The organism is Cellulosimicrobium cellulans (assembly GCF_016907755.1).
Classification (GTDB): Bacteria; Actinomycetota; Actinomycetes; order Actinomycetales; family Cellulomonadaceae; genus Cellulosimicrobium; species Cellulosimicrobium cellulans_D.
This window is the reverse complement of sequence record NZ_JAFBCN010000001.1, coordinates 3329353-3442782: the sequence shown is the minus strand read 5'-3', so window position 1 is coordinate 3442782 and position 113430 is coordinate 3329353. Positions and strand designations below refer to the sequence as shown.

105 protein-coding genes (2 of these 105 cut by a window edge) are annotated in these 113430 nt (G+C 74.3%); 58 read left to right on the top strand and 47 right to left on the bottom strand.

Annotated elements, in window-relative coordinates:
- From JOE63_RS15060 to JOE63_RS15050, 3 genes are all read right to left on the bottom strand, one after another.
- Positions 1–360: the 5' portion of a hypothetical protein gene (locus JOE63_RS15060; RefSeq protein ID WP_204542418.1), read on the bottom strand. Its footprint begins 90 nt before the window's first position; 360 of the gene's 450 nt are visible here — the first part of the coding sequence; it begins with the start codon at positions 358–360; its stop codon lies off the left edge, out of view.
- Positions 361–452: 92 nt separating this feature from the next.
- Positions 453–1385, bottom strand: coding sequence for an aldo/keto reductase (locus tag JOE63_RS15055; RefSeq protein WP_204542416.1), 933 nt, complete (start codon positions 1383–1385; stop codon positions 453–455).
- A gap of 43 nt (positions 1386–1428) precedes the next feature.
- A complete protein-coding gene (locus JOE63_RS15050) occupies positions 1429–2289 on the bottom strand; it encodes an aldo/keto reductase (protein WP_204542414.1) in 861 nt (286 codons plus the stop codon).
- Positions 2290–2452: 163 nt separating this feature from the next.
- On the opposite strand from JOE63_RS15050, the gene JOE63_RS15045 reads away from it, so the two are divergent.
- The 5 genes from JOE63_RS15045 (at position 2453) to JOE63_RS15025 (ending at position 6562) form a co-directional block, all read left to right on the top strand.
- Positions 2453–3406 carry a LysR family transcriptional regulator gene (locus JOE63_RS15045; protein WP_239576724.1) on the top strand — a complete coding sequence of 318 codons (954 nt, stop codon included), beginning with the start codon at positions 2453–2455 and terminating at the stop codon, positions 3404–3406.
- Complete coding sequence (locus JOE63_RS15040) at positions 3403–4683, top strand: MFS transporter (RefSeq protein WP_307840128.1); 1281 nt, start codon at positions 3403–3405, stop codon at positions 4681–4683. Before JOE63_RS15045 ends, JOE63_RS15040 begins: the two co-directional genes overlap by 4 nt.
- 9 nt (positions 4684–4692) lie before the next feature.
- Entirely contained in the window at positions 4693–4944 is a 252-nt protein-coding gene (locus tag JOE63_RS15035) for a hypothetical protein (protein ID WP_204542412.1), read from the top strand.
- A gap of 107 nt (positions 4945–5051) precedes the next feature.
- Positions 5052–5645: a carboxymuconolactone decarboxylase family protein gene (locus JOE63_RS15030; RefSeq protein ID WP_204542411.1), complete on the top strand. Its 594-nt coding sequence runs from the start codon at positions 5052–5054 to the stop codon at positions 5643–5645.
- Positions 5642–6562 carry an RNA polymerase sigma-70 factor gene (locus JOE63_RS15025; RefSeq protein ID WP_204542409.1) on the top strand — a complete coding sequence of 307 codons (921 nt, stop codon included), beginning with the start codon at positions 5642–5644 and terminating at the stop codon, positions 6560–6562. The genes JOE63_RS15030 and JOE63_RS15025 overlap by 4 nt, the downstream gene beginning before the upstream one ends.
- Here JOE63_RS15025 and JOE63_RS15020 read toward each other — a convergent pair.
- Positions 6549–6767: an SCO4848 family membrane protein gene (locus JOE63_RS15020; protein WP_087469329.1), complete on the bottom strand. Its 219-nt coding sequence runs from the start codon at positions 6765–6767 to the stop codon at positions 6549–6551. The two genes, JOE63_RS15025 and JOE63_RS15020, sit on opposite strands and share 14 nt — an antisense overlap.
- A gap of 173 nt (positions 6768–6940) precedes the next feature.
- Here JOE63_RS15020 and JOE63_RS15015 point away from each other — a divergent pair, with 173 nt between their 5' ends.
- Positions 6941–7771, top strand: a complete 831-nt coding sequence (locus JOE63_RS15015; protein ID WP_204542407.1) for a siderophore-interacting protein — start codon at positions 6941–6943, stop codon at positions 7769–7771.
- Positions 7772–7831: 60 nt separating this feature from the next.
- On the opposite strand, the gene JOE63_RS15010 is transcribed toward JOE63_RS15015, so the two are convergent.
- Positions 7832–8941 carry a fatty acid desaturase family protein gene (locus tag JOE63_RS15010; RefSeq protein WP_087469328.1) on the bottom strand — a complete coding sequence of 370 codons (1110 nt, stop codon included), beginning with the start codon at positions 8939–8941 and terminating at the stop codon, positions 7832–7834.
- 178 nt (positions 8942–9119) lie between these two features.
- A complete protein-coding gene (locus JOE63_RS15005; RefSeq protein WP_204542404.1) occupies positions 9120–10073 on the bottom strand; it encodes a helix-turn-helix domain-containing protein in 954 nt (317 codons plus the stop codon).
- A 91-nt stretch (positions 10074–10164) separates the two neighbouring features.
- Between JOE63_RS15005 and JOE63_RS15000 the strand changes: the two genes are divergently transcribed.
- On the top strand, positions 10165–10560 hold the full coding sequence (locus JOE63_RS15000) for a hypothetical protein (protein ID WP_204542403.1): 396 nt from the start codon (positions 10165–10167) through the stop codon (positions 10558–10560).
- A gap of 130 nt (positions 10561–10690) precedes the next feature.
- Here the strand turns inward: JOE63_RS15000 and mqo are convergent, their stop codons facing one another.
- From mqo to JOE63_RS14980, 4 genes are all read right to left on the bottom strand, one after another.
- The gene (gene mqo / locus JOE63_RS14995; RefSeq protein WP_087469325.1) at positions 10691–12211 is read right to left on the bottom strand and encodes a malate dehydrogenase (quinone); all 1521 of its coding nucleotides are present in this window, start codon (positions 12209–12211) and stop codon (positions 10691–10693) included.
- A gap of 130 nt (positions 12212–12341) precedes the next feature.
- Positions 12342–13175 (bottom strand): maleylpyruvate isomerase family mycothiol-dependent enzyme, encoded by an 834-nt coding sequence (locus tag JOE63_RS14990; protein WP_204542401.1) that lies wholly within the window; start codon positions 13173–13175, stop codon positions 12342–12344.
- Entirely contained in the window at positions 13166–13855 is a 690-nt protein-coding gene (locus JOE63_RS14985; protein WP_204542399.1) for a pyridoxine/pyridoxamine 5'-phosphate oxidase, read from the bottom strand. The genes JOE63_RS14990 and JOE63_RS14985 overlap by 10 nt, the downstream gene beginning before the upstream one ends.
- Positions 13852–14424, bottom strand: a complete 573-nt coding sequence (locus JOE63_RS14980) for a TetR/AcrR family transcriptional regulator (protein WP_204542397.1) — start codon at positions 14422–14424, stop codon at positions 13852–13854. Before JOE63_RS14980 ends, JOE63_RS14985 begins: the two co-directional genes overlap by 4 nt.
- 119 nt (positions 14425–14543) lie before the next feature.
- Here JOE63_RS14980 and JOE63_RS14975 point away from each other — a divergent pair, with 119 nt between their 5' ends.
- A complete protein-coding gene (locus tag JOE63_RS14975) occupies positions 14544–15947 on the top strand; it encodes an MFS transporter (protein WP_307840126.1) in 1404 nt (467 codons plus the stop codon).
- Between the two features lie 11 nt (positions 15948–15958).
- On the opposite strand, the gene JOE63_RS14970 is transcribed toward JOE63_RS14975, so the two are convergent.
- A complete protein-coding gene (locus tag JOE63_RS14970; protein ID WP_204542393.1) occupies positions 15959–16564 on the bottom strand; it encodes a class I SAM-dependent methyltransferase in 606 nt (201 codons plus the stop codon).
- Positions 16561–17739, bottom strand: a complete 1179-nt coding sequence (locus JOE63_RS14965) for an aminopeptidase P family protein (RefSeq protein WP_204542391.1) — start codon at positions 17737–17739, stop codon at positions 16561–16563. The genes JOE63_RS14970 and JOE63_RS14965 overlap by 4 nt, the downstream gene beginning before the upstream one ends.
- Before the next feature lie 124 nt (positions 17740–17863).
- Between JOE63_RS14965 and JOE63_RS14960 the strand changes: the two genes are divergently transcribed.
- On the top strand, positions 17864–18244 hold the full coding sequence (locus JOE63_RS14960; RefSeq protein WP_204542389.1) for a cupin domain-containing protein: 381 nt from the start codon (positions 17864–17866) through the stop codon (positions 18242–18244).
- 79 nt (positions 18245–18323) lie between these two features.
- Here the strand turns inward: JOE63_RS14960 and JOE63_RS14955 are convergent, their stop codons facing one another.
- The 6 genes from JOE63_RS14955 to JOE63_RS14930 all read right to left on the bottom strand — a co-directional run bounded on the left by JOE63_RS14955 (position 18324) and on the right by JOE63_RS14930 (position 25810).
- Entirely contained in the window at positions 18324–19259 is a 936-nt protein-coding gene (locus tag JOE63_RS14955; RefSeq protein ID WP_204542387.1) for an NADP-dependent oxidoreductase, read from the bottom strand.
- A gap of 128 nt (positions 19260–19387) precedes the next feature.
- Complete coding sequence (locus JOE63_RS14950) at positions 19388–19795, bottom strand: VOC family protein (protein WP_204542385.1); 408 nt, start codon at positions 19793–19795, stop codon at positions 19388–19390.
- Positions 19796–19925: 130 nt separating this feature from the next.
- Positions 19926–21161 (bottom strand): amidohydrolase, encoded by a 1236-nt coding sequence (locus JOE63_RS14945; RefSeq protein WP_204542383.1) that lies wholly within the window; start codon positions 21159–21161, stop codon positions 19926–19928.
- Entirely contained in the window at positions 21158–22414 is a 1257-nt protein-coding gene (locus JOE63_RS14940) for a YncE family protein (RefSeq protein ID WP_204542381.1), read from the bottom strand. The genes JOE63_RS14945 and JOE63_RS14940 overlap by 4 nt, the downstream gene beginning before the upstream one ends.
- A gap of 121 nt (positions 22415–22535) precedes the next feature.
- Positions 22536–23045, bottom strand: coding sequence for a nitroreductase/quinone reductase family protein (locus JOE63_RS14935; protein ID WP_087469314.1), 510 nt, complete (start codon positions 23043–23045; stop codon positions 22536–22538).
- Between the two features lie 83 nt (positions 23046–23128).
- The gene (locus JOE63_RS14930) at positions 23129–25810 is read right to left on the bottom strand and encodes an ATP-dependent DNA ligase (protein ID WP_204542379.1); all 2682 of its coding nucleotides are present in this window, start codon (positions 25808–25810) and stop codon (positions 23129–23131) included.
- A gap of 256 nt (positions 25811–26066) precedes the next feature.
- Here JOE63_RS14930 and JOE63_RS14925 point away from each other — a divergent pair, with 256 nt between their 5' ends.
- Positions 26067–26765 (top strand): GTP pyrophosphokinase, encoded by a 699-nt coding sequence (locus JOE63_RS14925; protein ID WP_204543760.1) that lies wholly within the window; start codon positions 26067–26069, stop codon positions 26763–26765.
- A 46-nt stretch (positions 26766–26811) separates the two neighbouring features.
- On the opposite strand, the gene JOE63_RS14920 is transcribed toward JOE63_RS14925, so the two are convergent.
- Together JOE63_RS14920 and JOE63_RS14915 are read right to left on the bottom strand one after the other, a co-directional pair.
- Complete coding sequence (locus tag JOE63_RS14920; RefSeq protein WP_204542377.1) at positions 26812–27618, bottom strand: ABC transporter permease; 807 nt, start codon at positions 27616–27618, stop codon at positions 26812–26814.
- Positions 27615–28586, bottom strand: a complete 972-nt coding sequence (locus tag JOE63_RS14915) for an ABC transporter ATP-binding protein (protein ID WP_204542375.1) — start codon at positions 28584–28586, stop codon at positions 27615–27617. The genes JOE63_RS14920 and JOE63_RS14915 overlap by 4 nt, the downstream gene beginning before the upstream one ends.
- A gap of 172 nt (positions 28587–28758) precedes the next feature.
- Here JOE63_RS14915 and JOE63_RS14910 point away from each other — a divergent pair, with 172 nt between their 5' ends.
- Positions 28759–29955 (top strand): sensor histidine kinase, encoded by a 1197-nt coding sequence (locus JOE63_RS14910; RefSeq protein WP_204542372.1) that lies wholly within the window; start codon positions 28759–28761, stop codon positions 29953–29955.
- A complete protein-coding gene (locus JOE63_RS14905) occupies positions 29952–30620 on the top strand; it encodes a response regulator (RefSeq protein ID WP_204542371.1) in 669 nt (222 codons plus the stop codon). The genes JOE63_RS14910 and JOE63_RS14905 overlap by 4 nt, the downstream gene beginning before the upstream one ends.
- A 6-nt stretch (positions 30621–30626) precedes the next feature.
- Here the strand turns inward: JOE63_RS14905 and JOE63_RS21095 are convergent, their stop codons facing one another.
- The gene (locus JOE63_RS21095; protein ID WP_307840124.1) at positions 30627–30929 is read right to left on the bottom strand and encodes a DUF1905 domain-containing protein; all 303 of its coding nucleotides are present in this window, start codon (positions 30927–30929) and stop codon (positions 30627–30629) included.
- 126 nt (positions 30930–31055) lie between these two features.
- Between JOE63_RS21095 and ku the strand changes: the two genes are divergently transcribed.
- The 3 genes from ku to JOE63_RS14885 all read left to right on the top strand — a co-directional run bounded on the left by ku (position 31056) and on the right by JOE63_RS14885 (position 34267).
- The gene (ku, locus tag JOE63_RS14895) at positions 31056–32066 is read left to right on the top strand and encodes a non-homologous end joining protein Ku (protein ID WP_204542367.1); all 1011 of its coding nucleotides are present in this window, start codon (positions 31056–31058) and stop codon (positions 32064–32066) included.
- Positions 32067–32200: 134 nt separating this feature from the next.
- Positions 32201–32653 carry a VOC family protein gene (locus JOE63_RS14890; protein WP_204542366.1) on the top strand — a complete coding sequence of 151 codons (453 nt, stop codon included), beginning with the start codon at positions 32201–32203 and terminating at the stop codon, positions 32651–32653.
- A 135-nt stretch (positions 32654–32788) separates the two neighbouring features.
- Entirely contained in the window at positions 32789–34267 is a 1479-nt protein-coding gene (locus JOE63_RS14885) for a hypothetical protein (protein ID WP_204542364.1), read from the top strand.
- Positions 34268–34354: 87 nt separating this feature from the next.
- Here JOE63_RS14885 and JOE63_RS14880 read toward each other — a convergent pair whose 3' ends face one another.
- Entirely contained in the window at positions 34355–34984 is a 630-nt protein-coding gene (locus JOE63_RS14880; RefSeq protein WP_167550990.1) for a TetR/AcrR family transcriptional regulator, read from the bottom strand.
- Between the two features lie 210 nt (positions 34985–35194).
- Between JOE63_RS14880 and JOE63_RS14875 the strand changes: the two genes are divergently transcribed.
- From JOE63_RS14875 to JOE63_RS14850, 6 genes are all read left to right on the top strand, one after another.
- Positions 35195–36763: an MFS transporter gene (locus JOE63_RS14875; protein ID WP_244286203.1), complete on the top strand. Its 1569-nt coding sequence runs from the start codon at positions 35195–35197 to the stop codon at positions 36761–36763.
- 97 nt (positions 36764–36860) lie between these two features.
- Positions 36861–38702, top strand: coding sequence for a metallophosphoesterase family protein (locus tag JOE63_RS14870; protein ID WP_204542363.1), 1842 nt, complete (start codon positions 36861–36863; stop codon positions 38700–38702).
- Between the two features lie 54 nt (positions 38703–38756).
- Entirely contained in the window at positions 38757–39461 is a 705-nt protein-coding gene (locus JOE63_RS14865; RefSeq protein WP_204542361.1) for a YceI family protein, read from the top strand.
- A 35-nt stretch (positions 39462–39496) separates the two neighbouring features.
- Complete coding sequence (locus tag JOE63_RS14860; RefSeq protein ID WP_264030611.1) at positions 39497–40231, top strand: metal-dependent transcriptional regulator; 735 nt, start codon at positions 39497–39499, stop codon at positions 40229–40231.
- A gap of 123 nt (positions 40232–40354) precedes the next feature.
- The gene (locus JOE63_RS14855) at positions 40355–41635 is read left to right on the top strand and encodes an MFS transporter (protein ID WP_204542360.1); all 1281 of its coding nucleotides are present in this window, start codon (positions 40355–40357) and stop codon (positions 41633–41635) included.
- Positions 41636–41790: 155 nt separating this feature from the next.
- On the top strand, positions 41791–42447 hold the full coding sequence (locus tag JOE63_RS14850) for a vitamin K epoxide reductase family protein (protein WP_244286201.1): 657 nt from the start codon (positions 41791–41793) through the stop codon (positions 42445–42447).
- A 45-nt stretch (positions 42448–42492) separates the two neighbouring features.
- Here the strand turns inward: JOE63_RS14850 and JOE63_RS14845 are convergent, their stop codons facing one another.
- Complete coding sequence (locus JOE63_RS14845) at positions 42493–42936, bottom strand: YbjQ family protein (RefSeq protein ID WP_087469302.1); 444 nt, start codon at positions 42934–42936, stop codon at positions 42493–42495.
- Between the two features lie 67 nt (positions 42937–43003).
- Between JOE63_RS14845 and leuS the strand changes: the two genes are divergently transcribed.
- Entirely contained in the window at positions 43004–46003 is a 3000-nt protein-coding gene (leuS, locus tag JOE63_RS14840; protein WP_374059046.1) for a leucine--tRNA ligase, read from the top strand.
- 57 nt (positions 46004–46060) lie between these two features.
- On the opposite strand, the gene JOE63_RS14835 is transcribed toward leuS, so the two are convergent.
- The 3 genes from JOE63_RS14835 to JOE63_RS14825 all read right to left on the bottom strand — a co-directional run bounded on the left by JOE63_RS14835 (position 46061) and on the right by JOE63_RS14825 (position 49037).
- A complete protein-coding gene (locus JOE63_RS14835) occupies positions 46061–46534 on the bottom strand; it encodes a hypothetical protein (protein WP_204542357.1) in 474 nt (157 codons plus the stop codon).
- A 207-nt stretch (positions 46535–46741) separates the two neighbouring features.
- Positions 46742–46981 carry a hypothetical protein gene (locus tag JOE63_RS14830; RefSeq protein WP_204542355.1) on the bottom strand — a complete coding sequence of 80 codons (240 nt, stop codon included), beginning with the start codon at positions 46979–46981 and terminating at the stop codon, positions 46742–46744.
- A 139-nt stretch (positions 46982–47120) separates the two neighbouring features.
- Entirely contained in the window at positions 47121–49037 is a 1917-nt protein-coding gene (locus JOE63_RS14825; protein WP_204542354.1) for a helicase HerA-like domain-containing protein, read from the bottom strand.
- An 84-nt stretch (positions 49038–49121) separates the two neighbouring features.
- Between JOE63_RS14825 and JOE63_RS14820 the strand changes: the two genes are divergently transcribed.
- From JOE63_RS14820 to holA, 4 genes are all read left to right on the top strand, one after another.
- Positions 49122–50003 carry a DegV family protein gene (locus JOE63_RS14820; RefSeq protein WP_204542352.1) on the top strand — a complete coding sequence of 294 codons (882 nt, stop codon included), beginning with the start codon at positions 49122–49124 and terminating at the stop codon, positions 50001–50003.
- A 134-nt stretch (positions 50004–50137) separates the two neighbouring features.
- Positions 50138–51409 (top strand): ComEA family DNA-binding protein, encoded by a 1272-nt coding sequence (locus JOE63_RS21715; protein WP_307840122.1) that lies wholly within the window; start codon positions 50138–50140, stop codon positions 51407–51409.
- Complete coding sequence (locus JOE63_RS14810) at positions 51406–54006, top strand: ComEC/Rec2 family competence protein (RefSeq protein WP_204542350.1); 2601 nt, start codon at positions 51406–51408, stop codon at positions 54004–54006. The genes JOE63_RS21715 and JOE63_RS14810 overlap by 4 nt, the downstream gene beginning before the upstream one ends.
- A 211-nt stretch (positions 54007–54217) precedes the next feature.
- Positions 54218–55228 carry a DNA polymerase III subunit delta gene (gene holA / locus JOE63_RS14805; RefSeq protein ID WP_204542348.1) on the top strand — a complete coding sequence of 337 codons (1011 nt, stop codon included), beginning with the start codon at positions 54218–54220 and terminating at the stop codon, positions 55226–55228.
- 200 nt (positions 55229–55428) lie between these two features.
- Here holA and rpsT read toward each other — a convergent pair whose 3' ends face one another.
- The 4 genes from rpsT to JOE63_RS14785 form a co-directional block, all read right to left on the bottom strand.
- Positions 55429–55689: a 30S ribosomal protein S20 gene (gene rpsT, locus JOE63_RS14800; RefSeq protein WP_087469296.1), complete on the bottom strand. Its 261-nt coding sequence runs from the start codon at positions 55687–55689 to the stop codon at positions 55429–55431.
- 180 nt (positions 55690–55869) lie between these two features.
- Positions 55870–56508 (bottom strand): type II toxin-antitoxin system PemK/MazF family toxin, encoded by a 639-nt coding sequence (locus tag JOE63_RS14795; protein WP_204542346.1) that lies wholly within the window; start codon positions 56506–56508, stop codon positions 55870–55872.
- A 31-nt stretch (positions 56509–56539) separates the two neighbouring features.
- Positions 56540–57247 (bottom strand): maleylpyruvate isomerase family mycothiol-dependent enzyme, encoded by a 708-nt coding sequence (locus JOE63_RS14790; RefSeq protein ID WP_204542345.1) that lies wholly within the window; start codon positions 57245–57247, stop codon positions 56540–56542.
- An 80-nt stretch (positions 57248–57327) separates the two neighbouring features.
- Entirely contained in the window at positions 57328–57903 is a 576-nt protein-coding gene (locus JOE63_RS14785) for a type 1 glutamine amidotransferase domain-containing protein (RefSeq protein ID WP_204542344.1), read from the bottom strand.
- A gap of 205 nt (positions 57904–58108) precedes the next feature.
- On the opposite strand from JOE63_RS14785, the gene lepA reads away from it, so the two are divergent.
- The 5 genes from lepA (at position 58109) to JOE63_RS14760 (ending at position 65981) form a co-directional block, all read left to right on the top strand.
- On the top strand, positions 58109–60001 hold the full coding sequence (lepA, locus tag JOE63_RS14780) for a translation elongation factor 4 (protein ID WP_275582789.1): 1893 nt from the start codon (positions 58109–58111) through the stop codon (positions 59999–60001).
- Complete coding sequence (hemW, locus tag JOE63_RS14775; RefSeq protein WP_204542343.1) at positions 59998–61377, top strand: radical SAM family heme chaperone HemW; 1380 nt, start codon at positions 59998–60000, stop codon at positions 61375–61377. The genes lepA and hemW overlap by 4 nt, the downstream gene beginning before the upstream one ends.
- Positions 61374–63473 (top strand): acyltransferase family protein, encoded by a 2100-nt coding sequence (locus tag JOE63_RS14770; RefSeq protein WP_087469291.1) that lies wholly within the window; start codon positions 61374–61376, stop codon positions 63471–63473. Before hemW ends, JOE63_RS14770 begins: the two co-directional genes overlap by 4 nt.
- 211 nt (positions 63474–63684) lie before the next feature.
- The gene (locus JOE63_RS14765) at positions 63685–64746 is read left to right on the top strand and encodes a hypothetical protein (protein WP_204542342.1); all 1062 of its coding nucleotides are present in this window, start codon (positions 63685–63687) and stop codon (positions 64744–64746) included.
- Between the two features lie 116 nt (positions 64747–64862).
- A complete protein-coding gene (locus JOE63_RS14760) occupies positions 64863–65981 on the top strand; it encodes a hypothetical protein (protein ID WP_204542341.1) in 1119 nt (372 codons plus the stop codon).
- A gap of 108 nt (positions 65982–66089) precedes the next feature.
- On the opposite strand, the gene JOE63_RS14755 is transcribed toward JOE63_RS14760, so the two are convergent.
- Positions 66090–66953, bottom strand: a complete 864-nt coding sequence (locus JOE63_RS14755; RefSeq protein WP_204542337.1) for a DUF3097 domain-containing protein — start codon at positions 66951–66953, stop codon at positions 66090–66092.
- A gap of 155 nt (positions 66954–67108) precedes the next feature.
- Here JOE63_RS14755 and JOE63_RS14750 point away from each other — a divergent pair, with 155 nt between their 5' ends.
- From JOE63_RS14750 to JOE63_RS14700, 11 genes are all read left to right on the top strand, one after another.
- Positions 67109–68572: an MFS transporter gene (locus JOE63_RS14750; protein WP_204542335.1), complete on the top strand. Its 1464-nt coding sequence runs from the start codon at positions 67109–67111 to the stop codon at positions 68570–68572.
- Between the two features lie 79 nt (positions 68573–68651).
- Positions 68652–69668, top strand: coding sequence for a heat-inducible transcriptional repressor HrcA (hrcA, locus tag JOE63_RS14745; protein WP_087472419.1), 1017 nt, complete (start codon positions 68652–68654; stop codon positions 69666–69668).
- Positions 69669–69801: 133 nt separating this feature from the next.
- Positions 69802–70923, top strand: coding sequence for a molecular chaperone DnaJ (dnaJ, locus tag JOE63_RS14740; RefSeq protein ID WP_087469287.1), 1122 nt, complete (start codon positions 69802–69804; stop codon positions 70921–70923).
- 13 nt (positions 70924–70936) lie between these two features.
- Positions 70937–71749, top strand: a complete 813-nt coding sequence (locus JOE63_RS14735; RefSeq protein ID WP_204542333.1) for a 16S rRNA (uracil(1498)-N(3))-methyltransferase — start codon at positions 70937–70939, stop codon at positions 71747–71749.
- The gene (locus JOE63_RS14730) at positions 71746–72108 is read left to right on the top strand and encodes an HIT domain-containing protein (protein ID WP_204542331.1); all 363 of its coding nucleotides are present in this window, start codon (positions 71746–71748) and stop codon (positions 72106–72108) included. The genes JOE63_RS14735 and JOE63_RS14730 overlap by 4 nt, the downstream gene beginning before the upstream one ends.
- 121 nt (positions 72109–72229) lie before the next feature.
- Positions 72230–73339: a PhoH family protein gene (locus JOE63_RS14725; RefSeq protein ID WP_087469284.1), complete on the top strand. Its 1110-nt coding sequence runs from the start codon at positions 72230–72232 to the stop codon at positions 73337–73339.
- Complete coding sequence (gene ybeY / locus JOE63_RS14720) at positions 73336–73788, top strand: rRNA maturation RNase YbeY (RefSeq protein ID WP_087469283.1); 453 nt, start codon at positions 73336–73338, stop codon at positions 73786–73788. Before JOE63_RS14725 ends, ybeY begins: the two co-directional genes overlap by 4 nt.
- The gene (locus JOE63_RS14715; protein ID WP_087469282.1) at positions 73785–75122 is read left to right on the top strand and encodes a hemolysin family protein; all 1338 of its coding nucleotides are present in this window, start codon (positions 73785–73787) and stop codon (positions 75120–75122) included. The genes ybeY and JOE63_RS14715 overlap by 4 nt, the downstream gene beginning before the upstream one ends.
- Positions 75119–76069 carry a GTPase Era gene (gene era / locus JOE63_RS14710; protein ID WP_087469281.1) on the top strand — a complete coding sequence of 317 codons (951 nt, stop codon included), beginning with the start codon at positions 75119–75121 and terminating at the stop codon, positions 76067–76069. The genes JOE63_RS14715 and era overlap by 4 nt, the downstream gene beginning before the upstream one ends.
- 91 nt (positions 76070–76160) lie before the next feature.
- On the top strand, positions 76161–77759 hold the full coding sequence (locus tag JOE63_RS14705) for an alpha/beta hydrolase family protein (RefSeq protein ID WP_204542329.1): 1599 nt from the start codon (positions 76161–76163) through the stop codon (positions 77757–77759).
- A gap of 45 nt (positions 77760–77804) precedes the next feature.
- On the top strand, positions 77805–79400 hold the full coding sequence (locus tag JOE63_RS14700) for an outer membrane protein assembly factor BamB family protein (protein ID WP_204542327.1): 1596 nt from the start codon (positions 77805–77807) through the stop codon (positions 79398–79400).
- 8 nt (positions 79401–79408) lie between these two features.
- Here the strand turns inward: JOE63_RS14700 and JOE63_RS14695 are convergent, their stop codons facing one another.
- From JOE63_RS14695 to JOE63_RS14675, 5 genes are all read right to left on the bottom strand, one after another.
- A complete protein-coding gene (locus JOE63_RS14695; protein ID WP_204542325.1) occupies positions 79409–80479 on the bottom strand; it encodes a hypothetical protein in 1071 nt (356 codons plus the stop codon).
- Positions 80476–81099: an ABC transporter ATP-binding protein gene (locus tag JOE63_RS14690; RefSeq protein ID WP_087469277.1), complete on the bottom strand. Its 624-nt coding sequence runs from the start codon at positions 81097–81099 to the stop codon at positions 80476–80478. Before JOE63_RS14690 ends, JOE63_RS14695 begins: the two co-directional genes overlap by 4 nt.
- Positions 81096–82160, bottom strand: a complete 1065-nt coding sequence (locus tag JOE63_RS21710) for a peptidoglycan-binding domain-containing protein (protein ID WP_204542322.1) — start codon at positions 82158–82160, stop codon at positions 81096–81098. The genes JOE63_RS14690 and JOE63_RS21710 overlap by 4 nt, the downstream gene beginning before the upstream one ends.
- A 34-nt stretch (positions 82161–82194) precedes the next feature.
- Positions 82195–82773, bottom strand: a complete 579-nt coding sequence (locus tag JOE63_RS14680; protein ID WP_157759416.1) for a hypothetical protein — start codon at positions 82771–82773, stop codon at positions 82195–82197.
- A 101-nt stretch (positions 82774–82874) separates the two neighbouring features.
- A complete protein-coding gene (locus JOE63_RS14675) occupies positions 82875–83225 on the bottom strand; it encodes a hypothetical protein (protein ID WP_157759415.1) in 351 nt (116 codons plus the stop codon).
- Positions 83226–83532: 307 nt separating this feature from the next.
- Here JOE63_RS14675 and JOE63_RS14670 point away from each other — a divergent pair, with 307 nt between their 5' ends.
- The 5 genes from JOE63_RS14670 (at position 83533) to JOE63_RS14650 (ending at position 89950) form a co-directional block, all read left to right on the top strand.
- A complete protein-coding gene (locus tag JOE63_RS14670) occupies positions 83533–85692 on the top strand; it encodes a tetraspanin family protein (RefSeq protein ID WP_087469274.1) in 2160 nt (719 codons plus the stop codon).
- A 276-nt stretch (positions 85693–85968) separates the two neighbouring features.
- Entirely contained in the window at positions 85969–87750 is a 1782-nt protein-coding gene (gene leuA, locus JOE63_RS14665) for a 2-isopropylmalate synthase (RefSeq protein ID WP_087469273.1), read from the top strand.
- 152 nt (positions 87751–87902) lie between these two features.
- Positions 87903–88721 carry a DNA repair protein RecO gene (gene recO / locus JOE63_RS14660; RefSeq protein WP_374059045.1) on the top strand — a complete coding sequence of 273 codons (819 nt, stop codon included), beginning with the start codon at positions 87903–87905 and terminating at the stop codon, positions 88719–88721.
- Positions 88721–89512: an isoprenyl transferase gene (locus JOE63_RS14655; protein ID WP_204542320.1), complete on the top strand. Its 792-nt coding sequence runs from the start codon at positions 88721–88723 to the stop codon at positions 89510–89512. Before recO ends, JOE63_RS14655 begins: the two co-directional genes overlap by 1 nt.
- 60 nt (positions 89513–89572) lie before the next feature.
- Positions 89573–89950 (top strand): VOC family protein, encoded by a 378-nt coding sequence (locus tag JOE63_RS14650; protein WP_087472418.1) that lies wholly within the window; start codon positions 89573–89575, stop codon positions 89948–89950.
- Positions 89951–90024: 74 nt separating this feature from the next.
- Here the strand turns inward: JOE63_RS14650 and JOE63_RS14645 are convergent, their stop codons facing one another.
- The 6 genes from JOE63_RS14645 to JOE63_RS14620 are packed head-to-tail and all read right to left on the bottom strand — an operon-like array spanning position 90025 to position 94512.
- Positions 90025–90702 (bottom strand): alpha/beta fold hydrolase, encoded by a 678-nt coding sequence (locus JOE63_RS14645; RefSeq protein WP_204542318.1) that lies wholly within the window; start codon positions 90700–90702, stop codon positions 90025–90027.
- 30 nt (positions 90703–90732) lie between these two features.
- Positions 90733–91338 (bottom strand): DedA family protein, encoded by a 606-nt coding sequence (locus JOE63_RS14640; RefSeq protein ID WP_157759414.1) that lies wholly within the window; start codon positions 91336–91338, stop codon positions 90733–90735.
- A gap of 3 nt (positions 91339–91341) precedes the next feature.
- Positions 91342–91731: a Fur family transcriptional regulator gene (locus JOE63_RS14635; protein ID WP_087472417.1), complete on the bottom strand. Its 390-nt coding sequence runs from the start codon at positions 91729–91731 to the stop codon at positions 91342–91344.
- Positions 91728–92696, bottom strand: coding sequence for a metal ABC transporter permease (locus JOE63_RS14630; protein WP_204542316.1), 969 nt, complete (start codon positions 92694–92696; stop codon positions 91728–91730). Before JOE63_RS14630 ends, JOE63_RS14635 begins: the two co-directional genes overlap by 4 nt.
- Positions 92693–93523 carry a metal ABC transporter ATP-binding protein gene (locus JOE63_RS14625; protein ID WP_087469268.1) on the bottom strand — a complete coding sequence of 277 codons (831 nt, stop codon included), beginning with the start codon at positions 93521–93523 and terminating at the stop codon, positions 92693–92695. The genes JOE63_RS14630 and JOE63_RS14625 overlap by 4 nt, the downstream gene beginning before the upstream one ends.
- Positions 93520–94512, bottom strand: a complete 993-nt coding sequence (locus tag JOE63_RS14620) for a metal ABC transporter substrate-binding protein (protein WP_204542313.1) — start codon at positions 94510–94512, stop codon at positions 93520–93522. Before JOE63_RS14620 ends, JOE63_RS14625 begins: the two co-directional genes overlap by 4 nt.
- Positions 94513–94673: 161 nt before the next feature.
- Between JOE63_RS14620 and JOE63_RS14615 the strand changes: the two genes are divergently transcribed.
- A complete protein-coding gene (locus JOE63_RS14615; RefSeq protein ID WP_307840116.1) occupies positions 94674–96071 on the top strand; it encodes a glycine--tRNA ligase in 1398 nt (465 codons plus the stop codon).
- Positions 96072–96191: 120 nt separating this feature from the next.
- Here the strand turns inward: JOE63_RS14615 and JOE63_RS14610 are convergent, their stop codons facing one another.
- Positions 96192–96350 (bottom strand): hypothetical protein, encoded by a 159-nt coding sequence (locus tag JOE63_RS14610; protein WP_157759413.1) that lies wholly within the window; start codon positions 96348–96350, stop codon positions 96192–96194.
- A 115-nt stretch (positions 96351–96465) separates the two neighbouring features.
- On the opposite strand from JOE63_RS14610, the gene dusB reads away from it, so the two are divergent.
- The 3 genes from dusB (at position 96466) to JOE63_RS14595 (ending at position 99894) form a co-directional block, all read left to right on the top strand.
- Positions 96466–97698: a tRNA dihydrouridine synthase DusB gene (gene dusB / locus JOE63_RS14605; protein WP_087469265.1), complete on the top strand. Its 1233-nt coding sequence runs from the start codon at positions 96466–96468 to the stop codon at positions 97696–97698.
- Between the two features lie 33 nt (positions 97699–97731).
- Positions 97732–98412 (top strand): hypothetical protein, encoded by a 681-nt coding sequence (locus tag JOE63_RS14600; protein WP_204542309.1) that lies wholly within the window; start codon positions 97732–97734, stop codon positions 98410–98412.
- A gap of 120 nt (positions 98413–98532) precedes the next feature.
- Positions 98533–99894, top strand: coding sequence for a hypothetical protein (locus JOE63_RS14595; RefSeq protein WP_204542307.1), 1362 nt, complete (start codon positions 98533–98535; stop codon positions 99892–99894).
- Between the two features lie 48 nt (positions 99895–99942).
- Here the strand turns inward: JOE63_RS14595 and JOE63_RS14590 are convergent, their stop codons facing one another.
- Together JOE63_RS14590 and JOE63_RS14585 are read right to left on the bottom strand one after the other, a co-directional pair.
- Positions 99943–101772, bottom strand: a complete 1830-nt coding sequence (locus tag JOE63_RS14590; RefSeq protein ID WP_204542305.1) for a glycoside hydrolase family 13 protein — start codon at positions 101770–101772, stop codon at positions 99943–99945.
- A 182-nt stretch (positions 101773–101954) separates the two neighbouring features.
- Positions 101955–102992, bottom strand: coding sequence for a LacI family DNA-binding transcriptional regulator (locus JOE63_RS14585; protein ID WP_244286197.1), 1038 nt, complete (start codon positions 102990–102992; stop codon positions 101955–101957).
- A gap of 261 nt (positions 102993–103253) precedes the next feature.
- Here JOE63_RS14585 and JOE63_RS14580 point away from each other — a divergent pair, with 261 nt between their 5' ends.
- The 4 genes from JOE63_RS14580 to JOE63_RS14565 all read left to right on the top strand — a co-directional run bounded on the left by JOE63_RS14580 (position 103254) and on the right by JOE63_RS14565 (position 109029).
- Positions 103254–104483 (top strand): sugar ABC transporter substrate-binding protein, encoded by a 1230-nt coding sequence (locus JOE63_RS14580; protein WP_204542304.1) that lies wholly within the window; start codon positions 103254–103256, stop codon positions 104481–104483.
- Positions 104484–104611: 128 nt separating this feature from the next.
- Positions 104612–106216 (top strand): ABC transporter permease subunit, encoded by a 1605-nt coding sequence (locus JOE63_RS14575; protein WP_204542302.1) that lies wholly within the window; start codon positions 104612–104614, stop codon positions 106214–106216.
- Between the two features lies 1 nt (position 106217).
- On the top strand, positions 106218–107174 hold the full coding sequence (locus tag JOE63_RS14570; protein ID WP_204542301.1) for a sugar ABC transporter permease: 957 nt from the start codon (positions 106218–106220) through the stop codon (positions 107172–107174).
- Between the two features lie 4 nt (positions 107175–107178).
- On the top strand, positions 107179–109029 hold the full coding sequence (locus tag JOE63_RS14565; RefSeq protein WP_204542300.1) for a glycoside hydrolase family 13 protein: 1851 nt from the start codon (positions 107179–107181) through the stop codon (positions 109027–109029).
- A gap of 48 nt (positions 109030–109077) precedes the next feature.
- Here the strand turns inward: JOE63_RS14565 and JOE63_RS14560 are convergent, their stop codons facing one another.
- Positions 109078–109509 carry a hypothetical protein gene (locus JOE63_RS14560; protein ID WP_087469256.1) on the bottom strand — a complete coding sequence of 144 codons (432 nt, stop codon included), beginning with the start codon at positions 109507–109509 and terminating at the stop codon, positions 109078–109080.
- 216 nt (positions 109510–109725) lie between these two features.
- On the opposite strand from JOE63_RS14560, the gene JOE63_RS14555 reads away from it, so the two are divergent.
- Positions 109726–111018 carry a deoxyguanosinetriphosphate triphosphohydrolase gene (locus JOE63_RS14555; RefSeq protein ID WP_307840320.1) on the top strand — a complete coding sequence of 431 codons (1293 nt, stop codon included), beginning with the start codon at positions 109726–109728 and terminating at the stop codon, positions 111016–111018.
- A gap of 38 nt (positions 111019–111056) precedes the next feature.
- On the opposite strand, the gene JOE63_RS14550 is transcribed toward JOE63_RS14555, so the two are convergent.
- A complete protein-coding gene (locus JOE63_RS14550) occupies positions 111057–111509 on the bottom strand; it encodes a VOC family protein (protein ID WP_087469254.1) in 453 nt (150 codons plus the stop codon).
- A gap of 93 nt (positions 111510–111602) precedes the next feature.
- On the opposite strand from JOE63_RS14550, the gene JOE63_RS14545 reads away from it, so the two are divergent.
- Both JOE63_RS14545 and dnaG read left to right on the top strand, forming a co-directional pair.
- The gene (locus tag JOE63_RS14545; RefSeq protein ID WP_204542298.1) at positions 111603–112523 is read left to right on the top strand and encodes an AraC family transcriptional regulator; all 921 of its coding nucleotides are present in this window, start codon (positions 111603–111605) and stop codon (positions 112521–112523) included.
- Between the two features lie 56 nt (positions 112524–112579).
- Positions 112580–113430, top strand: the start of a protein-coding gene (gene dnaG / locus JOE63_RS14540) for a DNA primase (RefSeq protein ID WP_087469252.1). 1096 nt of this gene lie beyond the right edge of the window; 851 of the gene's 1947 nt are visible here — the first part of the coding sequence; it begins with the start codon at positions 112580–112582; its stop codon lies beyond the right edge, outside the window.

Genomic DNA, 113430 nt, shown 5'->3' with positions numbered 1-113430 from the left:
CGGCGTCGTCGTGCGCCGGGGCGTACGGGGAGCCGTCGTGGCCTTCGCCGCGGTCCGGCGCGCGGGCGCCGGCGCCGCAGGGGCGGCGCCGGGCACGTCGAACCCACGCTTGCGGAGCAGGTCGGCGACGCCGACGGGGCTGTTGCGGAACTCCTCGGCCGTCGCCACGCGCCCGGTCGCGTACCGGTGCGCGACGCCGAGGATCGCCTGGGCGTCGTACGCCCGGTCCTCGTGGAGGAGGGGCGTGCCCGGGGTCGCGGTGAACCCGTAGACCCCGAGGAACGCGTCCCGGCCCCGGTCGTCCCAGTCCGCGATCGCCTGGAGGATGTGCTGCCGGGTCACTGCCGAGAAGGTCGCCACGGCACGAGCCTAGACCGCCGTACGGGGCGCCCCGGACGGCCCGTGCGTGACCTTCGGCACGGGGGTCCGGGGCGCCCTCCGTGGTACGACCGTCAGGGGACGGTGTAGCCCGCGGCGCGGAACAGCTCGTACCACTCGGCGCGCGTGAGCGGCACGTCGGAGCCGAGGGCCGCGCCCGCGACGCGCTCGGGGCTCGTCGTGCCGAGCACGACCTGCATCCGTGCCGGGTGCCGCGTGATCCAGGCCGTCGCGATCGCGATGGGCGGCACGTCGTACCGGGCGGCGAGCCGGTCGATCACGGCGTTCAGCTCGGGGTACTCCGGCGAGCCGAGGAACACGCCCGTGAAGAAGCCCGCCTGGAACGGCGACCACGCCTGGACGGTGATGTCGTGCAGGCGGCAGTAGTCGAGGATCCCGCCGTCCCTGCTGACCGACTGGTCGAGGCCCTGCATGTTCGCCGCGACGCCCTGCGCGACGACGGGCGCGTGCGTGATCGAGAGCTGGAGCTGGTTCGCGACGATCGGCTGCTCCACGTCCCGGCGCAGCAGCTCGATCTGACCGGGCGTGTGGTTGGAGACCCCGAACGCGCGCACCTTGCCGGCGGCGTGCAGGTCGTCGAACGCGCGCGCGACCTCCTCGGGCTCGACGAGGGCGTCGGGCCGGTGCAGCAGGAGGATGTCGAGGTAGTCCGTGCGCAGCGCGTCGAGCGAGCCCTCGACCGAGGCGACGAGGTGCTCGTACGAGTAGTCGAAGTACGGGCCCTCGCGCACGATCCCGGCCTTGGACTGGATGACCCACTCCGCGCGCTCGGCGGCGGAGAGGTCGAGCGCCTCGGCGAAGCGGCGCTCGCAGCCGTGCAGGTCGGTGCCGTACACGTCGGCGTGGTCGAGGAACGTGATGCCGGCGTCGCGGGCGGTGCGCACGAGCGTGCGGACCTCGTCGTCGGTCTTGTCCTGGATGCGCATGAGGCCGAGGACGACGTTCGGCACGACGAGGTCGGTGCCGGGCAGGGTGAAGGTCTTCATCGGTGGAGCTCCTTCGCGGGGGTGGGCGGGTTCCGGCAGGTCGTCACGCGGCGGAGAGCCGTGCGACCTCCTCCGGGGTCAGGACGAGGTCGGCGGCGGCGGCAGAGTCCCGGATCGACTCCGGCCGCGAGGCGCCGGGGATGGGGACGACGACGGGCGCGAGCGCGAGCTCCCACGCGAGCGTGACCTGGTAGACGCTCACGCCGTGCGCGTCGGCGACCTCCTGGAAGACGGCGTGGCGCGTCCCGAGCTCGCTCGCGTTCGCGATCCCGCCGAGCGGGCTCCACGGGAGGAACGCGACGCCGAGCGCCGCGCAGTGCTCGAGCTCGCCCTGGCTCGAGCGGAAGCGCGGTGAGAACTGGTTCTGGACCGACGCGAGGCGGCCGCCGAGGATCTCGTTCGCGAGGTCGATCTGCGCCACGTCGGCGTTGGAGATCCCGGCCTGCTGGATCACCCCCTCGTCGAGCAGCTCGACGAGCGCACCGATCGAGTCGGCGTAGGGGACCGTCGGGTCGGGGCGGTGGAACTGGTACAGCCCGATCGCGTCGACCCCGAGCCGGCGCGCGGACTCCTTCGCGGCCTGCTTGAGGTAGGTCGGGTCGCCGTTGCGCGTCCAGGTCCCGTCGCCGGGGCGCAGGTGACCGCCCTTGGTCGCGACGAGGACGTCGGACGTGTCGACGCCGGAGGAGCGCAGCGCGCGGGCGATCAGCTCCTCGTTGTGCCCGACCTCGTCGGCGTGCAGGTGGTAGGCGTCGGCCGTGTCGATCAGCGTGACGCCCGCGTCGAGCGCGGCGTGGACCGTCGCGACGGAGCGGGCCTCGTCCGGTCGCCCCTCGATCGACATCGGCATGCCGCCGAGGCCGATCGCGGAGACCGTCCGGGATCCGAGAGTGCGCTGCTGCATGGGGACTTCCTCACGTTTCAGGGGTAGGAAGGGGCGTCGCCCGCCCGCGAGGGGGGGGCTCCGGGCGGTGCGAGACGACCCACCGGGACTGCTCGAGCCTAGGAAGCGATAACCTAGAAGTCCAACAACTAGTAGTTGTCATATAGAGAAGTGTGAGTGGTCAATGGACCTCCGTCAGATGGAGTACCTCGTCGCGCTCGCGGACGAGCGCCAGTTCACCCGGGCCGCCCAGCTCGTCGGGGTCTCCCAGTCGGGCCTCTCCGCCGCGGTTCGCAGTCTCGAGGAGGAGCTCGGCGCGAGCCTGTTCACGCGCACGACGCGCCGCGTCGAGCCCACCGAGGCGGGCCTGGCGCTGCTGCCGTACGCACGCTCCATGCTCGCTCAGGCGGCCGCCGGTCGCGACGCGGTCGTCCGCGCGACGCGCGCCCTGTCCGGCTCGCTGCGCGTCGGGTCGGAGCAGTGCCTCGGCGTCCTCGACGTCACCACGCTGCTCGAGCGCTTCCATCGCCGCTACCCGCAGGTGGAGATCCACTTCGCGCAGGCCGGCTCCCACGACCTGCTCGCGCGCGTGCGCGAGGGCGACCTCGACGTCGCGTTCGTCGCGACCACCGAGCACCTGGGGTCGCTGTCGCAGACCGTGCTGGGCAGCGAGCCGCTCGTGCTCGTGTGCGCGCCGGAGCACCCGCTCGCCACGCGCGGCCGGGTCGACTGGGCCGACCTCTCCGGCCAGGAGTTCGTCGACTTCGACCCGTCCTGGGGGGCGCGCCCCGTCAACGACGCGACGTGCGCGGCGCACGGCGTCCACCGGCGCGTGCGCTGCTCGGTCAACGACGTGCACACGCTCCTCGAGCTCGTCGACCGCGGTCTCGGCATCGCCCTCGTGCCCCGCCACGTCGCCGCGAAGCCGCAGGCCGAGCGCCTCGTCACGGTCGCGCTGCCGGAGGGCGGCGCACCGAGCTGGGTCGTCTCCGTCGTGACCGGGCGCTGGGACAGCACGGCGTCCGCCGCGCCCCAGCTCCTCGAGCTCCTCGCCGACGCTCCCGCGTGCCGCGGGGTGGAGGTGGCGCGACCCGACGGCGAGCCGGTGGGCGTCGAGGTCGCGGCGGAGGTGCGGTGACCGCCCCGGCGGGCACCGACGCACCGCTCTTCCCGCTCCGCAGCGTCGTCCTGGGCGCGTTCGTCCCGACGCTCGTCCTCGAGATCGGCGTCGGCGCGATGCTGCCCGTCGTCGCCGTCACCGCGACCGGGCGCGGCGCGAGCCTCACGGTCGCGGGGCTCGTCGCCGCGCTCGTCCCGATCGGCAAGATCCTGTTCGACCTCCCGGCCGGGGCCCTCGCCCAGCGGCTCGGAGACCGTGCGGCGATGCTCCTCGCGGGCGGCGTCGCAGCATCCGCCTTCACGACGATCGCGCTCACGCCGAGCCTGTGGGGCCTCGCCGCGGGCGTCCTCGCGCTCGGGGCGTCGACCGCCGTCTTCAACCTCGCCCGGCAGGCGTACCTCACGGAGATCACCCCGCCGCTGCGGCGGGCTCGCGTGCTGTCCACGCTCGCGGGCGTGCACCGCATCGGCCTGTTCCTCGGCCCGTTCGCCGGGGCCGCCGTCATCGCGGCGACGGACGTGCGGGGCGCGTACTGGCTCGGTGCCGGGTCGGCGCTCGCCGCGGTGGCGGTGCTCGCCGTCGTGCGCCCGGACGCCAGCGAGCGCGACGGTCGGGCCCGGTCCCGGGCGAGCCGCGCCGCGGGCAACCCGCGCGTCACGATCGCCGCCGTCGCGCGCGAGCACCGGCGCCTCTTCGCGACGCTCGGCGTCGCGATCCTCCTCGTGAGCGCGGTCCGCGGGGCGCGCCAGACCGTCATCCCGCTCTGGGGCGAGCACCTCGGGCTGGACGCGGAGGTGACGTCGCTGGTCTTCGGCGTCTCCGGCGCGCTGGACATGCTGCTGTTCTACCCGGCGGGCAAGGTCATGGACCGGTTCGGGCGCCTGTGGGTCGCCGTGCCGTCGATGCTCACCATGGCCGTCGGCCTCGCGCTGCTGCCCTTCGCCCACACCGTCGCCGCGGTGACGGTCGTCGCGGCGCTGCTCGGCGTCGGCAACGGGATGGGGTCGGGCATCGTCATGACGCTCGGGGCCGACGTCGCGCCCGCCGACGTGCGCCCGACCTTCCTCAGCGTGTGGCGGCTCTTCCAGGACACCGGCGACGCGCTGGGTCCCCTCGTGCTCTCGGCGGGGGCCGCCCTCGGGTCGCTCGCGGCGGGCGTCTGGGCGACGTCGCTCCTCGGCGCGGGGTCCGCGGCGGCCCTCGCGCGCTGGGTGCCGCGCTACTCGCCGCTCGCGAACCTCGTGCGGCCGCGCGCCCGGCAAAAGGCCGTGCGCGTGCCGTCGGACGCGCCCTAGCGTGACGGGATGACGAGCGACCGCACGCCCCCCGAGCCGTTCCCCGACCCGTTCGACCACCAGGTCACCAAGGACGGGCGCGTCCGGGTCGCACGCGGCGGTCGCGTCGTCGTCACCGTCGCGGGGACGGCGGCCGACCGGCTCGTCGCGGCCCTGGAACGGGCCGAGGCGCGCGACGACGAGGGCGAGGTCCAGCTCCTGCTCGCCCGGGCGACGGGGAACTACCGGCGAGGCAACGAGAAGCGCGCCCACCGGCCGTGACGCAGGTCACGCGCGGGGATGTCACGTACGCCCCGTGGCGCGCGTCTGGATGGTCGACCCCGCGCTCGACCGGCGCGCACCGCGCCGGCTGACGGAAGGAGACCCTCGTGGCCCGCATCTCGCTCGACCCTCCCCGGACCCTGCTCAACCGCACGCTCGCCGCGCTCTCGCGGCGCCGGTACGGCGCCGTGCTCGAGCCGCTCGCCGCCGTCGGGCACCACCCGCGCGTCGCGACGACGTACTGCGTCCTCGAGGCCGGCGTCGCGCGGTGGCGGACGCTCGACCCGTCGCTGTCCGCGCTCGCGGTCATGGCGACCGCGGTGCGGATCGGCTGCTCGTGGTGCGTCGACTTCGGCTACTGGGAGTCGGAGCACGGCGACGCCGACCCCCGCAAGCTCCACGCCGTGCCCGCGTGGCGCGAGAGCGACGCGTACACCGCCGTCGAGCGGCGCGTGCTCGAGTACGCCGAGGCGGCCACGGCGACCCCGCCGACGGTGACGGACGAGCTCGCGGCCGCGCTGGTCGACGACCTGGGCGAGCCCGCGTTCGTCGAGCTCACGGCCGTCGTCGCGCTGGAGAACCTGCGCAGCCGGATCAACGCGGCCCTCGGTCTGTCGAGCCAGGGTTTCAGCGACCGGTGCGAGGTCCCGCTCGCCGGCGGGCTGCGCGCGGCGGGCGCGGCGGGCAGGCTGGCCGGGTGAGCGAGAGCGCTGGGCACCGACCGTCCGACGGCGTCGCGGACCCACGCGGTCCCGGTGCGGCCCTCGCGCCGTTCGCCGCGCACCGTCGTCTGCTCTTCACGGTCGCGTACGAGATGACGGGCTCTGCCGCGGACGCCGAGGACGTGGTCCAGGAGGCCTGGCTGCGCTGGTCGTCGGCGGACCGGTCCGACGTCCTGGACCCGCGCGCCTACCTCGTGCGCGTCACGACCCGGCTCGCGCTCGACCGGCTGCGCGCGCTGCGGACGCGGCGCGAGACGTACGTGGGGTCGTGGCTGCCCGATCCGCTCCTCACGACGCCGGACGCCGCGCTGCAGGTGGAGCGCGCGGAGGACGTGTCGATGGCGCTGCTCGTCGTGCTGGAGACCCTGAGCCCGCTCGAGCGTGCGGTGTTCGTGCTGCGCGAGGTGTTCGACGTCCCCTACGACGAGATCGCCGAGGGCCTCGACCGCTCGCCCGAGGCCGTGCGCCAGACCGCGCACCGCGCGCGCGAGCACGTGCGGGCGCGGCGTCCGCGGTTCACCCCGCCGGACGACGCGCAGCGCGCCGCCGTCGAGCGGTTCATGGTCGCGTGCGCGACGGGTGACACGACCGCCCTCGTCGAGGTCCTCGCGCCGGACGTCGTCGTGGTGAGCGACGGCGGCGGCAAGGCGCGCGCGGCGCTGCGCCCGGTCGCGGGTGCGGACAAGGTGGCGCGGATGCTCGTGGGACTCTCGGCGAAGCCCGAGACGACCGCGATGGCGTTCGAGCCGGCGCTCGTCAACGGTGCGCTGGGCGGCGTGTGGACCGTGGACGGGGTCCCGGCGATGGCGGCGTCCGTCGAGTACGACGGCGAGCGCGTCGTGCGCGTCCTGCTCTTCCGGAACCCGGAGCGCCTCGCCGGGCTCAGACGAGCGTGAGGACGCCGAGCACCCCGACCGCGACGGCCAGCACGAGCGACACCGTGATGAGCACGACGTGCACGGTGAGGAAGCGGGTCGCACGACCGTCGGCGTCGCGCGAGCGCGGGTCCTTGGCGATGCGCTGGAGGAAGCGCGGCCAGATGAGCAGGTTCCACGCGGCGGCGACGAGCAGGACGACGGACCAGGCGACGGGGAGCTCCACGCGTCGAGCATGACAGCGGGGAGCGGCGTCCCGGGACGGGGGAGCGGCGCGGGGCGTGTGGGATCGACCACATCGACGACGAGCAGTAGGTGAGGCTAACCTTGCCTTCGGTCGCCGTGGTCGCGGGGCCGTCGTCCGCCCGGGAGGCCCGGGCCGCACCCGAGGAGCCGCTGATGGCCACCTTCACGATGGTCAAGCCCGCCGACCCGCACGTCGTCACGCTGAGCGTGGTGGGCAGCAAGCGGGTGAGCCCGAACGTCGTGCGGGTGACCCTCGGCGGCGAGGACCTGGACCACTTCACGCCCATGGGCTTCGACCAGTGGTTCCGGCTGTTCCTCGCCCGCGACGACCAGGACTCCCTGCGCCTGCCCACGCGCACCTCCGGCCTGTGGTACGTCCAGTACCTCGCGACGCCCAAGGCGCGCCGGCCCTGGGTCCGCAACTACACGGTGCGTGCCGCGCGGCCCGACCTGCGCGAGATCGACGTCGACTTCGTCGTGCACGGCGACGCCGGGCCCGCGTCGTCGTTCGCGCTGTCCGCCCAGCCGGGGGACCGTGTCGGCGTGCTCGACCAGGGGGTCGGGTACAACCCGCGCGTCCCGCACGACTGGACCCTCGTCGTCGCCGACGAGACCGGGCTGCCCGCCGTCGCCGGCATCTGCGAGTCGCTGCCCGACGACGCGCGCGGCCTCGCGATCGTCGAGATCCCCGAGGCGGCGGACGCGCAGGAGTTCCGCGTCCCGGCCGGGGTCGAGCTGCGCTGGGTCGTGCGGGAGGGTGCGGCGCCCGCGGGCACCGCCCCGCACGAGCTCCTGCCCGGCGCGCTGGCGCTCGAGGCCGTGCGGTCGGCCGACCTGCCCTCCGGGCCGGTCTACGCGTACGCGGTGGGGGAGTCGACGCTCGCGACGGGCGTGCGACGCCACCTCGTCAACGACCGCGGCGTGCCCAAGACGCACGTCGACTTCGTCGGGTACTGGCGCCACGGGCACGCCGCGTCGTCCTGAGCGGACCGGCCGCGCGTCGTCGGGCGGGGGTCCGGGTGGCCGGGCGAGCGGCCGTCTCGGTCAGACCTTGCGGAGCTGCTTGAACATCGGGCAGTCGAACGGGTCGCGCGCCGAGAGGCCGACGCGGTTGAGGTAGCGGATCACGATCCCGTAGGACTGCACGAGGCTCGTCTCCGTGTACGGCAGACCGAGGTTCGCGCAGTGCTCGCGCACGATCTCGCGCGCCCGCGCGAGGTGGGGGCGCGGCATGCTCGGGAAGAGGTGGTGCTCGATCTGGAAGTTGAGCCCGCCCATGAGGACGTTCATCCACCAGCCGCCGCGGATGTTGCGCGACGTGAGGACCTGCTTCGACAGGAAGTCGATCTTCGTGTTCTCGGGGATGATCGCCATGCCCTTGTGGTTCGGCGCGAACGACGCCCCCATGTAGACGCCGAACACGGCGAGCTGCACGCCGAGGAACGCGGACGCCATGCCGAGGGGCAGGAACCAGAAGATCGCGCCGACGTAGAGCGACAGGCGCAGCGTGAGGATCACGAGCTCGACGACCCGGGCCCGGACGTTGCCGCGCGTGCGGCCGCCCGCGAGGAGCGAGCGGTACGCCTGGACGTGCAGGTTGAGACCCTCGAGCGTGAGCAGGGGGAAGAACAGCCACCCCTGGTAGCGGTTGATCACGGAGCGGAAGCCCTTCGCGGCGGCGGCGTCCTCGTCGAGGAAGACGACGACGTCCGGGGCGATGTCCGGGTCCTTGCCGCGCTGGTTGGGGTTCGCGTGGTGGCGGGTGTGCTTGTTCATCCACCACGAGTGGCTGATCCCCACGACGCCGTTCGCGAGGATGCGTCCCAGACGGTCGTTCGCCGGGCCCGACGTGAAGACCTGCCGGTGCGACGCCTCGTGGGCGACGAACGCGAACTGGGTGAAGATCAGGCCGAGCGCTCCCGCGATCAGGAGCTGGAACCACGAGTCGCCGAGGAGGACGAACCCGGCGACGGCACCGCCGAGCGCGAGCGTCAGCACGGCGAGGGTCCACAGGTAGTAGCCGTGCGTGCGGTGGAGCAGGCCGGCGTCGCGCACGGTGCGCGAGAGCGCGCTGTACGTGCTGGTGACGGCGCCCGGCTCGTCGGTGCGGGGGCGGGTGGCCCGGAAGCCCGGGCGCACTGCGGCAGAGGTCATGTGCGGCCTCGCAGGGTGTCGGTGTCGACTTCCCAGCCGCGGAGGTGAGCGGGTGCTCGTGGTGCAGATCACCCCACCCTACGGGACCGTAGGTTGCACGCGCGAGCGCGGGGGGTGAAGAAGCCGCGCAGGAGTTCGGGGTGCGGTGTCGGCAGGCGCCTCCCTACCGGGGCGGGTGCTAGGCCGCGAACCGGAAGGTCTGGCGATACTCCGTCGGCGTGATGCCGACCGCGCGCCGGAAGTGGTGGCGCAGGAGCGCTGCGGACCCGAACCCGCAGCGCCGCGCGACCTCCTCGAGGTCGAGCGTCGACTCCTCGAGCAGGGACTGCGCGTGCCCCACCCGCTGCGACGTGAGCCACGCGAGCGGCGTCGTGCCCGTCTGGGCGACGAACGACCGCGCGAACGTCCGCTCCGACGTGTGGGCCCGGCGCGCCAGGTCCCGTACCGTGAGCGGCTCGTCGAGGTGCTCGGTCATCCACTCCAGCAGCTCGGCGAACGAGTCCTCCTCGCACTCCGGGACCGGGCGCTCGATGAACTGGCGCTGGCCGCCCTCGCGCTGCGGCGGCACGACCATGCGCCGCGCGATCGTGTTGGCGGCCTTCGCCCCGAGCTCGCGCCGCACGAGATGGAGGCACGCGTCGATCCCCGCGGCGGTCCCGGCGCTCGTGACGAGGTTGCCGTCGTCGACGAACAGCACGTCCGGGTCGATGTCGAGGCTCGGGTACTGGCGGCGCAGCTCGTCGGCGTGCATCCAGTGGGTCGTGACCCGCCGGCCCTCGATCACTCCGGCCGCGGCGAGGAGGAAGACCCCCGAGCACACGCTCAGCAGCAGCGCGCCGCGCTCGGACGCGCGCCGGACGGCGTCCAGCACCTCGGGCGGGTAGTGCGACCCGATGCGGATCGCCGGGACGATGAGGAGGTCGACGTCGTCCGTCGCGTCGAGCCCGTGGTCGGGGACGACCTGCGCGCCGACCGACGTGCGCACGGGTCGCCCGGCGACCGGCCCGCACACCCGGAAGTCGAACCGTGGGACACCGTCCTCGCTCCGGTCGAGGCCGAACACCTCGCACACGACGCCGAACTCGAACGGGGCCAGGCCGTCGCACACGACGGCCGCGACGGAGTGCACCATGCACGGCACGCTACGCCCGTGGCGGGATTTTGTCGAGAGGTGTCAGTCCTGCCACTCGTCGGCGGAGCCCTCTGGCGGAAGGGTGGGGGCCATGGACATCTTCTGGGGTGTGGTGGTTCTTCTCCTCGTCGTCGGCCCGGTCGTGGCGGCGCTCGCGGTGCGGCGCGAGGACCCCGCGCGGCCGTGGTTCCCCGCGGGGTCCGACGGCGCGTGGCCGGGTGCCGGCGCGTGGGGCGACCCGTCGGACCGGGACGCGCAGCGCCTCGACGCCGACCTGCGGGCGGCGGCCTCGCGCCCGACCGCGCAGGACGGGCACGTCGACCCGCACGAGGTCGCGGCCGAGCTCGTGCTGCGGCGCGTCGTCCCGAACCCCGCCGTGCGCGACGGCGTCCGGGGCGCCCTCCCGGCACCGGCGACGCGCGCCGAGGCTCCGGCGTCGACCCGGCGGCCGCCGAGCGTGTCCCGGCGCGTGCCGCTCCCGCGCTGACGCGGTCAGTACCCGCGGCGGACGCACCGTGTCGGACGCACGGAGGCGGTGACGTGACGGCAGACGCGCGACGGCCCGGACCTCGTGGAGGTCCGGGCCGTCGTCGGGGGAGGGGGGCGTCAGCCGGTGGTCAGGCCCGCGAGCCGACGGCGTCGACGTCCGCGCCACCCGTGAGCTGGTCGAGGCCCTCGAGCTCCTCGGCCTCCCACGGGGCCTGGCCCAGGCTCGGGATCATCGTCGCGAGCTCGGGGCGCCACTTGGTGAAGCGGGCCGGGAAGCAGCGCTCGAGCAGGTCGATCATCGCGGGGACCGCGGTCGACGCGCCCGGCGAGGCGCCGAGCAGGCCCGCGATGGACCCGTCGCCCGCGGCGATGACCTCGGTGCCGAACTCGAGGACGCCCTTGCCGTCCTCGTCCTTCTTGATCACCTGGACGCGCTGGCCCGCGGTGATGGTCTCCCAGTCCTTGGGGTGCGCCGTCGGCATGAAGGCCTGGAGGGCGGTGAACTTGGTCTCCGGGCTCGCGACGAGCTGCCCCACCAGGTACTGGGTGAGGTCCATGTTCTTGAGCCCGGCGCCGAGCATCGAGCCGATGTTGTGCAGCCGCAGCGACGTGAGCAGGCCCAGGTACTTGCCCTTCTTGAGGAACTTGGGGCTGAACCCGGCGTACGGGCCGAACATCAGGTACGTCTTGCCCTCGACGACGCGCGTGTCCAGGTGCGGGACGGACATGGGCGGCGAGCCGACGTCGGCCTTGCCGTAGACCTTGGCCTGGTGCTGCGCGACGAGCTCGGGGCTGTCGGTGCGCAGGAACTCGCCGCTGATCGGGAAGCCGCCGTAGCCCTTGGCCTCGGGGATGCCTGCGGCCTGGAGCAGCGGCAGCGCGCCACCGCCCGCACCGACGAACACGAACCGGGCCTCGACGGTCGAGCGGCGCTTCGGGGCGTTCCACGAACGGTCCTTGACCGTCAGGCGCCAACGGCCGTCCTTCGTCTTCTTGAGGTTCTTCACCTCGTGCTCGAGGTAGAGCTGCGTGCCCTGCGCGACGAGGTGGTCGACGAGCTGCTGCGTGAGGGCGCCGAAGTCGACGTCCGTGCCGCTCGTCGCACGCGTCGCCGCGACCGGCTCGTCCCCGTCGCGCTCGGCGACGAGGAGCGGTGCCCACCCGGCGATCACGGCGGGGTCGTCGCTGAACTCGAGCTCGCTGAACAGCGGGTGCTGCCGCAGCGTCTCGAACCGGCGGCGCAGGTAGTCGACGTTCTCCGCACCGCGCACGAACGTCATGTGCGGCGTGCGGGAGATGAAGCTCGCGGGCTGGGGGAGCGCACCCGTCGTGAGCAGGTGGTGCCAGAACTCGCGCGAGACCTCGAACTGCTCGTTGATCTTCACCGCCTTGGTGATGTCGATCGAGCCGTCCGCCTTCTCCGGCGTGTAGTTCAGCTCGCACAGGGCGGCATGACCCGTCCCGGCGTTGTTCCACGGGTTCGACGACTCCTGCGCCACGGCGTCCAGACGCTCGTAGATGCGCACGGTCCAGGAGGGTTCCAGGACCTTGAGGAGAGCTCCCAGCGTGGCGCTCATGATGCCACCGCCGATGAGGGCTACGTCGATCTGGTCTGCGCTGCTTGCGGGGTTGCTCGCTCGACTCGACACGCTCCGATTCTACGCTTGTGAAAGAGTGCACTAAGTGTGCGGTGCATCACGGGCGTGCGTCACACTTTCGCGGGACGAACGTCCCGAGAGGCACGGGCCCGACGTCTCGCCCCCTCGCGGCAGGCGGGTCCTACCTCGGCGGGGAGTAGGGCGAGGGCCAGGGGCCGATCTCGGGCAGGGGCGCGGGTTCGCCGGCGCGGAAGGTGTCGGGCTCGGCGTCGGGGGTGCGGCCTGCGAGCCAGGCGGCGACGTCGGTGAGGCGACCTCGGACGACGACACCGTCGTGCGCGTCGAACCCGGGGTCGCTCCCCACGGGAGTCTCTGCGCGGGGAGAAACCCCGGGTTCGGCAGCGAGGCGAAGGCCGCCCGGACCGACCCTGAGCCGGGCGGGCTCCTCGGCGACCTCGACGACGACGTCGTCCGTGAGCCGGACCCCGAGGAAGTCGAGGAGGTGGAGGCCGAGCAGGCGCGGCCAGGTGTCGAGGCCGATCCCGGCGTCGAGGTCGACGGCGTGGATCCGGGCCTCGCGCCACCACGCGACGAGCGCATCGGCGACGGTCCCGTCGCGGTAGGTCACGGGAGCGTCCCACCCGGACGACCCGGGAGCGGGCCACGCGGCGTCGTGGCGCTCGGCGAGCGACTCGAGCGCGGCGACGTGCTCCGCGACGGTCCGGCGCGCACCTGTCTGGATGCCGGCCTCGCGGCCGACCGCACCGCCGTCGTACACCTCGACGAGCTCGCTGCGCGCGGCGAGCTCCGCCTGGCGGGCCATCGCCTCGCCGATCGCCGTGACGTGCGCGAGCACGTGGCTGCGCGACCAGCCAGGCAGGGCGGACGGGCCGGCGAGGTCCGTGTCGTCGAGGGAGCGTGCCGCGGTGGTGACGGCGTCGAGGGCGGCGCGCGCGTCGCGGCGGACCTCCTCGACGTCGGGCGGGGCGAGCGGGCTGGTTCCGGTCAGGGCCACAGGAGCTCCTTCGTCCAGGGGAGGTGTTCGGCAGTTCCGGCGTCGGGTCGTGCGGTGTAACGGAGGCGCGTCTGGCCCTCGGGCGAGGACGCCCAGAACTCGACGCTCGTGGGCTCGAGCGCGTACGACGCCCAGGCGTCGAGCACGAGCCCGGGCTCGGCGCGGACCCGCGCGAGCGCGTCGTCCCACGCGGCCCGGTAGGCGTCCCGCGACGCGAGGGGGGAGCTCTGCGGCCCGGCCAGCGCGGTCGCACGGGAGAAGTCGGAGCGGGCGCGGAAGTCGGCGGCGGACGCCTCGGAGCCGAGCGGGACGACCGGACCGCGCACCCGGACCTGGCGACCGTGCTCGCGCCAGAAGAACGTCAGCGCGGCGTTCGGGTTCTGGGCGAGGGCGACGCCCTTGGGCGAGTCGGCGCGCGTGGCGAAGACCCAGCCGTCGCCGTCGACGTCCTTGAGGATCAGCGTCCGGGCGTCGACCCGGCCGCTCGCGTCGGCGGTCGAGAGGGTCGCGGCGTGCGGTGCGGGCAGGCCGGCGTCGATCGCCTCCTCGAGCCAGCGGACGAAGAGCGCGCTCGGCTCGTCGGGCGTCGCGCCGACGTCCAGCCCGGGCAGGTCCGCGCCGAACACCGGGAGCGCGCGCAGGCGCTCGCGCAGGGACGGGCGGTCGGGGGCGTCGGTCATGCGTCCTCCAGGGTGGTCGGGCCGGGCCTGAGCAGCGCGACGAAACCCCGCGCGGCGGCGGTCATCGCGTCGGGGTCGTCGAGGGCGCGCGCGAGGACGTACCCGCCCTGCACGATCGCGACGGCGGCGAGCGCGCGGTCGCGGGCGTCGTCGTCGGGCAGCCCGTCCTCCGTGAGGACGGCGGCGGCCAGGCCGACGAGCCCGTGGAAGTAGGCACGCACCTCGGCGGCCAGCGCGGCGTCGTCCATGACCGCCTGGTCGCTCACGAGGCGCCCGACCTTGCAGCCGGCGAGCGCGGGTCGCGGCCGTTCGAGGTAGCGGACGAGGCGTTCGACGGCCGACCCGCCCGCGTCGAGGTCGCGGTGCGCGGCGTCGAGGCCGGCCGTCGTCGTGGCGTGCACGGCGGCCGCCGCGAGGTCGTGCTTGGTGGGGAAGTGGTGGTAGAGGCTGCCCTGGCCCACGCCGCTCGCGGCGAGGACCTGGCGCGGGCTGGTCGCGCCGACGCCCTGGGCCCAGAACAGGTCCTGCGCGGCCGCGACGAGCCGCGCGCGGGCGTCGGTCGTCGTCATGCCGACACCATACCTACCTCAAGGTATGGCGTCGAGGCGGGCGGTGGGGGACCGGCCGTCACGCCGCGCCGCCCCCGCTCGGTCGGGACGGCATGAGAGTGGAGTCGTACCGTGGGTCGGTGACGGTGCAGCAGCGGGTGCTGGTGGTCGCGATCCTCGCGTCGTTCGTGTCGTTCCTGGACGGCTCGGTGGTCAACGTCGCGCTGCCCGCGATCTCCGCCGAGCTGACGACCGGGCCGGTCACGGGCCTCGCACTGCAGCAGTGGGTCGTCGACGCCTACATGATCACGCTCGGCGCTCTCATCCTCCTGGCGGGCTCGCTGTCCGACGTGCACGGTCGGCGCCGCATCATGGCGATCGGCCTCGTCGGCTTCGCGGTGACGTCGGTCGCGTGCGCGCTCGCAACCGACGGGCTGTTCCTCGTCGTCGCGCGCGGGCTCCAGGGCGTCGCGGGCGCGCTGCTCGTGCCGAGCTCGCTCGCCATGATCATCTCCACGTTCGACGGCGAACGACAGTCCCGCGCGATCGGCTCCTGGACCGCGTGGACCAGCACCGCGTCGCTCGTCGGGCCGCTGCTCGGCGGGATCCTCATCGACACCATCTCGTGGCGCTGGGTGTTCTGGATCAACGTGCTGCCCGTCGCGGTGACGCTGTGGCTGCTGCGCGGCGTGCCGCGGTCGGCGGCGGAGGAGCCGGGCGCCGCGGGTGGCCCAGACGGGCGACGACACATCGACGTCGCCGGGGCGACGCTCGCCGCCGTCGGGCTCGCGGGCACCGTGTTCGCGCTCATCGAGCAGGGGCGGTTCGGGTGGGCGAGCCCCGTCGTCTGGGGGCCGTTCGTCGTCGGCGTCGTGTGCCTCGCCGTGTTCGTGTGGTGGGAGCGGCGCGCGCCCGACCCGATGCTCCCGCCGCGCCTCTTCCGCGTACGCAACTTCGCGTGGGGCAACCTCGCGACCGCGGCCATCTACGGCGCGCTCTACTTCGGCGGGTTCGTCGTCACGCTATTCCTCCAGCAGGTCGGCGGGTACAGCGCGACCGCCGCCGGGCTCGCGCAGCTCCCCGTGACCCTCGTGCTCCTCGCGCTGTCCACGCGGTTCGGGGCGCTCGCGGGCCGGTACGGCCCGCGCCTGTTCATGACGGTCGGGCCGATCATCGGCGGGGCCGGCTACCTGCTGCTGCTCACGACGACCGACGACGCCGTGTACGTCACCCAGGTCCTGCCCGGCCTCGTGCTCTTCGGTCTCGGCCTCGCGATGACCGTCGCGCCGCTCACGTCCGCCATCCTCGGCTCGATCCCCGCGGCCGACGCCGGGATCGGCTCGGCGGTCAACAACGCGGTGTCCCGCGTCGCGGGGCTCGTCGTCATCGCGTTCGCGGGCGTGATCGTCGGCGGCGTGCTCGACCTCGACGGCTTCCACCGCTCGCTCCTCGTCACCGCGGCGCTGCTCGTCCTCGGCGGCGTGCTGAGCTGGGTCGGCATCCGCAACGAGAACGTGCGCGCGACCGCGGACGCCTCCGCCTGAGCGACGTGCGGTCAGGCGGGTGCTCGGGCGACCACGGCGTACGTGTGCCAGTGCTTGGGCCCGCTGAACGCCTCGCCGTCCTCCTCGACCTCGTCGAGCACGACGACGTCCAGCCCGGCGAGGTGGTCGTCCACCTCGGTGCGGGTCAGGAAGGTCTCGTCCGGTACGCCCGCCCACGAGTCGCGGTCGCCGAACAGGTCGACGGCGAGCCACCCGCCCGGGGCGAGGGCGGCACGGACCTGACGCCATGCGTCGTCGAACGCCGGGCGCGGCACGTGCGGGAGCGCGTAGCTCGCGTGGACGAGGTGTGCGGACGCCGGGTCGACGAGGGCGGAGACGTTCGCGAAGCCGGCCTCGTGCACGGTGAGCCGGGTGCCGTCGCCGGGCCCGACGACCTCACGCACCAGGGCCCCAGTCCCCGGGGCCGGGTCGAGCGCGAGGACGCGCCACCCCGCGTCGAGCATCGCGGCCGTCTCCATGCCCGCCCCGCAGCCCAGATCGAGCGCGAGCCGCCCGTCGCCCGGACCTGCGAGGTCGAGGACCCGGCGGCACAGGTCGCGCACGGGCCGCCCGCGCTGGGCCGCGTTGTAGGCAGGCCAGCGCGCCGGGTCTCTCACCGGACGGTCTGGAGGTCGTGCGTCGAGGTGTTGAGGCGGCGTGCGCCGTCGGGCACGTCGGGCGGGAACGCGACGACGATGTCCTCGATCCGCACGCCGAACCGTCCGGGCAGGTAGACGCCCGGCTCGACGGAGAAGCACATGCCGGGCTCGATCGGCCGGTCCTCGCCCTCCACCATGTATGGCGGCTCGTGGGTCGTGGTGCCGATGCCGTGCCCCGTGCGGTGCACGAAGAACTCGCCGTAGCCCGCGTCGGCGATGACGGCGCGCGCGGCGCGGTCGACGTCCTGGCACGTCGCCCCCGGGCGGACCGCGTCGACCCCGGCCTGTTGGGCGCGGCGCACGACGTCGTAGACCTCGCGCTGCTGTGCCGCGAGCGCGTCGTCGGTGCCGCCCTCGACGAGCACGGTCCGGGAGGTGTCCGACCCGTACCCGTCGCGCAGCCCGCCGAAGTCGAGCACGACGAGGTCGCCCGGCTCGATGACCCGGTCGCCCGCGTCGTGGTGCGGGTCGGCGCCGTTCGGCCCGGCGCACACGAGCGTGAAGTCGACCTGCTCGTGCCCGTGCTCGCGCAGGAACCGGTCGAGGTCGGCGGCGACGTCCCGCTCGCGCCGGCCCGCGAACGCGACCTCGCGGATCTGGGCGAAGGCCGCGTCGGCGGCGGCGCCCGCCGCGGCGAGGCGCTCGACCTCCTGCGCGTCCTTGACGGCGCGCAGCGTCGGGACGGCGTCGGTGAACGCGGTGAACCGCGCGTCCGGGAGCGCCCGCTGGAGCCCGAGCACGTGCAGCGCCCACGTCGAGTCCGAGACGGCGTAGGTGCCGGTCCCGTCGAGGAGCCGCGCCGCGGCGGCGTGCTCGTCGTCCCCGTCCCGCCAGGTCACGACGTCGAGCCCGTCCGTGCCCGGGGCCGAGACCAGGTCGCCCCGCTCGAGCAGCGGCACGACGACGGACGCGCCGCCCCCTGCTCCGGGCTCGCCCGCGGGGATCGCGAGCAGCGTGAGGCGCTCGGTGTCCGGCGGCGCGTAGCCGGTGAAGTACGCGAGGTCGGGGCCGGGCGAGACGAGGAGCCCCGCCAGGCCGGCCTCGCGCGCGTGCGCGGCGGCGCGCTCGCGGCGGGCGGCGTAGACCTCGGGGCCGAACGCGGCCCCCGGACGTGCGGCGTCGGTGCTGCTCATGGTGTCAGCCTGGCACCGCTCACCCGCGAGATCGACCCGAACGGCCCGACGTCGACCCTCGGAAGGTCGATCGCGGACGTGCGGGTCGATCTCGTGGCGGGCAGGGGAGTGGCAGGGTGGGCACATGACCGACGTGCGCAACCTCTTCGCCGCCCTCGACGCGTTCGACGGGCACTGGCAGCCGCACCGGGTGGCGACCCTCAACGACCAGGACCTCAAGGTCGTCAAGGTGCTCGGCCAGTTCGTCTGGCACACCCACCCCGAGACCGACGAGCTGTTCCTCGTGCTCGCGGGCGAGCTGACGATCGACCTGCGCGAGGACGGCGTCGAGCGCGCGGTCGTGCTGGGGCCGCACGACCTGTTCGTCGTGCCGCGCGGCGTCGAGCACCGCCCGCGGGCCGACGTCGAGACCTCCGCGGTGCTCGTCGAGCGCCGGGGGACCGTGAACACGGGGGACGCGGGCGGCGACCTCTCCTCGCTGCTGCGCGAGCTGCCGGACGCCTGACGGCGACGAGATCGACCCGAGCGTCCGAGACCGACCTTCCGTGTGTCGGTCTGGGGACGCTCGGGTCGATCTCACGGGGTCAGACCCGGACGACGACCTTCCCGCGCACGTGGCCGGACTGGCTCGCGCGGTGCGCGTCGGCGGCGTCGGCGAGGTCGAACACCTCCGCGACCTCCGGACGCAGCAGGCCCTCGTCGCCGAGGCGCGCGAGCTCCGCGAGGTCCGCCGCGTCGGGGCGCACCCAGACGTAGTGCCCGCCGAGCTCGTCGCGGGCGCGGGCGTCCGTGATCGAGGCGACCGTGCCGCCGTCGCGCAGCACCTGGGGCACCGAGTCCAGCGCGTCGCCGCCCACGTAGTCGAGGACGACGTCCACGCCCTCGGGCGCGAGCGCCCGGACCCGGTCCGCGAGCCCGTCGCCGTACGTGACCGGCTCCGCGCCGAGCGAGCGCAGGAAGTCGTGGTTGCGCTCCGACGCCGTGCCGATCACCCGCGCGCCGAGCGCCCGCGCGATCTGGACGGCGAACGACCCGACGCCGCCGGCCGCGGCGTGCACGAGGACCGTCTGCCCGGCGGCGACGCCCGCGCGCCGGATCGTCTGGTACGCCGTCAGACCCGCGAGCGGCACGGCCGCCGCCTCCTCGAACGACCACGCGGCGGGCTTGCGCGCGAGCGTGCGGACCGGCGCGGCGACGAGCTCCGCGAACGTCCCGCCCGACACCTCGCCGCCGACGACGTCCTTGCGCACGTACCCGTACACCTCGTCACCCACCTGGAGCTCGGGGGTGTCCAGCCCGACGCGCTCGACGACGCCCGCGACGTCCCACCCGGGGACGACGGGGAAGGCCACGTCCATGATCTGGTCGAGGTAGCCCTCGCGGACCTTCCAGTCCACCGGGTTGACGCTCGCGGCGCGCACGCGCACGAGCACGGAGTCGGGTCCGACCTTGGGGGTCGGGAGGTCGGTCGTCTCGAGGACGTCGGGGCCGCCGTAGCGGGAGTAGGTGATGGCTCGCATGGTGGCGGCAACGGCGCGCGCGCCCGCCCGATTCCCGAGACCGACCGTCACGCGGTAGAGCGTCCGGTCTCGAGGGAGGACACGCGGGGTTCTCCCTCGAGCCCGGAGGCTCTCCCTCGTGCGGTGCGTCAGCCCTCGAACGCCGTCGGGTCCATGAAGAGGACCTCCCACTGGTGGCCGTCGAGGTCGGCGAAGCTCCGCGAGTACATGAACCCGCCCTCCTCCTGCGGGTCCTTGACCGCGGTGGCGCCGGCGGCGAGCGCCGCGTCGGCGAGGCGGTCGACCTCCTCGCGCGTGTCGACGCTCAGCGCGTTGATGACCTCGGTCGTCGCGGTGGCGTCGGCGACGGACTTGTTCGTGAACTGCTTCGCGAACTCCGCGGTGAGGAGCATGACGTAGATCGTGTCGCTGATGACGATCGAGGACGCGTTCTCGTCCGTGAACTGCTCGTTCACGCTGTACCCGAGCGCCGTGTAGAACGCCTTGGCGGCGTCGAGGTCCTTGACGGGCAGGTTGACGAAGATCTGCGTGCTCATGAGTGCGCCTCCGGCGTCGTGGGCGGTTCGCCCGGTACGTGGTGTCGTGGGGGTAGACGACCGGTACCTCATGAACTCATCGCCCGGCCGCGCGCGAGTCGCGGCCGGGCGACGGAGCGCCGCGCGTGCCTCAGACGAGCACGGCGCCGGCGCGCGCGACGACCCGGCCGCCCGCGACGACGAGCGCGCGGCGCGGGGCGCGCACGACCGCGTCGGGCACGTTCTCGGCGTCGACGAGCACGACGTCCGCGGGCGCGCCGACGACGAGGTCGTGCACGTCGCGGCCGACGAACCGCGCGGCGTCGGAGGTCGCGACGCGTGCCGCGGTGACGAGCTCCTCGTCGTACCGGAACCGCGACAGGCGCGCGAGCTGCGTCGTGAGGGCGAGGAGGTCACCGGTCCCGTACGGCGACCACAGGTCACGGATCCCGTCCGTGCCGAGCCCGACCGCGACGCCCGCCGCGCGCAGCGCGTGCACGGGCAGGGGCGCGGCGCCGATCGGCGCGACGGTCGTCATGGTGATGCCCGCCTCGCCCATCGCGGCGACGAGGTCGGCCTGGCGCGAGGCGGGGACGTCGCCGACGGCGAAGCCGTGCGCGACGTTGACCTTGCCCTGGAGCCCGGAGCGCAGGGTGCGGTCGATCATGAGCTCGACCTGGAACGCGCCGAGGTCGCCGCCGTCGTGCAGGTGCACGTCGATGCCGACGCCGTGGCGCTCGGCGATCGCGAAGAGCCCGTCGAGCTGGCCGACCGGGTCGCGGTCGATCGACGCGGGGTCGAGCCCACCGATGTGCTCGGCCCCCGCGGCGGCGGCCGCGTCGAGCAGGTCGAGGACGCCGGGCCGGCGCAGCACGCCGTCCTGCGGGAACGCGACGATCTCGGCGTGCACCGCGCCGCCGAGCGCGGCGAGCGCCTCGCGCACGACCTCGATGCCGCGCAGGCCGAGGCCGAGGTCCACGTCCACGTGGGTGCGGATCGCCGTCGTGCCGTGGCGCACGAACTCGCGCAGCACGGCGAGCGTCACGTCGACGCCGGGGATCCCGAGCTCGTCGCGGTGCGCGCGCTCGTGCGCGATGCGGCCCTGCGTCGTCGCCTCGCCGCCGTAGCTGACCCACGGCTTGCCCCACCAGCTCTTGTCCACGTGTGCGTGCGCGTTGACGAGGCCGGGCAGCGCGAGCAGGCCGCGCCCGTCGACGACGCCGGCCGCGTCACCTGCCGGCGGGCCCGACGGCGCCGCGACGGTGGGGTCGTGCGGCGTCACCGCGCCGATGCGCCCGTCGGCGACGTGCAGATCGACGCGCTCGCCGCCCCAGGGGCGGACGTCCCGCAGGACGGTGACGGTCTCGGGGGTGCTCGGGCTGGTCATGCGGCGGGTCCTTCCGGGAGCGGGACGACGACCTGGGGCCGTCCGGGGATCTGGATCTCGTACGTGGCGAGGGTGGCGAGGTCGACGACGGTCGCGCCGTCCCACGCCTCGGCCTGCGTGTAGCCGCCCGCGAGCACGGCGCTGAGCGCCCCGGTCGCGGGGTCGGTCCACGTGGTGACGCTCTCGTGCCGGCGCGTCAGCGGCGCGACCTGCTCGGCCCCGGTCGCGGGGTCGAGCACCGTCACGTTCGGCCCACCCGCGGCGTTGCCGAACGGGCCGTTGCCCACGACGACCACGCGGCCGTCGGGAGCGCGCGCGACGCCGTGCTGGTGGCTGTCCGCCGCGGAGGGCACGCTCGTCGTCGCGCCGGTGGCCGGGTCGAGGCGGACGAGCACGCGGCCCTGGTAGGGGAGCAGGAGCGACCCGTCGTCGTCGAGCACGGCGTAGTGCGGCTTCTCGAACGACGCGAGCCCGCCCTCGGTGCCGAACGGCGCGACCTCGATGCGCCGCGCCTCGAACGTCGTGGTGTCGACGACGTGCACGGAGAACTCGTCGTGGTCGACGGTGTAGACCTCGCGGCCGTCGGCCGCGACGAGCACGTCGAACGGACGCAGGCCCACGGGCGTGCTCGCGAGGACCTCGCGCGCGGCGACGTCGATCGTCTCGAGCGTCGACGAGTCGCCGCGGTGGACGGCCACGTAGACCCGGGTGCCGTCGGGCGACACCGCGACGCCCATGCCGCCGCGGCGGTACTCGCCGAACCCGACCCGGGCGGGCGTGTCCCGGTAGGGGATCAGGTCGACGCGCTCGCGCGTGGCGAGGTCGACGACCGCGACGCCCTGCGCCGTCGAGACGTACGCGCGCATCGTCGGGGCGTGCACGGCGATCCCCCAGGGCGCGGCGCCGACCACGACGCGGTCGACGACGGCGCTCCCGTCTCGGATCGTCGGGTCGACGACCGCGAGCCCGTCGGACTCGGCCTCGGTCGCGAGCAGGTAGCGCGCGGGCGCCTCGACGGGCTCCTCGGGAGCCGCGGGCTCGTCCGACGGGTCGGGCGCAGGGGTCGGGGCGCGGGACGTGACGTCGGGGGCCGGCATGGGATCGGGCGAGGCGGCGTCGCCTGCGCTGCCCGACGAGCAGGCCGCGAGCACCGCGACGGCCGCGGCGGTCGCCCATGCCGTGACGGCATGCCGGGTGCGGCGCGTGCGACGGCTCGGAGGTGCGGCACCACCGGGAGGTGTGAGGGGAGCCATGGCGAAATGGTATACCAATCGTCCTGGACGCCCTCTCGACCCCGAACCAGATCCCGGACCGGGCCGAGGATCACGCCGAGCACCGGGCGGCGACCGGCAGGACTCGCCGGCAGCGCGGCCCCTACGCGCCGTCGTCGGCCGGCACCGCGGCCCCCCGGGGCTCCAGCACGACGACCGCCGTCTCGGTCGGCCGCCGCGCGGCGAACCCGTCCAGCGCGTGGTCGACCGTGCGCCACCGCTCCCAGAGCCGGGCGCGCTCCGCCCCCTGGGCCGCGCGACCGTGGACGGCCCGCGTCTCGCCGTGCAGCTCGACGGTCGTGTCCGGGTGCGCCTGGAGGTTGAGCCACCACGCGGGCTCGGGCGCGGCCCAGCCGTTCATCGCGAGCGTGACGAGGTTCGGGCCGTCCTCGACGTACCCGACGATCACGTCGTGCTCGCGGCCGGTGCGTCGCCCGACCGTGCGGAGCAGGAGCGTGCCCCACTTCTCGGGCTGCGGGCGCCACAGACCGCGCCGGTGCCCCGTGACCCGGTAGTACGCGCGGTGCACGACCCAGGCCGTGCGGACGAACCAGCGCGGCGGGAGCCGTGGCGGGCGCTCGGGGGCGGGAGGTGCGGAGGAGGTGTCGGTCATGGTCACCGTCCTGCGTCGGAGGGGAGCCGAGGAACCTCGACGCAGCAACGGTCCCGCGGGTCGGGGCAGGCGTCAACGGCCGGTCACCGGTCGAGCGTCGCGGGCTCCTCGCGCGCGACGTCGGCCGGCGCCTTGTCACGCCGCCACCCCTTCCACACGGGGTGCCGCAGCTTGCCGAACGGGACGTCGTCGCCCTCGCCCGGGCCCGTCCACTCGGCGTAGACGACCTCGGCGACCCGGCGCGGCGACACCCAGCGCGCGTCGCGCGCGTCGTCGCGCGGGACGCCCGTCGCGGGCGGCGTCGTGCGCTCCAGCCGGCCGAGCTCCGTGACGAGGTCGTGCCGCTCCGCGTCCGTGAAGCCCGACCCGACGCGCCCCACGTAGACCAGCCGGTCGCCGTCGGGCACCGCGAGGAGGAGCGAGCCCATCAGGTGCGCCCGGTCGCCGTGACCCGGGCGCCACCCGACGACGACCACCTCCTGCGACTGCGCGTGCTTGAGCTTGAGCCACAGCGCCGAGCGGCGGCCCGACGAGTACGTGCCGTCGCGCCGCTTGGCGACGACCCCCTCCAGGCCGAGCCGCCGCGACGTCTCCATCGCCGCGTCGAGGTCGCCGTCGAACGCGGGCGGCACGTGGACCGGCGCTCGCGCGTCGCCCAGCACGTCCTCGAGGATCTCGCGCCGCTCGTCGTACGGGCGTTTGGCGAGCGACCGGCCCGCGGTCTCCAGGACGTCGAACACCATGAGGTCGACCGTGACCTTGCGCCGGGCCGCCGCGACGTCCCCCGGCTTGGCGATGTTCGCGCGCTGCTGCAGCCGCCGGAAGCTCGGTCGCCCTCGTGCGTCGAGCGCGACGATCTCGCCGTCCAGCACGACGGGCAGCGCCTCGGCCGGGACCTGCTCGGCGAGCGCCTGCAGCTCCGGGTACGTCACCGTCATGTCCTTGCCCGAGCGGCTCACGAGCCGCACCCCGCCTCGGGACACGTGCGCGAGCGCCCGGAACCCGTCCCACTTCATCTCGAACGCCCAGTCGTCGCCGTCGTGCAGGTCGCCCGCCGACGCGGGCGACGCGAGCATGGGTCGCCAGTCCGTCCGCGCTGGGGCCGGCTCGGCGTGATCGTGGTCGGGTGGGGTGGCGGGTGGGGCGCTCGCACCGGGTCTACCATCCGCGCCTCGTTCCTCGGCGCTCCCGCCAGACCCGCCACGACCCGGCGCGAGCGCCCCACCCGCCTTCTTCGTCTCGCCCTGGTCGCGGCCTCCCGCGGACGCCGCCCCGGGCGTGCCGCCGCGCGGGGCCATGAGGTGGATGAGCCAGTTGGCTGTCTCTCGGCCGTCCCGACCGTCGCGGCCGCCCGTGTGGATGAGCGCGAGGCGGCGCGTGCCGTGCTGCTCGCCGTGGAGGGTGACGATGACCTCCTTGCCGTCCCGCCACTTCTCGAGCTCGTACGTGCCGGCGTCCCAGATCGTCACCTCGCCCGCGCCGTACTCGCCCTTCGGGATCGTGCCCTCGAACGACCCGTACGCGAGCGGGTGGTCCTCGGTCTGGACGGCGAGGTGGTTCTTCTTCGGGTCGGTCGGCTCGCCGCGGGGCAGCGCCCAGCTCACGAGGACGCCGTCGTGCTCGAGGCGGAAGTCCCAGTGCAGCCGCCGGGCGTGGTGCTCCTGGATGACGAAGCCGTTGCCCTCGCTCGCCGGGGGTGCCTCGTCCGGGACGGGCTCGGGCGTCCGTGCGGCGTCGCGCATCGAGCGGTAGCGGTGCAGGCGGTCGGGCCGCTCGGCGTCGCTCGTCCCGGGGTCGTCCTCGCTGCCCGACGTCGCAGCGCCCTTGCGCTCGAACGTCGCCATGCGCTCGGGCGTGGGCTCGAGCGCGGAGAGGTGGCCCAGCGTGAGCGCGGCCAGCGGGTCGCCGATCGTGCGCACGCGCTCGACCACCTCGCCGGAGTCGAGGTGGCGCAGGTCCGGGTCGTCGAGCTCCTCCCACGTGCGGGGCGCGGCGACGGTCGGGTGCTCGCGCCCCCGCAGCGAGTACGGCGCGATGGTCGTCTTGTTGCCGTTGTTCTGGCTCCAGTCGACGAGCACCTTGCCGCCGCGCAGCGACTTTTTCATGTCGCTCACGACGAGGTCGGGGTGCTCGGCCTCGAGGTAGCGCGCGAGCTCGTGCGCGACGGCGGAGACGGCCGCGGCGTCCTGCTTGCCGTCGAGCGCGGCGTACAGGTGGATCCCCTTGGACCCGCTCGTCACGGGCAGGGGGTCGAGCCCCATGCCCTGCAGGATCTGCCGGGCCAGGCGCGCGACCTCCGCGCACTCGGCCAGCCCGGCCCCCGGCCCGGGGTCCAGGTCGAGCACGAGCCGGTCCGGGTTCAGGTGGACGCCGGTGCGGCCGAACTGCCACTGCGGCACGTGCAGCTCGAGCGACGCCGTCTGGCCGAGCCACGTGAGCGTGGCCAGGTCGTCGACGAGCACGTAGTCGTTCGCGCTGCTCTTGTGCTGGATCCGGCGCGTGCGCACCCACGACGGCACGCCCTGCCCCGCGTTCTTCTGGAAGAACACCTGCCCGTCGACCCCGTCCGGCCAGCGCTTGCGCGTCGCGGGCCGGTGCGCGCAGTGGGGGAGCATGACGTCGGCGACGGCCGCGAGGTAGGCGAGGACGTCCGCCTTCGTCGTGCCGGTGGCGGGGTAGAGGACCTTGTCGAGGTTCGTGAGCCGCAGGCGGTGGCCACCGACGCTCACCGTCTCGCCCGCGCCGCGGCTCGATGAGGTGGCCATGGGCCCATCGTGGCGCGCACGGGTCCGCGCCGCCCGCCGGACGGGACCCGGCGCAGGGACCTAGGACCCTGCACTCGGGCCGCAGCGGGAACTTCCTGGCGCCCCCGACCGTGCACACTGGAGGAGGCGGACCGACCACCGGGGGAGACCGCCGGGACGACGCTGCACCGAGAGGACCACCGTGACCCACCTGACGACCGACGACGTCCCGCCCACCGGGGAGATCCGTCCGCGGGTGCGCGAGTTCCGCCGGCTGATGATGACGTACAAGTTCGGCATCGACGAGGTGATGACCAAGATCACCGTCCTGCGCGACGAGTTCCGGCACATCCATGACTACAACCCGATCGAGCACCTGGGCTCGCGCCTGAAGTCGATCGACTCGATCTTCGCCAAGGCGCAGCGCAAGGGGATCCCGCTCACCCCGGAGGGCGTGCAGGAGAACATGTTCGACGTCGCGGGCGTGCGCGTGACGTGCAGCTTCGTCTCCGACATCTACCGGGTGCGCGACATGCTCGTCGGTCAGCGCGACCTCACCGTGCTCGAGGAGCGCGACTACATCGCGCACCCCAAGGGCAACGGTTACAAGAGCCTGCACCTCATCGTCCAGGTGCCGGTCTTCCTCTCGGACCGGGTCGAGGACGTCGTCGTGGAGATCCAGCTCCGCACCATCGCCATGGACTTCTGGGCCAGCCTCGAGCACAAGATCTACTACAAGTACGAGCGCGACGTGCCCCAGCACCTCACCGACGCCCTCAAGCTCGCGGCCGACGTCGCGGCGACCCTCGACACGACCATGGAACGCATCCACGACGAGGTCCGCGAGCTCGACGGGGAGGCGGAGCCCGCCGAGACGGCGGACGCGCTCGTGTCGCCGCGCGAGATGGTCGAGAACTTCATGCGCACGGTGCAGGTCGCCGACGAGGCGTTCCACGAGCGCCGCCACGACGGCTGACGCCACCCGGCACGAGGGCAGGCGGCGTCGGCCGTCGGCGGAGCGGTCAGGTCCAGCGGAACCAGCGCGCCGCGCCGGCGGTGCCGACGACGACCGCACCGGCGAGCGCGACGAGGTGCGCCGGCTCCACGGGCTGCCCCGCCCACGCGTCGCCGAGCGCCTGCACCGCGGCGCCGAAGGGCAGCATCTCCCCGAGCCGTGCCACCGGCTCGGGGAGGTTCGACACGTCGCCGAACATGCCCCCGGTCGCCCCGAACGCGAAGAACGCGACGAGACCGAGCGCGAGCGCGGCGTTGGGGGTCGGCGCGACGGCGGCCACCAGCATCCCGACCGCGTACATCGCCGCCGACGCCAGCGCGAGCACGCCGAGCGCGGCCCCCGGGGACGCGGGGAGCCGCGCGTCGAACGCGACCGTCGCGACGACGAGCGCGAGCGCGACGCCCCCGGCGGTCTGGGCGAGGCTCACCACGACCTGCGCGACGAGCACCATCGCGGGCGACGCGGGCGTGACGGACAGCCGCTTGAGGACGCCAGACCGCCGGTAGTACGCCAGGAAGCTCGGCATGTTGACGACACCGATGATCCCGACGACGATCGCGAGCACGACCGGCACCACGAAGACGTCGAAAGCGGTCCGGCCCCCGGATCCCGGCAGGACCATCGTCGTGGCGTCGCTGATCCCGTACATGACGAGGATGAGCACGGGCATGCCGAACGGCATGACGAGCCCGGCGGTGTCGCGCACGACCATCCGCGCCTCGGCGCCGACCAGCGCGACCCACGCGCGCGGACCGGGCCGGGTGCGGACGCGCTGCCCGGACGGCGTCGTGACGGCGGGGACGGTGGTGGTCATGCGGCCTCCTCGGTCGGGGTGGTCGTCCCGCGGTGCTCGCCCGGTGAGACGTCGGTCAGCGGGCGTCCGGTCAGGGCGAGGAACGCGTCGTCGAGCGTCGCGCGCTCCAGCCGAGTCTCGGTCGCGACGACGCCGGCCCGCACGAGCGCGGTGCTCACCTCCTGGAGCAGGTCGCCGTGCCCGGTCACCACGACCTGCTCCCCGCGGACCGCCACCGCGTCCACGCCGGGGACGCGGTCCAGGAGCGCGGGCGCGAGGGGCTGCGCGACGCGGAACCGCACGCGCTGGTCCAGCCCGGCACCCGCGACCAGCCCGGCCGGGGTGTCGTGCGCGACGACGCGACCGCTCTCGATCAGGGTCACGCGGTCGCACAGGCGCTCGACCTCCTCCATGAGGTGCGAGACGAGGAGCACGGTCGCGCCGCCGTCCCGCAGGTCCTCGACGACGCTCCAGACCTGACGGCGCGCCTGCGGGTCGAGCCCGGTCGTGAGCTCGTCGAGGATCACGACGCGCGGGTCCCCGACGAGCGCGAGGACGATCGCGACCCGCTGCTGCTGGCCCCCCGAGAGTCGCTCGTAGCGCACGTCGCGCTGCTCCTCGAGGCCCAGCGTCGCGACCAGCTCGTCCGGGTCGCGGCCCGCCCCGTAGAACGTGCGGTAGAGGTGCGCGAGCTCGCGCACCGTCAGCGCGCCGTGCAGGAACCCCGACTGGAGCTGCACCCCCAGCACCTGGCGCACCGCGGCACGGTCGGTGAACGGGTCGAGGCCGAGCACCCGCACGGACCCGTGGTCGGGACGGCGCACGCCCGCGACCATCTCGACCGTCGTCGTCTTGCCCGCACCGTTGGGCCCGAGGATCCCCAGGACCTCGCCCTCGACGGCGACGAGGCTGACGTCGTCCACCGCCGTCGTGGTCCCGCCCCTGCGGCGGTAGTGCTTCGTGAGGTTCCGTGCGTCGACGGCGTCCATGTCGCCCTTCCTGCTCGTCCGCGGCGTCCTTCGACCGGTCGGGCGGGTCCTGCCCGGGGCCTCCTCCGACGCTAGGGACCGGTCGGACCGCAGCGCGCGTGCCGGTCGTCACCGACCCCGGCCATGACTTCCGGCACGTCGCACCCGGCCGGGGGATCCGTAGGGTGGGGGGATGCGACGGACCGACCCGGAGGTGTGGGCGGGCATCGCGATGCTCGTCGTGATCCTCGGCATCGGGGCGCTCGTCCCGATCGCCGCGGCCGAGGCCGTGACCCTGCCCGTGGGCGCCTGGCTCGGCGTCTTCGCGGCCTTCGTCCTGGTCACCGTCGGGATCGTCCTCAGGGCGGGGTTCGGGACGCCCCGGGCATACACGTTGCTCGGCGCGCAGGTCGTCCTCGTCGCGACGCTCGTGCTCACCGCCCCCGGCGCGGGCTGGCTCCCGATCCTGCTCGTCGTCGTCGCGGCGTTGAGCGTGTACGTGGTCCCCGTCCCCGCCGTCGCGGTCGTCGTCGCGGTGAACGTCGTGGTAGCCGGTGCTGCCGTCGGGCTGCGCGGCTCCGCGACCGACGCCGTGCTCACCGCGATGATCTACCTGCTGCTCCAGGTCGCGAGCGTCGGCTCGACGCTCGCCCTCCAGCGCGAGCGGCGCATGCGCGAGCAGCTCGCCGTCGCGCACGTCGAGCTGCGAGCGGCGGCCGTGCTGCGGGACGAGTCGACGCGCTCCGACGAGCGCCTGCGGATCGCGCGCGAGCTGCACGACGTCCTCGGCCACCAGCTCACCGTCCTCGCGCTCGAGCTCGAGACGGCGAGCCACCAGGACGGGGGCCAGGCGCGCGAGCACGTGCTGCGCGCCAAGGGCGTCGCCCGTGAGCTGCTCGGCGACGTGCGCGCCACGGTCGGAGAGCTGCGGCGACAGGCACCCAGCCTGGAGGACTCGCTCGGCTCGCTCGTCGAGCGGGTGTCCGTGCCGCGCGTTCGGGTCGCCGTCGCCGACGACGTCATGGTCGACGAGGACCAGACGGTCGTGCTCGTGCGCGTGGTCCAGGAGGCGCTGACCAACGCGATCCGGCACGCCGAGGCGACCGTGCTCGACGTCACCGTCACCACCGAGGAGGGGCGGGTGCGGCTCGTCGCGCAGGACGACGGCTGGGGCGCCGCCCGCGTGGTGCCCGGCAACGGGCTGCGGGGGATCGAGGAGCGGGTCCGGGCCGCCGGCGGGACCGTCCGCCTCGACGGGCGGAACGGGTTCCGGGTCGAGGTCGAGCTCGCCCCCGAGCGCCGGGCCGCCCTCGCCGAGAACCGCGACGCCGAGGCTCGAGCGGTCCCGCGCGGAACCGGTCCCGTCGGCACGACCGTGGCCGGAGCATGAGCGACGCCGTGGTGCGCGTCCTGCTCGTCGACGACCAGACCCTCGTGCGGCAGGGGATCCGCAGCCTCCTCGACCTCGCGCCGGACATCGACGTCGTCGCCGAGGCCGAGGACGGGATGGCGGCGCTCGCGGCCGTGCGCGAGCACGAGCCCGACGTCGTCCTGCTCGACCTGCGCATGCCGCGCCACGACGGGATCTGGGCGCTCGAGGCGATGAGCGAGAGCGGGTACGACGTCCCCGTGCTCGTGCTCACGACCTTCGACGACGACGCGCTCGTGTTCCGCGCTCTGCGGGCGGGAGCCCGGGGGTACCTGCTCAAGGACGTGACGCTCGAGCAGCTCACCGGCGCGGTCTGCACGCTCGCCTCCGGCGGCACGCTCGTGCAGCCGTCGATCACCGACCGCCTCCTACGAGCGGTGCGGGCCGGGACCGCCCCCGCCGACGACCTGGACGACGGCGCCGGCCCGGTGCAGGAGCTGACCGACCGCGAGCTCGAGGTGCTCCGTCTCGTCGCGGCGGGGTTCTCCAACCGCGAGATCGCGCACGCGCTCTTCCTGGCCGAGGGGACCGTGAAGAACCACGTGTCGACCGTGCTGCTCAAGCTGGGGACGCGCGACCGCACGCGCGCGGTCCTGCGCGCGCTGCACGTCGGCCTGCTCGGCTGACGCCCGTCAGATCAGGGTCTCGACGCCGATCGTCACCCGGTCGCCGACGTCGACGCCCTCGGCGCGGCGCACCGCGGCCTTGATGGGCACGACGAACGTCCTGCGCCCCGCGTCGGGGAACACCGACGTCGACCAGCGCTGCGCCCCGAGCGTCACCTCGACCTTGACGGAGCCGAACCCCGCGGGCGGGAGCGGCAGCTCCGCGATCTCGTCGCTCACGTCCTCCGGCAGCGCGGCGAACACCCAGCTGTCGGTGCGCGCCTCCCACCGCCACAGCTCTGCCTCGAACTCGAACCTCGTCCCCGCCACGAGACCATGGTGCCGCGGGCCACCCACACGGCGGGCGTCGTCGGGCGCGCTGCGGACGCCGCCCGCGTGCGAACCACGGACACCGCCCCCCTCGCGGGCGGGCGCGCGGGGCGCCACCATGGACGGATGAGGGCCATCTGGAAGGGCGCCATCACGTTCGGTCTCGTCAACGTCCCCGTCAAGGTGTACTCCGCGACGGAGGACCACGACGTGCCGTTGCACCAGGTGCACGACAAGGACGGCGGGCGCATCCGCTACCGGCGCGTGTGCGAGATCGACGGCGAGGTCGTGCCCTACGAGCACATCGACAAGGCGTACGACGACGGCGAGCGCACCGTCGTGCTCACGGGCGAGGACTTCTCGGCGCTCCCCGCGGAGCGCAGCCGCGAGATCGAGGTCGTCGAGTTCGTGCCGAGCGAGCAGATCGACCCGCTCCTGCTCGACCGCAGCTACTACCTCGAGCCCGACTCCACGTCCAACAAGGCGTACGTGCTCATGCGGCGCACGCTCGAGGAGACCGACCGGACGGCGATCGTGAAGTTCGCGCTGCGCCAGCGCACGCGGCTCGCCGCGATGCGCGTGCGCGACGACATGCTCGTCCTCCAGACGCTGCTGTGGGCCGACGAGGTGCGCGAGGCCGCGTTCCCCTCGCTCGACGACGAGGCGAAGGTGACCGACAAGGAGCTCGCCATGTCCGCGCAGCTCGTCGCGAGCTTCGAGGCGGACTTCACGCCCGAGGAGTACGAGGACGACTACCAGGTGCAGCTCCGCCAGCTCATCGAGGCCAAGCTCGAGCAGGGCGACGCGCTCGACACCGCCGAGACCTTCGGCGAGCAGCCTGAGGAGGGCGAGGGCGCCGAGGTCATCGACCTCATGGAGGCGCTGCGCAAGTCCGTCGCGTCGTCGAAGAGCGGCCGCACGAGCGGGTCGGGGTCGTCCGGCGGGTCGACCGCGAAGGGCGGCTCGAGCCGCAAGGCCGCCTCGTCGTCGGGCAAGGGCTCCTCCGGGTCCCGGGCCCAGGGTGGCGGCACGAAGGACGAGGGCACGAAGCCCGCTGCGAAGAAGAGCACGGGCCGCTCGACGTCGAAGGAGAAGTCGACGGCGGCCAAGACGACCCGCAAGAAGGCGTCCGCGTAGGGCGACGGTTCCTGCCGACCCGGCTCGACCGACGCGGGGTCAGAGGCGCGCGATGAGTTCGGGCTCCGGCACCCGTCGGAACCGGTGGGCGGTGGTCCGGCCGCCCGTGAGACCTGTGACGAACGGAGACGACGATGCGCGCGATCGTGCCCAGCCTGTGGTTCGACGGCAACCTCGAGGAGGCCGTCACCTTCTACGCGAGCGTCTTCCCCGACGCGACGGTCGGCGACGTGTTCCGCCAGCCCGACGGCACGGCGGTGTCGGCCGACTTCGAGCTCGCGGGGCACCGGTTCGCCGCCATCAACGGCGGCCCGCAGTTCCCGTTCACCGAGGCGGTGTCCTTCGTCGTCGAGTGCGAGTCGCAGGCTGAGGTCGACGAGTACTGGGCAGCGCTCACCGACGGCGGCCAGGAGTCGCAGTGCGGCTGGCTCAAGGACCGGTTCGGGCTGTCGTGGCAGGTCGTCCCCGTGGAGTTCCTCGCGATGCTGCAGGACCCGGACCCCGCCCGCGTCCAGCGCGTCGTCGACGTGATGATGACGCAGGTCAAGCTCGACCTGGGACCGCTGCGGGCGGCCTACGACGGCTGACCCCCCGGTCGGCGTCGGTCGCGCCGCACAGGTGGTTCGTCGGGGATGTCCAGGTCGTGCCCAGGTCTGGTTGAATGCGCTCGACATCTCCGCCGACGGCGTGCGCCGTCCTCTTGTGAAGGACCACGAAACCGAGTGAAGAAGCTCCTTGCCGGCACCGTGGGGACGGTGCTGGCCCTCGGCGGGCTGGGCGTCGCCACCGCGACCCCCGCAGCCGCCGCCACCCCTGACGTCCAAGCCGGCTGCTCGTCCCTCTACGTCACGCTCGACGGGTATCCGGAGGGTACGTCCTTCGTCGCGACCGTCGACGGCGAGACGGTCGAAGACGTCTTGTTCGACGGCTACCACACTCTCTGGTACGACGTCGACGGCTCGGTCGCGCACGCCTGGAGCGTCGTCGTCGACGCACCGGGCGACGTCGACGACTTCTCGGACGGCGGCACGACGGTGCCGTGCGGAGACCCGCCGAGCGACTGGTTCTACGCCGACGCGTACTGCGGGAACCTCAACGTCTCGCTCGGTGGCTTCCCTGCCGGCTCGACCGTCACCGTCGCGGTGGATGCCGAGGCCCTCACCGAGGGCGTCGTCGACGAGTACGGCTCCTACTGGTTCGGCACCCGGCTCGACGAGTGGTCGGGCCAGACGTGGCAGGTCGTCGTCGACGCGGAGGACGACGCCTTCGACCGGAGCGAGTCGGGCGTCTCGTCCTGCGGTTCGGGCGGCGAGATCGTCGTGCCCGAGACGCCCCCGGCGCTCACGGACTGCGCGGCGACGCCGGAGGACGCGCGACTCCCGTCCGACAGCGCGGCGGTGTCGTACAGCCGTGGCGACGACGGCATCGTCGCGACCGCGGCGTCCGGGTACGAGTTCCCCGGCGGCGCCGGTACGACAGGGGAGTGGCGAGCGCTCGGGGACGGACGGCTCCTCCTCGAGTGGAGCTCCGTCGTGCGGCCACGGTGCGAGCTCGAGGTCGTCTCGGTGACCCCGGTGTGCGAGGCCGGAGCGCCGTTCGTCGACATCGTCGTCAACCCCCCGGCAGGGGTGGACGAGAGCTCGTTCCTCATCTCGTGGGAGGGGCCGAACTCCGGGTACGACGTCGTGTACGGAGACGCCGGCTTCGGCCACCCGTGGGTCACCCGCGAGCCCTGGCCGGGATTCGTCACCCACGGCGACGGTTCGGTCTCGCCGGCGTACGACGAGACGTGGAGGCTCGACGACATCGACCTGGTCCTCGGGGCGTCGGAATGGGTCGACGGATGGACGTACTCACGCTCCTACCGGGCCGTCTGGGAGGACGCGCCCACCTCCGACCCGTGCGCCGACGACCCCGGCCCGCACTTCTCCGTCGACGTGAGCCAGCGGTGGCTCGCGGGCGAGCTCTACCTCAGCGTGCGCGTGCTCAACGAGGGTGACAGCACGGCGGACGTGAGCGTCGTGACGCCGTTCGGGCGCAAGCACTTCCCGCGCGTCGCGGCGGGGGCGAGCGCGTACCAGGCGTTCGCCGTGCGCACGACGGAGCCCGTCGAGGGCCAGGTGGACGTCTCCTTCACGGCCGACGTCGACGGCGAGCAGGTCACGCGGGAGCGTGCCGTCCCGTTCTGGCTCGGCGGGTAGTTCCGCGCCGCACCCGAGGACCGGAGGCCCGGTGGCGCGTCGACAGGCGTGCCACCGGGCCTCCGGCGTCTGCGGGACGGTCCCGCGTCAGGCGGTCGACGCGCGGCGCAGCGCGACGAGCTCGTCGAGGAGCCGGAGGAGGTCGTCGACGTCGTCGCCGGGACGGGGTCCGCGGAAGGCGAGGTCCTCCTCGGGGACGCCGTCACCGTCGTCCGTCTCGGCCGTGCCGCCCGTGACACGGCCGAGCACGTCGCTGCTCAGCGCGGCGTGCGCGTAGAGCCCGTCGCTGAGCAGGACGATCGCGCGCGCGACGACCGGGTCGCCCACCTCGTCGAGGACGGCGCGGGTCCAGGCGTCGTGCGCGCCGTCGAGCGCCGCGCGGGCGCGCGGGTACGACCCCTGCGCGAGGCGCGAGACGGCGAGGTAGACGAGCTCGAACTCGGTGTCGACGAGCGTCGAGGTGCGGATGAGGTAGTCGACGGCGCCCGCGGGCGCGGCGCGCATCGTCTCGACGTCGGCGGCGGTGAGCTCGCGCAGGTGCTCGGTGAGGCCGTCGGCGAGCGCGTCCTTGGAGCCGAAGTGGTAGAGGAGCCCGCCCTTGGACACCCCGGCGCGCTCGGCGACGGCCTCGAGCGTGGCGGCGCGCTCGCCCTGCTCGACGAGGAGGGACGCGAACGCGCGCAGGACCTTGGCGCGGGCGGCGGGGGGCGGCGGCATGGTTCCGAGGGTAGTGGGAGGCCCGGGTGCGCCAGTCGCCCGACCACGGCAGCGCACCCTGACTGACAGGGGAGCGGTCGGTGCGCAGCGTCACACCGGACTCGGGATGACGACGAGCCCCAAGATCGTTACTGTACCGTCTGGACGGTTTGGAAGTTCGACGCCACCGCGTCGCCCCGACCGCCCGGAAGACGTGGAAGGACCCTCGCCGTGACGACCCCCGTGACGACGACCTCGACGGCCGGCAGGACCGCACCCGCCCAGCACGCGACCGCGACGCGCGGACCCGCGCGCGGCGCCGCCGGCCGCTGGTTCGCGCTCGCCGTGCTGATGCTCCCGGTGCTGCTCGTGTCGATCGACAACACCGTGCTGAGCTTCGCGCTGCCCCAGATCTCCGAGTCGCTGCGCCCCAGCGGGACACAGCTCCTGTGGATCATCGACATCTACCCGCTCGTGCTCGCCGGCCTGCTCGTGCCGATGGGCTCGTTCGCCGACCGCGTCGGCCGCCGGCGGCTGCTGCTCGTCGGCGCCGTGGGCTTCGCGGCCGTGTCGGTCGTCGCCGCCTACGCGCCCACGGCCGGGGCGCTCGTCGCGTCCCGCGCCGCGCTCGGCTTCTTCGGCGCGATGCTCATGCCGTCGACGCTCTCGCTCCTGCGCAACGTCTTCGTCGACCGCGAGGAACGCCGCCTGGCCATCGCGATCTGGGCGGCGGGGTTCGCCGCCGGGTCGGCCCTCGGCCCGATCGTCGGCGGGTTCCTGCTCGAGCACTTCTGGTGGGGCTCGGTCTTCCTCCTCGCCGTCCCGGTGCTCGTGCTGCTGCTCGCGCTCGCGCCGTTCTTCGTGCCCGAGTCGCGCGACCCCGCCCCGGGTCGCATCGACGTCCTGTCGATCGTGCTCGTCATGGCGACCATGACCCCCGTCGTCTACGGCATCAAGATGCTCGCCAAGTCCGGGGCGAGCACCCTCGCGGTCGGCAGCGTCGTCGTCGGGCTGGTCGCCGGGACGCTGTTCGTGCGCCGCCAGCTCCGCCGGCCGGACCCGATGATCGACGTGCGCCTGTTCACCCACGGGGCCTTCAGCGGCGCGGTGCTCGTCAACCTGCTGTCCGTGTTCTCGCTCGTCGGGTTCCTGTTCTTCGTGTCCCAGGACGTGCAGCTCGTGCTCGGGCTCACCCCCATGCAGGCGGGTGTCGCGCTCCTGCCCGGTCTGCTGGTCATGATCGTGGCGGGCCTGGGCGTCGTGCGGGTCGTGCGCCGCGTGCGCCCGGCGCACGTCGTCGCCGTCGCGCTGCTGTTCTCCGCGGCCGGGTACGCGGTCGTCGCCGCGGGGGCGGGGGAGAGCACCCTCCTGCTGCTGGTCGTGGCGTTCGTCGTCCTGTCCCTCGGCGTCGGCGCGGCCGAGACCGTGTCGAACGACCTCATCGTGTCGTCCGTCCCCGCCGCCAAGGCGGGCGCGGCGTCCGCGATCTCCGAGACCGCGTACGAGGTGGGTGCCGTCCTCGGCACCGCCGTGCTGGGGAGCATCCTCACCGCGTCGTACCACGCGAACGTCGTCGTCCCGGCGGGCGTCCCCGCGGCCGACGCCGTCGCCGCGGCCGAGACGCTCGGCGGCGCCACCCAGGTCGCGTCCACCCTGCCCGCCGGGCAGGCGCAGGCGCTGCTCGACTCCGCGCACGCCGCGTTCGGCAGCGGCGTGGGCACGACGTCGCTCATCGGGGTCGTGCTCATGCTCGTCGCCGCGGGCGTGGCGCTCGTCACGCTGCGGGGCGCGAAGTCCTGACGACGCACCGCACCGCGCGCCCCGCCGCACCCTCGCGGCGGGGCGCGCGGCGCTCGCGGTTGGCGACGGGGGCCCGGATCCGGGAGGCTGGGCGGTGATGAGCCGTCCGCACCGCACCCCGCCCCGCTGGGTCCGCTGGACCCTCGCCGTCCTGCTCGCGCTCGTGCCGTGCGTCGTGTGGGGGGTCACGACCGCGACCGCAGAGCGCAGCCTCGGCCCGCACGAGGCGCTCTACGAGGTCACGACCAACGGTCTCGTCACCGTCGACCTCGGCCCGCTCGGCACCATCCAGATCGACTCCCCGCTGCCCCTCGGCCTCGGCGCCGACGTCACGGTGGAGGAGATCCCCGCCGACCTCACCGCGGTCGGGCAGGCGGACACGCTCGAGGGCTTGTCGCAGGACCTCGAGGACTACCTGCGCTTCTTCGGCGGCCCGCAGGAGACGATCGGCTCCGTCGCGCGGGCCCTCGTCGTCGACGCGCTGCGCCGGACGGGCTTCGCGATCCTCGTCGTCGCGGCCGTCGGCGCCGGGCTCTACCTGCTGCTCGGCCCGCCGCGCCGCCGCGAGCTCACCGCGCGCGTCGCGCCGCGCACGTACGAGATCACGGCCGGGGTCGTCCTCGTCTCCCTCGTCGGCGTCTCCCTCGTCGCGAGCGACCCCGGCACGACGACGGGCCCGTCCCAGCGCGCGTCCGCCGTGTTCGACGGGACCCCGCTCGAGGGTGCGCGCATCACCGGTCGGCTCGCGGGCGTCGTCGACACCTACGGCGCGATGCTCATCGACCTCTACCGCGAGAACGAGGACTTCTACGCGCGGGCGGACGCCAACCTCGTCGAGGCGTGGGACCGGCGCGACCGCATCCAGCGCCTCACCGCACCGCGCCCCGCGGCCACCGCGACGTCCGACGACCCGTCGCCCGACGACGCGACGTCGCCCGAGGGGACCGGCGCCCCGGGAGACGAGGACGGGGCGACCGACGCCCCGCCGTCGGGCACCGGTGACGAGATCTCCGGCGCCGAGGGCTCGGCCGACGCCGAGGCGACCGACGAGACCGCTCCGGAGCCCGCGGCCGAGGAGGACCTCGTCACGCTCCTGGTCGTGAGCGACCTGCACTGCAACACGGGCATGACGCCCCTCATCCGGACCGCGGCCGAGCGCTCCGGCGCGTCGATCGTGCTCAACGCCGGCGACACGACGATGAACGGCACCGCCGTCGAGTCGTTCTGCGTCGACTCGTTCGCGTCCGCGGTGCCGAAGGGCGCGACCATGGTCGTCTCCGACGGCAACCACGACAGCGTCGAGACCTCGGCGCAGGAGCGGGCCAACGGCCAGACCGTGCTGGACGGGAAGGTCGTCGAGGTCGACGGGATCCGCATCCTCGGCGACCGCGACCCGCTCGAGACGCGCCTCGGCCTGGGCAGCCAGCCGCCGCGCGAGGAGACCCCCGAGGAGTACGCGGCCCGCCTCACCGAGGTCGCGTGCGCCGAGCAGGAGGACGGGGACGGCATCGACCTCCTCCTGATCCACACGCCGCGCATGGGGAACGAGGCCCTCGACTCCGGCTGCGTGCCGAACCAGATCTCCGGCCACATGCACACCCGGTCCGGGCCGGAGCGGACGGGTGGCGGCGTCCGGTACGTGAGCGGCAGCACCGCGGGGGCGGTCAAGGACCAGCTCCGCATCGGCCCGCTCAAGGGCACGGCCGAGATGACGGTGCTGCGCTTCGACCCCGAGCGGCGCCGCATCGTCGACTGGCAGCTCGTGCAGATCGGGACCGACGAGTCCGCGAAGGTCTGGCCGCGCATCGCCTGGCCCACGCCGTCGGGCGTGCCGGTGGTCGAGGAGCCGGCAGGTGACGACGGAGGCGAGGAGGACGTCGAGGGTGGGGGCGTCCCCGCCGACGAGCCCACCGACGACGCGCCCGCCACCGAGGGCTGAGACGGCGCGCGTCGGTCCTCGCCGCGCACGGCCGGACACGGCAGGATGTGACGTATGAGCAGGTCCACGCGCTGGATCGTCGTGTCGGTGGTCCTCGCGCTCGTCGTGGTGCTTCTCGCCCCCTTCGTGTACTCGGAGGTGCGCGAGGGCCGCACGCCGCCGCCGCTGGGCCTGCAGTCGCCGGGGGTGTCGACGGCGTCCGCCGCGCCCGCCGTGCCCGGCCCGTTCGACGTGGACGGCGAGTGGGTCGTCGGTCCCGGCTCCGAGGCGGGCTTCCGCGCCGACGTCCTGGACGTCCCGGCGGACGAGGCCGTGCTCCTGGGCGTCACCCCGGACGTCACGGGGACGTTCCGGGTGCGGTCGGGATCGCTGCAGACCGCGACGGTGACGGTCGAGACGACGACGCTCCGGACCGGGTCCTCCGTGGCGGACCGCCAGCTCCAGCAGGCCCTCGAGACGGACCTCTACCCGACCACGCTCTTCTCGCTCACGACACCGCTCGACGTGAGCGAGCTGGCCACGACCACGTCCCCGGTCCGGCTGGAGGCGTCGGGTGCGCTGACGATCCGCGACGAGACCGAGGCCGTGACGGTGGCGCTCGAGGCGCAGCGGTCCGGCTACGGCGTCCTCGCGACCGGCGCGATCGGCGTCCGCTTCTCCGACTTCGGCATCGCCGTGCCGCCCGTCGCGCCGGTCCAGGTGCGCGACGAGGGCACGGTCGAGGTGCGGCTCCAGCTCGTCCGGCCCGCGACACCCTGAGGGCCGCGGACGAGCCCGTGACCTAGGGTGGACGCGTGGACCACCCGACCGACCTGACGCCCGTCGCCCAGGACTACCTCAAGGTCGTCTGGGCCGCCCAGGAGTGGTCGGACGAGAGGGTGACGACCAAGCTCCTCGCCGAGCGCATCGGCGTCGGCGCCTCGACGGTGTCGGAGACCGTGCGCCGCCTCAGCGCCCAGGGCCTCCTCGAGCACGCGCCCTACGGGGCGATCACGCTCACCGAGCGCGGGCGCAGCCTCGCGCTCGCCATGGTGCGACGCCACCGCCTCCTCGAGACCTATCTCGTGTCCGAGCTCGGCTACGGCTGGGACGAGGTGCACGACGAGGCCGAGGTGCTCGAGCACGCGGTCTCCGACCTGCTCGTGGAGCGGATCGACGCGCGCCTCGGGCACCCGACGCGCGACCCGCACGGCGACCCGATCCCCGGTGCCGACGGGACCGTCGTCCGCCCGCCCGCCGTCCCGCTCGCGGACCTCGTCGTGGGAGACCGGGGGACCGTGGCGCGCATCTCGGACGCCGACCCGGACGTCCTGCGCTACCTCGCGGAGATCGGCGTCGGCCTCGACACGGGCGTGGAGGTGCGCGAGCGCCGCGAGTACGCCGGCATCCTCTCGGTCGTCTGGTCGCCGCCCGATCCGGTCGGGTCGGGCTCCGGTGCCGACGCCGCGCGCCCGACGCCGCCGGCGCAGCTCGGCCTGCGCGCCGCGGACCACGTGTGGGTAGTGCGCGCGGAACCCGTCTCCGCCTAGACTGGCCGCCTGCCCCCTGTTCCGTTCTCGTCGCCGACGTCGTCGACACCCCTCGAATCGATTCGATCGCTGACTCGGTCCGAGGCCGCCACCGCCGCCCTGCCCACGACGCCCGAGGACACGATGACCGACAGCACCGCCACGCCCGCGCCCCCGGTGGACGCACCCCCCGCGAGCACCGGACGCCTGCGCGGGGCCGGTCCCGCGCTCCTCGCGCTCGCCATGGGCGGCTTCACGATCGGCACGACCGAGTTCGCGACGATGGGCCTGCTCTCCGACATCGCGACCGACCTCGACGTCTCCATCCCCACGGCGGGCCACGCCATCACGGCCTACGCCGTCGGCGTCGTCGTCGGGGCCCCGCTGCTCACCGTCGTCGCGGCGCGCCTGCCGCGCAAGACGCTGCTCGTCGCCCTCATGGCGTTCTACACGCTCGGCAACCTGTTCTCCGCGACCGCGGGGAGCATCGAGACGCTCGTCGCCGGCCGGTTCCTCGCCGGACTTCCGCACGGCGCGTTCTTCGGCGTCGGGGCCGCGGTCGGCGCCGCCGTCGCGGGCCCCGGACGCCGGGGACGCGCCGTCGCGACCATGATGGCAGGGCTGACCATCGCGAACGTCGTCGGCGTCCCGCTCTCGACGTTCGTGGGGCAGCAGCTCGGCTGGCGCGCCGCGTTCGTCGTGGTCGGCGCGCTCGGTCTCGTGACGCTCGCCGCCCTCTGGTGGCTGATCCCGGCCGGCGCGGGGAACGAGGACTCGAGCGTGCGCCGCGAGCTCGGCGCCCTGCGCAACGGTCCGCTCTGGCTCGGGTTCGTCGGCGCCGCCGTCGGGTTCGGCGGCATGTTCGCCGTCTACTCCTACGTCGAGCCGACCATCACGCGCGTCACCGGCCTCTCGTCCGCCGCGGTACCGCTCGTGCTCGCGATCTTCGGCGTCGGCATGACCGTCGGCACCGTCCTCGGCGGCCGGCTCGCCGACCGTTCCGTCATGCGCACCGTCTACCTCGGGTTCGTCTCCACCGGCGTGACGCTCGCGCTGTTCGCCCTCACGGGCGAGCACCCCGTCCCCGCCGTGCTGTCGCTCTTCCTGCTCGGCGTCACCTCCCAGGTCCTCGGCCTCGCGCTGCAGACGCGCCTCATGGACCTGTCGCCCGCCGCGCCCTCGCTCGGCGCGGCGCTGTGCCACTCCGCGCTCAACGTCGGCAACGCGAACGGAGCGTTCCTGGGCGGCCTCGTCATCGCCGCCGGCTGGGGCTACCTCGCCCCGGCCTGGACCGGCGTCGTGCTCACCGTCGCCGGCCTGGGGATCATCCTCCTCGTCGGCCGCCGCCCCGCCGGCGTCGTCGTCACCACCCTGCCCGACGACGCCCGCTCGCCTGCGACGGAGCCGGTCGGCCTGCCGAGGTAGAGCCCTGGTCCGCCGAGGTAGAGACCTGGACCGGGGCTCTACCTCGGCGGACTCCCAGCAGGGACCCAGCGACGCGCGGTAGGTTGTGCCCTGCGCGCACCGCCGTGCGCCCCGTCACGTCCGGCGCGAGCCGGTGACCCACGAGGAGCGTCCCCGTGAGCAAGAGCGCCACCGCCGGTGCGAGCGTGTCCGCCGACCACGACGACGAGCCGCTGCCGTCGTCCGGTCCCCGCCCGATCAGCGTGCGCACGATGGGCTGGTTGCTCGTCGTGCTCGGCGCGATCGGTCTCGCCGGCTCGGCGGCGCTGGCGATCGAGAAGTTCCTCAAGCTCGCGGACCCGAACCACGTGCCGTCGTGCAGCCTCAACGCGCTGCTGGACTGCGGCGACGCGATGGACTCCTGGCAGGGTGCGCTCCTCGGGTTCCCGAACCCCTTGCTGGGTATCGCCGCGTTCCCCGTCGTCATCACGACCGGCGTCGTGCTGCTCGCGGGCGCGCGGCTGCCGCGCTGGTACTGGCTCGCGCTGCTCGGTGGGACGACGCTCGGCATGGGCCTGATCGTCTTCCTCATCTGGACGACGATGTACGCGATCTCGGCGATGTGCCCCTACTGCATGGTCGTGTGGTTCGCCATGCTCCCGCTGTTCTGGTACCAGGTGGTCCACGCGGTCCAGGAGGGGTACCTGCCGGCGGGCGACGGCGTGCGTCGCGCCCTCGTGGGCAACCGGCACCTGTTCCTGGCGATCGGCTACGTCGCGCTCGTCGCGTGGATCCTGCTGGTCAAGGGCCCGATCATCATGACGCTGTTCTGACGCGCGCCGTCACCTCGCGAGGGGCCGTGACGCGCGTCGCAGCGATCAGCGCCAGGCCGGCTGGTCCGGAGCGGCGTCCTGCGGGTAGCCCTGCCCGGCGGGCTGCTGGGGTGCGGGGGCGCCCTGCGCCTGGTGGGCGGACTGCGCCGTCGCGCCGGGCTGGCCCGCCGGGATCGGCGTGACGACGACCGCGGTGCCGTACGCGCACACCTCCGAGAACGACGCCGCGATCTCGCCCGTGTCGAAGCGCATGCCGACGACGGCGTTCCCGCCGCGACGCTGGGCCTCCTGCACCATGCGGTGCATGACCTCCTGGCGGGACTCGTAGACGAGCTTCGTGTACTCGGTCACCTCGCCGCCGCCGATCGAGCGGAACGAGGCGACGAAGTTCGCGCCGATGTTCGCGCTGCGCACGGTCATGCCCATCACCTCGCCGAGCACCGCGTCGATACGGTAGCCGGGCACCTCGTTGGTCGTCACGATGATCACGGCGCACATCCTCGCACGGGCTGGACGGCCGCCGTCGGGCCTCCCGCCGGCCGGTAAACTCGGCCGCGTGACCACGCCTGACACCGCCTCGATCCCGCACGCCTCGGACGCCCCCGCCGCGGGCGGCCCCGCCCACCGCTACACGCCGGCGCTCGCGGAGCAGATCGAGCTCAAGTGGCAGGAGCTCTGGGAGCAGCGCGGCACCTTCTGGGCCGCCAACCCCGCGGGGGAGCTCACGGACGGCGACGGCCAGGGCCCCGAGGGCGCGAGCCCGTACTTCATCATGGACATGTTCCCGTACCCGTCGGGCGCGGGCCTGCACGTGGGGCACCCCCTCGGGTACATCGCGACGGACGTCGTCGGGCGCTTCCGGCGCATGCGCGGCGAGAACGTGCTGCACGCGCTCGGCTATGACGCGTTCGGCCTGCCGGCCGAGCAGTACGCCGTGCAGACGGGCCAGCACCCGCGCGTGACGACCGAGGCGAACATCGCGAACATGCGTCGGCAGTTGCGCCGCCTCGGCCTGGCGCACGACTCGCGCCGCACGTTCGCGACGATCGACCCCGACTACGTGCGCTGGACGCAGTGGATCTTCCTCCAGATCTTCGACTCCTGGTACGACGCGGACGCGCTGCGCCCCGACGGCGGGCGCGGCCGCGCCCGCCGCATCGCCGAGCTCGAGGCGGAGCTCGCCTCTGGCGCGCGCCCGGTGCCGGCCGGTGTCGAGGGCGTCGAGGAGGGCACGGACTGGGCGACGCTCACGCCGGAGCAGCGCCGCGCCGTCGTCGACTCCCAGCGCCTCGCGTACGTGGACGAGTCGCCGGTGAACTGGGCCCCGGGCCTGGGCACCGTCCTCGCGAACGAGGAGGTCACGGCCGACGGCCGCTCCGAGCGCGGCAACTTCCCGGTGTTCCAGCGCAGCCTGCGCCAGTGGAAGATGCGCATCACGGCGTACGCCGACCGCCTCGCCGACGACCTCGACCTCATCGACTGGCCCGAGAAGGTCACGGCGATGCAGCGCAACTGGATCGGGCGCAGCGAGGGTGCGCTGGTGCGGTTCGCCGTGCTCGGCACGCCCGACGGCGCGAACGACGCCGCGGCGGAGTCCGGTGGCGAGATCGAGGTCTTCACGACCCGCCCGGACACGCTGTTCGGCGCGACGTTCATGGTCGTCTCGCCCGAGCACCCGCTGCTCGACGAGGTCCCGGCGCACTGGCCGGACGGCACGTCGAGCGCGTGGACCGGCGGGCACCGCTCGCCGGTCGAGGCGGTCGCCGCCTACCGTCGCGAGGCCGCGGCGAAGACGGCGGTCGAGCGCCAGGCCGACGCGGGCAAGAAGACGGGCGTGTTCACCGGGCACCTCGCGGTGAACCCGGTGAACGGGCAGACGATCCCGGTCTTCACCGCCGACTACGTGCTCATGGGCTACGGCACGGGCGCGATCATGGCGGTCCCCGGCGGAGACGAGCGCGACTTCGCGTTCGCCGAGGCGTTCGGGCTGCCGGTCGTGCGCACGGTCGAGCCCGAGGGCGGGCTCCCCGAGGACTTCACGGGCCCGTACACGGGCGACGGCGTCGCGGTCGGGTCGTCGAACGACGAGGTGTCGCTCGACGGTCTCGACGTGACGGAGGCCAAGCGGCGCATCACGGAGTGGCTCGTCGGCAAGGGCCTCGGCGAGGGCACCACGACGTACCGCCTGCGCGACTGGCTGTTCAGCCGCCAGCGCTACTGGGGCGAGCCGTTCCCCATCGTCTGGGACGAGAACGACCAGCCCGTCGCGATCCCCGACGCGCTGCTGCCCGTCGACCTGCCCGACGTGCCCGACTACGCCCCGCGCACGTTCGACGCCGACGACGCCGACTCGTCGCCCGAGGCGCCGCTCGGTCGCAACGACGAGTGGGTCAACGTCACGCTCGACCTCGGCGACGGGCCCAAGCAGTACCGCCGCGACACCAACACCATGCCCAACTGGGCCGGGTCGTGCTGGTACTACCTGCGCTACCTCGACCCGCGGTGGGACGGCGGCGCGGACGACGTCGTCGTCGACGGGGGCCTCGAGCGTTACTGGATGGGCCCGGAGCACAACCCGAGCGCGGGCCGCGCCGGGGGAGTGGACCTGTACGTCGGCGGCGTCGAGCACGCCGTCCTGCACCTGCTGTACGCGCGCTTCTGGCACAAGGTCCTCTACGACCTGGGCCACGTGACGAGCGTCGAGCCGTTCCACAAGCTCTTCAACCAGGGCTACGTCCAGGCGTACGCGTTCACCGACGCGCGCGGCCAGTACGTCCCCGCCGCCGAGGTCACGGAGGAGCCCGCCTCCGACGGCTCGGGCGAGGTCGTGTACCGCTGGAACGGCGAGGTCGTGCAGCGCGAGTACGGCAAGATGGGCAAGTCGCTCAAGAACGTCGTCACGCCCGACGAGATGTACGCCGAGTACGGCGCCGACACGTTCCGCGTCTACGAGATGTCGATGGGTCCGCTCGACCTGTCGCGCCCGTGGGAGACGCGCGCCGTCGTCGGGTCGCAGCGGTTCCTGCAGCGGCTGTGGCGCAACGTCGTCTCGGAGGAGACCGGCGAGCTGACGGTCGTCGACGAGCCGGCCGACGCCGCGACCCTGCGGGCGGTGCACCGCGCCATCGCCGACGTGCGCGTCGAGATGGAGCACATGCGCCCGAACACGGCGATCGCGAAGCTCATCACGCTCAACAACCACCTCACGTCGCTCGACCGCGTGCCGCGCGAGGCCGTCGAGCCGCTCGTGCTCATGACGGCGCCCGTCGCGCCGCACATCGCCGAGGAGCTGTGGCAGCGCCTGGGCCACGAGCGCTCGCTCGCGCACGAGCCCTTCCCGACGGCCGAGGAGCGCTACCTCGTCGAGGACACCGTGACGTGCGTCGTCCAGGTCAAGGGCAAGGTGCGCGCGCGCCTGGAGGTGCCGCCGTCGATCACGGAGGAGGACCTCACCGCCGCAGCGCTCTCGGAGCCGAACGTCGTGCGAGCGATCGACGGCGCCGAGGTCCGCAAGGTCATCGTCCGGGCCCCGAAGCTGGTCAACATCGTCGTCTGACGCCCGACCCATCCGCTGAGTGCATGAAATAGTCGCGTCCGAGGCCGTCGGGCGCGACTATTTCATGCACTCAGCGGGTGAGCGGGTGCCCGACGGCGGGCCCTCGCCGCCCGGACCCGGCGCACCAGGCGCTCGGGGAAGCGGAGCACGTCGTCGGCCGTCGCGGTGACGATGATCCAGCCGGCGTCCTCGAGGCGCTGCCGCCGCTCCACGTTCACGGCGCCATGTCGCCGGGTCGGTCCGGTGGACGTCACCGTCGTACTCGATCGCGATGCGCAGCTCGGGGTAGGAGAGGTCGGGCAGGGCGAGGAACTGCCCGCCGTCGTCGTGCGCCGGGACGTTCACCTGCGGGCACGGCAGTCCCGCCTGGACGAGCAGGAGTCTTGTCCGGGTCTCCATGCTGGAGTCGGTCCCCGGTCGGACGAGGTCGATGGCCTCGCGGCACCGCACGATGCCGCGCATCTTGTACGTCGCGTCCATGAGCCGCCGGAGCTCGCGGACGGTCGTCGCAGGGTTCTTCCGCCGCGTCATCGCGTCCGCGAGGACGACGACGTCATCCGGCAGCAGGGCGTGCGAGAGGTGGAGCCAGGTCTGGGCCGCGGACGTGACGGGAAGCCCGTGCGCGGTGGTGAGGGTCAGCGCTACCTGGCCGCAGAAGTGCGCGACGACGTTCGACCGCTGGGGGCGCTGCCATCGCCGCGGCGCGACGACGTGGACGCGGTCGTCGTCGGCCAGGCGTCAGGGAACCTCGACCCCGAGCAGACGCAGCGCGGTGACGTGGCTGAACGCCGCGCCGTCGGGCAGGACCCTGGCTGCCGCGGTACACACGTCGACGGCGGACGTGAGGCTCCCGCGCGGGGCCCGCACCCCGGCGAAGGGAGCCTCGAACGTGGGGCTGCGCAGCGACGCGGGTGTCATGCCGAACGTCTGCGCCGTGCGCGTGCGAAAGGGCCCGGTCGGGCTCTGGCTGATCACCATGCCGCCCGAGGATGCCGCCCGCTGCGGGCCCGCGAAACCCCAACCCACGACGCTGTGGACAACCACGTCGTGAGTGCATGAAATAGTCGCGCCGCACCGGTTCGGACGCGACTATTTCATGCACTCAGCGGGTCGGGGGTCAGCGGCGGCGGGTGCCGAAGATCGTGCGGGTGAGCTCGCGGCCGAGCTGGGTGCCGGCGGAGCGGAGGAACGAGTCGAGCGGGCTCGACGACCGCGACGACCCGCTCGACCCCGAGCGGGGCTTGGCGGCGTCGCGCTCGAGCTTCGCGCGCATCTTCTCCAGCTCTGCCTGCTCCTTCTTGGCCGCGCGCTCGGCCTCCTGGGCGGCCTCCTTCGCCGCCTTCTCCTGCGCTGCGGCCTCGACCTCCGCGGCCTCGGCGGCGGCACGGGCCGCGGCCTGCTCCTGCACCCTGACCTGCAGGAGCTCGAACGCGGACTCGTTGTCGACCGCCGTGCCGAAGCGCGCGAACCCGGGCGAGGCGGCCACGACCCCGTCGAGCACGGCCGCAGGCGCCGGCTCCATCGACGACTGCGGTGCCCGCACGCGGGTCCAGGCGACGGGGGTCGGAGCGCCCTTCTCCGTGAGCACCGTGACGACGGCCTCACCGGTCCCGAGCGACTGCAGGAGCCGCTCCAGGTCGTAGGGGGACGTCGGGTAGGTGCGCACCGCCGCACGCAGGGCGGCGGCGTCGTCGGGGGTGAACGCGCGCAACGCGTGCTGGACGCGGTTGCCGAGCTGGGCGAGCACGTCGGCGGGGACGTCCTTGGGGCTCTGCGTCACGAAGAACACGCCGACCCCCTTGGACCGCACCAGGCGCACGGTCTGCACGACCTGCTGGAGGAACTCCTTCGACGCGCCCGTGAACAGCAGGTGCGCCTCGTCGAAGAAGAACACGAGCCGAGGCTTCTCGGCGTCCCCGACCTCGGGCAGCTCCTGGAACAGGTCGGCGAGCAGCCACATGAGGAACGTCGAGAACAGCGCGGGGCGGTCCTGCACCGCCGGGAGCTCGAGCGCGGAGATCACGCCGCGGCCGTCGGGGGCGGTGCGCAGCAGGTCCGACGTCGCGAACGCCGGCTCGCCGAAGAACACGTCCGCACCCTGCGCCTGGAGTGCGACGATCTCGCGCAGGATCACGCCGGCGGTCGCGCTCGAGACCCCGCCGATGCCCTTGAGCTCCGCCTTGCCCTCGTCCGACGTGAGGTAGGCGATCGTCGACTGCAGGTCCTTGAGGTCGAGCAGCGCGAGCCCCTGGGAGTCGGCCCAGTGGAAGATCAGCCCGAGGCTCGACTCCTGCGTCTCGTTCAGCCCGAGCACCTTCGAGAGCAGCAACGGGCCGAAGTCCGTGACGGTCGTGCGGATCGGCACACCGACCCCGAGACCACCGAGCGAGTAGAACTCGACGGGGAAGGTCGTGGGGCTCCAGTCCTGCCCGATCGACGCCGAGCGCTCCACGATCTTCTCGTTCGACTCGCCGGGCACGGCGAGCCCGGACAGGTCGCCCTTGACGTCCGCGAGGAACACGGGCACGCCTGCGGCCGACAGCCCCTCCGCCATGCCCTGCAGCGTCTTCGTCTTGCCGGTCCCGGTCGCGCCCGCGACGAGCCCGTGCCGGTTGAGCATGCTGAGCGGCAACCCCACCTGCACGTCGGCGCGCGGCGTCGGGTCGGCTCCCGGCTCGCCCTCCAGCAGCGCACCGAGCGCGAGCGTCCCACCTCGGTAGGCGTAGCCCGCGGCCACCTCGGCGGCGTAGCCCTCGATCGGCCCGGCACCCGACGGCGCAGCCCCCTCGGCGGGAGCGTCCGCGTCCGCGCTCGGTGCGGTGCCCGTCGGCGCAGCCTCCTCGGCGGGTGCGTCCGCGTCCGCGCTCGGTGCGGTGCCCGACGTCGCCGCGCCCTCCCGAGCGGCGGCCTCGGCGGCCTCGAGGGCGGCTTGCGCGGCGCGGGCCTTGGCCTCGGCGGCCTCCGCGGCCGCCTGTGCGGCCGCCGCGCGCAGGGCGGCGAGCTCGGTCGGGGACTGTGCGGCGTCGTCGGCCATGCTCGGATCGTAGGGGCGGTACCGCGCAGGCGCAGCCGGGCCGGGATGCGGCACGTCCCGCGCGCGCCGTAAGGTGGCGCGGCCATGACCGACCACCACGTGCACGTCGTCACCGACTCGACGGCCTCCCTTCCGCCCGTCCGCGACGAGCGGCTCCGCTCCGTCCCGCTGCACGTGATCGTCGACGACGAGTCCTCGCTCGAGGGGGTGGGCCTCACCGCCGAGGACGTGGCGGCGCACCTCCAGGCCGGTCGCCGGGTCACGACCTCGCAGCCGACGCCGCGCGCGTTCGCCGAGGCGTACGCCGCGGCCGCCGCCGCGGGCGCGCGGGAGATCGTCTCCGTCCACCTCTCGGGCGCGCTGTCGGGCACGGTGCACGCGGCCGCGCTCGCGGCGGCGGACGCGCCGGTCCCGGTGCGGGTCGTTGACTCCCGGACCGTCGCGATGGGGCTGGGCTTCGCGGCGCAGGCCGCCGCCCGGGCCGCGGCGGCGGGGGAGAGCACGGACGTCGTCGCCCGGCGCGCCATCGAGGTCGCCGACGCGAGCCGCGCCGTGTTCCTCGTCGACTCGCTCGACCACCTCCGTCGTGGCGGACGCCTCAGTGCCGCGTCGGCGGCGCTGGGGACGGTGCTCGGCGTGCGGCCGCTGCTGGCCGTCCGGGACGGGAAGATCGAGGTCGTGCAGAAGGTCCGGACCAAGGCCGCGGCGGTCGAGCGCCTGACGACGGTCGCCGTCGAGTCTGCCGCGCGCCGCACGCGGCCGGCACTCGCGGTCCACCACGTCGGGGACGACGCCGGGGCGTACCGGCTCGCGTCCGAGCTGACCACCCGCACGGGCCTCGACGTGGTGGTGACCCCGGTGAGCGCGGTGCTGGGGGCTCACGTCGGACCGGGCGTGCTGGCCGTCGTCGTCGCGGAGCTCGCGGACCGCGGCTCGGGCGTCGAGGACCGTTCGACCACGCGCTGAGAGACCCCCCGGGCCCCGTCTCCCGGCGGAGCCCGGCGGGTCGTGGCCGTGCACAGGACCGTCCGCGGACGGTCCCGTCCACAGGAGCACTCGCCGTCGGGTCCCGCCCCGCCGGAACTCCGTACGGTCGCGGCGTGAGCACCCCACGACCCGAGCCGCGTCAGCACGCCCGTCCCGGCCGCGACCCCGCCCGGGAGGGAGCGGTCGTCCGGCAGCGTCTGCGCGCCGTGACCGGGATCGGCCGGCCCGCGCTCGCGTGGCACCCGGCGACCGCAGCCCTCCCGCAGGGAGGGCCGCCCGACGACCCCGACGTCGGTCCGTGGCCGGGCGGTCTCAGGCCGTCGGCGCTCGGCCCCGGAGACGGCGCGGGACCCGGCCCCGGCGGAGAGGTTCCCGCTCTCCCGGGAGTGCCGGCCGCGCCGGACGGCGCTGAGCGTCACGGACGCGGTCGGGCGCAGGGCTCGGGCGACCGGGCGGCCGGTTGGCTCCCGCCGCGTCCCGACGTGGACGAGGGCCAGGGTGTCGACCTCGCGGGAGAACCCGGGACGGGGGACGACGAGCCCACCGTGTTCGAGGGCGCGGACGCCGAGTCGGTCGACCGCCTGCGGTCCCGCGCCGCACAGACCGCGTCGACGGCGTACACGGCGGCGTACGGGCACCCCACGTCGCACGCAGGGTTCGCCGGGCTCGGAGAGGAGGGGCGGCGCCGGTGGGCGCTGCGGCCCCGGGTTGCCGTGGCGGCGCTGGTCGCCGTGCTCCTCCTCGCCGCCGCGGTCGTGCTGGTCCGGACCCCGGCCGGTGGCGTCACACCCGTCGCGTCCCTCGACGCCGCGCCCACGGCGGGCGCGGCGACGGGACCCGACGCGGAACCCGCGATCTCGTCGGACGCCGACGAGGCGGTGGGCGGTGCCGCGAGGGAGGCGGCCGGCGCCGACGACGCGGGTGCGAGCACCGGGGCCGACGGCGTGCCGTCGGACGGGGTGGTCGTGCACGTCGTGGGTCAGGTGGTCACCCCGGGTCTCGTGACCGTCGCCGCCGACGCACGCGTCGCGGACGCCCTCGAGGCCGCCGGCGGGGCGACCGCCGACGCCGACCTCGCCGCGCTGAACCTCGCCCGGACGGTGACCGACGGCGAGCAGATCGTCGTCCCGCGCCCCGGCGAGGCGGTGCCGGCCACGGGATCGGCACCGCCGGCGGCCGGGACCGCTGCGGACGGCACGGTCGACCTCAACACGGCCGACGCCGCGGCGCTCGACGCGCTGCCGGGGATCGGGCCCGTGCTCGCCGAGCGCATCGTCGCGTGGCGGGAGGAGAACGGTCCGTTCACGACGGTCGACGAGCTCGGCGAGGTGAGCGGGATCGGGCCCGCCGTGCTCGCGGACGTGCGCGACCTCGTCCGCGTGTGACCGACCTGCGGCTCGTCCCGGCGGCGCTCGCGGCCTGGGGGACGGCGTTCCTCGCGCTCGGCACGACGCCGACGGCGGCCCTGCGCGGCGCGTCGCTCGCCGTCGTGCTGCTCGGCGTCGTGCTGCTGGGCGGCGCCGCGGTGCGAAGACGTTCGACAGGTGACGGGACGAGCCGTCGTGGTCTGGTCGCACGCGGGGTGGGCCAGGCCGCCCTCGTGCTGGCCTGCGCGGCGGCGGTCCTCCTGTCCGCGGGGACACAGCTCGCCGACCGGGCGGCGCTCGCCGACCTGGCCGGCCAGGGCGCCACGGCGACGGTCACCGCGACCGTGCGCTCCGCCGTCGTGCCGCGGACGAACCCGTGGTCGGGCGCCGCCGACCGTCACGAGGTGCGCGTCTCCCTGCGCGAGCTCACCGCGCGCGGCGTGACAACCACGGCGGCGGGCACGGTCGTCGTCACGGGGAGCGGCGACGGCTGGGACGACCTCGCGTACGGGGCCGCCGTCGTGGCGACGGGCCGGCTCGTCGTCCAGGGTGACCGGACGATGCTCCGGACGGAGGGGGCGCCGCGCGTCGTCGAGCCGACGGGTTCGTTCCTGCGCGGCGTGCACGCCATGCGACGGGGGCTCCTCGACGCGACGGACGGGCTGAGCCCGCAGGCGCGGGGTCTCGTCCCGGGCGTGGCGGTCGGCGACACCTCGCGGCTCGACCCCGCGCTGGACGAGGCGATGCGCACGACGTCGCTCACGCACGTCACGGCCGTGTCCGGCGGGCACTTCGCGATCGTCGTGGCCTGCGTCGCCGGGCTGTGCGTCCTCGCCCGTGCGCCCCGCTGGGCGCGCGTGGTCGTCACCGGCACGGCCATGGCGGGCTTCGTCGTGCTCGTCCACCCCGAGCCCAGCGTCCTGCGGGCCGCGGCGATGGGCGCCGTCGGGGTGCTCGGCATCGCGCTCGGCAGGCCGTCGCGCGCCGTCGCCGCGCTCGCGGCGGGCGTCGTCGTCCTGCTCGTCCTCGACCCCGGGCTCGCCCGCTCGTACGGGTTCGTGCTCTCCGTCGCGGCGACGGCCGGGCTGGCGCTCCTCACGACGCCTCTCGCCCGCCGGATGGCGCCGTGGTGCGGGCGCACCGTCGCGCACGTGGTCGCGGTGCCCGTCGCCGCCCAGGCCGCGTGCGCCCCGGTGCTCGTCCTGCTCGACCCGAGCGTGAGCACGTGGTCCGTCCCCGCCAACCTGCTTGCGGCCCCGGCGCTCGGTCCCGCGACCGTCCTGGGAGTCCTCGCGACCCTCGTCGCGCCGTGGTGGCCCGGCGCGGCGACGGCGCTCGGATGGGCCGCGGGGATCTTCACGGGGTGGATCGCGGGCGTCGCGGAGGCGTTCGCGGGTCTGCCGGGCGCGCGGCTGCCCTGGCCCGGGGGCGTCGGCGGGCTGGTCCTGCTGGCGCTCGCGACCGTGGTGGTGCTCACCGTCGTGCTCCGATCGCGCGCGCTGCGCGAGGCCGGGGAGCGCCGCGCCGTCCGACGCGCGACGTCGCCACCCCTGCGCGACCGCGTCGCCCGGACGGTCCGCGCCGCCCGGCGGCGGATGTCGGGCGAGCGCGGACGCCCGCCGTGGCCGGGCGCGGCGCCGAGACGCCCTCGTCGGACACCAGGGCAGGTGGTCGGTGCCGGGCTCGCCGTGGTGGTGCTCGCCGTGCTCGTCGTCGTGCTCGTGCGCCCGCTCGTCGTGACGGCCGGACCGGTGCCGCCGGACTGGGCGGTGGTCGCGTGCGACGTCGGACAGGGTGACGCCCTCGTGCTGCGCTCCGGGCCCCGGTCGGCGGTCGTCGTCGACGTGGGGCCACCAGGGACCGCGGCGGGTGGCTGCCTCGACCGGCTCGGCGTCGACCGGGTCGACCTGCTCGTCCTCAGCCACTTCCACGCCGACCACGTGGGCGGACTCGACGCCGTTCTCCGCGGCCGGACGGTCGAGCACGCCCTCGTGACCGCCACGACGGATCCCCCGGAGCAGGCCGAGCGGGCGCTCGCCGCGCTCGCGGAGGCGGGCGTCCCGGTCCAGGTGGCGACGGCAGGCACCGTCGGCAGCGAGGGCGGTGACGGCACCGCCGCCGGCGTCGGGTGGGAGGCGCTCCAGGCCGGGGTGGGCGGCGGACCGTCGGGCGCCGGGCCAGGACCGGGCGCGTCGTCCGCCGCGTCCGGTGCCGCGTCACCGGGCGGGGCCGCCACGGAGTCCGACGGCGGCGCGAACGACGCGAGCGTGGCGCTCCTCCTGCACGTGGCGGGGATGGACGTCGTCGCGCTCGGCGACCTCGAGGACGCCGGCCAGTCAGCCCTCGCGCGGACCCTCGCGCAGCGCGGCTCCGGGCCGGTCGACGTCGTCAAGGTCGCGCACCACGGCTCGGCGACGCAGTCCGACCGCCTCGCCGGGCTGCTCTCCCCGACGGTCGCGCTCGTCAGCTCGGGGGAGAACACCTACGGGCACCCGACCGACCGGGCGCTCGACCTCTACCGGGGCGTCGGCGCGACGGTGCTGCGGACCGACACCTGCGGGACGTTCGCGCTCGTCGTGCGCGACGGCGTCCTCGCCGCCGCGGGCTGCGGCTGAACGACGCGCCCACGCTTGAGAAGCATGCGTCCGGAACCGCGGTAGACGGAGTCCGGAACTCGAAGCTCGGAGCCGGAGCCCGGGTGGCCGGAGCCCGCGTAGCCGGAGACCGCGGAGCCCGGAGCCCGCGGAGCCGGGGACGGCGAGCCCGGGGCGTCCGGACACGCGGCGGGGTTCTCGCCGGGTGGGTGGCTCGTGGGAGGCTGGTGCCATGCCCGCGCCGACCCGCACCGCCCGCCCGTCCGCCGGCCCGTCGCTCGCGTGGGACGACGTCAGGATCGCGCCGGTCGTGCTGGTGCAGGGCCCCGAGTCGCTCCTCGCCGAGCGGGCGGTGGACGCGATCGTCGGGCTCGCGCGCGAGCGGGACCCCGAGGTCGAGAAGGTCACGATGGAGGGCGCCACGTACCAGGCGGGGATGCTCACCGTCGCGGCGAGCCCGTCGTTGTTCGGCGAGGCGAAGGTCGTCGTGGTCGAGGGCGCGGAGGCGGCGACGGACGCGCTCGTCGCCGACGTCGTGGACTACGTCCCGACCGCGGACCCGGAGACGACCGTCGTCGTCGTGCACGGGGGCGGGGTGCGGGGCAAGCGCATGCTCGACGCGATCAAGGCGAGCGGGGCCCCGGTGGTCGCCGTCGAGGCGATCAAGAAGGACTCGGACAAGACGGCTTTCGTCACCGCCGAGTTCCGCCGCGCCCGCCGACGCATCGACGCCTCGGGGGTGCGTGCCCTCGTCGAGGCGGTCGGCAACGACCTCCGCGAGCTCGCGGCGGCCTGCAGCCAGCTCGTCACGGACACGGACGGCACCGTGAGCGAGGCCGTCGTGGACCGGTACTACGGAGGCCGGGTCGAGGCGACCGGGTTCCGCGTCGCGGACGCCGCCGTCGCCGGGAACGCGGGGGAGGCCGTCGCGCTCCTGCGGCACGCGCTCGCCACCGGCGCGGACCCGGTGCCCCTCGTCGCGGCGCTCGCGATGAAGCTCCGCGCGCTCGCGAAGGTCGGCGCGATGCGCGGCCGCGGCGGGGTCGCGGCGAAGGACCTCGGTCTCGCCCCCTGGCAGGTCGACCGGGCGCGCCGCGAGCTCGCGGGCTGGACCCCGGAAGGGCTCGCCACGGCGATCAGCGCCGTCGCGCAGGCCGACGCCGAGGTCAAGGGCGCGGGGCGGGACCCGGTGTTCGCCGTCGAGCGTGCGGTCCTCACGATCGCCCGCGCCCACGGTCGCTGAGCGCGCTCGACGTCTCGGGCTTCAGCGGCGGTCCACGGTTCTCCGTCGCCGGACCACGGCTCTCCCTCGCTGGACGAGGACGTTCTCCCGCCGCACGCACGGAGGGGCGCCGACCCGTGCGGGTCGACGCCCCTCCGTGGGAAGCCTGTGCGGCCGTCGTGACGTTCAGCGTGTCACGGCGACGCAGGCGAACCGTGCGCTCAGAGAGCGTTGACGGCCTTCGCGATGGCCGACTTGCGGTTCGCGGCCTGGTTCGCGTGGATGACGCCCTTCGAGACGGCCTTGTCGAGCTTGCGCGACGCAGCCTGGAGCGCGGTGTTCGCCGCGTCCTTGTCGCCCGCGGCGACGGCCTCGCGCACGCGGCGCACGTACGTCTTGAGCTCGGACTTGACCGCCTTGTTGCGCAGGCGAGCCTTCTCGTTCGTACGGATGCGCTTGATCTGGGACTTGATGTTTGCCACGTGTGGACTCTCTGGTTCTGTTCGCCGGAGCGAGCGGATAGGTCGTAGAGGGCGGCTCCAGCTCCGGGACTGGGGTGGGGAACCCGTGGAGAGGTGCTGGGGCTGTGCCCGCCGACCTGGGCGGACACGCGACCACCAAGACTACCAGCGGTCGGGGCCCGAACTCCAATCCGCGGCTGCTCAGCGGTGCTGGGAGATGCCGGCGACCACGCGGTCGAAGACGTCGCGGCCCACGACGGCGCCCTCGCGCCGGACGGCGGCCGGGTCGACGCGGAGCACGCGGTCGAGCCGGACCTCGCTGTCGCGGCCCTTGGCGTCCCACGGGCCGGACCCGATGTCGAGCCAGTGGCGGCCCCAGCGCGCCTCGTCGCGGGCGTCGCGCGAGTGGTCCTTGCTGGTGAGCATGACGCCCAGCAGCCAGGCGCCGTCCGACCCGACCAGCAGCACGGGCCGGTCCTTGCCCTGCGAGAAGTCCTCCTCGAAGGGAACCCAGGTCCAGACGATCTCCCCGGGGTCCGGGTCGCCGTCGAGCCGCGGCGCGTACTGCGCGCGCACGCGACCCTCGTAGTCCCCGGGGTACGCGCTGGTGCGGCCGCCGCCCGCTCCCGACCGCGCCGGGGCGCCGGGGCGAGCCGGAGCCGTCGGGCGCGGCCCGGGGCGCGGGGACGGCGTCCGACCCGACGGTGTCCGCTCCCTCCCGGGGGCGCGCGTCGCCGCGGTGCCCGTGCCGCCCTGCGAGCCCTGCGACGAGCGCGTGAGCCCGGCGACGACGGCGCGTGCCGCGTCGGTGAGTAGTCCCAGCCATCGGTTGCGTGCCACGCGCGCACCCTACCGGGCGGTCGCGCGGCGGTCAGGGGGTGATGTGCCCGGAGAGCACGGCGGCCAGCACCCCGGCGTCACCATCGACCCCGACGCCCGCTGTGTCGGGCGAGAGCCGTCCCCACAGGACGAGCGCGAGCTCGCGCGCGGGGGCTGACGCGGTCGCCGCGGGCTCGCCGTCGCCGCCGAGGACCCACGACCGCCCGGCGTCGGACGCCCGGAGCGCGACGGGCCGGGCGGGCGGCTCCGCGTGGCGGAGGCGGACCTGGCGAGGCGCCATGACCGTGACCACCTCGTCCACGGTGTCCGCCCAGACGGCGGGGTCGACGTCGTCCACCGTGGAACCGCCGGAGGCGCGCAGGTCGTGCAGGTGCACGAGCGTCTCGTGCGTCTGCCGGCGGTGCCAGAAGCCCACGGTCGACGCCGGGTCGTCCGGTGCGAGGAGCGTCCACGCCGGGGCGTCCGGGTCGAGCGCGGCGAGCGTCGTGCGCAGCTCCGCCGCGTGCTCGGCGTAGAACGGGGCGAGGTCGAACGGCCCGCGCCCGAGCGGCGTCTCTCGCCGGCGTCGGGCCTGCGCGGCCGCCCAGTGGTGGACGCTCGCGAGGTGCTCGACGAGGTCGTGGACCTGCCACCCGCCGCACGCCGGGACCGGCGCCCGCGGGTCGGCGTCGGGCACCTCCGCGAGGAACGCGTCCTGGAGGCGGGACAGCAGCGCGAGGTGGTCGAGGGCGTCGTCCATGGCGGGAGTATGCCCGCGGCGGGCGCACGGCGCCGGTCCCGACGCACGTCTCGGCCGCACGACCCCTCGGTCGGGACCGCTCAGGCGAGGACGGCGTCCACCTCGCGCAGGAAGTCGTCGAGGTCCCCGGGGTCGCGCGACGTGACGAGCGTGTAGCCGTCGTCGTCCCGCACGACCGATCGGTCGACCCACGCCCCGCCCGCGTTGAGCACGTCGGTCTCGAGCGACGGGTAGCTCGTGAGGGTCTTGCCCTCGACCGCCGCGGCCTCGACGAGCGCCCAGGGGCCGTGGCAGATCGCCGCGACGGGCTTGCCCGCGGTCGTGAACGCCCGGACGAGGCTCACGGCGTCGTCCTGGAGGCGCAGCGCGTCGGCGTTGATCGTGCCGCCGGGCACGAGCAGCAGGTCGTACTCGGCGGGGTCGGCGTCGGCGTGCGTGAGCGTCGGCGTGACCGTGCGACCGGGGTCCTTGTCGCCCACGAGGGTCTGCACGTCGTCGGCGGACACGGCGGCGACGTCGACCTCCACCCCCTCGCCGCGCAGGTGCTCGAGGGGGACGACGAGCTCGTCCTGCTCGACCCCGTAGTTCGTCACGATCGCCAGCACGCGACGGCCGCGGGGGCGGCCGGGGGTCCGGTGCGCGGTGTCCTGGGCCATGAGCGCTCCTCTCGTCACCGGGCGGCCTGGTGCGACCGGCCGGTCCTCCACGCTAGGTCGGCTCGCGGCGCCCCGCAGGGCGGGCGGGTGCCCGACGCCGGACGTGGGACAATGGAGGCTCCCGCCCGCCCGAGAGCGACCGTCGGCGCGCCCGCCCCCGAGCGCGCGGCCCGACCCGCACGCCACTCCCAGGAGCGCACCCGCGTTGTCCCCGATCCCCAGCGCCCAGCTGAGCACCCGCATCCAGCCCGCGGCCACGCCGCCCGAGCTGATCCGGAACTTCTGCATCATCGCGCACATCGACCACGGCAAGTCGACCCTGGCCGACCGCATGCTGCAGCTCACCGGTGTCGTCGAGCCGCGCGCCATGCGTGCCCAGTACCTCGACCGCATGGACATCGAGCGCGAGCGCGGCATCACGATCAAGTCGCAGGCCGTCCGCATGCCGTGGGCGGTCGTCGAGGACGGGGTCGAGACCCCGCACGCGCTGAACATGATCGACACCCCGGGCCACGTCGACTTCACGTACGAGGTCTCGCGCTCGCTCGCGGCGTGCGAGGGCGCGGTGCTGCTCGTCGACGCGGCGCAGGGGATCGAGGCGCAGACCCTCGCGAACCTGTACCTCGCGATGGAGAACGAGCTCGAGATCATCCCGGTGCTCAACAAGATCGACCTGCCGGCCGCGCAGCCCGAGAAGTACGCGGAGGAGCTCGCGAACCTCGTCGGCGGCGACCCGGACGACGTGCTCAAGGTCTCCGGCAAGACGGGCGCGGGGGTCGAGGTGCTGCTCGACCGCATCGTCGAGCGCGTGCCCGCCCCGGTCGGCGACCCGGACGCGCCCGCGCGCGCCATGATCTTCGACTCGGTCTACGACACGTACCGGGGCGTCGTGACGTACGTGCGCGTCATCGACGGCAACCTCAACCCGCGCGAGCGCATCGTCATGATGTCGACGCGCGCGACGCACGAGCTGCTCGAGATCGGCGTCATCTCGCCCGAGCCGATCGTCACGAAGGGCCTGGGCGTCGGCGAGGTCGGCTACCTCATCACGGGCGTGAAGGACGTGCGCCAGTCCAAGGTCGGCGACACGGTGACGAACGCCGCGAAGCCCGCGGCGGACGCCCTCGGCGGGTACTCCGACCCCAAGCCCATGGTCTTCTCGGGGCTGTACCCGATCGACGGCACCGACTACCCGGTGCTGCGCGACGCGCTCGACAAGCTCAAGCTCAACGACGCGGCGCTCAACTACGAGCCCGAGACGTCGGTCGCGCTCGGCTTCGGGTTCCGCGTCGGGTTCCTCGGCCTGCTGCACCTGGAGATCGTGCGCGAGCGCCTCGAGCGCGAGTTCGATCTCGACCTCATCTCGACCGCGCCGAACGTCGTGTACGACGTGACGCTCGAGGACGGCACGGTCATCAAGGTGACCAACCCCTCGGAGTTCCCGGGCGGCAAGATCAAGCAGGTCAGCGAGCCGGTCGTGCGTGCGACGATCCTCGCGCCGAGCGAGTTCGTGGGCACCGTGATGGGCCTGTGCAACGACCGCCGCGGCCAGATGCTCGGCATGGACTACCTGTCCGAGGACCGCGTCGAGCTGCGCTTCACGCTGCCGCTCGCCGAGATCGTGTTCGACTTCTTCGACCAGCTCAAGTCCCGCACGCGCGGCTACGCGTCGCTCGACTATGAGCCCTCGGGCGACCAGGTGGCCGACCTCGTCAAGGTCGACATCCTGCTCCAGGGCGAGCAGGTCGACGCGTTCAGCGCGATCGTGCACAAGGACAAGGCGTACGACTACGGCGTGATGATGACCGCCAAGCTCAAGGAGATCATCCCGCGCCAGCAGTTCGAGGTGCCGATCCAGGCGGCCGTCGGCGCGCGCGTCATCGCGCGCGAGACCGTGCGCGCGATGCGCAAGGACGTCCTCGCCAAGTGCTACGGCGGCGACATCAGCCGCAAGCGCAAGCTGCTGGAGAAGCAGAAGGAGGGCAAGAAGCGCATGAAGAACATCGGGTCCGTCGAGGTCCCCAAGGACGCCTTCATCGCCGCGCTCTCCTCCGACGCCGCGGGCGGCAAGGACGCCAAGGACAAGTCCAAGAAGTGAGCCCGGCCCTGCCCGACGGCGAGCCGGTCCCGACCGACGGCTCGCTCCCCGCGTGGGTCGGTGGGGGCGGGCCGGCCGCGCCGGGCTCCGGCACCCGGTCGGGCGCGTCCTCAGGCCCGACGGCGCGGCGCGGGTTCGGCGTCTACCTGCACGTCCCGTTCTGCTCGGTCCGGTGCGGGTACTGCGACTTCAACACGTACACGGCGTCCGAGCTCGGCGGGGGCGCGAGCCAGGCGTCGTACGCGAGCACGGCGCTCCTCGAGATCGACCTCGCGGCCCGGGTCCTGCGCGATGCCGGGCTGCCCGAGCGCCCGGTCTCGACGGTGTTCGTCGGCGGTGGGACGCCCACGCTGCTGCCCGCCAGGGACCTCGCGCGCCTGCTCCACGGCGTGCGCGACGCGTGGGGCCTCGCGCCCGGTGCCGAGGTCACGACCGAGGCCAACCCGGACTCCGTGACGCCGGAGTCCCTCGCGGCGCTCGCGGACGCCGGGTTCACGCGCGTCTCGTTCGGCATGCAGTCGGCAGTCCCGCACGTCCTCGCCACCCTCGAGCGCACGCACGACCCGCGCCGCATCCCCGACGTCGTGCGTTGGGCTCGCGACGCGGGCCTGCAGGTCTCGCTCGACCTCATCTACGGCACGCCGGGGGAGAGCCTCGACGACTGGAGGGCGAGCCTCGACGCGGCCCTCGCGACCGGCGTCGACCACGTGTCGGCCTATGCCCTCGTCGTCGAGCAGGGCACCAAGATGGCCGCCCAGGTGCGGCGCGGCGAGGTCGCGCTGCCGAGCGAGGACGACCAGGCGACGAAGTACGAGCTCGCCGACGAGCTCCTCACCGCCGCCGGGCTCACCTGGTACGAGGTGAGCAACTGGGCCCGCACCGACGACGACCGCTGCCGCCACAACCTCGCGTACTGGCGGGGCGACGACTGGTGGGGGATCGGTCCCGGCGCGCACTCGTACGTCGCGGCGCCGTCGGCCGCCCCCGCGCACGCGACGACCGGTTCGACGACGGGCCCGACGGCCGTGACCGACGACACGGGCGCGTCGGTCCAGGACCCGCGGGTCGGCGTGCGATGGTGGAACGTGAAGCACCCGCGCCGCTACGCGGCGCTGCTCGAGGCGGGCACGAGCCCCGCGGCGGGGCGCGAGCTCCTCACACGGGGCGAGGGACGGCTCGAGCAGGCCATGCTCGGCGTGCGGCTGCACGAGGGTCTCGACCTCGCGGTCCTGTCCCCGGCCGGACGGCGCGCCGTCGCCGGGCTCGTCGCGAACGGGCTGCTCGACGGCCGCGCGGCGGTCGCCGGGCGTGCGGTGCTCACCCTGCGGGGGCGGTTGCTGGCGGACACGGTGGTACGGGAGATCACGGACGAGTGACGACGACCTACGAGGCACCTCGACCCGGGACGACCCCTGCGGGGGCCGGTCGCCCGACGCTCGAGGAGCCTCGCGTCGTCGGGCACGTGCGCGCGCCCGGCGCGGTCCGTCGGCCGGGCCGCCCGACCGTGCGCTACCGCCGGATGCCGGGACTGGACGGGCTGCGGGCTCTGGCCGTCGTCGTGGTGGTCGCGTTCCACCTCGCCCCGGCCACGTTCCCCGGCGGGTACGTCGGGGTCGACGTCTTCTTCGTGCTCTCGGGCTTCCTCATCACGACCCTCCTCGTGCGCGAGCACCGCGACCGGCACCACGTGGGGCTGCGCTCCTTCTGGGCGCGCCGTGCCCGCCGCCTGCTCCCCGCGCTCGGGCTGGTCGTCGCGGTGTGCACGGCGGCCGCGGCGGTCGTGGGCGGTGACGTCCTGGTCGGCATCGGCCCCCAGCTCGTCGGCGCCGCGACCTTCACGAGCAACTGGGTCGACGTCGCGAGCGGCGCCACGTACTCGGGGGCGCTGCTCCCGCACCTCTTCGGCAACCTGTGGTCGCTCGCTGTCGAGGAGCAGTTCTACCTCCTGTGGCCGCTCGTCGTCGTGCTCCTGTGCGTCGTGCGGCCCCTGCGTCGCCGGGCGCCGTGGATCGTCGCCGGCCTGGGACTGGCGTCCGCGGCCCTCATGGCGCTGCTGTACACGCCGGGCACCGACCCGACGCGCGTCTACGTCGGCACCGACACCCACCTCTTCGCGCTCATGGCCGGGGCGGCGCTCGCGCTCTGGCACGTGCGACCGGCCCAGCGGCCCGACGGCGACGCGCGGGCCGGCGCCGACGCGCACGCCCTCCTGCCGGGCGGGCCGCGCGTGCGCACGGCGCGCGGCCGGCTCGCGGTCCTCGTCGCCGGGGCGGTCGGCGCCGTCGTGCTCGGGGTCGCCGTCGCGACGTTGCGCTGGGACGACGCGCTCGCCTACCGGGGCGGGCTGCTCGTGTGCGCGGTCGCCGCGACCGCGGTTCTCAACGCCGTCGTGTGCCTGCCCGGCATCGGCACGCAGCTCGACCGCGGCCCGCTCGGCTGGGTCGGACGGCGGTCGTACGGGCTCTACCTGTGGCACTGGCCCGTGCTCGTGCTCACCGCGGCCGCGCTCGGGACCGTGGTCGGTCCCGTGACCCCGGGCACGGTGCACCCGCTCGTCGTCGTCGTGACGCTCGCCGTGACGGCTGTCGCGGCGGCGCTGTCCTTCCGGTACGTCGAGCGGCCCGTCCTGCGCCGGGGGCTCCGCGGCGCGGCGCGCGACCTCGCGCGTCGCCTCCAGCCGACGCCGGGCGAGGCGGGCCCGCGCGTCCTCACCCGCCGGGGCTGGGCCCTGGCGGCGTCGTGCGCGCTCGTCGTCGGCCTCTCGGCCGCCGGGGTCGTCAACGCACCCGCCACGACGAGCGTCGAGCAGCAGATCGCGGCGGGGGAGCAGGTCGCGCGGGCGACGCAGGCCGCGGCGCCCGCGGCCGACCCGGAGGCGGCGGCTCCGGCCGACGGCGCCGAGCAGGACCCGGTCGTCCCGCCCGCCCCGAGCCCCGAGGCGGCGCCCGACGAGGCGGCGGCGCCGGTCGCGCCACCGACGGGCGACCAGGTGACCGTCGTCGGCGACTCCGTGACGCTCGCGAGCGCGCCCGCGCTCACCGCCGCGCTGCCCGGCGCGTACGTCGACGGCGCGGTCTCGCGCCAGGTCAAGGACGGACCGGGGGCGCTCGTCGCCGCGCGCGACGCGGGCGCGCTGCGTCCCTACGTCGTCGTCTCCCTCGGCACCAACAGCACCGCGAGCGCCGCGGCGATGGAGGAGCTGCTCGCGGCGGTCGGTCCCGGCCACCGCGTCGTGCTCGTCACCGGGTACGCGGACCGACCGTGGGTCCCGGGGACCAACGCCGAGATCGTCGCCGCCGCGGGCCGCCACCCCGGCGTGGTCGTGGCGGACTGGTCGGCCGCAGTGGCTGCGGACCCGTCCGTGCTCGGCCCGGACGGCGTGCACCCCACGGCCGCTGGTGCGACGACGTACACGGCGGTCGTCGTCGACGGCCTGGTCCGTGCGGCGGCGCTGGGCTCCGCGACGAGCTGACCCCGCACGCGGCCGTCGTGCCGCGTCCCGCCCGGGGGCGCCGGGTGACTTCTGCCGTGCGGTCCGGCCCGCCCGGCGTTTCCTCTAGCGCCGGCGTCGGAATCCCGAGAGGCTGTGTGGCGTCCGCGAAATGTGCGACCGACACACGACGTCCACATCCGGGTGCGTGGCAGCGGCTCCACCGCGGCCCGTCGACCGACCGAGGAGACCCATGAGCGAGAGCACCGCCGGCGGCCCGCCGCGCGACGAGAACGAACCGCAGCTCCCGTCGGACGCCCCGGCGCCCGAGAACCCGTACGCGGCGGCCGAGCCGGCGGTCCCTCCCCAGGAGCCTGTCGCGCAGGAGCCGCCTGCACCGGCGCAGCCCGCGTCACCGCCCCCGGCCTCGCCCGACGGCGCTCCGCCCACGGGCGGGTACCCGGCTCCGGCCGGTCCGCCGCCGGCGCAGCCGTACGGAGCCCCGCCGACGGGCGCGTACCCTCCGGCCGGTCCGCCGCCGGCACAGCCGTACGGCCAGCAACCCCCGGGGCAGCCGCCCTACGGCGGGCAGGCCGGTTACCCGCCCCCGGCCGGGCCGTACGGGCAGCCGGGGTACCCGGGCCAGCAGATCCAGGTCCAGGACGCGTTCTCCTACGGCTGGAACCGGTTCACGCAGAACGCCGGGGTCATCATCGGCGGCGTCCTCACCTACGTCGCGGTGCTCGCCGGCCTGTCGGTCGCCTTCTGGGCGCTCCTCGTCGGGACGGCGCAGACGACCGTCGACCCTGTCACGGGCGAGGTCAGTACCGCCGGCGGGTTCGCGTTCGGGTTCGGCACGTTCCTGTTCGTCGCGGTCTTCGTCGTGCTCGGGTTCCTCGTCCAGGCCGCGGTGGTCAACGTGTCGCTCCTGGTCACCCGGGGCAAGAAGCTCGAGTACGCGGACTTCTTCCGGTACCCGAACCTCGGCACCGTGATCCTGGTGGCCCTGCTCATCGGTCTCGCGACGGGCGTGCTCGCCATCACGATCGTGGGACCCATCGTCTTCGTGTTCTTCGCCCAGTTCACGCTGTTCTACGTCATCGACAAGAGGCTCGGCGTCTTCGACGCGTTCAAGGCGAGCTTCTCGGTCGTGAGCAAGAACCTCGGCACGGTCGTGCTGCTGTTCCTGGGCGTGTACCTGGCCCAGCTCGTCGGGACGCTCCTGTGCTACGTCGGGTTGCTCGTGGCGCTGCCGGTCGCCCAGATCGCGACGGCGTACGTGTACCGCCGCCTCAACGCCGAGCAGCCCGTCTGAGCCGGGCGACGGCACGGCTCGCCGCGCGCACAGGCCTCTGAGCAGCCAGGATAGGACCGAGCACGTCGATGACGCGTGCTGCCCGCAGCACGTGACGACGAGGAACGAGGTGCACGATGACGGACCCCACGAACCCGGGTGGTCAGCCGCCCCGCGACGACGAGCCGACGCCGACCGACGGTTCCGGCACCCCGCAGCAGCCGGCCGAACCGCCCGCCGGTCCGGCCCCGGACCAGCCCGCCGGGCCGCCGGCGCCGGCTCCTGACGCCGACGTCCCGCCCGCTTCGCCGTACGGCCCGGGCGGCGCGGCGCCGCAGGACCCCGCCGCTCCGCCGTCGGGCCCGCCCGCCTGGGGTGCGCCGCAGGACCCGGCCGTCCCGCCGTCGGGCCCGCCCGCCTACGGCGCGCCCGGTGCCTACGGCGCTCCCGCCGGCGCGCCGGGGGACCCCGCAGCACCGGGCCCCACCTCCCCGCCCTCGGGCGCCTACCCGCCCCCGTCCGGCGCCTACCCGCCGCCGCCGGGGACGTACCCGCAGGGCGCCTACGGCGCCCAGCCGGGGTACACCGGGCCGGCGTTCGCGGTGGGTGAGGCGATCTCCTACGGCTGGCGCAAGGTCACCTCGAACCTCGGACCCTGGATCCTCGTCGCGCTGATCTTCATCGCGGTGAACGTGGCGTGGAGCTGGATCACGGGCGGGTTCGACCAGTTCCAGGACCAGTACGACTTCTCCGACACGAACTTCGCCGCCGTCAGCGGGATCACCTTCACGAGCATCCTGCTCGGGATCGTGGGCACCGTCATCGGCTACCTCATCACGGCGTTCTTCACGCGCGGCGCGCTCGACGAGGTGGACGGTCGGCGCCCCGACGTCGCGGCGTTCTTCCGCATCGGCAACGTCGTCAACGTGCTGCTCGCGGCGTTGATCGTCGGCATCCTCACGGGCATCGGCTTCGTGCTGTGCATCTTGCCGGGCTTCGCGATGCTCCTGTTCTCCGCGTTCGTCTACTACGTCGCGCTCGACCAGGGGGTCGACGCGATCACGGCGATCCGGACGAGCTTCTCGCTCGTCGCCAAGAACTTCGGGCAGGTGTTCCTGCTGCTGCTCGCGCTCTTCGGCATCAACATCCTCGGCGCGATCCCGTGCGGCCTGGGCCTGTTCGTCACGATCCCGCTGAGCTACGTGGCGGTGGGCTTCGCGTACCGCCGCCTCACCGGGGGCGTCCCGGCCGCCTGACGGCAGATCGTCTCGTCCGTCGCCTCGCCCCGGTGCCGCCCGTCGGTGCCGGGGCGAGGTGCGTCCACCGACCCGTCGCGCGTCGCGACGGCCACGGCAGGGCGACGCTCAGGGCGCCGTGACGAAGTCGATGAGCTCCTCGACGCGACCGAGCAGGGACGGCTCGAGGTCCGCGTACGTGCGCACCGTGCCGAGGATGCGCTGCCACGCGCGGCCGACGTCCTCGGCGGACTCCGCGGGCCAGCCCAGCTCGCGCAGGATGCCGCGCTTCCACTCCGTGCCCCGCTCGATCACGGGCCAGCGGTCCAGGCCCACGCGCGCGGGCTTCACGGCCTGCCACACGTCGACGTACGGGTGCCCGAGCACGAGCACGGTGCCCGCAGGGGAGCGTCGGATCGCCTCGTCGGCGATCCGGCGCTCCTTGCTCCCGGGGACGAGGTGGTCCACGAGCACGCCGACGCGCCGCTGCGGCGTCGGGCCGAAGTCCGCGAGCGCGGCCGCGAGGTCGTCGACGCCGTGCAGGGGCTCGACGACGACGCCCTCGACCCGCAGGTCGTCGCCCCACACCTTCTCGACGAGCTCGGCGTCGTGCTTGCCCTCGACCCAGATGCGGCTGCCGCGGGCCACGCGCGCCCGTTGCCCGACGACGGCCCGCGACCCGGACGCGGTCCGCGTGGGCGCGGCGGGGGCGCGGGAGGTGACGGGCGCGGTGAGCTCGACCGGCTCGCCGTCGACCCAGAACCCGGGCCCGAGGGGGAACGTGCGCGTCCGGCCCGCGCGGTCCTCGAGCACGACGACGTGCATCCCGCCCGACTTCTCGACCCGCACGACGGCGCCGACCCACCCCGTCTGCACCTCCTCGACCACGAGCCCCCGCTCGGCGGCCTGCGGTCGGGACACCGGTCGGGCGCGGTGGTGGGCGGGGGCGGGCGTGCCGCCGAGGACGTCGGAGCCATAGCGGTCGAAGGACACGCCGTCACCCTAGGTCAGCGCCGGACGAGCGCCGCCGAGATCGGCCCGTGCGTCGCGACATCGACCTCCCGAGCGTCGATCTCGGACGCTCGGGCCGATCTCGGCACCCGGCGCCCGACGCGCGCGGAGCCGGGGTCGGGTGGTACGACGGAGCGGTGAGCCCGCAGCGCGCCGAGCCGGACCCGAACCGCTGGCGCGTGCTGCCCGTCTGCCTCGCGGTCGGCTTCGTCACGACCCTCGACGTGTCGATCGTCAACGTGGCCCTCCCGTCGATCGAGTCGTCGCTCGACGCGGGGCCGACGCAGCTCCAGCTCGTCGTCGCGGGCTACACGCTCGCGTTCGGGCTCGCGCTCGTGCCCGCCGGCCGGCTCGGCGACGCCGGCGCCCGCCGGTCCCTGTTCATCGCCGGCCTGGTCGGGTTCGCGCTCATGAGCCTCGCGTGCGGGCTCGCGCCGACGGACGGGTGGCTGGCCGTCGCGCGGCTGCTGCAGGGCGTGAGCGCCGGAGTCCTCAACCCGCAGGTCGTCGGGCTCATCCAGCAGCAGTTCTCCGGGTTCGAGCGCGGCCGGGCGTTCGGCATGTTCGGCGCGACGATCGGGGTCTCGACGGCGCTCGGCCCGCTGCTCGGCGGCCTCATCATCGCGGCGGCGGGCTCCGCGGACGGGTGGCGGTGGGTGTTCCTCGTGAACCTCCCGGTCGTCGCGGTGCTGCTGCCCTTCGCGTGGCGGCTCGTGCCCGCGCCTCCGCCCGACGCCGCACGCACGGCGCGGGGCCCGCGTCGCCTCGACCTCGTCGGGCTGGCGCTGCTGGGCGCGGCGACGCTCGGCGTCATGATGCCGTTCGTCACGACCACGGGGCAGGGCGACGACGCCTCGCGCTGGTGGTGGCTCGCCGTGGCCGCGGCGGCGGGGCTCGCGGCTGTCGTCTGGGAGCGGCGGTACCAGCGGCGCACCGGCGAGGCGGTGCTCGACCCGCAGGTCGTCGGGCTCGGGTCGTTCCGCAACGGCGCGCTCCTCGGCCTCGCCTACTTCGCGGGCTTCACCGGCATCTTCCTGGTGGTCACCCTCTACCTGCAGGACGAGCTCGGCTACACCCCCCTCCAGGCGGGGCTCGTCGGGACGCCGTTCGCGGTGGCCTCGGGGGTGTCGGCGTGGTTCTCGGGGCGCTGGGTCGCGCGCTGGGGCCGGCAGCTCGTCGTCGGCGGGCTGGCGCTCGTCCTCGTCGGGGTCGTGGTGGCCGACGCCGTCGTGCGTCTCCTGGGGGACGATCCCGCCGCCGTCGGGCCGGCGCTCGCGGGAGCCCTGCTGGTCGCCGGGGCGGGCAGCGGGACGGTCATCGCGCCGAACCAGACCCTCACGCTGTCCGAGGTGCCCGTGACCCGCGCGGGCGTCGCGGGGAGCATGCTGCAGCTGGGGCAGCGCATCGGGTCGGCGGTCGGCATCTCGATCGTGCTCTCCGTGTACTACGGGGGCCTCGCGGGCGGCGACACGGCGGCGCACGCGACGGGGAGGGCGCTGCTCGTGACGATCGTGCTCGTCGCCCTCGCGCTCGTCGTCGGGATCGGCGACCTGCGTTCGCGACGAGCGGAGGACCGCGGGACGGGCCGCGCGGACGCGTAGGATTGGCACTCGGAGGTCGAGAGTGCCGACGCCCGCGCGCCCGCCCGGGGCGTCGACGGCGCGGCACACGGAGGTGGACGTGAGCGAGGAGCGCCGGCTCGAGGTGCTGCGGGCGATCGTCGAGGACTACGTCCTCACGCGCGAGCCCGTGGGGTCGCGCGTGCTCACGGAGCGGCACGGCCTGGGTGTCTCGCCCGCGACGATCCGCAACGACATGGCGGCACTCGAGGACGCCGGGTACATCGCGCAGCCCCACACGTCCGCGGGCCGCATCCCGACGGACAAGGGCTACCGCCTGTTCGTCGACCGGCTCTCGGGCGTGAAGCCGCTGTCCGCGCCGGAGAAGCGCGCGATCGAGACGTTCCTGTCCGAGGGCGTGGACCTCGACGACGTCATCGCGCGCGCCGGCCGGCTGCTCGCGCAGCTCACGGGCCAGGTCGCGGTCGTGCAGTACCCGTCGCTGAGCCGCTCCGGGCTGCGCCACCTCGAGCTCGTGCCGGTCGGGGAGTCGCGCCTGCTCGTCGTGATCATCACCGACACCGGGCGCGTCGAGCAGCGCACGCTCGAGGTCGCGAGCGTGCCCGGCGAGGGCACCCTCGTCGAGGTCCGCGCGCGGCTCAACGCGGCGGCTGCGGGCAAGCGCCTCACCGACCTCGCCACGGGTCTCGCCGCGGTGACGGAGAGCTTCCACCCCGACGACGCGCCGCTCGTGCGCGCGGTGGGCGACCTCGTCGCCCAGACGCTCGCGGAGGAGAGCGAGGAGCGCCTCGTGCTCGCCGGGACGGCGAACCTCGCCCGGGCGGGCATGCGGTTCGAGCACGCGCTGCGCCCGGTCCTCGAGGCGCTCGAGGAGCAGGTCGTCCTCCTCGGTCTCCTCACCGAGATGGCGGCGGACTCCGGCGTGAGCGTGCGGATCGGGCACGAGACCCAGCTCGAGGGCCTCGCGGAGACCTCCGTCGTGACGACCGGTTACGGTAACGACGGTGACACGGTCGCCCTCGTCGGCTCGATCGGGCCGACCCGCATGGACTACCCCGGGACCATCGCGGCGGTGCGCGCGGTCGCGCGCTACCTGTCGCGGGTGCTCGGCACGTGAGCCGCGCCGCGGCCTCTCCGCACGCGGCAGGCACCTCCGACGACCGACCCCGTACCGGCCTCACGACCGGCACCAGACCCTTCACGACCGGCCCCGTGCCGGCCTCACGACCCGCACCAGCAGAGAGTGACGTGTGAGCGACTACTACGAGATCCTGGGCGTGGCGCGCGACGCCAGCCAGGACCAGATCAAGAAGGCGTACCGCAAGCTCGCGCGCGAGCTGCACCCGGACGTCGCGGGCGAGGAGGCGGGCGACCGCTTCAAGGACGTGGCGCGCGCGTACGAGGTGCTGTCCAACCCGGAGAAGCGCCAGCAGTACGACCTCGGCGTCGACCCGAGCGCCCCCGGCGGCGGCGCCGGCCCCATGGGCGGCGGGTTCGGCTTCCAGGACATCTTCGAGACGTTCTTCGGCGGCGGGCAGGCGCAGCAGGGTCCCATCCCGCGCGCCCGGCGCGGCCAGGACGCGCTCGTACGGCTCGACATCGACCTGTCCGAGGCGACGTTCGGTGCGCAGCGCGAGCTCCAGGTGGACACGGCGGTCGTGTGCGGGACGTGCGGGGGCTCGTGCTGTCGCCCGGGCACGTCGCCGCGCACGTGCGACGTCTGCCACGGCCGCGGCACGGTCCAGCGCGTGGCGCGCTCGTTCCTCGGCCAGGTCATGACGAGCGCCCCGTGCGCCGCGTGCCAGGGCTTCGGCACCGTCATCCCCGAGCCGTGCGCCGAGTGCTCCGGCGAGGGCCGCGTGCGCAGCCGTCGCAGCCTCACGGTCAACGTCCCCGCGGGCGTCGACACCGGCACGCGCATCAAGCTCACCGCGCAGGGTGAGGTCGGCCCGGCCGGGGGCCCCGCCGGCGACCTCTACGTCGAGATCCGCGAGCGCAACCACGACACGTTCGTGCGGCGCGGCGACGACCTGCACTGCACGCTCCAGGTGCCCATGACCGCGGCCGCGCTCGGCACGATGCTCGAGCTCGAGACGCTGGACGGCGCGCAGGAGATCGACCTGCGCCCGGGCACCCAGCCGGGCCAGATCGTCACGCTGAAGAACCTGGGCGTGGGGCACCTGCACGGCAACGGCCGCGGCGACCTCAACGTCCACATCGAGGTGCAGGTGCCGCGCGAGCTCACCGAGGAGCAGGAGCAGCTCCTGCGCTCGCTCGCCGCGATGCGCGGGGAGGAGCGGCCCGAGCCGCGCCTGTCCGCCGCGCACCCGGGCGTGTTCTCCCGCCTGCGCGACAAGCTCTCCGGACGCTGAGCGGGGCGGGCGCATGAGTGCTCCGGTGTTCCTCGCCGAGACCGGGCTCGACGGCGTCGCGCCCGGCGACCGCTACGTCCTCGACGGGGCGGAGGGTCGCCACGCGGGCGTCGTCCAGCGCCGCGGGGCGGGCGAGCGCATCGACGTCGTGGACGGCGCCGGCCTGCGCCTGCTCTGCGTCGTCGAGCACGCCGACGCGGGCCGCGTGACCCTGCTCGTCCAGGAGGTCGACCGCGAGCCCGCGCCCGCCGTCGTCGTGACGCTCGTGCAGGCGCTCGCCAAGGGTGACCGCGACGAGATGGCGATCGAGGCGGCGACCGAGATCGGGGTCGACGTCGTGGTCCCGTGGCAGGCGGAGCGCTCCGTCGTCGTGTGGCGCGGCGAGCGCGCGGCGAAGTCCCGCGCGCGCTGGCTCGCGACCGTCCGCACCGCGACGAAGCAGGCGCGGCGCGCCCGCCTGCCGCAGGTCGAGGTGGCGGTCGACTCGCGCGGCCTCGCCGCGCGGGTGTCCGACGCCGTCACGAGCGGCGGGTGCGCGATCGTGCTGCACGAGGAGGCCGCGACGCCGCTCGCCGACGTCGCGCTGCCCGACGGCCCGGCCGTCGACGGCGGGCGGGCGCCCGAGGTGCTGGTCGTCGTCGGACCCGAGGGCGGGATCTCCGACCACGAGGTCGCCGACCTCACCGCGGCCGGCGCGGTCGCGGCCCGGCTGGGCCCGCACGTGCTGCGCACGTCGACGGCCGGTCCCGTCGCCGTCGCGCTCCTCGCCGAGCGGCTCGGCCGCTGGGGCGTGGCCGCCGGGCCTGGACTAGCCTCGGGGTCATGACGAGCACCGACGCACGCACGGACCCGGACTGCCTCTTCTGCCGCATCGTCGCGGGAGAGCTGCCCGCCGACGTCGTGGCGACGAGCGACCGCGCGATCGCGTTCCGCGACATCAACCCGCAGGCGCCCGTGCACGTGCTCGTCGTGCCGCGCGACCACCACGGCGACATCGCCCAGCTCGCCGCCGCCGACCCGGCGCTGCTCGCCGACGTCGTCGCGCTCGCCGACGAGGTCGCGGGCGACCAGGCCGACGGCCAGTTCCGCCTCATCTTCAACTCGGGCCCGCGCGCCGGGCAGAGCGTGTTCCACGTGCACGGGCACGTCATCGCCGGCGCGGAGCTCGGCTGGACTCCCGCCTGAGCCCTGCGCGAAAGGACGTGTGACGCCCGGGCGCGCTCGGTACGATGGAGGCGATCTGCGGGGCCGTGGCGGCCCCGGCCCCACCGCACGACCGAAGGAGCGCAGCGGCGCAAGCCGGCTCATGACCTCACTGTCCCGAGAACCCGACCCCCAGCCGCACCGGGTCGAGCACCGCATCGTCATCCCGACCCACGTGCCGATGGTGGCGCTCCTCGGCAGCCGCGACTCCGTGCTCCGGGCCGTCGAGGAGGGGTTCGGCTCGGTCGACGTGCACGTGCGCGGCAACGAGATCGCGGTCTCCGGGCCCCCGGGCGACGTGGCGCTCGCGTCGCGCCTGCTCGACGAGCTCGTCGAGGTCGTGGAGGCCGGTACGCAGCTCACGGCCGACGTCGTGTCGCGTTCCATCGCGATGCTCACGGCCGCGACGGCGTCGCGACCGGCCGAGGTGCTGACGCTCAACATCCTGTCGAGCCGCGGCCGCACGATCCGGCCCAAGACGGTCGGGCAGAAGCGCTACGTCGAGGCGATCGACGCGAACACCATCACGTTCGGCATCGGGCCCGCGGGCACGGGCAAGACGTACCTCGCGATGGCCAAGGCCGTGCAGGCGCTGCAGTCCAAGCAGGTCAACCGGATCATCCTCACGCGCCCGGCGGTCGAGGCGGGGGAGCGGCTCGGGTTCCTGCCCGGTTCGTTGAGCGAGAAGATCGACCCGTACCTGCGCCCGCTGTACGACGCGCTGCACGACATGATCGACCCCGACTCGATCCCCAAGCTCATCGAGGCGGGCACGATCGAGGTCGCTCCGCTGGCGTTCATGAGGGGCCGTTCGTTGAACGACTCTTTTGTCATTCTTGACGAGGCGCAGAACACGACGACCGAGCAGATGAAGATGTTCCTCACGCGCCTCGGGTTCGGGTCGCGCATGGTCATCACGGGCGACGCGACGCAGGTGGACCTGCCCGGCGGCACCCAGTCCGGGCTGCGCGTGATCGAGGACGTCCTCACGGGCGTGGACGACGTCGAGTTCTGCCGCCTCACCTCGTCGGACGTGGTGCGACACCGGCTCGTGAGCGAGATCATCGACGCGTACGCGCGGTGGGACGTCGCGTCCGGGCACGGGACGGGCACCGGGGCGCGACAGGGGACGGGCGGCGGACCGCGCCGCCGCGACGACGAGCGCCGCGGACGCCCCGCGGGCAAGGACCGACGGACGAGGGACGACGCGTGAGCATCGAGGTCAACAACGAGACCGAGGCCGAGGTCGACGAGGCCGAGTTCGCGGCGCTCGCGCGCTACGTGCTCGACGCGATGCGCGTGCACCCGCAGAGCGAGCTGTCGATCCTCTTCGTCGACACGGACGTCATGACCGAGCTGCACGTGCGCTGGATGGACGAGCCGGGACCGACGGACGTGCTCTCGTTCCCCATGGACGAGCTGCGGCCGGGCCGCGACGGCGAGGTGTCGGGGCCGGGCCAGCTCGGCGACGTCGTGCTGTGCCCGGAGGTCGCGGCGCAGCAGGCGGTCACCGCGGGACACTCCACCGCGGAGGAGATGCTGCTCCTCACGACCCACGGCATCCTGCACCTGCTCGGCTACGACCACGCCGAGCCCGAGGAGGAGAAGGAGATGTTCGCGCTGCAGCGCAAGCTGCTCCTGACCTTCCTCGCGGGCCGGTGAGCGGCGAACCCGTCGCGCTCCTGGCGGTCCTGACCGTCCTGACGGTCGTGCTCGCCGCCGCGCTGAGCGCCGGCGAGGCGGCGGTCCTGCGCGTGACGCGCGCGGCGGTGAGCGAGGCAGCGCTCGGCGACGACCTGACGAACCCGCCCCGGCCCTCGGGGCGTCGTGCGCTGGCGCTGCTCGTCGACCCGGCGGCGACGGCCCGTTCCGTCGGCTTCGTGCGCGTCGTGGCCGAGGTCGCCGCGATCACGTGCCTCACGCTGCTGGTCGCCGCGTGGCTCGAGCCGTGGTGGCAGGTCCTGCTCGTCGCGCTCGCGGTGAGCGTCGTCGTCGGTCTCCTCGTGGTGCGCGTCAGCCCCCGGTCGCTGGGCCGCCGGCACGCGGTCCGCGTCCTGCTCGCGCTCTCCGGCCTCCTCACGGGGATCGTCGCCGCCACCCGCTGGCTCACGCGCCTCGCGCCCGCGCCCGACTCGGGCGCGCACGAGCGCGAGCTCCAGGACATGGTCGACCGCGTGAACGAGTCCGACGTCATCGAGGAGGAGGAGCGCGAGCTCATCCGCTCCGTGTTCGAGCTGGGCAGCACGCTGACGCGCGAGGTCATGGTCCCGCGCACGGACATGGTCACGACCTCGCGGGACACGCCGCTGCGCAAGACGCTGTCGCTGTTCCTGCGCTCGGGGTTCTCCCGCATCCCCGTGACGGGGACGTCCGCGGACGACCTCGTGGGCGTCGCCTACTTCAAGGACGTCGTGCGGGTGCTGCAGGGCGGTCCGGAGACGGACGCCCGGCCGGTCGGTGACGTCGCGCGTGCCGCGATCTTCGTGCCCGAGTCCAAGCCCGTGGACGACCTCCTGCGCGAGATGCAGGCGTCGTCGTCGCACATCGCGATGGTCGTCGACGAGTACGGCGGCATCGCGGGCCTCGTGACGATCGAGGACGCGCTCGAGGAGATCGTCGGCGAGCTGACCGACGAGCACGACCGGCCCGAGCCCGAGGTCGAGGACCTCGGTGAGGGCGTGCTGCGCGTCCCCGCGCGCCTCGGCGTGGACGAGCTCGGCGAGCTCTTCGGGCTCGACCTGGACGACGACGACGTGGACACCGTCGGCGGTCTGCTCGCCAAGACCCTCGGCAAGGTCCCGCTGCCCGGCTCCGTGGCCGACGTCCACGGCCTGCGGATCGAGGCCGACCGGGTCGAGGGCCGCCGCAAGCAGCTCGCGACCGTCCTCGTCTCCCATGCCGCCGCGCCGTCCGGGGTGCCGCCCGCGGCGCCTCACGAGCCGGAGACCCCGGCCGACACCCGACCCTCCCTCCCGACCGTGAAGGACACCCCGTGAGCACGACCACCCCCGAGCACCGCTCCGGATTCGCCTGCCTGGTCGGTCGGCCCAACGCCGGCAAGTCGACCCTGACCAACGCCCTCGTCGGCCAGAAGGTCGCCATCACGTCCGGGCGGCCGCAGACGACCCGGCACACGATCCGCGGGATCGTGCACCGCCCCGACGCGCAGCTCGTGCTCGTCGACACCCCCGGCCTGCACCGGCCCCGCACGCTGCTCGGCGAACGCCTCAACGACCTCGTGCGCGAGACGCTCACGGAGGTCGACGTCATCGCGTTCTGCCTGCCGGCCGACCAGAAGATCGGCCCGGGCGACCGGTTCATCGCGAACGAGCTCTCCGAGCTCATGCGCGGGCGCCGCGGCACACCGGTGGTCGCCGTCGTGACGAAGGCCGACCTCGTGGACCGCGGCACGCTGGCCGCGCACCTGCTCGCCGTGGACCGGCTCGGGGAGATCGCGGGGGGCTGGGCGGACATCGTGCCCGTCTCCGCGCAGGACGGCTACCAGGTCGACGTCCTCACCGACGTCCTCGTGTCCCACCTGCCCGAGGGCCCGGAGCTCTACCCGGGCGGCGAGCTCACGGACGAGCCGGAGGCCGTGATGGTCGCCGAGCTCGTGCGCGAGGCCGCGCTCGAGGGCGTGCGCGACGAGCTCCCGCACTCGCTCGCCGTCCAGGTGGAGGAGATCGTGCCCCGCGAGGGCAGCGGCGACGAGGCCACCGGCCGCCCGGCCCTGCTCGACGTGCGGGTCAACCTCTTCGTCGAGCGCGACTCGCAGAAGGCGATCGTCATCGGCCGGGGCGGCTCGCGGCTGCGCGAGGTCGGCACGCGCGCCCGCCACGGCATCGAGGCGCTCCTCGGGACCCGCGTCTACCTCGACCTGCACGTCAAGGTCGCCAAGGACTGGCAGCGCGACCCCAAGCAGCTCCACCGGCTCGGGTTCTGACGCGTCCGACGACCGGGCGGGGGAGATCCCCCGTCCGGTCGTCGGGGCGGCACCAGGGACCCGCGTCCGGGGCGCGACGTACGATTCCCCGGTGATCTTCCGGACCGCCGCGACCACCGCCGCCCTCGCGATCGTCCTCGCGATCGTCGGTGCGGTCACGGGACCGCAGTGGGACCCGGTGCCCGTGACCGAGCACCTGGAGCCCGCGACGCCCGACACGACGATCGGCGGCCAGCCCCCCGGCGGCGCCGACCCCGTCGGCACCTACGCCGTGCGCGAGACGGACGTGACGATTCGGCTCGACGGCGCGACGGTCGGGGGCATCCTGCGCGAGCCGGTCGACGCGGGGGACGACCTCCCGGGCGTGGTGTTCGTGCACGGCGCGGGCACGGGCCTGGCGACGGAGGCCTTCGTGGACGTCGCGGCCGACCTCGCGAGCGCCGGCGTCGTCACCCTCGTGCCCGACAAGCGCCTCGACACGTACACGACGCGTCACCGCGACTACGAGGCGATGGCGCGCGACTACGAGCACTCGGTCGACCTGCTGCGCGCGCGGCCCGGGGTCGACCCGGAGCAGGTGGGGCTGTACGGCGAGTCGGAGGGCACGTGGATCGTGCCCGTCATGGCGGTGGAGGACCCGACGATCGCGTTCTCCGTGCTCGTGTCCGCCCCGGTCGTGCCGCCGCGCCAGCAGGCCGCGTTCGCGGTCGACAGCTACCTGCGCAACACGGACGTCCCGCACGGGGTGTTCCGGGCGATCCCGCGCGCGGTCGGCATGGCGATCCCCGGGGGCGGGTTCGAGTACGCCGACTTCGACGTCGAGCCGTTCCTCGAACGGCTCACCCAGCCCGTCCTCGTGGTCTACGGCACCGCGGACCCGTCGATGCCGGTCGAGCAGGGGGCGCGGCAGATCCTCGACGCGACCGGGCCGTCGTCGGCGTCGGGCGGCGCCGACGTCACCGTCCGGTTCTACGAGGACGCGAACCACGGGATCAAGATCGACGAGGTGCTCGTCCCCGACTTCCCGCGCGACCTCGGCGCCTGGATCACGTCCCTCCCGGACAGCGCGACCGCGCAGCCGCAGGTGGCCGGCGCCGAACCGAACCAGCAGTACCTCGCCGGGCCCGTCCCGACCCCCCGCTGGCTCGGCAACGGCGACCTCCTGGTCGGGCTCGTGCTCGGCGCGGTGGGCCTCCTCGTGCTCGGGCCGCTCGTCGGGCTCGTCGGCGGTCTCGTGCGCCGTCTGCGTCGTGTCGCCGGGCGCCCGAGCGCGCCCGCCGGTCTCGCGCCCGGCTTCCGCGCGCCGCTCGCCGGGCTCGGCGCGGGAGCCGTCGGGACGACGGTGGCCCTCGTGGTCTACCTCGTCGCCGTCGCCCGGCTCGCCCTGGACTACGAGAAGGACGCCTGGGTCGTGCAGGGCGGCTGGGTCGGGGTGCGCCTCGTCGGGCTCGCGACGCTCGTCGCCGCGGCGCTCCTCATCAACCGCTCTGCCGAGGTCCGGGCGGCCCGGCGCGCCGCGGCGGACCGCGCCGACGTGGCCGACCCGGGCGTCGTCGAGGAGGGCCGGGCCGGAGTGCTCCGGGTCGCACGGGGCGTGACGACGCGCGTCATGCTGTGGTGCGTCGTCGCCGGTGCCGCGATCCTCCTCGTGATCCTCGCCTACTGGGGCGTGTACCAGCTCGGCATCTGACCGCTCGCCCGCGCGCGGGCGCCACCGCGTGCGTATCGTGGACAGGTGAGGCGCCGTCGGCTCGCGCAGGACCGGGCGGCTCGTGCCGGGCACGTCACCCGCGAGCCGACGACGGACGGCGCCAGCGCACCGGCGAGCTTCGTCAGCTTCGAGCTCCTGCCCCCCGAGCTGCGCACCGACGACCGCTTCGACGCCGTGTTCGACGGCGAGCCGGACGCCGGGCGCGACGGGGACCGGTCCGGGCGGACGGCCCCGGGCACCCCGGGCGACCGGCGTGGCCTGCACCCCCGGAGCGCCGGGAGCGGGCCGCGACCCTCGAACCCCGCGACAGGATCCACCCGAGCCGCGCGCGACCGTGGACCGTCCCGGGGGAGCGGCGGCACGGACGTCCCGCGGCGCGCCTGGTACGCGCACCCCGTCCCGTGGGTCGCCGTCGCGGTCGCTGCCGCGTTCGCGGGCTCGGTCGCCTTCACGGCCTCGATGGAGGACGCGCGGCCCGTCGACGTCACCGCGCTCGCGGGCGGGCTGCGCCCCCTCGAGGAGCCGCCCGAGCCGCGGTGGTCCGTCCCGGTCGTGCCGGGCTCCGAGGTCGTCCCGGCGCTGGGCGCCGTCGTCACGGTCGACGGCGGCCTCACGGCGTACTCGGTCGACGACGGCTCGGTGCTCTGGCGGTCCGAGCGCCTCGGCGACCGGACCACGTGCCTGCCGTCCCAGGGGGAGCCCGCCCGCGAGGTGGTCGTGTGCGTCGTGCCGTCGGGGTGGCGCGAGCAGGTCGCCCGGCTCGTCACCGTCCGGTCCGGGACGGGCGAGGTCGTCGGGGACCGGACGGTCGAGACCGCGGGCCGGCTGTCGGTCGTGCCGGTCGGTGCCACCGACGTCGTGCGCGCGTGGTGGCGGGGCGGCGAGGTCGCGGTCGTGCGCGAGGACGCGGCGACCGGAGAGGTGCGCTGGGACCTGTCCCTCGAGCACGACGGGCTCGGGCGCGGGGGCGACGTCGTGCTCGACGTCCGCCGCGGAGTGGTGGACGTCCTGGCCCCGGGCGTCGCCGCGGCGCTCACCGAGGACGGCCGCTCGCTCGTCGAGGACGACGTGTGGACGATCGTCCGCCTGCAGGACGGGCGCTACGTGGGGAACGAGTACGGGCGCGGCACGGCGACCGTGTTCACGGCCGAGGGCGAGCCGGCCTTCCGGATCAAGGGCCGCGTCCTCGAGGCTCCCCTCTCGGACGGCTCCGCTCCGGGCGTGATCGTCACCAACACGTTCGGGAGCATCGTGGGGGTCGACGCCGCGACCGGCTCGGAGCTCTGGTCCCTCCCGGGGACCGGCCTGCGGGCCGTGGCGCGCGTCGACGGGCGCGTCGTCGTCCAGACCGACTCGTCCTACCGCAGCGTCGACGCGCGCACCGGCGAGGAGGCCTGGGCCGTGAACATCGACGACAGCGGGCCCTGGCCGGTGCTCACGGACGGACGGTCGCTCTTCGTGACCGAGCGCGGTCGCGAGGGGCAGGGGCTCGTGTCGCTCGCGCTCGACGACGGGGCCGTCGAGTGGCGCTGGGCCCTGCCCGAGGACACGTACCACGTGGTCGCCGTCGAGGGCCGGCTCTTCCTGCTCGGCGCCGACCGGCTGACGGCCGTGTCCTGAGCGGCTCTTCAGCGGTCCTTGAAGTAGCGGAACAGGTGGCGCTCACGGGTCACGAGCATCCCCAGCAGGGCACCGATGGTCGTGGCGGCGGCACCCGCAGCGACCACTCGCAGCCCCACCCACCACGTCTCGGGCCCAGGGTCGGGATTTCCCCACCTCGCGAGCCAGAGCAGGCACGCGCCCGCGATCAGCGCGCCGGCGAACACCCAGGCGAGGGTCTCCAGGAGCACCTGCCACGAGAGGGCGGCCTTGGGCACCCGCGCGTGCAGCGCCGCCGACAGCTCCAGCCGTCGCACGAGCACCGAGGCGAGCCCGAGCACGAACCCGGCGACCACGGCCGCGACGGGTGCGTGCCGTGTCACCCTGTGGGCGAGCAGGTCGCGGGCGTCGTGGTCCGTGCCCCACCGCGTGTTCAGCTGGTCTCGCGTCACCTCGGCGAGGTCCGTCCCGGGCAGCAGAGCCATGTGCAACAGGGCAGCCGAGCCAGCATCGGTGGGCCAGATCTCGGCCCAGCAAGCGTCGAACGTCCCCGTCGCGGGAACCGGTGCCAGCACGGCGTACGCGAGCGCACGGTCGCGCCCGTCGTCGGGGTAGGAGTACACGCCCGCCACGGTCGCGGTGCCCGACGACGTCGCGAGCCGGTCACCCGTCGCCGCGCCGAGGGCCTCGGCGAGGTCGGCCGACAGCCAGACCCCGCTCGAGCGGGTGGCAGAGGTCGTCCCGGTGAGGACGTCGAGCAGCCCCGGCGTCACCTCGAAGACGCCGAGCCGTGAGGAGGGCAGGTTGAGCGCCCGCAGCGGCTCGCCCCCGCGGAAGGCGCCGACCCGGACACCGGCGACGTCCCCGAGGGCGTCACACTGGCTCCCGCTGACTCGCCCCGCGGCCTGGAGCGTCTGGACCGCGGCTCCCGCTGCCCGGAAGTCTGCGGCCCCGCGCAGCACCTCCACGACCGCGCGGGTGTCGACCGCCGCGAGGGTCCCTACCAGCACGGCGAACGCGAGGGTGAGCAGCAGAGCGCGTGACGTGCCCGAGCGAAGGTTGCGCCAGGCCTCCGACGCCGTCGCCGTCGGCCGTATCACGAGACGGGCTCCGCCTGAGCGTCGGCGAGGTCGACCACTCGCGTGCACGCGTCCCGCGTGTGCGGGTCGTGCGTGGCGACCACGACGATCGAGTGCTGTTGCGCGACGCCGGCGAGGACGGCGTTCACCGTGCTGGCGGTGTGCAGGTCGAGCTGGGCCGTCGGCTCGTCGACGAGCAGCAGGTCCGGGGCGAGCGCGACCGCTCGCGCGAGCATCAGCCGCTGCGCCTCCCCGCCCGACAACGCCCGGAACGGTCGATCCGCGACGGGGGCGAGGTGGAACTGGTCGAGGATCGTCATCGCCTCGTTCTCCGCCTCCGGGCGCCGGAGCCCGCGCGCGAGCAGCGGCAGGACCACATGGTCCAGCGCGGCGCGTCGCGGCACTCCGTGGGGGTTCTGGAAGACCCAGCCGGTGTGCTCGATCCTGGTCCGCTCCACGGTCCCCGCGGTGGGAGCCACCCAGCCTGCCAGGATGCTGAGCAGCGTCGACTTGCCCGATCCCGACGGTCCGACCAGCGCCACCACCTCGCCTGGGACCAGGTCCAGGTCCAGCCCGGAGAACAGCTCGCCCGCACCCGGGAACGCGTGCGCGAGGCCTCGCGCGCGGAGCGTTCCGGTCACCCGCAGTCCCGATCGTCGGTCGGAGGCGTGAGCGCCACGCGGGCGGGCGCGCTTCCGTCGTCGAAGGTGACGAAGGTCTGGCCGAGCGAGGAGGACACGACGCTCACCGTTCGCGGCGTCCCGTCGGCGACGACGCAGCCCGTCCCGTCCGACAGCGCGTACAAGGACCCGGGCGGCACCGCAGAGACCTCGAGCGGCGTCGCCAGCAGGTAGTCGAGACTCAGGGGCTCGGTGGACTCCTCGCTCTGCGAGAAGCGAAACGCCGGAGTGTCGCGCACGGCGTCGAGGAACGCGCGGTCCGTGATCGCCCCGTCGCCGCCGACCGGGGCGGTGACCTCGGAGCCCGGCAGGCGGACGATGCGGTCGCCCGCGACGGCGTCCTGCGGCACGGTGGTGATGCGCAGCGACTCGAGGGTGCCGGCGACGGTCGCCAGCTCGGTGTCGCCGACGGATCCGCCGACCTGAACTGCGCAGGCGGTGACGGTGACCGAGGGTGCGGGCAGCCACAGCACCGAGGCCACGGCGAGCGTGCCAGGCGCTCTCGCGAGGTCGAGAGCGTCCTTCTGCAGCGCAGTCACGGCGGCCTTCGTCGCCGCGCCGTACTCGCCGTCGGGCCTGACCTCGAACCCCAGCCGGGCCAGTTCGCGCTGGAGGCTCGCGACGTCGTCGCCCGTCATCTCCGGCGCGAGGTCGCGCCACAGCGGGACGTCGGTGGCCAGCGCGAGAACGGGGCGGTCGTCGACCGTCGCGGGAGAGCTTCCCGACGTGATCGTCGCGCCAGGCTTGCACACGCTGCGCCGCAGCCGCCCGGAGTCGCCGAGCATCAGCGTCGTCTCCTCGGTCAGCCGGGCGGTGACGGCGACCTGTCGCGCGTCGTCGAGCTCCTGCGTCGTGACAGGCAGGGACGCCTCGGCCGTGGCGGGCGGGAGCAGAGAGGCAGGCGTGCTCTCGGGCACGAGGAGGACACCGGCGATCACCCCGGTGGCAACCAGCACCAGTGCGGCGAGGGTGGACGTGGCCCATGCCGTCCGGCCGTGCTTGTCGGCGGCTCGCCGGGTCACGGCTCCTCGGTCTCCCGTCCGAGCCGTCCGAGGGTCACGAGAGGCACGCGCTGACCTCGGCCGAAGGCACGAAGGACTCGTCGTCGATGAGCTCCTGCAGCTCTTGGTCCGTGAGGTCACGAACCTCGTCGACATCTGCGGGGTCCAGGCACTCGCGCCACAGCTCCAGCAGCGTCTTGCCCTCGGGGTTGCTCCGCATCTCGTGGTAGTAGAGCCCGATGTCCCAGATCGTCCCGTCCGCGCACTCGTCGGCGATCACGGGGATCTGCTCGAACGCGGCGTCGGGGTCGTCCGAGGCGTTGCGGAACGTGTCCTGGGACTCCGGCGTCGCGCCGTAGGCGAACACGTCGCCGTCGCCGTCGCCGAAGTCCGCCTCCAGGCCGCGATCGGACATGCATCGCGCGTACGCGTCCTGTGCTTCAGCCAGCTCCGCGTCGGTGATCTCGTAGTCGGCCAGGACTTGGCGCTCCAGCTCGCTGAGGTCACTCGTGAGGAGCGCGTCGATCTCCGTACGCCACCGGTCCGCCACCCCCGGCGCCGGGGACTCCGCGGGAGCACACCCCGCGAGGACCACCACGATGCCTGCGACGACGACACGTGCACACCGCTTCATCCCTGAACCCCCGTGCATCCTGAAACCAGACGTACTGCTCCGGTGGTCGGGGCCCGACCACGGTGTGGCCCGACCACCGGAGCGCCGGCGCGTGCGGCGCACTACACCGTCTGCTCGTAGAAGCCCAGCTCGGCGCTTCCGGACATGATGGATCCACCCGTCCTGCCCGATGCGTACGTCGTCCCGCTCGGCGCGTACACGGTGACGTTGCTCGTCGTGGCCGCTCGGTTCGTCCAGTACGCGGTCCCGCCAGCCGAGTGGTACTGCACCCGAACGGAGACGCGGTAGCAGCTGCCGTTCCGCGCGGTCGCCCCACGGCTCGGCTTGAGCGCCGTGTACTGGCACGTGGCAGTGCTCGCGCTGACCGTGATCGTTCCCGTCGCGGCCGTCGCCGACGGCCCGAGGGCCACCATGCCTCCTAGCGCGAGAGCGCCCGCAGTCCCGATGCTCACCAACGTCTTCTTCAGCTTCCCCTGCTTCGACACAGTGATCCTCCTGGTGCGTTGAGGCGCCGTCCTTGGCGACCTCAGGAGAACCACGCTCCCGCAGTTCACGACACATAAGCAGGGCCGCTCGCATATTGAGACGAGGCTCGGTCACGAGCAGCCGCGGGTCTTTCCCGGCCGCCGGCTGCGCCGGAGTGAGGTGCGGCCCCGCGTGGTCGCTTGAGCCGCACAGGGTGAACCGGTAGAAACGGTCGGGGCCCGTCGGGCCGGCGTGCGTGCGTACGGCACGGCGCGACAGCGTAGGGAGTGCACGATGACCAACCAGACAGAGCCGGCCGAGGACCCGCAGCCCAGCGCTGCGGGCACCGGGCCGACCACGGCGCCCGACGGCGTCGCGGTGGGTGACGGGGACTCCTCGGCCGAGCGCGCACCGGACGGGGTGCCCACGGAGCCGGGCGCCGGGGACGACGGCGGACCGGGTGGCACGGAGGGGGCCGAGGCTCCCGCCGAGCCAGCCGCTGCGGCCCCCGCACCGGGTCCGGTCTCGCCTTTCGCCGGGATGCCCGTGAGCGACTACGTGCGCGACGGCGTCGCCGCGCTCCTGCTGCTCGTGTCCCTCGCGCTGCCGTGGGACGTCGCGAGCCGCGCGTCCGACAAGATCGAGGTCGTCCTGCTGACGATCCTCTCCCTGCTCACCCTCGCGCTGCCCTACCTGGCACGCACCGGGGTGCTCCCCGCGACCTGGACCGTGCACACGACGCGCACGGTCCGCCTGCTCGCCAACGCCCCGTACGTGCTGCTCGTGGGGGTCTACCTCGTGGTCGACGTCGTCGGCGGCGGGGACTTCGGCGACGGCTGGGGCGGCGTCGGCTCCGCGGCCGCGCTCGGTCTCGCGGGCGCGCTCCTCGCGGCGCAGCCGCGCGAGAGCGAGCTGGGCCCCGAGGACCAGGACCGCGCGGTCTCGAACCGCTGGCTCCAGGCGCTCCTCGTGGGGGCCGCCGTCCTGGCGGTGACCGTCCTGCTCACGATCATCCTCACCGTCACGGGGACCCGCCTCGGCGGCGCGCTCTTCGTCCTGCTCGTGCTCGTGTCCGCGCTGTTCGTCCTCGCGCTCGTCGGGCTGCCGACGTACGGCACGTGGCGCCGTTCCGAGGCGGCGCGCCTCACGCTCGTCGGGCTGGGCGTCATCCTCGCGGTGGCGTTCGTGCTCGGTTCGGGCAACAACGGTCTCGTCACGATCGAGAGCACGCACGGCGGCCGGTTCGGGCTGGTGCTCGTCCCGGCGCTCGCGGCGATCGCCGCGGCACCCGCCGTGCACCGCGCGATGACCGCGGCCGACCCCGTGACGACGTGGGTGCGCGTCGCCGTCAACGCCCTCGACCTCGCGCTCGTCGTCGCGGGGTACGTCGCCGTGAGCGCCGTGCTCACGCTGGCCGACGGCGCCCGGGGCGTGCCCGTCGTGCTCGCCGTCGTGGTGGGGGTGCTCGCGGCGGCCGTCGCGTTCGTCGCGCGCCGCTCGCTCGCCCGCGACGCGACGTCGGGCCGTCCGCTCGCGCTCGGCGGGGCCGGCGTCGTCGCACTGCTGGGCATCGTCCTGCTCGTCGTGACGTCGAACCGGGTCGTGCTCGGCGGCGGCGTCGAGCACGTGCTCCTCGCCTTCGGGCTCCCGCTGCTCGTCGTCGGCGCCCTGACCGTGCCGCGCGAGGTGCGCGCGTACTTCGCCGAGCACCGTCCGGTGCCTGCCGCTGCCGCCGGGGAGGCGGCGCAGGCGTACGTCTGGCAGCCGCCCGCGCCCAAGCCGGTCCGCCCGGCACCCGTCGCCCCGACCGGGCCGGTGGCGGCCCAGCCGCCGACCGGCGCCTACACGGGGGCACCGCACGGCGCCGGCGCCTACCCGGGTACCGCGCACACCGGACCGGTCGCCCCGCAGCAGCCCGGGCAGGACCGCTGGGCGCCCGCGGGCGGCGACGCGACCGAGGTCCTCCCGGTCCAGCAGGTCGAGCCCGAGCGCAGCGGGTACGCGGCACGCCCCGGGCTGGACCCCGACCAGGGCCCCTCGACCGCCGTCATGCCGGCGTACCAGGAGGGGCAGCCGGGCACCGGCCCGCAGCCGACCGCGCAGCCCGGGTACCCCGCGCAGGGGTACGGGCAGGGGTACGGCCAGCAGCACGGCCAGCAGGGCTACCCCCAGCAGGCGCAGCAGGGCTACGGCGCCGGGTACGGGCAGCAGCCCGCGGCGCAGCCGCAGCAGTCGTACTCCCCGCCGGCGCAGCCCGTCCAGGCCTCGGGATTCACGGCCGCCCAGGCGCTCGACCCGGGGACGCCGCTCGAGGTCCTCGCGCAGATCGTCCAGGACGCACCGCACCTGCGTCCCCAGGTGGCGGCGAACCCGTCCACGTACCCGGCGCTGCTGGAGTGGCTCGGCAACCTCGGCGACCCCGCCGTCGACGCCGCGCTGCGCTCGCGCCGCTGACCGACCGACGACGCCCGGCCGACCTCCCTCGGAGGCGGCCGGGCGTCGTCGTGCCGTGCACGAGGGGGCGCGCGCGGACCGCCGTGGCACACGGTCGCGCGACGTGCCCGAGGAGCGGACGTCCGCGGGGCACGGACGGCGGAGGAGTACAGTGGGCGACGTGCACCTGATGCGGCAGCTCCTCCTTCGTTGCCGCGGCGAGGCTCTCTAGCCGGTCCCTCGTCGCGGTGGTCGGTGTGCCGGCTGACACCCATCAGACGACCCGAAGGACCCACGATGAACGCCTCAGCCCCCTCCTCGACGCCGACCGCCACGGACGCGAACCCGCAGCAGCCGTCGGGAATGCCGATCCACAAGTACCTGCCGTTCCACCGGCAGATCGACGTGTCGGTGCCCGACCGCACGTGGCCCGACAAGCGCATCGAGACCGCCCCCCGCTGGTGCGCGGTGGACCTGCGCGACGGCAACCAGGCCCTCATCGAGCCCATGAACGCGGAGCGCAAGCTGCGCATGTTCGAGCTGCTCGTCGAGATGGGCTACAAGGAGATCGAGGTCGGCTTCCCCTCCGCCTCGCAGACCGACTTCGACTTCGTCCGGATGCTCATCGAGGAGGACCGCATCCCCGACGACGTCGTCATCCAGGTCCTGACGCAGTCGCGCGAGCACCTCATCGCGCGCACCTACGAGGCCATCAAGGGCGCCAAGCAGGCGATCGTCCACCTGTACAACTCGACGTCGGTGCTGCAGCGCGAGGTCGTCTTCCGCTCCGACCCCGAGGGCATCATCGCGATCGCCGTGGACGGCGCGCGACTGTGCAAGAAGTTCGAGGAGACCGTCCCGGAGACGACCGTCTACTACGAGTACTCGCCCGAGTCGTACACCGGGACCGAGCTCGAGTTCGCCGCGCGCATCTGCAACGAGGTGCTCGAGGTCTTCGAGCCCCGCCCTGACCGCAAGGTCATCATCAACCTGCCCGCGACGGTCGAGATGGCGACGCCCAACGTCTACGCCGACTCGATCGAGTGGATGAACCGGCACCTGAACCACCGTGAGAACGTCGTCCTGTCGCTGCACCCGCACAACGACCGCGGCACCGCCGTCGCCGCCGCCGAGCTGGGGTACCAGGCCGGCGCCGACCGCATCGAGGGCTGCCTGTTCGGCAACGGCGAGCGCACCGGCAACGTGTGCCTCGTGACGCTGGGCATGAACCTGTTCAGCCAGGGCGTCGACCCGCAGATCGACTTCTCCGACATCGACCACGTGCGCCGCACCGTCGAGTACTGCAACCAGCTCGGCGTGCCCGAGCGCCACCCGTACGCCGGCGACCTCGTCTTCACGGCGTTCTCCGGCTCGCACCAGGACGCCATCAAGAAGGGCTTCGACGCGATGGCCGTCCACGCCGAGGCGGAGGGCAAGACCGTCGACGACCTCGTGTGGGCCGTCCCGTACCTGCCGATCGACCCCAAGGACGTGGGCCGCTCCTACGAGGCCGTCATCCGCGTCAACTCGCAGTCCGGCAAGGGCGGCATCTCCTACCTGCTGAAGTCGGAGCGCCACCTCGACCTGCCGCGCCGTCTGCAGATCGAGTTCTCCCAGGCCGTGCAGCACCACACCGACCAGCAGGGCACCGAGGTCACGGGCGACGACATCTGGCGGATCTTCTCCGACGAGTACCTGCCCGTCGAGGCCGACTCCGGCCTGGAGCCGTGGGGTCGCCTCAAGCTGCGCTCCACGCGCGCGTCGTCGAGCGAGGACGGCCCGGACACGCTGAGCGTCGACGTCGTCGACCGTGGCGAGCAGCTCACGCTCGAGGGGACCGGCAACGGCCCCGTCGCCGCCTTCGTCGACGCGGTCGCCCAGGTGGGCGTGGACGTCCGCGTCCTCGACTACGCCGAGCACGCCCTGTCCGAGGGCGGCGACGCGACCGCCGCCGCCTACGTCGAGTGCCAGGTGGGCGACGACGTCCTGTGGGGCGTCGGCATCGACCCGTCCATCACGACGGCGTCCCTCAAGGCCATCGTCTCCGCCGTGAACCGCGCGGAGCGCGCCGCCTCCTGACCTGTGACGCAGCCCCCGCCCGACCCGTCGGGCGGGGGCTGCGTCGTGCTGACGAGAGGCGAGAAGTGGCCCCCGTCGGCGGGCCGGGAGGGGCAGCTTCTCGCATCTCGCGACCGGGGTTCCGGTGCGGGTCGGCACGGGGCGTGGGTGGGATGGCGGACAATGGGGGCGTGGTGCTGTACCGAGACGACGCGATCGTGCTGCGCGCCCAGAAGCTGGGCGAGGCGGACCGTATCGTCACCCTCCTGACGCGCGAGCACGGGAAGGTGCGCGCCGTGGGCAAGGGCGTGCGGCGCACGTCGTCCCGGTTCGGGGCGCGGCTGGAGCCGTTCATGGTCGTGGACGTCCAGCTCTACGCGGGCCGGTCGCTGGACACGGTGACGCAGGCGGAGACGATCGGCCCGTACGCGCGGCGGATCTGCGAGGACTACGGCCTGTACACCGCGGGGGCGGCGATGCTCGAGACGGCGGAGCGGCTCGTGGCCGACGAGCGCGAACCGGCGGTGCAGCAGTACTGGCTGCTCGCGGGGGCGCTCCGGGCGCTGTCCGAGCAGGCGCACGCACCGAGCCTGGTGCTGGACTCCTACCTCCTGCGGGCGCTGGCGGTCGCGGGCTGGGCGCCGTCGTTCGTCGACTGCGCGCGCTGCGGCGAGCCGGGCCCGCACCACGCGTTCGCCGTCGCGCAGGGGGGTGCGGTGTGCTCGCGCTGCCGCCCGCCGGGTTCGACGGCGCCCGCCCCCCAGACCTTCGCCCTCCTCGCGGCGCTGCTCGCGGGGGAGTGGGAGACCGCCGACGCGTCGGACGCCCGGCACCGCAAGGAAGCGAGCGGCCTCGTGGCCGCCTACAGCCAATACCACCTGGAGAGAACGTTGCGATCACTGCGCATGGTCGAACGGGACGCGCCCGTCGCCCCGCCTGCCGGGCCGGTCGGCGCCGTCGCCGACCGTCGGGGAACGGGGGCGGACGCCTGATGGCGAAGCGGACGTACGCTCCGCCGTACCCGCACCCGAGCGGTGCGCGACCACCGGCGATCCCGGCGCAGTTCGTGCCGAACCACGTGGCGGTCGTCATGGACGGCAACGGCCGCTGGGCCAACGCGCGCGGTCTGCCCCGCACCGCTGGCCACGAGGCGGGCGAGGCGGCGCTGCTCGACGTCGTCGCGGGGGCGATCGAGATCGGTGTCAAGCACGTGTCGGCGTACGCGTTCTCGACGGAGAACTGGAAGCGCTCGCCCGACGAGGTGCGGTTCCTCATGGGCTTCAACCGCGACGTCATCCGGCGGCGCCGTGACGAGATGGACTCGTGGGGCGTGCGCGTGCGGTGGGCGGGGCGTCGTCCGCGGCTCTGGGCGTCCGTGATCAAGGAGCTCGAGGTCGCGGAGGAGCAGACGAAGCAGAACGACGTCTGCACGCTGACGATGTGCGTCAACTACGGGGGCCGGGCCGAGATCGCCGACGCCGCGGCCGCCATCGCGCGCGAGGTCGCCGCCGGGCGGCTCGACCCGCGCAAGGTCACGGAGCGGACCGTCCAGCAGCACCTCGACGAGCCGGACCTGCCGGACGTGGACCTGTTCCTGCGCAGCTCGGGCGAGCAGCGCACGTCCAACTTCATGATCTGGCAGGCTGCGTACGCGGAGCTCGTGTTCCTCCCGGAGCCGTGGCCGGACGTCGACCGTCGGTCGCTGTGGCGTGCGGTCGAGGAGTACGCGCGGCGCGACCGCCGCTACGGGGGCGCGGTGGACGCCGTGGGCAGCACCGCCTGACGGACCGTCGTGGGGGTCGCCGCCGGGACGGTGTCGGCGCCGGCCGGTAGCGTGCCCGGCATGGCTCTGAGCATCGGCATGGTGACCGTCGACTCCACCGACCCACGACCGCTCGCGCAGTGGTGGGCGCGTCAGCTCGGCGGGAGTGTCGTCGACGAGGCGGACGGGTGGTTCCTCGAGGTGGTGCCCGGCGAGGGCGCGGCAGCGCCCGTCCTCGGCTTCCAGCGCGTCGACGACCCGACGCCCGGCAAGAACCGGCTCCACCTGGACCTCGGGACGTCCGACCGGGAGGCGGACGTCGCAGCGCTCGTGGCGGACGGCGCGACGCTCGTCGCGGAGCACACCATCCCCGGGTACGGCTGGGCGGTGCTGGCCGACCCGCAGGGAAACCAGTTCTGCGTGGGCGCGCCCGAGGAGCCGGCGACGGACGTCGGCTGAGGCGGACGGTCGTCGCCGAGCCCTCCGGACCGGCCGCTCGTCCCGTGGCCGTGTCGCCGGTCCGGGACGGCCCGTCAGCGGGCGAGCGCGTCGAGCCGGGCGGCGAGCTCGACCGGTCGGCTGAGCGCCACGAGGTGGCCGCCGGGCAGCGTCTCGACCTCGGCACCGAGGCGCTCACGGGCGACGGCGCGCTGGAAGGGCACCGGGAACAGTCGGTCGTCGTCACCCTGGAGCACGACCGTGGGGACGTCCGGCCAGGCGGTTGCGGGCCACGGCTCGGCGAACGAGCGCTCGGACGGCTCGCGGTCGCTCTGCTGCACGGCGACCGCGACCGCGTCGGGCACGTCGTGGAAGAAGTCGTCCACGGGGTCGAACGCCCCGAGCCCCGTCGCGGCACGCCGCGCGGCGTGGTCCGTCGTGCGCCACCAGTCGGCGCCCGACTCGCCCGGCAGCGGGATCATCGGGTTGAGCAGCACGAGCAGACGGACCGGCTCACGCTCGCACACGAGCGGTCCCACGTACGCGCCCATGGACTGGGCGACGACGACGAGGTCGTCCCGCTCGGCGGGACCTGCCGCGCGGTGCAGGGTCGCGACGGCGACGGCGGTGAGGTCGGCCCACCCGTAGCCCTCGTCGTGCTGGGGCAGGTCGACGGGGACGGCGAGGTGTCCGAGCCGGGCGAGCTCCGGTGCGAGCAGGTCCCAGTACGCGGGGTCCCCGCCGGCGCCGGGCAGCAGGAGGAACGTGGTCATGCACGTTCGGACGGTCGGGCGCGCGTCATCTCATCGGTCGAGGCGCGGCGTGTCCGTCATGTCCTGGACGCGGACGTCGCCGTCGAGGACGAGGCCGTCCCCGTCGAGAGGGGGCGTCGCGCCCGCCAGGGAGAGCGATCCTCTCGCGGCGCGGCGTCGAACCATGACGGTCGTCCCGACGACCACGGCGACGACCAGCAGGACCAGCGCCGCGACACCCCACGGCGACCCGGTCGCGGCGGCGAACGCGGCCGTCCACACGGCCCAGCCGACGGTCGCGTAGATGGTCGCGTGCACCGCGCACCCGAGCGTCATCGCGGCGAGGTAGCGGCCGAACGGCATCCGGACGACGCCCGCGGCGGCGTTGACGACCGTCTTGGTGCCGGTCGCGAGGAAGGACACGGGGACGGCGAGGACGCCCCAGCGGCGGACCGTCTCGATCCCGCGCGCCGCCGACCGGCCGGACAGCCAGGCGTGGACGCGCGCGACCCAGGGCTTCACGGGGCGGGTGCGGTCGAGCGTCCACGTCGTGACGAGCCGCGCGATCCAGTACGTCGCCTGCGTCCGGACGAACGCGATCGCGAAGAAGAACGCGAACAGCGCGGCGAACGGGGCGCCGTCGAGCGCGTCGGGCACGGCTCAGTCCCGTGCAGAGGCGCGGGCGCACCCCGCGCACGTGCCGAACAGCTCGATCGTGTGCTGGATGTCGACGAACCCGTGCGACGTTCCCACCTGGTTGGCCCACGCCTCGACGGTCGGGCCGTCGATCTCGACCGTGCGCCCGCACGTGCGGCACACGAGGTGGTGGTGGTGCTCGCGGCGCTCGCACCGGCGGTACAGGTTCTCGCCCTCCTCGGTGCGCAGCACGTCGACGTCGCCGCCGTCCGCGAGGCTCTGGAGCGTGCGGTAGACGGTCGCGAGCCCCACGTTGTCCCCGCGGGTGCGCAGGATCTCGTGGAGCTGCTGGGCGCTGCGGAAGTCGTCGAGGTCCTCGAGCGCGTCCGAGACGGCGGCGCGCTGCCGGGTCATGCGCTGCACGTGTCACCTCCGGGTGTGCGGTTCGACGCCCCCGAGGGTACGAGGTCCAGCTCGACGTCGTCGGGGATGTCCGGGTGCGGGTCGCGCGCCACGCGCGGGCGTCGCCGGACCCACAGGGGCCGCAGGACGGCGACGAGGAGGTAGGTGGCGATAGCGAGGACCACGATGGTCGCGCCCGGCGAGACGTTGTTCCAGTACGTGAAGGACAGCCCGACGACGCACACGACGACGCCGACGACCGACGCGACGAGCATGGTGCGGCGGAACGAGCGCGTGACGAGCTGCGCGACCGCGACGGGCACGATCATCAGCGCGCTCACGAGGAGCAGCCCGACGACCCGCATCGACACCGTCACGGTGAGCGCGGCGACGACGGCGACCGCGATGTTGAGCGTCCGCACGGGCAGGCCGGACGCGCGCGCGAACTCCTCGTCGTGGCTCACGGAGAACAGCGCGGCGCGCAGCCCGACCCCGACGAGCAGGATCACGGCGCTGAGCACGACGGTGAGGACGAGGTCCGACGACGTGACGGTCGAGATCGAGCCGAAGAGGTACTGCATGAGGCTCCCCGAGGAGCCCCCGGCGAGCCCGATGAGGAGCACGCCGCCGGCGATGCCGCCGTAGAAGAGGAGCGCGAGCGCGAGGTCGCCGCTGGTCCGGCCCCGCTCGCGCACGACCTCGATGGCGACCGCGCCGAGCACGGCCGCGACGACCGCACCGGGGATCGCGAGCGCGTCGTTCGGGACGACGCCCATCGCCGCACCGACGAGCCAGCCGAGCGCGACGCCGGTGAGGGCGACGTGCCCGATGCCGTCGCCGAGGAGCGAGAGCTTGCGCTGCACGAGGTAGGTGCCCACGACGGGTGCGCTGACGCCGACGAGCAGCGCGGCGAGGAGGGCGCGCTGCATGAGCGGGTCGGTGAGCATCGCGGAGATCTCGGAGAACAACGTGGTCATGAGGCCGTCCTGGGTGCGTGGCCCGCGGCGAGGTCGGGGTTCAGCGTGTCGGTGAGGCCCGTCTCCGGGCCGGCGGTGCGGTTGTCGGCGTCCGCGGGCTCGTGCGGGTGCAGGTGCTGGTGCGTGGCGCCCGCGTGGGTCGACGACGCGCGGGGCGGGGCGCCGTCGTGCACGACGCGACCGTGCCGCAGCACGACGGCACGCTCGATGAGCGGGGCGAGCGCCCCGAGCTCGTGGAGGACGACGAGCACGGTCAGCCCGTCGCCGACGAGGCGCGTCATGGTCGCGGCGAACGCCTCCTGGCTGGGCTTGTCGACGCCCGCCACGGGCTCGTCGAGGACGAGGAGCTCGGGGCGGCGCACCAGGGCGCGCGCGATGAGCACGCGCTGCTGCTGGCCGCCCGACAGCTCGGCGGTGGAGTCGTCCGCGCGGTCGGCGAGCCCGACGAGGTCGAGCGCCTCGACCGTGCGCGCTCGCCAGCCGCGGGGGAGCCGGAGGCGGCCGCCACCGAGGAGGCCGGAGGCCACGACCTCGGAGGCCGTGGACGGCATGCCCGACGGCGCGGCGACGCGCTGCGGCACGTAGCCGAGCCGCTGCCACGGCAGGCGGGGTCCGAGCGGTGCGCCGAACAGGTCGACGGAGCCCCGGGACAGCGGGACGATCCCGACGAGCGCCCGCACGAGCGTCGACTTGCCCGACCCGTTGGCGCCGAGGACCGCGACGACCTCGCCCGCGCCGACGGTCAGGTCGATCCCGCGCAGGATCTCGCTCCCGCCGAGGGTCACGTGGACGTCGCGCGCGGCGACGAGCTCCGCTGCGCCCGTCATGAGCAGACGAGACCGGAGGTGAGCGCCTCGAGGTTGGACTCCATGACCTCACGGTAGTCCGTCGCACCCTCCGCGAGGCTCTCGATCGGGTCGAGGAGCGCGGTCTGCACGCCGAGGTCGTCGGCGAGCGTCTGGGTCACCTTGGGGCTCACGAGCGTCTCGAAGAAGATCGTGGTCACGCCGTTCTCGCGGACGATCTCCCCGACCTCGCGCAGGCGCGCGGGCGACGGCTCGGCCTCGGGGTCGATGCCCGTGATGCCGACCTGGTGCAGGTCGTAGCGCTCCGCGAGGTAGCCGAACGCCTCGTGCGACGTCACGAGCGTCGCTCCCGCACAGGGCGCGAGCGCCTGGGCGAACTCGGCGTCGAGGTCGTCGAGGTCCGCCGTGAGCGCCGCGGCGCCGGCTGCGTAGTCGTCCGCGTGGTCGGGGTCGATCGTGGAGAGCTCGTCCGCGACGGCGTCCCCGACGGCGGCGAGGCGCGTCGGGTCGAGCCAGAAGTGCGGGTCGGTCGCGCCGTGGTCGTGACCGTCCCCGGACTCGTCCGCGTGCTCGGCGTGCTCCTCCGCGCTCTCGTCGGCGTGCTCGCCCTCGCCGCCGGGGTGCTCCTCGAGCCCGGCGGACTCGGCGGCGTCGACGACGTGCTCGGGCGCGCGCTGCTCGATGCCCTCGTCGACCGCGGGCTGGAAGCCCGAGAGGTAGACGACGAGGTCGGCGTCGCCGATCGCGCGCACCTGGGCGGGCGCGAGCTCGAGGTCGTGGGGCTCGGCGGCGGGCGGCGTGAGGTTGGAGACGTCGACGTGCTCGCCGCCGACCTGCTCGACGACGTACTGGAGCGGGTAGAAGGACGCGAGCACCTGGAGCCGCCCGTCGTCGCCGGAGCCGCCGTCGCCGGGGGAGTCACCGGGGGAGCATGCCGCGACGAGCGCGGCCGTGGCGACGACGGCGGTGGTGGCGAGGGCGCGACGGCGCCGGGCGGGGGAGCGGTGCATGGGTACCAGTGTCCGCCTTCTTGAGAATGAATGTCAAAACCGTTCCCGGTGAGGCGGGTCACGGCCGGGTACGCTGGTCGGTCGGCGCCCGTGCGGGCGTCGCCCACCCGTCCAGCCCCCACGAGCCACGTGCGGGGCCGTGAGCACCAGGAGTGATGTCCGTGGCCGCAGCGCCCTCGCCCACCGCCCGTCTCGACGCCGTCGTCTCCCTCGCCAAGCGGCGCGGGTTCGTCTTCCCGTCGGGCGAGATCTACGGCGGTACCCGCTCCGCCTGGGACTACGGGCCGCTCGGCACCGAGCTCAAGGAGAACATCAAGAAGCAGTGGTGGCGCGCGATGGTCACCAGCCGCGACGACGTCGTGGGCCTCGACTCCTCCGTCATCCTCCCGCGCCAGGTCTGGGTCGCCTCGGGCCACGTCGGCGTCTTCACCGACCCGCTCACGGAGTGCCTGCACTGCCACAAGCGGTTCCGCGAGGACCAGATGATCGAGGAGTTCGAGGAGAAGAAGGGCCGCGCGCCCGAGGGTGGCCTCGCCGAGATCGTGTGCCCCAACTGCGGCACCCGCGGGCAGTGGACCGAGCCGCGCGACTTCAACATGATGCTCAAGACCCACCTCGGCCCGGTCGAGGACGAGTCGGGGCTGCACTACCTGCGCCCCGAGACGGCCCAGGGCATCTTCGTGAACTTCGCGAACGTCATGGGCGCGAGCCGCAAGAAGCCGCCGTTCGGCATCGGCCAGATCGGCAAGTCGTTCCGCAACGAGATCACGCCCGGCAACTTCATCTTCCGCACGCGCGAGTTCGAGCAGATGGAGATGGAGTTCTTCGTCGAGCCGGGCACCGACGCCGAGTGGCACCAGTACTGGATCGACACGCGCACCGACTGGTACGTCGACCTCGGCATCGCGCGCGACAACCTGCGCCTGTACGAGCACCCGCAGGAGAAGCTCTCGCACTACTCGACCCGCACGGTCGACATCGAGTACCGCTTCGGCTTCTCCGGCTCGGAGTGGGGCGAGCTCGAGGGCATCGCGAACCGCACCGACTTCGACCTCAAGACGCACGCGGAGCACTCGGGCAAGGACCTGTCGTACTTCGACCAGACGAAGAACGAGCGCTGGGTCCCGTACGTCATCGAGCCGGCCGCCGGCCTCACGCGCTCGCTCATGGCGTTCCTCGTCGAGGCGTACACCGAGGACGAGGCGCCGAACGCGAAGGGCGGCGTGGACACGCGCACGGTCCTGCGCCTCGACCACCGCCTCGCGCCGGTCAAGGCCGCCGTGCTGCCGCTGAGCCGCAACGAGCAGCTCTCGCCCAAGGCGAAGGACCTCGCGACCGAGCTGCGCAAGTACTGGAACGTCGACTTCGACGACGCCGGCGCCATCGGCCGCCGGTACCGCCGCCAGGACGAGATCGGCACGCCGTTCTGCATCACGGTCGACTTCGACACGCTCGACGACCAGGCCGTGACGATCCGGCACCGCGACCCGATGGCCCAGGAGCGCGTGGCGCTCGACAAGGTCACCGAGTACCTCGCCGGGCACCTGCTCGGCGCCTGACCGCCTTTCCGGTCGCGCGCCGGGAGCGTCCGCGCGCCGGGCACGCAGGAGGGGCGGGACCGTCGCGGTCCCGCCCCTCCGTCGCGTCGTCCGGGACGCGTCGCCCCCTGCGGCCTCGCGCTAGCGGGCCGCCCCCTTCGCTCGGTTGAGCAGGCCGACCACGAGGCTCACGACCAGCACGATGATGCCGATCCAGATGAGGATCTTCGCGGCTTCGATGGCGACACCGAGGATGAGCAGCACGGCGCCGACGATGACCAGGATGAGCCAGAGAGGCATGTCGTCCCTTTCGTCCGTGTCCGGCCTGGATTGCCGGACCTCCCCACCGTCACACGGGTCGCGTCCACTCGCTCGCTCAGAGGCGCTCGCCGCGGGGCTCCGACCGGATGGGACAATGGAGCGCGTGACTGCTCCCGCCACCGTCCTCAGCACGACGACCGCCGCCGACCCTGGCACGGGTCGGCTGCTCGCGCCGCTGCAGATCGGTCCGATCGTCGTCGACACCCCGGTCGTGCTCGCGCCGATGGCGGGCGTGACGAACCGCGCCTTCCGCACGCTGTGCCGTGAGGCCGGCGCGAGCGGCGGCGACGACCCCGGTCTCTACGTGGCGGAGATGGTGACGAGCCGCGCGCTCGTGGAGCGCAACACCGAGGCGCTGCGCATCGTGACGTTCGGCGCGGACGAGACGCCACGGTCCGCGCAGGTGTACGGCGTCGACCCGGCGACCGTGCGCGAGGCGGTGCGCATCATCGTCGCCGAGGACCGCGCCGACCACGTCGACCTCAACTTCGGCTGCCCGGTGCCCAAGGTGACGCGCAAGGGCGGGGGAGCGGCCCTGCCCTGGAAGCGGGACCTGTTCACGGCGATCGTGAGGGGCGCGGTCGAGGCGGCGCGCCCGTACGGGGTCCCGGTCACCGTGAAGATGCGCAAGGGCATCGACGACGACCACCTCACCTACCTCGAGGCTGGCCGGATCGCCGAGGGCCTCGGCGTCGCCGCGGTCGCGCTGCACGCGCGCACGGCCGCCGAGCACTACTCCGGCACCGCCGACTGGACCGCGATCGCCCGTCTCAAGGAGGCGGTGACGAGAGTGCCCGTGCTCGGCAACGGCGACATCTGGTCCGCCGAGGACGCCGTCCGCATGGTGCAGGAGACGGGCTGCGACGGCGTCGTCGTCGGCCGCGGCTGCCAGGGGCGGCCGTGGCTGTTCGCCGACCTCGCGGCCGCGTTCGCGGGCCGCCCCGAGCGCGTGCGTCCCGGGCTGCGCGAGGTGGCCGACACGATCTACCGCCACGGCGAGCTCATGATCGAGTACTTCGACGGCGACGAGGGCAAGGGCATGCGCGACCTGCGCAAGCACATGGCCTGGTACCTCAAGGGCTACGCGGTCGGCGGCGACGCACGCCGCGCGCTCGCGATGGTCTCGACGCTCGACGAGCTGCGCGGGCACCTCGACGCGCTCGACCAGGACGCGCCCTACCCCGGCGAGGCCGCCGAGGGCCAGCGCGGTCGCGCCGGGTCGCCCAAGACGCCGCACCTGCCCTACGGCTGGCTCGACTCGCGCGAGCTCGACGCCGAGCACGAGGAGCGCCTGCGCGAGGCCGAGCTGAGCGTCTCCGGCGGCTGACGGCGGTCCGGCGGGCGAGAGGGGGACGCGGCGATGCAGCGTGCGGGCGAGCCGTCGTGGCGCCTGTCCGCGACGGACGGTCACGACCTCGACCTCCTGCTCTGGTTCCGTGACGCGCTCGGGCTCGTCGCCCCGGGCGACGACGTCCCTCCCCGTGCGGTCCCGCGGCCGCCGGACCGGTCGGGTCTGCTGGCGGACGACGAGCGCGCGGCGGCCGCCGGCCGCTGGGCCGTGTGGTGGCGTGCCGCCGTCGCGTTCGCCGGCGAGGGCCACCTCGTGGAGGCGCCCGCGGGTGCGGGTCCGTTCCTCGCGTGGGTGCGCGAGCGCGGCGTCGTGCACGAGGCGATCGGCGCCCCGCCCGGCTTCGCCGCGCTCGGCGACGTCCCCGCGCTGCGTGCCGCCGTCGCGGCCCTCTTCCCCGACGCGCGCCGCGATCTCTCGGGGCGCGAGGCGGCCCCCGCGGGGGCGCTGCCTCGACGGGTGACTCCGGACGACCACCGTGAGCTGGCCGTGCTCGCCGCGGACGTGGCACGCGCTCACGGCGTCGGGGCCGGGGCGGTGCGCGGCGCCGTGCTCGTCGTCGCCGTGGCGGGACCCTGGTGGCGGCTCGTCGGCCCGGGCGTCGTGGTGTGCTCCCCGGACTACGGCGACGACGCGGCGTTCGCCGCGGAGGTCGTGCGGGCCGCGTTCGCCTCGGGGGTCGCCCGGGCGTGAGGGGAGTCCTCTCCATGTCACTGCCGCCGGGGCGCTGCTAGCGTCCCGAGCGATGTGGCCGACGTCACATCAGCACGGCGAGGGCCTGCCCGGCGCGGCGCCGCTCCCCGGAGGAGGCCGATGAGCACGACGTGGGGGATGGACGTCACGGCCGTGCGCCGTCTCGCCGCCGCGCTCGACGACGGCGCGAGGCTCCTGGAGGACACGAGGACGCAGCTCGACGCCCGCCTGGCGGGGTCGTTCGGTCTCGGGCCGGACATGGACGCGTTCCGTTCGCGGTGGAGCGGTGAGCTCGCGCCGTTGATCGGGCGGGCCGCCGCGACGCTGCGGGACGCCTCGCGCGGCGTCCGGGGGGACGCGGACGCGCAGGAGGCCGCGTCGGCGCCGGGCGGACCGCCCGACGACGTCCCGCGCGCGGAGGGTCCTGCCGTCCCCACGGAGGACCGCGCGCCGCGCGCGGCACCGCCCGGCGCTGCCGGCTGGTGGGACGCGGCGGTCGACGACTGGCTCAACGTGGGCGAGTCCGTCGACCAGCTCTGGGACGCGACGGGCGGCTCGGTGCTCGAGGGGAGCTGGCCCCGGACGTCGGCGGTGGTCGCCTCGCAGCTCAGGCTCTGGGGCGCGCTCGGCGGCGCGCTCGCCACCACGCTGACCGGTCACGCCACCAACCTCTTCGACGACGGCGACCCGTCCGTGGGCGACCCGGCCGTCTTGCCGCGCGGCGAGGTCCGGGTGCCCACAGCGGTGGAGGACCTGATCGGCGGCGTGACGGACGCGTACGGTGCCGGGGACGGCGTCGTACGCCTGACGACTCTCGACACCCCCTCCGGGCCCCGCGTGATCGTGAGCGTCCCGGGCACGCAGCCGTGGGACCCGCGCGCCGGGGCGAACCCGGTCGACCTCACGGGCAACCTCGTCTCGGCCGGCGGCGGGACCTCGACCATGACCGCGGCGGTCGAGCTGGCGATGCGGGTCGCGGGCGTCCCGCCCGGTGCGGAGGTCCTGCTCGTCGGGCACTCCCAGGGCGGTCTGACGGTCGCCGAGCTCGCGAGCGACCCGGCGATCGTGTCGCGCTTCTCCGTGACGGACGTGGTGACGTTCGGGGCGCCCGTCGACGGCGTCGTCGTCGACCCCCGTGTCTCGGTGCTCGCGCTCCAGCACGCGAACGACCTGGTGCCCCGGCTCGACCTGGAAGGTGCGCTGTACGTCCCGAGCCCCGGCCGGCCGGACGTCCCGGTCCTGCCCGGCCTGCCGGGCGTCGTCGACCGCAGCCCGCAGCACGTCACCGTCACGCTCCCGAGCCCGGGCGACTGGTGGGACGTGGCGGCCAACCACGCGCACCAGGGCTATGGCGCCTCCGTCGCGGCCAGCCAGGACCTCGCGCTCCTCGCGGCGGAGGAGCGGCTGCGGGAGCGGGGCTTCCTGGGCGGGTCCGTGGCCGGCGCGAGGGCCGTCGACGTGGTCGTGCGCCGGACGGACTGACGGCCGGGCGCCCGCTCCCGCGGGGCCCGGCCGCCGTGGTGACGCCCGTCAGACCGCGCGCAGCCAGACCGTCGTGTCGGACGGGACGCGGACCTGCGGGTCGGCCGAGCGGTCCGAGAGGACCGGGCCCGACGCGACGAGGACCTCCGCGCCGCGCGGCAGCACGACGGGCTCCGTGCCGAGGTTGGCGAGGACGACGACGTCACGGTTGCGGAGCGCGACGACGTCCGCGGAGCCGGCGAAGTCCTCCACCCACGCGAGCGTGCCGGAGCCGAGCCGCTCGGCGCGGCGCGTCGCGAGCGCGGTGCGGTAGGTCTCGTAGGTGGAGCCCTCGACGCCGCGCTGCGCGTCGGCGGCGTAGCGCGCGTAGGACGCGGGCTGGGGGAGCCACGTCTTCCCGGACGGACCGAATCCGAACCCGTCGGCGTCCGCGTGCCAGGGGATCGGGATGCGGCAGCCGTCGCGGCCCGCCTCGGCGCCCTGGGTGCGGAAGAACGCAGGGTCCTCGCGCACGTCGTCGGGCAGCGCGGTGTGCTCGGGCAGGCCGAGCTCCTCGCCCTGGTAGAGGTACGACGACCCGGGCAGGCCGAGCATGAGCAGCGACGCGGCGCGCGCGCGGCGCAGGCCGAGCTCCTCGTCGGGCTGCGCGTCGTGCGCGAAGATCCCGTTCGGGCGCAGGCCGGGGTCGGCGAGTCCGAGGCGCGACGCGTGGCGCACGACGTCGTGGTTCGACAGTACCCACGTCGTGGGCGCGCCGACCTCGTCGTTCGCGCGCAGCGACGCGGCGATCACGGTGCGCAGCGGCGCAGCGGACCACGCGGTGGTGAGGAAGGAGAAGTTGAACGCCTGGTGCATCTCGTCCGGGCGGACGTAGCGCGCGAGGCGCGAGAGCGGCTCGACCCACGCCTCGGCGACGAGGGCGCGGTCGCCGTCGTACTCGGCGAGGACGCGGTGCCAGGCGCGGTAGATCTCGTGCACGCCGTCCTGGTCGAACATCGGGCCGGAGTTGCCGGCGCCCGTCGACCCGTCCTCGGGGGCCCCGGGGTCGGCGGCCTCGGTGCCCTCGACCATCGAGACGGTGCCGTCCCAGTCGGGCAGGCCGTCGGCCTTGATCATGCCGTGCGCGACGTCGACGCGGAACCCGTCCACGCCCTTGTCGAGCCAGAAGCGCAGGACCTGCTCGAACTCGTCGCGGACCTCCGGGTTGTCCCACGCGAGGTCGGGCTGCGTGGAGTCGAACAGGTGCAGGTACCACTGGCCGGGCGTCTCGTCGTCGGCGCCGGTGACGGGACGGGCGTCCGCGCCCGCGGTCACGCGGGTCCACGCGGGGCCGCCGAAGATCGACTGCCAGTTGTTCGGGGGCAGCTCGCCGTGCTCGCCCTCGCCCTCGCGGAACACGTAGCGGGCGCGCTCGACCGAGCCCTCGGGCGCGGCCAGCGCGGCCTGGAACCACGCGTGCTGGTCGGACGTGTGGTTCGGGACGAGGTCGACGATGATGCGGATCCCGCGGGCGTGGGCCTGCGCGAGCAGCTCGTCGAAGTCGGAGAGCGTGCCGAACAGCGGGTCGACGTCGCGGTAGTCGGCGACGTCGTAGCCGGCGTCCTTCTGCGGGGAGCGGTAGAACGGGCTCAGCCACACCGCGTCGACCCCGAGCTCGGCGAGGTGGTCGAGCTTCGAGGTGATGCCGGGCAGGTCGCCGACGCCGTCGCCGTCGCCGTCCGCGAAGGAGCGCGGGTAGACCTGGTAGATCACGGCGTCGCGCCACCACTCGGGCGCCTCGCCCGGGCCGGTGTGCACGAGCGCCCCGGTGCTGAAGGGCGCGGGCGCGGTGGCCGTCGCGGCGGTGCTGGCGGTCGGCGTCGAATCGATACGAGTCATCGAGCTGTCGGTCCTCACGTGCGGGGTGTCGGGGTTCTTCAGGGGGGATTCACTCGCAGGCGGAGCGGGGGTGACGCCGACCCTCCATCGAGTGTAAGCGCTTGCGGTGGCGGGACGACGGCGCCCGGTCCGGCGGGCCGGCGGGGTGGGTCGTCGACGCCGTGGCGTGCGTCGTGCTGCCGTCAGGCGGTGGGCGAACCCGTCGCGGGAGCGGCGCCCGTGGAGTCGCGGACGATGAGCTCCGGCTGGAACAGCAGCTCGGTGCGCGGGGCGCGCTCGCCCTCGATCTCGGTGAGCAGCGCGCTGACGGCGGCGTGCGCCATCGCGTTCACGGGCTGGCGCACCGTGGTGAGCGGCGGGTCGGTGAAGGCGATGAGCGGCGAGTCGTCGTAGCCCACGACCGAGACGTCCTGGGGCACCCGCAGGCCGCGCGAGCGGGCTGCGCGGATCGCGCCGAGCGCCATGAGGTCGGAGCCGCAGACGATCGCGGTGTGGCCGGAGTCGATGAGCTCGCCGCCCGCCGCCTGCCCGCCCTCGACGGTGTACAGCGTGACGACGACGTGCTGCGCCGCCTCGGACGCGTCGGTCACGAGGCCGTGGCGCACGAGCGAGTCGGCGAAGCTCGCGAGCTTGCGCCGGGCGGGGACGAACCGGTCGGGACCGATCGCGAGCCCGACGCTGCGGTGCCCGAGCGAGACGAGGTGGCGCACCGACAGCTCGACGCTCGCGACGTCGTCGGGCGAGACGAACGGCGCGTCGATGCCCTCGGCGAACCCGTTGACCAGCACGATCGGGATGCCGCGGCTGCGCAGTCGCTCGTAGCGCTCGTGACTCGCCTGGGTGTCGGCGTGCAGGCCGGAGACGAACACGATGCCGTCGACCGCGTGGTCCATGAGCATGTCGACGTAGTCGTCCTCGGTCGTGCCGCCGGGCGACTGCGTGCACAGCAGCGGGGTGTACCCGTGCTCCGACAGCACCGACTCGATGGTCTGGGCGAACGCCGGGAAGACGGGGTTCGTCAGCTCCGGGACGACGAGGCCGACGAGGCCGGCCGAGCGGGTGCGCAGCGTCGAGGGGCGTTCGTAGCCCAGCACGTCGAGAGCGGCGAGGACCGCCTGGCGGGTCTCGCTCGCGACGCCGGGCTTCCCGTTCAGGACGCGCGAGACCGTCGCGGTGGAGACGCCGGCCTGGGCGGCGAGATCGCTGAGACGGGTGCGCACATGGGGAAGCGTAGGGGACACCGGACCTCCTCGTCCTGGTCGTCCGACCGGCGAGCCGCGAATCTCCGTGCGGAGGCGCGCGAACTCGTCGGCCGGGGAGGCGGGTGGGCGCCGGACGGCGCCCTGCAAAGCGTTGCATGAAAGTTACCGCAACGACTTGCATCTGTGCCACCTCGCGCTCTACCGTCGTCGCATCAGGGCCCGGCACGACCCCTCGGTCAGTCGGACCACCACCCCTCACCACACGCTTGGAGTGACCCGATGCGACGGAGCATCCTTCTTGCCGCCGCGCTGACCACGACGCTGGCGCTCGCCGCCTGCTCGTCCGGCGACAGCGGCGACGACAGCACCACGGAGCCGGAGGAGACCTCGTCGACCGGCTCTCTCACCGTGTGGGTCGACGAGACCCGCATCGACGTCTTCAAGGAGCTGGCCGCCCAGTTCAAGGAGGAGAAGGGCGTCGACGTCAAGCTCGTCCAGAAGGCCTCGGGCGACATCCGCGAGGAGTTCGTCCAGCAGGTGCCGACGGGCAAGGGCCCCGACGTCGTCATCGGCGCGCACGACTGGACCGGCGAGTTCGTGACGAACGGCGTCGTCCAGCCCGTCGAGCTCGGCGACAAGGCCGCCGAGTTCTCCGACGTCTCCGTCTCGGCGTTCACCTACGACGGCGCCGTCTACGGCGTGCCGTACGCGGTCGAGAACATCGCGCTGGTCCGCAACAACCAGCTCGCGAGCGAGACGCCCGCGACGTTCGACGAGCTCGTCGCGCAGAACGCGACGACCGGCGCGCAGTACCCGATCATCATCCAGCAGGGCGACGAGGGCGACGCGTACCACCTGTACCCGCTGCAGACGTCGTTCGGCGCCCCGGTCTTCGTCCAGAACGAGGACGGCTCCTACAGCACCGAGCTCGGCCTGGGTGGCGAGCAGGGCACCGCGTTCGCGAACTACCTCGCCAAGCTCGGCGCCGAGAAGGTGCTCGACCCGGCGATCGACGGCGAGAAGGCCAAGCAGGCGTTCCTCGACGGCCAGTCGCCGTACATCGTGACCGGTCCCTGGTACGCGACGGAGTTCACCGACGCCGGCATGGACATCTCCGTCCTCCCGGTCCCGAGCGCGGGCGGCGAGCCCGCGATGCCGTTCGTCGGCGTGCAGGGTGCGTTCATCAGCGCCAAGACGCAGAACGCGGTCCTGGCGAACGAGTTCGTCGTGAACTTCCTCGGCACGCAGGACGTCCAGCTCGAGCTCGCCCAGGCGGGCGGCCGCGCCCCGGCCCTCACCGCCGCGGCCGAGATGATCACCGACCCGATCATGACCCAGTTCGCGGAGGCCGCCGGCACCGCGCCGATGCCGTCGATCCCCGAGATGGGCTCGGTCTGGCAGTTCTGGGGCGTCACCGAGGTCCAGATCATCTCCGGCCAGGCCGCCGACCCGGCTGCCGCGTGGCAGACGATGGTCGACAACATCCAGTCGGCGATCGACGCGGGCTGATCCCCGCAGCGTCGTAGCGAGGCCCCGCCCGTCGTGGGCGGGGCCTCGTGCCACGCGTCACGGGAACGCGATCCCGCGGCGCCGCGCAGGACGGCCACCGACGGCCGCCAGAGACCGGAGAGAGCGCAATGAGCAAGCAGGACACGGCGCCGAGGCCGACCAGCCCGACGGGCACAGGGGTCGACGACGCGCCACGGAACGAGTCGCACGCGCGGCAGATGAGCCCGGGGTTCTGGGTGAAGCTCGTCCTCATGGCCCTCGTCAACGCCCTCGGCCTGTACGGGGTGTGGACGGCGGCCGCCGTGGGTTCGTGGGGCATCGTCGCGGTGCTCGTCGCCGCGGTCGCCGTCGCCGACTGGGTGTACTTCTCGCGCCGGATGGTGCCGGCGAAGTACCTCTACCCGGGCCTGCTGCTCCTGCTCGTGTACCAGCTCTTCGTCATGGTCTACACGGGCTACGTCGCCTTCACGAACTACGGCGACGGTCACAACTCGACGAAGACCGACGCCATCGAGGCGATCTCCGCGCAGAACGAGCGGCGCGTCGAGGGCTCGGAGGCGTACCCCCTCACCGTGGTGACGTCCGGGGACGATCTCGCGTTCGCCGTCGTGCGCGACGGCGAGGTCGAGGTCGGCGACGCCGAGACCCCGCTCGCACCCGCGGACGGCGAGGCCGAGGGTGACCGCGTCGTGGCGGTCGACGGTTACGAGGTCCTCGACTTCGCGCAGATCGCCGCCCGGTCGGGTGAGATCACGCAGCTGCGCGTGCCGGTCTCCGACGACCCGGCGGACGGCGGCCTGCGGACGCAGGACGGCTCCGTCTCCTACGTCTTCCTCCCCGTGCTGCAGTACGACGAGGCCACCGACACCTTCACGAACACCGAGACGGGCACGACCTACACGCCCGACGACCGCGGGAGCTTCGTCTCCGCCGAGGGTGAGGCGCTCACGCCGGGCTGGCGCGTCGGCGTCGGGTTCGAGAACTTCACCAAGATCTTCACCGACGACCGCGTCTCCGGGCCGTTCCTGCAGATCCTCGTGTGGACCTTCGTCTTCGCGTTCGTGTCCGTCGCATCGACGTTCGTGCTCGGGCTCTTCCTCGCGATGACCTTCAACGACCCCCGTGTGCGCGGTCGCAAGGTGTACCGGGCGCTCCTCATCCTCCCGTACGCGTTCCCGGGCTTCCTCGCGGCGCTCGTGTGGAAGGGCATGCTCAACGAGCGGTTCGGGTTCGTCAACGAGGTCCTGCTCGGCGGCGCCGAGATCCCGTGGCTCACCGACCCGTGGCTCGCGAAGCTCTCCGTCCTCGGCGTCAACCTGTGGCTCGGCTTCCCGTACATGTTCCTCATCTGCACGGGTGCGCTCCAGTCGATCCCCTCGGACGTCCTGGAGTCGGCCCGCATGGACGGCGCGAGCCGCTGGCGCACGGTGCGCTCGATCGTGCTGCCGCTGCTGATGATCTCGGTCGCGCCGCTGCTCATCTCGTCGTTCGCCTTCAACTTCAACAACTTCACGCTCATCTACATGCTCACGGGCGGCGGGCCGAACTTCGAGGGTTCGCCGATCCTCGTCGGGTCGACGGACATCCTCATCTCGATGGTCTACTCCGTGGCGTTCGACTCGGGCATCAAGCAGTACGGGCTCGCGAGCGCGGTCTCGCTGCTCATCTTCGTCATCGTCGGACTGATCTCGTGGCTCGGCTTCCGCCGGACCCGCACCCTCGAGGAGCTGTGACATGAGCGACCTGACCGTCACGGCGCCCGGCACGCCCGCGAGCGCCACGTCGTCCCGCCCCGGCTCGGGCGCGGGCACACCTTCCACCCCGCTGCGCGACACGAGCCGCCCGCGTGGCCGGCGCTGGTGGTCCGAGGTCGGCTGGCGCCACGTCGTGGGCGTCGTCGCGATCGTCTACTGCGTGATCCCGCTGCTGTACGTCCTCTCGGCGTCGCTCAACCCGGGCGGCACGCTCACGGGCTCGAACGACCTGTTCCGCACGGTCGACCGCGCCAACTACGCCGAGCTGTTCGGCACGGACTTCCCGAGCTGGTTCGTCAACTCGCTGCTCGTCTCGTCCGTCACGGCGGTCGGGACCGTGCTCATGGGCGGCGCGGCCGCGTACGCGTTCTCGCGCTTCCGCTTCTCGGGACGCCGCGGGACGCTCACCACGCTGCTGCTCGTGCAGATGTTCCCGCAGATGCTCGCGGTCGTCGCGATCTTCCTGCTGCTGCTCGCGCTCGGCGACGTGTTCCCGGCGCTCGGCACGGACAACCACCTCGCGCTGATCATGGTGTACCTGGGCGGCGCGCTGGGCGTGAACACGTTCCTCATGTACGGGTTCTTCAACACCGTGCCGCGCGAGATCGACGAGGCGGCCCGCATCGACGGGGCGACGCACGCGCAGATCTTCTGGACGATCGTGCTGCGCCTCGTCGCGCCGATCCTCGCGGTCGTGGGGCTGCTCTCGTTCGTCGGGACCTACGGCGAGTTCATCATCGCCAAGACGGTGCTGCAGTCGTCCGAGAAGCTGACGCTCGCCGTCGGCCTGTACCAGTGGGCGTCGGACGAGCGCAACGCGCCGTGGGGCCTGTTCGCCGCCGGTGCCGTGCTCGCCGCGATCCCGATCCTCGTGCTGTTCCTCTTCCTCCAGAAGTACATCGTCGGCGGGCTCACCGCCGGGTCCGTGAAGGGCTGACCGCGTGCGTGACGTCGCGACCTCCGTCCCGCACCACGACGGCTCGGCGCTGTACGTCCCCGAGGGCGTGCCCGCCCTCGGGGACACGGTCCCCGTCCGCGTGCGCGTGCCCCGGTCGGTGGGCGTGCGCGACGTGTGGCTGCGCACCGTGCGCGACGGCGAGCCCCGCCTCGCCCCCGCGCGGCTCGACCGCTCGGACGAGCACGAGGACTGGTACGTCGCCGAGGTGCTCGTGCACAACCCCGAGACGGGGTACCGGTTCTTCCTCGACGAGGGCGCGGCCGGGTACCGCTGGCTCAACGGCCGCGGGGTGTGGGACCGCGACGTGCCCGACGCCGCGGACTTCCGCCTCACGGTCCACGAGGGAGCTCCCGCGTGGATGCGCGACGGCGTCGTCTACCAGGTCTTCCCGGACCGGTTCGCCCGGTCGGCCGCGGCCGACGGGCGCCCGCTCCCGGAGTGGGCCGTCCCGGCCGCCTGGGGCGACGAGCCGCACGGGTCGGGGCCCGACGTCGGGACGCAGTACTACGGGGGCGACCTCGCCGGCGTCGAGGAACGGCTCGACCACCTCGTCGCACTGGGAGTGACGACCCTCTACACGACGCCCGTCTTCCCTGGGCGCTCCAACCACCGCTACGACGCGAGCACGTTCGACCACGTCGACCCGCTGCTCGGCGGGGACGCCGCCTACGCCTCGCTGATCCGCGCCGCGCACGCGCGCGGGCTGCGCGTCATGGGCGACCTCACGACCAACCACACGGGCGCCGGGCACGAGTGGTTCGCGCGGGCGCTCGCGGACCCCGCCGCGCCGGAGCGCGACTTCTACTACTGGACCGACGGCGAGCCCGGGTACGTGGGCTGGCTCGAGCACGCGTCGCTGCCCAAGCTGTCGCACGGCTCGGCCGAGCTCGGGGCGCGGATGATCGACGGGCCCGGCTCCGTCGTCGGCCGCTACCTGGGCGAGCCGTTCGGCCTCGACGGCTGGCGCATCGACGTCGCGAACATGACCGGCCGGTTCGGCGCCGAGGACCGCACGCTCGAGGTCGCGCGGCGACTGCGCGCGACCATGCGGGCCGCGAACCCCGAGGCCGCGCTCGTCGCGGAGCACTTCCACGACGCGTCGGGCGACCTCGCGGGCGACGGCTGGCACGCGAACATGAACTACTCCGCGTTCACGCGGCCTGCCTGGACGTGGCTGTCGCCCGCGGACTCGCCCGTGCCCTACCTCGGGCTGCCGGTGCGCACGCCGCGGCGCGGGGGACGCGACGTCGTCGCGACCATGCGCGAGTTCGACGCCGTGCTGCCGTGGCGCGTCACGGCGTCGCAGTGGAACATGCTGGGCTCGCACGACACCCCCCGCCTGCGCTCGATCGTGGGCTCGCGCGAGATGGTCGAGGTCGCGGCGACGCTCCTGCTCACCTACCCCGGCACGCCGGTGGTCTTCGCGGGCGACGAGGTGGGGCTCACCGGTCTGAACGGGGAGCACGGGCGCGCGACCATGCCGTGGGACGACGCGGGCACGACGGGCGCAGGCTCCGGCCGCTGGGACGCCGCGACGTTCGACCTGTACCGCGCGCTGATCGCCGTGCGACGCCGCTCGGAGGCGCTGCGGCACGGCGGCCTGCGCTGGGTGCACGTGGACGACGACGCCCTCGTCTACCTGCGCGAGACGCCCGGCGAGCGCGTGCTCGTCGCGCTCGCCCGCGCGCCGTGGGACGGCGTCACCCTGCACCCCGCGCTCGTGGGGTCGGGCGAGGCGGAGCGGCTGCACGGCACGCTGGACCTCGCCCGGCACGACGGCGGCACCCGCCTCGCGGGCGACGGCCCGGCCGTCGGGGTGTGGCGCCTGGGCTGAGCCGCGTGTCCCGGCGGCCGCAGGGGGGTCGCCCGGCGCTCCGGCGGGTCAGGCGAAGAGGTGCGCGACCTGGCGCACCGCGTCGTCGTACCGGGCGCGATCGAACGTGAACGTACCGAGCGCGGAGTAGTCCCACTCGGGCCGGAACGGCTGCGTGAGGTCACGCCAGGTGACCGTCGTCGCGTCGGCGGCGACGGTCACCTCGAACGGCCAGCACCCCGCCTCGTGGCAGTCGCACGCGAGCACCCACGCGTGCCCGCCCGCAGGTGTCCGGCCACGCCCGTACCACTGGTGCGCGGCGTCGCCGTACCGGAAGAACGCGGGGACCAGCCCGCCGTACGCGCCGGCGGGGGAGTACCCGGACGCCGACTCGTGCCGTCCGACGAGGTCGACGAGCGAGCGGCCGTCCACGTACGGGACGACCTCGACCAGGCCGTCGACGGTGACGGCTCGCAGCTCGAGCGCGTGCGCTGCACCCATGTGCGCGAGGCTACGCCCCAGCCCGGCAGCGCGCCGCCGAGAAGGGACTTCTTGCCCCTGAGCGGCTCGGATCGAGGGCAAGGACTCCCTTCTCGGCGTGACGAGCCCCCGGCACACCGACGGTGCGCCTCCACGCGGGTCCCGCCACGCCCGACGGGCCTCGTTACGCTGGGGGCCGTGCAGACGTTCGAGCAGGAGGCGTTCGACCCCGCGGTCGTGGGGACCGGCCCGCGGCCCGCGCGCGGCGAGGAGGGCACGGCGTCGTACTCGGACGCCGACACCGAGCGGTGGTTCGTCGAGTCCGCGAAGTCCCGGGCCCGCACGCCGTTCGAGCGCGACCGCGCGCGCATCGTGCACTCGTCCGCGCTGCGTCGGCTGGGCGCCAAGACGCAGGTGCTCGGGCCGGGCAGCGACGACTTCGTCCGCACGCGCCTCACGCACACGCTGGAGGTCGCGCAGGTGGGGCGCGAGATCGGCAAGGCGCTCGGCTGCGACCCGGACATCGTGGACACCGCGTGCCTCGCGCACGACCTCGGGCACCCGCCGTTCGGGCACAACGGGGAGCGGGCGCTCGCGGACCTCGCGGTCGACGTCGGCGGGTTCGAGGGCAACGCGCAGACCCTGCGGCTGCTCACGCGGCTCGACCCCAAGGTCGTCGACGCGGACGGGCGCTCGTACGGGCTCAACCTCACGCGCGCGAGCCTCGACGCGAGCGTGAAGTACCCGTGGGGCGCGGGGGAGGCACCGCTGCGCGCGGACGGTCGCCCGACGCACAAGTTCGGCGTCTACGAGGACGACCGGCCCGTGTTCGACTGGCTGCGCGCGGGCGCGCCGAGCCAGGTCAAGTGCCTCGAGGCGCAGGTCATGGACCTCGCGGACGACGTGTCGTACTCCGTGCACGACGTCGAGGACGCGATCGTGGGCGGGCGCATCGAGCTCGCGGTGCTGGACGACGCCGACGAGCGCGCCCGCGTCGTGCGCGCGGTCCACTCCTGGTACGGCACCGCGTACGACGAGGCGGCGCTCGACGCCGCGATCACGCGCCTCCAGGGCACGGGTCATCTGGTGACCGGGTTCGACGGGTCGCGGCGCGCGCTCGCGGCGCTCAAGGACGCGACGAGCCAGCTCATCGGCCGGTTCACCGGGGCCGCCCAGGACGCGACCCGCGCCCTCTACGGGGACGGTCCGCTCACCCGGTACGCCGCGCGGCTCGTGGTCCCGGACGAGACGGTCGCGGAGATCCTCGTGCTCAAGGGCGTCGCGGTCGCCTACGTCATGGCACCGCGCGAGCAGGAGCCGCTCTACCAGCGCCAGCGCGAGGTCATCGCCGACCTCGTGCACGTCTTCTCCGACCGCGCGCCCGTCGCGCTCGAGCCGTCGTTCGCGGCGGACTGGGAGGCAGCGCCCGACGACGCGGCCCGGCTGCGCGTCGTCGTCGACCAGGTCGCCTCTCTGACCGACGTCTCCGCGATGCAGTTCCACGCACGCCTCGTGCGCCCGCCGGCCTGAGGCCGACGGGCGCGACGCGGTCGGGTCGGAGGGCTGGCTCAGCCCTGCTCGGCCATCCAGGCGTCGCTGGCGCGCTGCACGTCCGCGGCCGTCACGGAGTCCGCGACGGTCACGAAGAACCAGCGGTGCCCGAACGGGTCGCGGACCGCGGCCTGCCGGAACCCCTCGAACCAGTCCGCGGGCTCCGCGATGCTCGACCCGCCCGCGGAGATCGCCCGCGCGTACGCGGCGTCGGCGTCCTCGACCGGGATCGTGAACGACGCGTGCGTCGGCGCCCCGGCCTCGGGCGCGACGGAGTCGGGCGGGAACGCCTCCGCGACCGTGAAGGTGGACGTCCCGGCGGGGGAGTCGAGCCGCAGGTCGGAGTGGATGATCGTGTCGCCCGCCGTGATCGTGTCGATCACCTCGGCGCCGAGCGCCGTCTCGTAGTACGCGATCGCCTCGCGCGCGCCGCTCACCGTGAGGTTGGGGTGCAGTGCCGACATCTCCATGGGGTCCTCCTCGTCTGGGCGCCCGCGTCGGGTGCGGGCCGTCCCACCATGCTCGTGTCGGCGGGCCGTGCCAGTCTTGGAGGAATGCGACAGGTGTTCGAACCCCAGGACCGCGCCGACGCGAGGGCGGCGTCCCAGCTCGGCCCGACGACGTCCCTGCGGGGGCTCGTCGACCCCGCCGCCGCGCGGCGCGGGTTCGAGCTCGTGCGCGTCGAGCCGGCGCCGGACCTCGCGGACCTCGTCGAGCGGCACTGGGTCGTGCGCTGGGACCTGCCGCCGGGGGAGTCGTTCACGCAGGTCCTGGTGCCGCACCCCGTCGCCAACGTGGTCGCCGAGGCGACGGGGTACGTCGCGCACGGCATCCCGTCGGGTCTGTTCGAGCGCACCCTGACCGGGTCGGGGGCCGTCGTGGGGACCAAGCTGCGGCCAGGCGCGTTCCGCGTCCTGCTGGGGCACGCGGACGCCGTGCACCCGGGCGTGCAGCTCCCCGCCGCCGCGTTCCTCGGCCCGACGGCGGAGCGCACCGGCGCCGCCGCGCTCGCCCTCGCCGTCGCCGGCCGGGACGAGCAGGCCGCACGCGGCGTCGAGCCGCTGCTGCGGGCGCGGGCCGACCGCGTCCGCGACGCGCGGACGGCACGCGACCTCGATCGCGTCGCCCGCGCGTTCGCCGCTCTCGTGGCCGGGGACCTCGGGCCCGGCGCGGGCGTCGCCGACCTCGCCGCCGTCGTCGGGACCTCCGCACGCTCGCTCCAGCGGCTCTTCGCGGCGTACGTCGGTGTGAGCCCCAAGTGGGCCCTGCAGCGCCACCGCGTGCACCTCGCGGCCGACCTGCTCGCCGCCGACCCCGACCAGGACCTCGCGGCGCTCGCGAGCGCCGTCGGGTACTACGACCAGGCGCACCTCGGTACCGACTTCGCGCGCGCGACCGGGTCCACGCCCGGGGCGTACGCGCGACGCTGCGCCGCGTCGCGCGACGCGCTCGTCGGGGCGGGCGCGACGGCGCACCCCGGGTGACCGACGACGCCGTCGAGCCACCCCCGAGGCACCGCCCGGGCGCATAGACTCGCTCCGTGGCTGGCCTGATTCGACGCGAGGACGTGGAAGCCGTCCGCGACCGCGCACGGATCGACGAGATCGTCTCCGCGCACGTCACCCTCAAGACCGCGGGCGTCGGCTCGCTCAAGGGGCTGTGCCCCTTCCACGACGAGCGCTCGCCGTCCTTCCACGTGCGGCCCGGCGTGGGGCGCTGGCACTGCTTCGGGTGCGGCGAGGGCGGCGACGTCATCTCGTTCGTCCAGAAGATCGACGGCCTGACGTTCGTCGAGGCGGTCGAGTACCTCGCGGACCGCGTCGGGATCCAGCTCCGCTACGAGGACTCGGGCGGGCCGCAGCGTCCCCGCGAGGAGCCGGGCCGGCGCCAGCGGCTGCTCGAGGCGCACCGCGTCGCCGCGCAGTACTTCTCCGAGCAGCTCTTCGCGTCCGGCGCGCAGGCCGCCCGCGCGTTCCTCGCCGAACGCAGCTTCGACCGCACGGACGCCGAGCACTTCGGCGTCGGGTACGCGCCCACCGGCTGGGACAACCTGCAACGGCACCTCCAGGGGCGCGGCTTCACGCAGCCCGAGCTCGTCGCCTCCGGCCTCATGAGCCAGGGCCAGCGCGGCATCTACGACCGGTTCCGCGGGCGCCTCGTGTGGCCCATCCGCGACGTCACCGGCGAGATCGTCGGGTTCGGCGCGCGCCGCCTCTACGACGAGGACCAGGGGCCCAAGTACCTCAACACGCCCGAGACCTCGCTCTACAAGAAGTCGCACGTGCTGTACGGCATCGACCTCGCCAAGCGCGAGATCGCCAAGCAGAAGCGCGTCGTCGTCGTCGAGGGGTACACGGACGTCATGGCGGCGCACCTGTCCGGAGTGACGAC

Excerpts from the sequence above, each read along its gene's own strand:
- JOE63_RS15055 (WP_204542416.1), bottom strand. The coding sequence starts at position 1,385 with ATGAAGACCTTCACCCTGCCCGGCACCGACCTCGTCGTGCCGAACGTC.
- JOE63_RS15050 (WP_204542414.1), bottom strand. The coding sequence starts at position 2,289 with ATGCAGCAGCGCACTCTCGGATCCCGGACGGTCTCCGCGATCGGCCTC.
- JOE63_RS15045 (WP_239576724.1), top strand. The coding sequence starts at position 2,453 with ATGGACCTCCGTCAGATGGAGTACCTCGTCGCGCTCGCGGACGAGCGC.
- JOE63_RS15035 (WP_204542412.1), top strand. The coding sequence starts at position 4,693 with ATGACGAGCGACCGCACGCCCCCCGAGCCGTTCCCCGACCCGTTCGAC.
- JOE63_RS15015 (WP_204542407.1), top strand. The coding sequence starts at position 6,941 with ATGGCCACCTTCACGATGGTCAAGCCCGCCGACCCGCACGTCGTCACG.
- JOE63_RS15010 (WP_087469328.1), bottom strand. The coding sequence starts at position 8,941 with ATGACCTCTGCCGCAGTGCGCCCGGGCTTCCGGGCCACCCGCCCCCGC.
- JOE63_RS15005 (WP_204542404.1), bottom strand. The coding sequence starts at position 10,073 with ATGGTGCACTCCGTCGCGGCCGTCGTGTGCGACGGCCTGGCCCCGTTC.
- JOE63_RS15000 (WP_204542403.1), top strand. The coding sequence starts at position 10,165 with ATGGACATCTTCTGGGGTGTGGTGGTTCTTCTCCTCGTCGTCGGCCCG.
- JOE63_RS14985 (WP_204542399.1), bottom strand. The coding sequence starts at position 13,855 with ATGACCGACGCCCCCGACCGCCCGTCCCTGCGCGAGCGCCTGCGCGCG.
- JOE63_RS14980 (WP_204542397.1), bottom strand. The coding sequence starts at position 14,424 with ATGACGACGACCGACGCCCGCGCGCGGCTCGTCGCGGCCGCGCAGGAC.
- JOE63_RS14965 (WP_204542391.1), bottom strand. The coding sequence starts at position 17,739 with ATGAGCAGCACCGACGCCGCACGTCCGGGGGCCGCGTTCGGCCCCGAG.
- JOE63_RS14960 (WP_204542389.1), top strand. The coding sequence starts at position 17,864 with ATGACCGACGTGCGCAACCTCTTCGCCGCCCTCGACGCGTTCGACGGG.
- JOE63_RS14955 (WP_204542387.1), bottom strand. The coding sequence starts at position 19,259 with ATGCGAGCCATCACCTACTCCCGCTACGGCGGCCCCGACGTCCTCGAG.
- JOE63_RS14950 (WP_204542385.1), bottom strand. The coding sequence starts at position 19,795 with ATGAGCACGCAGATCTTCGTCAACCTGCCCGTCAAGGACCTCGACGCC.
- JOE63_RS14945 (WP_204542383.1), bottom strand. The coding sequence starts at position 21,161 with ATGACCAGCCCGAGCACCCCCGAGACCGTCACCGTCCTGCGGGACGTC.
- JOE63_RS14940 (WP_204542381.1), bottom strand. The coding sequence starts at position 22,414 with ATGGCTCCCCTCACACCTCCCGGTGGTGCCGCACCTCCGAGCCGTCGC.
- JOE63_RS14935 (WP_087469314.1), bottom strand. The coding sequence starts at position 23,045 with ATGACCGACACCTCCTCCGCACCTCCCGCCCCCGAGCGCCCGCCACGG.
- JOE63_RS14930 (WP_204542379.1), bottom strand. The coding sequence starts at position 25,810 with ATGGCCACCTCATCGAGCCGCGGCGCGGGCGAGACGGTGAGCGTCGGT.
- JOE63_RS14925 (WP_204543760.1), top strand. The coding sequence starts at position 26,067 with ATGATGACGTACAAGTTCGGCATCGACGAGGTGATGACCAAGATCACC.
- JOE63_RS14920 (WP_204542377.1), bottom strand. The coding sequence starts at position 27,618 with ATGACCACCACCGTCCCCGCCGTCACGACGCCGTCCGGGCAGCGCGTC.
- JOE63_RS14915 (WP_204542375.1), bottom strand. The coding sequence starts at position 28,586 with ATGGACGCCGTCGACGCACGGAACCTCACGAAGCACTACCGCCGCAGG.
- JOE63_RS14910 (WP_204542372.1), top strand. The coding sequence starts at position 28,759 with ATGCGACGGACCGACCCGGAGGTGTGGGCGGGCATCGCGATGCTCGTC.
- JOE63_RS14905 (WP_204542371.1), top strand. The coding sequence starts at position 29,952 with ATGAGCGACGCCGTGGTGCGCGTCCTGCTCGTCGACGACCAGACCCTC.
- ku (WP_204542367.1), top strand. The coding sequence starts at position 31,056 with ATGAGGGCCATCTGGAAGGGCGCCATCACGTTCGGTCTCGTCAACGTC.
- JOE63_RS14890 (WP_204542366.1), top strand. The coding sequence starts at position 32,201 with ATGCGCGCGATCGTGCCCAGCCTGTGGTTCGACGGCAACCTCGAGGAG.
- JOE63_RS14880 (WP_167550990.1), bottom strand. The coding sequence starts at position 34,984 with ATGCCGCCGCCCCCCGCCGCCCGCGCCAAGGTCCTGCGCGCGTTCGCG.
- JOE63_RS14870 (WP_204542363.1), top strand. The coding sequence starts at position 36,861 with ATGAGCCGTCCGCACCGCACCCCGCCCCGCTGGGTCCGCTGGACCCTC.
- JOE63_RS14865 (WP_204542361.1), top strand. The coding sequence starts at position 38,757 with ATGAGCAGGTCCACGCGCTGGATCGTCGTGTCGGTGGTCCTCGCGCTC.
- JOE63_RS14855 (WP_204542360.1), top strand. The coding sequence starts at position 40,355 with ATGACCGACAGCACCGCCACGCCCGCGCCCCCGGTGGACGCACCCCCC.
- JOE63_RS14835 (WP_204542357.1), bottom strand. The coding sequence starts at position 46,534 with ATGACGCGGCGGAAGAACCCTGCGACGACCGTCCGCGAGCTCCGGCGG.
- JOE63_RS14830 (WP_204542355.1), bottom strand. The coding sequence starts at position 46,981 with ATGGTGATCAGCCAGAGCCCGACCGGGCCCTTTCGCACGCGCACGGCG.
- JOE63_RS14825 (WP_204542354.1), bottom strand. The coding sequence starts at position 49,037 with ATGGCCGACGACGCCGCACAGTCCCCGACCGAGCTCGCCGCCCTGCGC.
- JOE63_RS14820 (WP_204542352.1), top strand. The coding sequence starts at position 49,122 with ATGACCGACCACCACGTGCACGTCGTCACCGACTCGACGGCCTCCCTT.
- holA (WP_204542348.1), top strand. The coding sequence starts at position 54,218 with ATGCCCGCGCCGACCCGCACCGCCCGCCCGTCCGCCGGCCCGTCGCTC.
- JOE63_RS14790 (WP_204542345.1), bottom strand. The coding sequence starts at position 57,247 with ATGGACGACGCCCTCGACCACCTCGCGCTGCTGTCCCGCCTCCAGGAC.
- JOE63_RS14785 (WP_204542344.1), bottom strand. The coding sequence starts at position 57,903 with ATGGCCCAGGACACCGCGCACCGGACCCCCGGCCGCCCCCGCGGCCGT.
- JOE63_RS14765 (WP_204542342.1), top strand. The coding sequence starts at position 63,685 with ATGAGCGAGAGCACCGCCGGCGGCCCGCCGCGCGACGAGAACGAACCG.
- JOE63_RS14760 (WP_204542341.1), top strand. The coding sequence starts at position 64,863 with ATGACGGACCCCACGAACCCGGGTGGTCAGCCGCCCCGCGACGACGAG.
- JOE63_RS14735 (WP_204542333.1), top strand. The coding sequence starts at position 70,937 with ATGAGTGCTCCGGTGTTCCTCGCCGAGACCGGGCTCGACGGCGTCGCG.
- JOE63_RS14730 (WP_204542331.1), top strand. The coding sequence starts at position 71,746 with ATGACGAGCACCGACGCACGCACGGACCCGGACTGCCTCTTCTGCCGC.
- JOE63_RS14725 (WP_087469284.1), top strand. The coding sequence starts at position 72,230 with ATGACCTCACTGTCCCGAGAACCCGACCCCCAGCCGCACCGGGTCGAG.
- JOE63_RS14680 (WP_157759416.1), bottom strand. The coding sequence starts at position 82,773 with ATGAAGCGGTGTGCACGTGTCGTCGTCGCAGGCATCGTGGTGGTCCTC.
- JOE63_RS14670 (WP_087469274.1), top strand. The coding sequence starts at position 83,533 with ATGACCAACCAGACAGAGCCGGCCGAGGACCCGCAGCCCAGCGCTGCG.
- leuA (WP_087469273.1), top strand. The coding sequence starts at position 85,969 with ATGAACGCCTCAGCCCCCTCCTCGACGCCGACCGCCACGGACGCGAAC.
- recO (WP_374059045.1), top strand. The coding sequence starts at position 87,903 with ATGGCGGACAATGGGGGCGTGGTGCTGTACCGAGACGACGCGATCGTG.
- JOE63_RS14655 (WP_204542320.1), top strand. The coding sequence starts at position 88,721 with ATGGCGAAGCGGACGTACGCTCCGCCGTACCCGCACCCGAGCGGTGCG.
- JOE63_RS14650 (WP_087472418.1), top strand. The coding sequence starts at position 89,573 with ATGGCTCTGAGCATCGGCATGGTGACCGTCGACTCCACCGACCCACGA.
- JOE63_RS14645 (WP_204542318.1), bottom strand. The coding sequence starts at position 90,702 with ATGACCACGTTCCTCCTGCTGCCCGGCGCCGGCGGGGACCCCGCGTAC.
- JOE63_RS14635 (WP_087472417.1), bottom strand. The coding sequence starts at position 91,731 with ATGACCCGGCAGCGCGCCGCCGTCTCGGACGCGCTCGAGGACCTCGAC.
- JOE63_RS14630 (WP_204542316.1), bottom strand. The coding sequence starts at position 92,696 with ATGACCACGTTGTTCTCCGAGATCTCCGCGATGCTCACCGACCCGCTC.
- JOE63_RS14625 (WP_087469268.1), bottom strand. The coding sequence starts at position 93,523 with ATGACGGGCGCAGCGGAGCTCGTCGCCGCGCGCGACGTCCACGTGACC.
- JOE63_RS14620 (WP_204542313.1), bottom strand. The coding sequence starts at position 94,512 with ATGCACCGCTCCCCCGCCCGGCGCCGTCGCGCCCTCGCCACCACCGCC.
- JOE63_RS14610 (WP_157759413.1), bottom strand. The coding sequence starts at position 96,350 with ATGCCTCTCTGGCTCATCCTGGTCATCGTCGGCGCCGTGCTGCTCATC.
- dusB (WP_087469265.1), top strand. The coding sequence starts at position 96,466 with ATGGAGCGCGTGACTGCTCCCGCCACCGTCCTCAGCACGACGACCGCC.
- JOE63_RS14600 (WP_204542309.1), top strand. The coding sequence starts at position 97,732 with ATGCAGCGTGCGGGCGAGCCGTCGTGGCGCCTGTCCGCGACGGACGGT.
- JOE63_RS14595 (WP_204542307.1), top strand. The coding sequence starts at position 98,533 with ATGAGCACGACGTGGGGGATGGACGTCACGGCCGTGCGCCGTCTCGCC.
- JOE63_RS14590 (WP_204542305.1), bottom strand. The coding sequence starts at position 101,772 with ATGACTCGTATCGATTCGACGCCGACCGCCAGCACCGCCGCGACGGCC.
- JOE63_RS14580 (WP_204542304.1), top strand. The coding sequence starts at position 103,254 with ATGCGACGGAGCATCCTTCTTGCCGCCGCGCTGACCACGACGCTGGCG.
- JOE63_RS14575 (WP_204542302.1), top strand. The coding sequence starts at position 104,612 with ATGAGCAAGCAGGACACGGCGCCGAGGCCGACCAGCCCGACGGGCACA.
- JOE63_RS14570 (WP_204542301.1), top strand. The coding sequence starts at position 106,218 with ATGAGCGACCTGACCGTCACGGCGCCCGGCACGCCCGCGAGCGCCACG.
- JOE63_RS14560 (WP_087469256.1), bottom strand. The coding sequence starts at position 109,509 with ATGGGTGCAGCGCACGCGCTCGAGCTGCGAGCCGTCACCGTCGACGGC.
- JOE63_RS14550 (WP_087469254.1), bottom strand. The coding sequence starts at position 111,509 with ATGGAGATGTCGGCACTGCACCCCAACCTCACGGTGAGCGGCGCGCGC.